The sequence below is a fragment of the Edwardsiella anguillarum ET080813 genome (assembly GCF_000264765.2).
Lineage (GTDB): Bacteria > Pseudomonadota > Gammaproteobacteria > Enterobacterales > Enterobacteriaceae > Edwardsiella > Edwardsiella anguillarum.
The window spans coordinates 3,555,159-3,668,499 of sequence record NZ_CP006664.1; the positions used below are offsets into that span (position 1 = coordinate 3,555,159).

At 55.9% G+C, this 113,341-nt stretch carries 109 protein-coding genes, 3 tRNA genes, 4 pseudogenes and 1 CRISPR repeat array (2 of these 117 only partly in view); of the genes and pseudogenes, 54 read left to right on the top strand and 62 right to left on the bottom strand.

Annotated elements, in window-relative coordinates; genetic code table 11:
• The 5 genes in view from trpB to ETEE_RS16040 are tightly spaced (at most 38 nt apart) and all read right to left on the bottom strand, a layout consistent with a single transcriptional unit that may run on beyond the window.
• Positions 1–286, bottom strand: the start of a protein-coding gene (trpB, locus tag ETEE_RS16020) for a tryptophan synthase subunit beta (RefSeq protein WP_034165136.1). The gene continues 908 nt to the left of window position 1, outside the view; 286 of the gene's 1,194 nt are visible here — the first part of the coding sequence; the start codon lies at positions 284–286; its stop codon lies off the left edge, out of view.
• Positions 287–324: 38 nt separating this feature from the next.
• Positions 325–1,701 carry a bifunctional indole-3-glycerol-phosphate synthase TrpC/phosphoribosylanthranilate isomerase TrpF gene (gene trpCF / locus ETEE_RS16025; protein WP_034165137.1) on the bottom strand — a complete coding sequence of 459 codons (1,377 nt, stop codon included), beginning with the start codon at positions 1,699–1,701 and terminating at the stop codon, positions 325–327.
• A 25-nt stretch (positions 1,702–1,726) separates the two neighbouring features.
• Positions 1,727–2,743, bottom strand: a complete 1,017-nt coding sequence (gene trpD, locus ETEE_RS16030; protein WP_034165138.1) for an anthranilate phosphoribosyltransferase — start codon at positions 2,741–2,743, stop codon at positions 1,727–1,729.
• A complete protein-coding gene (locus ETEE_RS16035; protein WP_034165139.1) occupies positions 2,734–3,369 on the bottom strand; it encodes a glutamine amidotransferase-related protein in 636 nt (211 codons plus the stop codon). Before ETEE_RS16035 ends, trpD begins: the two co-directional genes overlap by 10 nt.
• Positions 3,369–4,943, bottom strand: coding sequence for an anthranilate synthase component 1 (locus tag ETEE_RS16040; RefSeq protein WP_034165140.1), 1,575 nt, complete (start codon positions 4,941–4,943; stop codon positions 3,369–3,371). The genes ETEE_RS16035 and ETEE_RS16040 overlap by 1 nt, the downstream gene beginning before the upstream one ends.
• A gap of 347 nt (positions 4,944–5,290) precedes the next feature.
• Between ETEE_RS16040 and rnm the strand changes: the two genes are divergently transcribed.
• The 3 genes from rnm to ETEE_RS16055 are packed head-to-tail and all read left to right on the top strand — an operon-like array spanning position 5,291 to position 7,127.
• Entirely contained in the window at positions 5,291–6,202 is a 912-nt protein-coding gene (gene rnm, locus ETEE_RS16045; protein ID WP_081926437.1) for an RNase RNM, read from the top strand.
• The gene (locus tag ETEE_RS16050) at positions 6,199–6,819 is read left to right on the top strand and encodes an L-threonylcarbamoyladenylate synthase (RefSeq protein WP_034165141.1); all 621 of its coding nucleotides are present in this window, start codon (positions 6,199–6,201) and stop codon (positions 6,817–6,819) included. The genes rnm and ETEE_RS16050 overlap by 4 nt, the downstream gene beginning before the upstream one ends.
• Before the next feature lie 56 nt (positions 6,820–6,875).
• Positions 6,876–7,127 (top strand): DUF2766 family protein, encoded by a 252-nt coding sequence (locus tag ETEE_RS16055; protein WP_034165142.1) that lies wholly within the window; start codon positions 6,876–6,878, stop codon positions 7,125–7,127.
• 179 nt (positions 7,128–7,306) lie between these two features.
• Here the strand turns inward: ETEE_RS16055 and ETEE_RS16060 are convergent, their stop codons facing one another.
• The 6 genes from ETEE_RS16060 to ETEE_RS16085 all read right to left on the bottom strand — a co-directional run bounded on the left by ETEE_RS16060 (position 7,307) and on the right by ETEE_RS16085 (position 11,173).
• Entirely contained in the window at positions 7,307–8,005 is a 699-nt protein-coding gene (locus tag ETEE_RS16060; protein ID WP_049703768.1) for an amino acid ABC transporter permease, read from the bottom strand.
• 69 nt (positions 8,006–8,074) lie between these two features.
• On the bottom strand, positions 8,075–8,845 hold the full coding sequence (locus tag ETEE_RS16065; protein WP_034165163.1) for an amino acid ABC transporter substrate-binding protein: 771 nt from the start codon (positions 8,843–8,845) through the stop codon (positions 8,075–8,077).
• Between the two features lie 142 nt (positions 8,846–8,987).
• Complete coding sequence (locus ETEE_RS16070) at positions 8,988–10,106, bottom strand: SLC13 family permease (protein ID WP_034165143.1); 1,119 nt, start codon at positions 10,104–10,106, stop codon at positions 8,988–8,990.
• A 5-nt stretch (positions 10,107–10,111) separates the two neighbouring features.
• The gene (locus tag ETEE_RS16075; RefSeq protein ID WP_012848395.1) at positions 10,112–10,510 is read right to left on the bottom strand and encodes a helix-turn-helix domain-containing protein; all 399 of its coding nucleotides are present in this window, start codon (positions 10,508–10,510) and stop codon (positions 10,112–10,114) included.
• Between the two features lie 33 nt (positions 10,511–10,543).
• Positions 10,544–10,771 (bottom strand): DNA polymerase III subunit theta, encoded by a 228-nt coding sequence (locus ETEE_RS16080; RefSeq protein WP_034165144.1) that lies wholly within the window; start codon positions 10,769–10,771, stop codon positions 10,544–10,546.
• 105 nt (positions 10,772–10,876) lie between these two features.
• On the bottom strand, positions 10,877–11,173 hold the full coding sequence (locus tag ETEE_RS16085) for a hypothetical protein (RefSeq protein ID WP_034165145.1): 297 nt from the start codon (positions 11,171–11,173) through the stop codon (positions 10,877–10,879).
• 346 nt (positions 11,174–11,519) lie between these two features.
• On the opposite strand from ETEE_RS16085, the gene rluB reads away from it, so the two are divergent.
• The 3 genes from rluB (at position 11,520) to ETEE_RS16100 (ending at position 14,760) form a co-directional block, all read left to right on the top strand.
• A complete protein-coding gene (rluB, locus tag ETEE_RS16090) occupies positions 11,520–12,395 on the top strand; it encodes a 23S rRNA pseudouridine(2605) synthase RluB (RefSeq protein ID WP_034165146.1) in 876 nt (291 codons plus the stop codon).
• A 1,018-nt stretch (positions 12,396–13,413) separates the two neighbouring features.
• Entirely contained in the window at positions 13,414–14,151 is a 738-nt protein-coding gene (gene cobS / locus ETEE_RS16095; RefSeq protein WP_034165147.1) for an adenosylcobinamide-GDP ribazoletransferase, read from the top strand.
• Between the two features lie 9 nt (positions 14,152–14,160).
• Positions 14,161–14,760, top strand: a complete 600-nt coding sequence (locus ETEE_RS16100) for an adenosylcobalamin/alpha-ribazole phosphatase (protein ID WP_034165148.1) — start codon at positions 14,161–14,163, stop codon at positions 14,758–14,760.
• A 15-nt stretch (positions 14,761–14,775) separates the two neighbouring features.
• Here ETEE_RS16100 and cobO read toward each other — a convergent pair whose 3' ends face one another.
• Both cobO and ETEE_RS16110 read right to left on the bottom strand, forming a co-directional pair.
• Positions 14,776–15,366 carry a cob(I)yrinic acid a,c-diamide adenosyltransferase gene (gene cobO / locus ETEE_RS16105; RefSeq protein WP_034165149.1) on the bottom strand — a complete coding sequence of 197 codons (591 nt, stop codon included), beginning with the start codon at positions 15,364–15,366 and terminating at the stop codon, positions 14,776–14,778.
• A gap of 50 nt (positions 15,367–15,416) precedes the next feature.
• Positions 15,417–16,178, bottom strand: a complete 762-nt coding sequence (locus ETEE_RS16110; RefSeq protein WP_370634784.1) for a YciK family oxidoreductase — start codon at positions 16,176–16,178, stop codon at positions 15,417–15,419.
• Positions 16,179–16,426: 248 nt separating this feature from the next.
• Here ETEE_RS16110 and sohB point away from each other — a divergent pair, with 248 nt between their 5' ends.
• Positions 16,427–17,473, top strand: coding sequence for a protease SohB (gene sohB / locus ETEE_RS16115; RefSeq protein ID WP_034165164.1), 1,047 nt, complete (start codon positions 16,427–16,429; stop codon positions 17,471–17,473).
• Positions 17,474–17,539: 66 nt separating this feature from the next.
• On the opposite strand, the gene ETEE_RS16120 is transcribed toward sohB, so the two are convergent.
• Positions 17,540–17,791, bottom strand: coding sequence for a YciN family protein (locus tag ETEE_RS16120; protein ID WP_034165151.1), 252 nt, complete (start codon positions 17,789–17,791; stop codon positions 17,540–17,542).
• A gap of 399 nt (positions 17,792–18,190) precedes the next feature.
• Between ETEE_RS16120 and topA the strand changes: the two genes are divergently transcribed.
• From topA to rlmA, 5 genes are all read left to right on the top strand, one after another.
• A complete protein-coding gene (gene topA, locus ETEE_RS16125) occupies positions 18,191–20,791 on the top strand; it encodes a type I DNA topoisomerase (protein WP_034165152.1) in 2,601 nt (866 codons plus the stop codon).
• Positions 20,792–21,005: 214 nt separating this feature from the next.
• On the top strand, positions 21,006–21,980 hold the full coding sequence (gene cysB, locus ETEE_RS16130) for an HTH-type transcriptional regulator CysB (protein ID WP_034165153.1): 975 nt from the start codon (positions 21,006–21,008) through the stop codon (positions 21,978–21,980).
• Between the two features lie 777 nt (positions 21,981–22,757).
• Positions 22,758–22,874: a DUF2627 domain-containing protein gene (locus ETEE_RS20430; protein WP_071818514.1), complete on the top strand. Its 117-nt coding sequence runs from the start codon at positions 22,758–22,760 to the stop codon at positions 22,872–22,874.
• 41 nt (positions 22,875–22,915) lie between these two features.
• A complete protein-coding gene (cspE, locus tag ETEE_RS16135; protein ID WP_004094893.1) occupies positions 22,916–23,125 on the top strand; it encodes a transcription antiterminator/RNA stability regulator CspE in 210 nt (69 codons plus the stop codon).
• A 185-nt stretch (positions 23,126–23,310) separates the two neighbouring features.
• Positions 23,311–24,114 carry a 23S rRNA (guanine(745)-N(1))-methyltransferase gene (gene rlmA / locus ETEE_RS16140; RefSeq protein ID WP_034165154.1) on the top strand — a complete coding sequence of 268 codons (804 nt, stop codon included), beginning with the start codon at positions 23,311–23,313 and terminating at the stop codon, positions 24,112–24,114.
• Between the two features lie 28 nt (positions 24,115–24,142).
• Here rlmA and ETEE_RS16145 read toward each other — a convergent pair whose 3' ends face one another.
• Both ETEE_RS16145 and ETEE_RS16150 read right to left on the bottom strand, forming a co-directional pair.
• Positions 24,143–24,613, bottom strand: a complete 471-nt coding sequence (locus tag ETEE_RS16145) for a DUF986 family protein (protein WP_034165155.1) — start codon at positions 24,611–24,613, stop codon at positions 24,143–24,145.
• A 65-nt stretch (positions 24,614–24,678) separates the two neighbouring features.
• Positions 24,679–25,542 carry a PTS mannose transporter subunit IID gene (locus tag ETEE_RS16150; protein ID WP_034165156.1) on the bottom strand — a complete coding sequence of 288 codons (864 nt, stop codon included), beginning with the start codon at positions 25,540–25,542 and terminating at the stop codon, positions 24,679–24,681.
• 89 nt (positions 25,543–25,631) lie between these two features.
• On the opposite strand from ETEE_RS16150, the gene ETEE_RS16155 reads away from it, so the two are divergent.
• Positions 25,632–26,612 (top strand): IS5-like element ISKpn26 family transposase, encoded by a 981-nt coding sequence (locus tag ETEE_RS16155; RefSeq protein WP_038631564.1) that lies wholly within the window; start codon positions 25,632–25,634, stop codon positions 26,610–26,612.
• A gap of 146 nt (positions 26,613–26,758) precedes the next feature.
• Here ETEE_RS16155 and ETEE_RS16160 read toward each other — a convergent pair whose 3' ends face one another.
• Together ETEE_RS16160 and manX are read right to left on the bottom strand one after the other, a co-directional pair.
• Positions 26,759–27,559 carry a PTS mannose/fructose/sorbose transporter subunit IIC gene (locus ETEE_RS16160; protein ID WP_012848409.1) on the bottom strand — a complete coding sequence of 267 codons (801 nt, stop codon included), beginning with the start codon at positions 27,557–27,559 and terminating at the stop codon, positions 26,759–26,761.
• 56 nt (positions 27,560–27,615) lie between these two features.
• On the bottom strand, positions 27,616–28,581 hold the full coding sequence (gene manX, locus ETEE_RS16165) for a PTS mannose transporter subunit IIAB (RefSeq protein WP_034165040.1): 966 nt from the start codon (positions 28,579–28,581) through the stop codon (positions 27,616–27,618).
• A gap of 635 nt (positions 28,582–29,216) precedes the next feature.
• On the opposite strand from manX, the gene ETEE_RS16170 reads away from it, so the two are divergent.
• Positions 29,217–30,773 carry a TerC family protein gene (locus ETEE_RS16170; protein ID WP_034165093.1) on the top strand — a complete coding sequence of 519 codons (1,557 nt, stop codon included), beginning with the start codon at positions 29,217–29,219 and terminating at the stop codon, positions 30,771–30,773.
• Here ETEE_RS16170 and ETEE_RS16175 read toward each other — a convergent pair.
• Complete coding sequence (locus ETEE_RS16175) at positions 30,770–32,359, bottom strand: EAL domain-containing protein (protein WP_227625191.1); 1,590 nt, start codon at positions 32,357–32,359, stop codon at positions 30,770–30,772. The genes ETEE_RS16170 and ETEE_RS16175 overlap by 4 nt on opposite strands.
• Before the next feature lie 630 nt (positions 32,360–32,989).
• Here ETEE_RS16175 and ETEE_RS16180 point away from each other — a divergent pair.
• On the top strand, positions 32,990–33,367 hold the full coding sequence (locus tag ETEE_RS16180; protein WP_034165041.1) for a YgiW/YdeI family stress tolerance OB fold protein: 378 nt from the start codon (positions 32,990–32,992) through the stop codon (positions 33,365–33,367).
• Between the two features lie 124 nt (positions 33,368–33,491).
• Here the strand turns inward: ETEE_RS16180 and ETEE_RS16185 are convergent.
• The 4 genes from ETEE_RS16185 to ETEE_RS16200 form a co-directional block, all read right to left on the bottom strand.
• A tRNA-Val gene (locus ETEE_RS16185) sits at positions 33,492–33,568 on the bottom strand.
• A 20-nt stretch (positions 33,569–33,588) separates the two neighbouring features.
• A tRNA-Val gene (locus ETEE_RS16190) sits at positions 33,589–33,665 on the bottom strand.
• Positions 33,666–33,685: 20 nt separating this feature from the next.
• A tRNA-Val gene (locus tag ETEE_RS16195) sits at positions 33,686–33,762 on the bottom strand.
• A 170-nt stretch (positions 33,763–33,932) separates the two neighbouring features.
• Positions 33,933–35,306, bottom strand: coding sequence for an MATE family efflux transporter (locus ETEE_RS16200; RefSeq protein ID WP_034165042.1), 1,374 nt, complete (start codon positions 35,304–35,306; stop codon positions 33,933–33,935).
• Between the two features lie 259 nt (positions 35,307–35,565).
• Between ETEE_RS16200 and ETEE_RS16205 the strand changes: the two genes are divergently transcribed.
• The gene (locus ETEE_RS16205) at positions 35,566–36,201 is read left to right on the top strand and encodes a riboflavin synthase (RefSeq protein ID WP_034165043.1); all 636 of its coding nucleotides are present in this window, start codon (positions 35,566–35,568) and stop codon (positions 36,199–36,201) included.
• A gap of 10 nt (positions 36,202–36,211) precedes the next feature.
• Here ETEE_RS16205 and ETEE_RS16210 read toward each other — a convergent pair whose 3' ends face one another.
• Complete coding sequence (locus ETEE_RS16210) at positions 36,212–37,591, bottom strand: MFS transporter (protein WP_034165044.1); 1,380 nt, start codon at positions 37,589–37,591, stop codon at positions 36,212–36,214.
• Positions 37,592–37,782: 191 nt separating this feature from the next.
• Between ETEE_RS16210 and kdgR the strand changes: the two genes are divergently transcribed.
• Complete coding sequence (gene kdgR / locus ETEE_RS16215; RefSeq protein WP_034165045.1) at positions 37,783–38,571, top strand: DNA-binding transcriptional regulator KdgR; 789 nt, start codon at positions 37,783–37,785, stop codon at positions 38,569–38,571.
• Between the two features lie 95 nt (positions 38,572–38,666).
• Here the strand turns inward: kdgR and ETEE_RS16220 are convergent, their stop codons facing one another.
• The 3 genes from ETEE_RS16220 to hxpB all read right to left on the bottom strand — a co-directional run bounded on the left by ETEE_RS16220 (position 38,667) and on the right by hxpB (position 41,680).
• Positions 38,667–40,058 (bottom strand): L-cystine transporter, encoded by a 1,392-nt coding sequence (locus tag ETEE_RS16220; protein WP_034165046.1) that lies wholly within the window; start codon positions 40,056–40,058, stop codon positions 38,667–38,669.
• A 258-nt stretch (positions 40,059–40,316) separates the two neighbouring features.
• Positions 40,317–40,862, bottom strand: coding sequence for a metal-dependent hydrolase (locus ETEE_RS16225; protein ID WP_034165047.1), 546 nt, complete (start codon positions 40,860–40,862; stop codon positions 40,317–40,319).
• 158 nt (positions 40,863–41,020) lie between these two features.
• Positions 41,021–41,680 (bottom strand): hexitol phosphatase HxpB, encoded by a 660-nt coding sequence (gene hxpB, locus ETEE_RS16230; protein ID WP_034165048.1) that lies wholly within the window; start codon positions 41,678–41,680, stop codon positions 41,021–41,023.
• 189 nt (positions 41,681–41,869) lie between these two features.
• Between hxpB and ETEE_RS16235 the strand changes: the two genes are divergently transcribed.
• Positions 41,870–42,415 carry a YniB family protein gene (locus ETEE_RS16235; RefSeq protein WP_034165049.1) on the top strand — a complete coding sequence of 182 codons (546 nt, stop codon included), beginning with the start codon at positions 41,870–41,872 and terminating at the stop codon, positions 42,413–42,415.
• 34 nt (positions 42,416–42,449) lie between these two features.
• Here the strand turns inward: ETEE_RS16235 and ETEE_RS16240 are convergent, their stop codons facing one another.
• Positions 42,450–43,328, bottom strand: a complete 879-nt coding sequence (locus ETEE_RS16240; RefSeq protein ID WP_034165050.1) for a fructosamine kinase family protein — start codon at positions 43,326–43,328, stop codon at positions 42,450–42,452.
• A gap of 86 nt (positions 43,329–43,414) precedes the next feature.
• Complete coding sequence (gene ghoS, locus ETEE_RS16245) at positions 43,415–43,744, bottom strand: type V toxin-antitoxin system endoribonuclease antitoxin GhoS (RefSeq protein WP_034165051.1); 330 nt, start codon at positions 43,742–43,744, stop codon at positions 43,415–43,417.
• Between the two features lie 165 nt (positions 43,745–43,909).
• On the opposite strand from ghoS, the gene ETEE_RS16250 reads away from it, so the two are divergent.
• Together ETEE_RS16250 and ETEE_RS16255 are read left to right on the top strand one after the other, a co-directional pair.
• Complete coding sequence (locus ETEE_RS16250; protein WP_034165095.1) at positions 43,910–44,566, top strand: transglycosylase SLT domain-containing protein; 657 nt, start codon at positions 43,910–43,912, stop codon at positions 44,564–44,566.
• A gap of 349 nt (positions 44,567–44,915) precedes the next feature.
• On the top strand, positions 44,916–46,199 hold the full coding sequence (locus ETEE_RS16255; RefSeq protein WP_034165052.1) for an SLC5/6 family protein: 1,284 nt from the start codon (positions 44,916–44,918) through the stop codon (positions 46,197–46,199).
• Between the two features lie 82 nt (positions 46,200–46,281).
• Here the strand turns inward: ETEE_RS16255 and ETEE_RS16260 are convergent, their stop codons facing one another.
• Genes ETEE_RS16260 through ETEE_RS16280 form a run of 5 tightly spaced genes read right to left on the bottom strand, consistent with a single transcriptional unit; the run spans position 46,282 to position 51,043 of the window.
• A complete protein-coding gene (locus ETEE_RS16260) occupies positions 46,282–46,893 on the bottom strand; it encodes an ATP-binding cassette domain-containing protein (protein WP_034165053.1) in 612 nt (203 codons plus the stop codon).
• Positions 46,887–47,684 carry an ATP-binding cassette domain-containing protein gene (locus tag ETEE_RS16265; protein ID WP_034165054.1) on the bottom strand — a complete coding sequence of 266 codons (798 nt, stop codon included), beginning with the start codon at positions 47,682–47,684 and terminating at the stop codon, positions 46,887–46,889. The genes ETEE_RS16260 and ETEE_RS16265 overlap by 7 nt, the downstream gene beginning before the upstream one ends.
• Positions 47,678–48,490, bottom strand: a complete 813-nt coding sequence (locus tag ETEE_RS16270) for an ABC transporter permease (protein ID WP_034165055.1) — start codon at positions 48,488–48,490, stop codon at positions 47,678–47,680. Before ETEE_RS16270 ends, ETEE_RS16265 begins: the two co-directional genes overlap by 7 nt.
• Complete coding sequence (locus ETEE_RS16275) at positions 48,480–49,454, bottom strand: ABC transporter permease (RefSeq protein WP_034165056.1); 975 nt, start codon at positions 49,452–49,454, stop codon at positions 48,480–48,482. The genes ETEE_RS16270 and ETEE_RS16275 overlap by 11 nt, the downstream gene beginning before the upstream one ends.
• Complete coding sequence (locus tag ETEE_RS16280; RefSeq protein ID WP_071881928.1) at positions 49,454–51,043, bottom strand: ABC transporter substrate-binding protein; 1,590 nt, start codon at positions 51,041–51,043, stop codon at positions 49,454–49,456. Before ETEE_RS16280 ends, ETEE_RS16275 begins: the two co-directional genes overlap by 1 nt.
• 339 nt (positions 51,044–51,382) lie before the next feature.
• Here ETEE_RS16280 and ETEE_RS16285 point away from each other — a divergent pair, with 339 nt between their 5' ends.
• Both ETEE_RS16285 and mrdA read left to right on the top strand, forming a co-directional pair.
• A complete protein-coding gene (locus ETEE_RS16285; RefSeq protein ID WP_034165058.1) occupies positions 51,383–51,748 on the top strand; it encodes a DUF805 domain-containing protein in 366 nt (121 codons plus the stop codon).
• A 220-nt stretch (positions 51,749–51,968) separates the two neighbouring features.
• On the top strand, positions 51,969–53,882 hold the full coding sequence (mrdA, locus tag ETEE_RS16290; RefSeq protein ID WP_034165059.1) for a penicillin-binding protein 2: 1,914 nt from the start codon (positions 51,969–51,971) through the stop codon (positions 53,880–53,882).
• Positions 53,883–53,888: 6 nt separating this feature from the next.
• Here mrdA and ETEE_RS16295 read toward each other — a convergent pair whose 3' ends face one another.
• Together ETEE_RS16295 and ETEE_RS16300 are read right to left on the bottom strand one after the other, a co-directional pair.
• On the bottom strand, positions 53,889–54,074 hold the full coding sequence (locus ETEE_RS16295; RefSeq protein WP_034165060.1) for a GhoT/OrtT family toxin: 186 nt from the start codon (positions 54,072–54,074) through the stop codon (positions 53,889–53,891).
• A gap of 206 nt (positions 54,075–54,280) precedes the next feature.
• Positions 54,281–54,715: a universal stress protein gene (locus ETEE_RS16300; RefSeq protein WP_034165061.1), complete on the bottom strand. Its 435-nt coding sequence runs from the start codon at positions 54,713–54,715 to the stop codon at positions 54,281–54,283.
• Positions 54,716–55,008: 293 nt separating this feature from the next.
• Between ETEE_RS16300 and ETEE_RS16305 the strand changes: the two genes are divergently transcribed.
• Positions 55,009–55,203, top strand: a complete 195-nt coding sequence (locus ETEE_RS16305; protein WP_015461414.1) for a DUF2767 family protein — start codon at positions 55,009–55,011, stop codon at positions 55,201–55,203.
• Between the two features lie 986 nt (positions 55,204–56,189).
• Positions 56,190–56,501 carry a hypothetical protein gene (locus tag ETEE_RS16315; protein ID WP_034165062.1) on the top strand — a complete coding sequence of 104 codons (312 nt, stop codon included), beginning with the start codon at positions 56,190–56,192 and terminating at the stop codon, positions 56,499–56,501.
• Between the two features lie 617 nt (positions 56,502–57,118).
• Here the strand turns inward: ETEE_RS16315 and ETEE_RS16320 are convergent.
• The 4 genes from ETEE_RS16320 to ETEE_RS16330 all read right to left on the bottom strand — a co-directional run bounded on the left by ETEE_RS16320 (position 57,119) and on the right by ETEE_RS16330 (position 59,190).
• Complete coding sequence (locus ETEE_RS16320; RefSeq protein WP_034165063.1) at positions 57,119–57,415, bottom strand: putative quinol monooxygenase; 297 nt, start codon at positions 57,413–57,415, stop codon at positions 57,119–57,121.
• 41 nt (positions 57,416–57,456) lie between these two features.
• A complete protein-coding gene (locus ETEE_RS16325; protein WP_034165064.1) occupies positions 57,457–57,852 on the bottom strand; it encodes a VOC family protein in 396 nt (131 codons plus the stop codon).
• 563 nt (positions 57,853–58,415) lie between these two features.
• Positions 58,416–58,697 (bottom strand): ribbon-helix-helix domain-containing protein, encoded by a 282-nt coding sequence (locus tag ETEE_RS20440; protein WP_049703772.1) that lies wholly within the window; start codon positions 58,695–58,697, stop codon positions 58,416–58,418.
• Between the two features lie 310 nt (positions 58,698–59,007).
• Positions 59,008–59,190 carry a hypothetical protein gene (locus tag ETEE_RS16330; protein WP_049703773.1) on the bottom strand — a complete coding sequence of 61 codons (183 nt, stop codon included), beginning with the start codon at positions 59,188–59,190 and terminating at the stop codon, positions 59,008–59,010.
• A 302-nt stretch (positions 59,191–59,492) separates the two neighbouring features.
• On the opposite strand from ETEE_RS16330, the gene ETEE_RS16335 reads away from it, so the two are divergent.
• Positions 59,493–60,146 (top strand): helix-turn-helix transcriptional regulator, encoded by a 654-nt coding sequence (locus tag ETEE_RS16335; protein ID WP_034165065.1) that lies wholly within the window; start codon positions 59,493–59,495, stop codon positions 60,144–60,146.
• A 143-nt stretch (positions 60,147–60,289) separates the two neighbouring features.
• On the opposite strand, the pseudogene ETEE_RS22025 reads toward ETEE_RS16335, so the two are convergent.
• Positions 60,290–60,629, bottom strand: a pseudogene (locus ETEE_RS22025) (transposase family protein); the annotation flags it as partial.
• Between the two features lie 237 nt (positions 60,630–60,866).
• On the opposite strand from ETEE_RS22025, the gene ETEE_RS22375 reads away from it, so the two are divergent.
• Together ETEE_RS22375 and ETEE_RS19510 are read left to right on the top strand one after the other, a co-directional pair.
• Positions 60,867–61,163 carry an ESPR domain-containing protein gene (locus ETEE_RS22375; RefSeq protein WP_158407652.1) on the top strand — a complete coding sequence of 99 codons (297 nt, stop codon included), beginning with the start codon at positions 60,867–60,869 and terminating at the stop codon, positions 61,161–61,163.
• A gap of 1,118 nt (positions 61,164–62,281) precedes the next feature.
• Positions 62,282–65,167, top strand: a complete 2,886-nt coding sequence (locus ETEE_RS19510; protein ID WP_081926438.1) for an autotransporter outer membrane beta-barrel domain-containing protein — start codon at positions 62,282–62,284, stop codon at positions 65,165–65,167.
• Positions 65,168–65,298: 131 nt separating this feature from the next.
• On the opposite strand, the gene fumC is transcribed toward ETEE_RS19510, so the two are convergent.
• The 3 genes from fumC to metC all read right to left on the bottom strand — a co-directional run bounded on the left by fumC (position 65,299) and on the right by metC (position 69,718).
• On the bottom strand, positions 65,299–66,711 hold the full coding sequence (gene fumC, locus ETEE_RS16345) for a class II fumarate hydratase (protein ID WP_034165067.1): 1,413 nt from the start codon (positions 66,709–66,711) through the stop codon (positions 65,299–65,301).
• Positions 66,712–67,147: 436 nt separating this feature from the next.
• Positions 67,148–68,512 (bottom strand): C4-dicarboxylate transporter DcuC, encoded by a 1,365-nt coding sequence (dcuC, locus tag ETEE_RS16350; RefSeq protein WP_034165068.1) that lies wholly within the window; start codon positions 68,510–68,512, stop codon positions 67,148–67,150.
• A gap of 36 nt (positions 68,513–68,548) precedes the next feature.
• Positions 68,549–69,718: a cystathionine beta-lyase gene (gene metC / locus ETEE_RS16355; RefSeq protein WP_034165069.1), complete on the bottom strand. Its 1,170-nt coding sequence runs from the start codon at positions 69,716–69,718 to the stop codon at positions 68,549–68,551.
• Positions 69,719–70,222: 504 nt separating this feature from the next.
• On the opposite strand from metC, the gene purB reads away from it, so the two are divergent.
• Both purB and ETEE_RS16365 read left to right on the top strand, forming a co-directional pair.
• Positions 70,223–71,587: an adenylosuccinate lyase gene (purB, locus tag ETEE_RS16360; RefSeq protein WP_034165070.1), complete on the top strand. Its 1,365-nt coding sequence runs from the start codon at positions 70,223–70,225 to the stop codon at positions 71,585–71,587.
• Between the two features lie 109 nt (positions 71,588–71,696).
• Positions 71,697–73,100: an MmgE/PrpD family protein gene (locus ETEE_RS16365; RefSeq protein ID WP_225865170.1), complete on the top strand. Its 1,404-nt coding sequence runs from the start codon at positions 71,697–71,699 to the stop codon at positions 73,098–73,100.
• Between the two features lie 73 nt (positions 73,101–73,173).
• Here the strand turns inward: ETEE_RS16365 and ETEE_RS16370 are convergent, their stop codons facing one another.
• From ETEE_RS16370 to ETEE_RS16395, 8 genes are all read right to left on the bottom strand, one after another.
• The gene (locus tag ETEE_RS16370; RefSeq protein ID WP_167549816.1) at positions 73,174–74,055 is read right to left on the bottom strand and encodes a dihydrodipicolinate synthase family protein; all 882 of its coding nucleotides are present in this window, start codon (positions 74,053–74,055) and stop codon (positions 73,174–73,176) included.
• Positions 74,052–74,972, bottom strand: a complete 921-nt coding sequence (locus tag ETEE_RS16375; RefSeq protein ID WP_034165098.1) for a LysR family transcriptional regulator — start codon at positions 74,970–74,972, stop codon at positions 74,052–74,054. Before ETEE_RS16375 ends, ETEE_RS16370 begins: the two co-directional genes overlap by 4 nt.
• 345 nt (positions 74,973–75,317) lie before the next feature.
• Complete coding sequence (locus ETEE_RS22380) at positions 75,318–75,521, bottom strand: hypothetical protein (RefSeq protein ID WP_071844168.1); 204 nt, start codon at positions 75,519–75,521, stop codon at positions 75,318–75,320.
• A complete protein-coding gene (locus ETEE_RS22205; protein ID WP_081854128.1) occupies positions 75,500–75,718 on the bottom strand; it encodes a hypothetical protein in 219 nt (72 codons plus the stop codon). The genes ETEE_RS22380 and ETEE_RS22205 overlap by 22 nt, the downstream gene beginning before the upstream one ends.
• 354 nt (positions 75,719–76,072) lie before the next feature.
• Positions 76,073–76,591 (bottom strand): NUDIX hydrolase, encoded by a 519-nt coding sequence (locus ETEE_RS16380; RefSeq protein ID WP_045427618.1) that lies wholly within the window; start codon positions 76,589–76,591, stop codon positions 76,073–76,075.
• 579 nt (positions 76,592–77,170) lie between these two features.
• On the bottom strand, positions 77,171–78,265 hold the full coding sequence (locus tag ETEE_RS16385) for a tyrosine-type recombinase/integrase (protein ID WP_034165072.1): 1,095 nt from the start codon (positions 78,263–78,265) through the stop codon (positions 77,171–77,173).
• Positions 78,252–78,500, bottom strand: a complete 249-nt coding sequence (locus tag ETEE_RS16390; protein ID WP_034165073.1) for an excisionase — start codon at positions 78,498–78,500, stop codon at positions 78,252–78,254. The genes ETEE_RS16385 and ETEE_RS16390 overlap by 14 nt, the downstream gene beginning before the upstream one ends.
• A 75-nt stretch (positions 78,501–78,575) precedes the next feature.
• Entirely contained in the window at positions 78,576–78,968 is a 393-nt protein-coding gene (locus tag ETEE_RS16395; protein ID WP_225865171.1) for a RecE family exodeoxyribonuclease, read from the bottom strand.
• Between the two features lie 60 nt (positions 78,969–79,028).
• Here ETEE_RS16395 and ETEE_RS16400 point away from each other — a divergent pair.
• A pseudogene (locus ETEE_RS16400) lies at positions 79,029–79,220 on the top strand (IS256 family transposase); the annotation flags it as partial.
• A 238-nt stretch (positions 79,221–79,458) separates the two neighbouring features.
• Here ETEE_RS16400 and ETEE_RS20460 read toward each other — a convergent pair.
• The 7 genes from ETEE_RS20460 to ETEE_RS16430 all read right to left on the bottom strand — a co-directional run bounded on the left by ETEE_RS20460 (position 79,459) and on the right by ETEE_RS16430 (position 86,362).
• On the bottom strand, positions 79,459–80,673 hold the full coding sequence (locus ETEE_RS20460) for a DUF1028 domain-containing protein (RefSeq protein WP_071881954.1): 1,215 nt from the start codon (positions 80,671–80,673) through the stop codon (positions 79,459–79,461).
• Positions 80,674–81,320: 647 nt separating this feature from the next.
• Complete coding sequence (locus tag ETEE_RS16405; protein ID WP_034165075.1) at positions 81,321–81,788, bottom strand: hypothetical protein; 468 nt, start codon at positions 81,786–81,788, stop codon at positions 81,321–81,323.
• A gap of 29 nt (positions 81,789–81,817) precedes the next feature.
• Entirely contained in the window at positions 81,818–81,967 is a 150-nt protein-coding gene (locus ETEE_RS16410) for a hypothetical protein (RefSeq protein ID WP_034165076.1), read from the bottom strand.
• A gap of 63 nt (positions 81,968–82,030) precedes the next feature.
• Positions 82,031–82,333, bottom strand: a complete 303-nt coding sequence (locus tag ETEE_RS16415; RefSeq protein ID WP_034165077.1) for a hypothetical protein — start codon at positions 82,331–82,333, stop codon at positions 82,031–82,033.
• A gap of 18 nt (positions 82,334–82,351) precedes the next feature.
• Positions 82,352–83,422 (bottom strand): RecT family recombinase, encoded by a 1,071-nt coding sequence (locus ETEE_RS16420; RefSeq protein ID WP_034165078.1) that lies wholly within the window; start codon positions 83,420–83,422, stop codon positions 82,352–82,354.
• A 9-nt stretch (positions 83,423–83,431) separates the two neighbouring features.
• Positions 83,432–85,954, bottom strand: a complete 2,523-nt coding sequence (locus ETEE_RS16425; protein WP_034165079.1) for a RecE family exodeoxyribonuclease — start codon at positions 85,952–85,954, stop codon at positions 83,432–83,434.
• A 105-nt stretch (positions 85,955–86,059) separates the two neighbouring features.
• Positions 86,060–86,362 (bottom strand): hypothetical protein, encoded by a 303-nt coding sequence (locus ETEE_RS16430; protein WP_034165080.1) that lies wholly within the window; start codon positions 86,360–86,362, stop codon positions 86,060–86,062.
• 651 nt (positions 86,363–87,013) lie between these two features.
• Here ETEE_RS16430 and ETEE_RS16435 point away from each other — a divergent pair.
• The gene (locus ETEE_RS16435) at positions 87,014–89,800 is read left to right on the top strand and encodes a tetratricopeptide repeat protein (protein WP_034165081.1); all 2,787 of its coding nucleotides are present in this window, start codon (positions 87,014–87,016) and stop codon (positions 89,798–89,800) included.
• Positions 89,801–89,918: 118 nt separating this feature from the next.
• Here ETEE_RS16435 and ETEE_RS16440 read toward each other — a convergent pair whose 3' ends face one another.
• Positions 89,919–90,215 (bottom strand): transcriptional antitermination N peptide, encoded by a 297-nt coding sequence (locus tag ETEE_RS16440; RefSeq protein ID WP_034165082.1) that lies wholly within the window; start codon positions 90,213–90,215, stop codon positions 89,919–89,921.
• Between the two features lie 98 nt (positions 90,216–90,313).
• Here ETEE_RS16440 and ETEE_RS16445 point away from each other — a divergent pair.
• The 19 genes and pseudogenes from ETEE_RS16445 to ETEE_RS16520 all read left to right on the top strand — a co-directional run.
• Positions 90,314–91,561: pseudogene (locus tag ETEE_RS16445) on the top strand (replicative DNA helicase); the annotation flags it as partial.
• 27 nt (positions 91,562–91,588) lie between these two features.
• Complete coding sequence (locus ETEE_RS16450; protein WP_034165084.1) at positions 91,589–91,936, top strand: hypothetical protein; 348 nt, start codon at positions 91,589–91,591, stop codon at positions 91,934–91,936.
• A gap of 109 nt (positions 91,937–92,045) precedes the next feature.
• Positions 92,046–92,690: a DUF1367 family protein gene (locus ETEE_RS16455; RefSeq protein ID WP_034165085.1), complete on the top strand. Its 645-nt coding sequence runs from the start codon at positions 92,046–92,048 to the stop codon at positions 92,688–92,690.
• Between the two features lie 2 nt (positions 92,691–92,692).
• Positions 92,693–93,013: a nuclease domain-containing protein gene (locus ETEE_RS16460; RefSeq protein WP_034165086.1), complete on the top strand. Its 321-nt coding sequence runs from the start codon at positions 92,693–92,695 to the stop codon at positions 93,011–93,013.
• 257 nt (positions 93,014–93,270) lie between these two features.
• On the top strand, positions 93,271–94,236 hold the full coding sequence (locus ETEE_RS20465; protein ID WP_071881930.1) for an Abi family protein: 966 nt from the start codon (positions 93,271–93,273) through the stop codon (positions 94,234–94,236).
• Between the two features lie 265 nt (positions 94,237–94,501).
• A CRISPR array of direct repeats spans positions 94,502–95,386; the repeat unit is 28 nt; unit sequence GAAACACCCCCACAGGCGTGGGGAAAAC.
• A 393-nt stretch (positions 95,387–95,779) separates the two neighbouring features.
• Positions 95,780–96,556: a Rha family transcriptional regulator gene (locus tag ETEE_RS22260; protein ID WP_034165087.1), complete on the top strand. Its 777-nt coding sequence runs from the start codon at positions 95,780–95,782 to the stop codon at positions 96,554–96,556.
• Positions 96,557–96,677: 121 nt separating this feature from the next.
• Entirely contained in the window at positions 96,678–97,193 is a 516-nt protein-coding gene (locus ETEE_RS16470) for a hypothetical protein (protein WP_034165088.1), read from the top strand.
• A gap of 88 nt (positions 97,194–97,281) precedes the next feature.
• Positions 97,282–98,100, top strand: coding sequence for a TIGR02642 family protein (locus tag ETEE_RS16475; RefSeq protein WP_034165089.1), 819 nt, complete (start codon positions 97,282–97,284; stop codon positions 98,098–98,100).
• A gap of 233 nt (positions 98,101–98,333) precedes the next feature.
• Positions 98,334–98,732, top strand: a complete 399-nt coding sequence (locus tag ETEE_RS21375; RefSeq protein ID WP_144242831.1) for a DUF6979 family protein — start codon at positions 98,334–98,336, stop codon at positions 98,730–98,732.
• A gap of 116 nt (positions 98,733–98,848) precedes the next feature.
• Positions 98,849–99,079 (top strand): ParD-like family protein, encoded by a 231-nt coding sequence (locus ETEE_RS16480; RefSeq protein ID WP_034165090.1) that lies wholly within the window; start codon positions 98,849–98,851, stop codon positions 99,077–99,079.
• Positions 99,054–99,383 (top strand): type II toxin-antitoxin system RelE/ParE family toxin, encoded by a 330-nt coding sequence (locus tag ETEE_RS16485; RefSeq protein ID WP_034165091.1) that lies wholly within the window; start codon positions 99,054–99,056, stop codon positions 99,381–99,383. Before ETEE_RS16480 ends, ETEE_RS16485 begins: the two co-directional genes overlap by 26 nt.
• 85 nt (positions 99,384–99,468) lie before the next feature.
• Positions 99,469–99,807, top strand: a complete 339-nt coding sequence (locus tag ETEE_RS16490; protein WP_034165092.1) for a phage holin, lambda family — start codon at positions 99,469–99,471, stop codon at positions 99,805–99,807.
• Between the two features lie 2 nt (positions 99,808–99,809).
• Positions 99,810–100,361, top strand: coding sequence for a glycoside hydrolase family 108 protein (locus tag ETEE_RS16495; RefSeq protein ID WP_081926439.1), 552 nt, complete (start codon positions 99,810–99,812; stop codon positions 100,359–100,361).
• Between the two features lie 180 nt (positions 100,362–100,541).
• The gene (locus tag ETEE_RS16500; protein ID WP_034172547.1) at positions 100,542–101,324 is read left to right on the top strand and encodes an antA/AntB antirepressor family protein; all 783 of its coding nucleotides are present in this window, start codon (positions 100,542–100,544) and stop codon (positions 101,322–101,324) included.
• 204 nt (positions 101,325–101,528) lie between these two features.
• Positions 101,529–102,071: a DUF2514 family protein gene (locus ETEE_RS16505; RefSeq protein ID WP_034165824.1), complete on the top strand. Its 543-nt coding sequence runs from the start codon at positions 101,529–101,531 to the stop codon at positions 102,069–102,071.
• Between the two features lie 75 nt (positions 102,072–102,146).
• Positions 102,147–102,365: a hypothetical protein gene (locus ETEE_RS22045; protein WP_225865175.1), complete on the top strand. Its 219-nt coding sequence runs from the start codon at positions 102,147–102,149 to the stop codon at positions 102,363–102,365.
• A gap of 161 nt (positions 102,366–102,526) precedes the next feature.
• Positions 102,527–102,922 carry a hypothetical protein gene (locus ETEE_RS22050; protein ID WP_225865176.1) on the top strand — a complete coding sequence of 132 codons (396 nt, stop codon included), beginning with the start codon at positions 102,527–102,529 and terminating at the stop codon, positions 102,920–102,922.
• The gene (locus ETEE_RS16515; protein WP_049703944.1) at positions 102,915–104,576 is read left to right on the top strand and encodes a terminase large subunit; all 1,662 of its coding nucleotides are present in this window, start codon (positions 102,915–102,917) and stop codon (positions 104,574–104,576) included. The genes ETEE_RS22050 and ETEE_RS16515 overlap by 8 nt, the downstream gene beginning before the upstream one ends.
• Positions 104,573–106,674, top strand: a pseudogene (locus tag ETEE_RS16520) (portal protein). Before ETEE_RS16515 ends, ETEE_RS16520 begins: the two are co-directional and overlap by 4 nt.
• A 71-nt stretch (positions 106,675–106,745) precedes the next feature.
• Here ETEE_RS16520 and ETEE_RS16525 read toward each other — a convergent pair.
• Together ETEE_RS16525 and ETEE_RS16530 are read right to left on the bottom strand one after the other, a co-directional pair.
• On the bottom strand, positions 106,746–107,027 hold the full coding sequence (locus tag ETEE_RS16525; RefSeq protein ID WP_015871319.1) for a type II toxin-antitoxin system RelE family toxin: 282 nt from the start codon (positions 107,025–107,027) through the stop codon (positions 106,746–106,748).
• On the bottom strand, positions 107,017–107,268 hold the full coding sequence (locus ETEE_RS16530; RefSeq protein WP_015871318.1) for a type II toxin-antitoxin system Phd/YefM family antitoxin: 252 nt from the start codon (positions 107,266–107,268) through the stop codon (positions 107,017–107,019). The genes ETEE_RS16525 and ETEE_RS16530 overlap by 11 nt, the downstream gene beginning before the upstream one ends.
• Before the next feature lie 287 nt (positions 107,269–107,555).
• On the opposite strand from ETEE_RS16530, the gene ETEE_RS16535 reads away from it, so the two are divergent.
• The 4 genes from ETEE_RS16535 to ETEE_RS16550 form a co-directional block, all read left to right on the top strand.
• Positions 107,556–108,047 (top strand): hypothetical protein, encoded by a 492-nt coding sequence (locus tag ETEE_RS16535; RefSeq protein WP_225865179.1) that lies wholly within the window; start codon positions 107,556–107,558, stop codon positions 108,045–108,047.
• Positions 108,034–108,381, top strand: a complete 348-nt coding sequence (locus ETEE_RS16540; RefSeq protein WP_144242832.1) for a hypothetical protein — start codon at positions 108,034–108,036, stop codon at positions 108,379–108,381. Before ETEE_RS16535 ends, ETEE_RS16540 begins: the two co-directional genes overlap by 14 nt.
• 371 nt (positions 108,382–108,752) lie before the next feature.
• A complete protein-coding gene (locus ETEE_RS16545; protein ID WP_034165826.1) occupies positions 108,753–110,627 on the top strand; it encodes a PhoX family protein in 1,875 nt (624 codons plus the stop codon).
• A 1,436-nt stretch (positions 110,628–112,063) separates the two neighbouring features.
• Positions 112,064–113,341 carry the beginning of an autotransporter outer membrane beta-barrel domain-containing protein gene (locus tag ETEE_RS16550; RefSeq protein WP_158409708.1) on the top strand. Its footprint extends 1,887 nt past the window's final position, so the window shows 1,278 of its 3,165 coding nt (coding positions 1–1,278); the start codon lies at positions 112,064–112,066; its stop codon lies beyond the right edge, outside the window.

Genomic DNA, 113,341 nt, shown 5'->3' on the forward strand with positions numbered 1-113,341 from the left:
GCAGCGCCTGGCCAAGTACCTGATTGGTTTTGTGCGCGCCGCCGTGCAGCAGATCCTCACGCTTTAGGTACAGGCGGGTGCGGGTACCGGTGGTGAGGTTGCGGCAGAGGGTCAACGCCGTCGGTCGCCCGGCATAGTTGTGCAGCAGGTCATTGAACTGGGTCTGAAAGGTGGGATCGTCGCTGGCGTCGACGAAGGCGGCCTCCAGCTGGTTCAGGGCCGGGATCAGAATTTGCGGCACAAACCTGCCGCCAAATTCGCCGAAATAGGGATTCAGTAAGCTCATGTCATCTTCCTGTCAGTCATAAAAACGGTGGTAGCGTCTCAGGCGAGCAGCGCCTGGAAGGCCGCACGGAGTTTGCCGGGGTCTTTACGCCCGGGAGAGGACTCCACGGCGGAGTTAAAATCGAGACCCTGCGCGCCGAGGTCAGCCGCTGCGCGGCAGTTATCGGCGCTGATCCCGCCGGCCAGCATGATGTCGCCTAGGGGATGTCCGTCCAGCAGGCGCCAGTCAAAGGGGCGTCCACTGCCGGGGCGTGCGCCGTCAAGCAGGTAGCGATCGACGTGACGCAGGCGCTCTGTGGGCATCGCATCGCTGACCGGCAGCGCCTTCCAGATCCGACAGGCCGCCGGTAACAGCGGACGCAGGCTATCGATATAGGCCTGATCCTCGCCGCCGTGCAGCTGAACGGCGTGCAGAGCCAGGCGTTCCGCGGCCAGCGCAACGCTGGCGGGCTTGGCATTGCGAAAGACCCCGACGTACCGCAGCGGGGCGGCCGAGATAATGCCGCGGGCGGTGGCGATATCGACGTAGCGCGGCGAGTCGGCCACGAAGATCAGGCCGCCGTAGACGGCGCCGGCGCACAGCGCGCTGACCGCGTCTTCAGGGCGGGTCAGGCCACAGACCTTATTGTCGCCAAAGCGCAGACGACAGACGGCGCTGCGCAGATCGGGCTGGGACATCAGCGCGCTGCCGATCAGAAAGCCCTGCACCAGGCGGCCCAGATCGCGGATTTGGGCGTGGCTGCGGATACCGGACTCGGCGATAAGCGTCGCGCCCGGCGGTGCCAGCGCCGCGAGATGCCGAGTACGCTCGGGATCGACGCTGAGATCGTGCAGATTACGGTTATTGATGCCGATCGTCCTGGCGCCCAGCGTGACGGCGCGCGCCATTTCGGCGGGGGTGCTGACCTCGGTGAGGATCCCCATGTTCAGCGTCGTGGCCACGGCGGCCAGCTGGCGATACTGGGTATCGTCCAATACGGAGAGCATCAGCAGGATGGCATCGGCGCGGTAGTGGCGCGCCAGATAGATCTGGTAAGGCGAGAGGATAAAGTCTTTACACAGCACCGGTTGCGTGACAACGTCACTTACTGTGCGCAGAAAGCGGAAGTCACCCTGAAAATAGTCACTGTCGGTTAAGACCGAGATGGCGGCGGCATGATCGCGATATATCCGTGCGATAGCCTGTGGGTCAAAGTCCGCCCGGATCAGCCCGCGCGAGGGCGATGCTTTTTTACACTCTAGGATCAGCGCGCGCGGCGTCTCGCTGAGCGCCCGGTGAAAGTCGCGCTCGCTGCGTCGCAGGGTTGGTTGAAAGCCTGACAGCGGCTGCTGCTGCTCCCGGGCGGCGATCCAGCGCCGTTTATCGGCGATGATGCGGTTCAGCAGGCTGGCGGGCGATGGCGAGGGTTGTGTCATGATAGGTTCCTTGCGCTGTATAAGGTTAGCCGCGGGCGGCCAGGGCGGTGACATAGTGATAGGCACGTCCGCTGCGCAGGACATCCAGCGCCTGGCGGGCGTTAGCAACCAGATCGCGCTGGCCGAACAGGCGCAGCAACAGCGCCACGTTGGCGGCGACGGCGCCCTGATGCGCGGGCGCGCCCACCCCCTGGAGCAGGCGGGTCAACAGGGTACGGTTCTCCTCCGGCGCGCCGCCGCGCAGCGCGCTGAGGGGATAGTCCGGCAGGCCGAAGTCGCGCGCCGTCAGCTGATAGTGGCGGATCTCGCCCTGGTGCAGCTCTGCCACCTGTGTCGGGGCGTGCAAGGCGACCTCATCCAGCCCGCCGCCGTGCACGACGGCCGCATGCTGGTAGCCTAGGCCGCGCAGGCTTTGCGCCAGCGGCAGCACCCGATCGGGGCTGTAGACGCCGATCAGCGCGCGGGTTGGTCGGGCCGGGTTGATCAGCGGGCCAAGCAGATTAAAGATGGTGCGGGTCTTGAGCTGTTGGCGCACCGGCATGGCATGACGAAAGCCACTGTGGTACTGGGGGGCGAACAGGAAGCAGAGCCCCAGCTCATCCAGCGCCCGGCGCGACGCCTCGGCGCTCATGTCCAGACGGATCCCCAGCGCCTGCAGCAGATCCGACGATCCGGTACGGCTGGATACGCTGCGGTTGCCGTGCTTGGCGATGCGTACGCCGCAGGCCGCGGCAACAAAGGCGCTGGCGGTCGAGATATTAATGCTGTCGCTGCCGTCGCCGCCGGTGCCGACGATGTCGGCAAACTCATACGCCGGGCGAGGGAACGGCTGCGCCGCCTCCAGCAGCGCGCTGGCGGCGCCGGCGATCTCATCGGGATGTTCGCCGCGGATCTTCATGCTGATCAGCGCGGCTGCCAGCTGACTCGGCTCCAGATGACCGTGCACGATGGCGCTAAAGAGCCGCTGGCTTTCCGCGCGGCTGATCACCTGCGCCCGGTATAGCTTATCCAATATGGTCAGATGCTCAGAGGTCAGTGACATGATGGGGCCTCCGCTGCGCTGAGGGAGGGCAATCGGGGCTGGGGCGGCGCGGCGCGGGCCCAGTCGATGCTCTGCTCCAGCAGCCGGGCGCCCTGTGGCGTGAGGAGCGACTCCGGGTGAAACTGGAAGCCGCAGACGCGCTGGCGATCGTGGCGCACCGCCATGACCATGCCCTGGAAGTGGGCGTTGACGCAGAGATCGGCCGGAATGCGTCGGGCCGCCAGCGAGTGGTAGCGCGCTACCGGCAGCGGCGACGGCAGGCCGCGAAACATGGCCTCGCCATCGTGCTCGATGGCGCAGACCCGCCCGTGCAGAACTTCCTCCGCCCGATCGACCTGGCCGCCATAGTATTCGACGATGGCCTGGTGTCCCAGACAGATGCCGATGATGGGCAGGCGCCCGCACAGCGTTTGCAGCAGCGCGGGCATACAGCCTGCGTCAGCCGGTGCGCCGGGACCGGGGGAGAGCATCAGCAGCGGCTGGTGCAGCCTATCCAGATGCCGCAGCAGCGTATCCGGCGCGACGCTGTTACGGTAGATAACCACCCGATGACCGCCGCTGCGCAGCTGATCGACCAGGTTGTAGGTAAACGAGTCAATGTTGTCGAGCAGTAAGACGTCGGCCATCAGATCGCTCCTTGCGGCTGGGGGAAATTCGCGTGCGCCGCCGCGATGGCGTTCAGCACCGCCCGGGCCTTGCTGCGGGTTTCATCGGCCTCCGCCTGAGGCTGGGAGTCCAGCACCACGCCGGCGCCGGCCTGTACGCTGGCGACGCCGTCCTCTACGTAGGCGGCGCGGATAACGATGCAGGTATCCAGATCGCCGCGGGCCGTCAGATAGCCGACGGCGCCGCCGTAGCTGCCGCGCCGCCGCCGCTCGCTGGCGGCGATCAGCTGCATGGCGCGCACTTTGGGGGCACCGCTCAGGGTGCCCATGTTCATGCAGGCACGGTAGGCATGCAGCGCGTCGAGATCGGCGCGTAGGGTGCCGACGACTCGGGAGACCAGGTGCATCACCACGGAGTAGCGATCCACGTTGGTCAGCTCGGCGACGTAGCGTGAGCCCGGCTCACAGATCCGCGCCAGATCGTTGCGCGCCAGATCGACCAGCATCAGGTGTTCGGCCAGCTCTTTGGGATCGCTGCGCATGTCCAGCTCCAGTCGGCCATCGAGATCGCGATCGATGCTGCCGTCGGCGCGCCGTCCGCGCGGCCGGGTACCCGCGATGGGGTAGATCTCGACCCGCCGGCTGTCGGCATCGTATTTCAGGGCACTCTCCGGCGAGGCGCCGAACAGCGTGAAGGCCTGATCCTGCATGAAGAACATGTAAGGGCTGGGGTTGTTCTGTTTCAGCTGACGGTAGGCGGCCAGCGGCGCGGGACAGGGTAGCGTGAAGCGGCGTGAAGGCACCGCCTGAAAAATGTCACCGGCGAGAATGGCGCGCTGCATGTCGCGGACGATCGCAGCGAACGCCTCATCATCCCGATCGACCTCGACCGTTAACGGCGGACAGGGCGCAACGGGCGCCGCCGTGAAGGGGCGCTGCATCTCCGTCAGCAGGTCATCCAGGCGCTGCTGCAGGCGCTGATGCTCATCCGCCGCGGTGCTGAAGAGGCTGGCCTGTAGGCGGGCGCTGCCCTGACGGTGGTCGAGGATCAGCAGGGTTTCGGCCAGATAAAAGCAGAGATCGGGGCAGCGCGGCCCTGCGCTGAGCTGTGGCAAGGGTTCAAAGCCGGCGACCAGATCATAGGCGAACAGGCCGCCGAGCAACATGGCCTCCGGCTCGGCGTCAGGCGTTGGCTGGCAGGAGAGCAGGGTACGCAGCGCGTCGAATACCGACGGGGTGTGCAGCCGGCTGTCTTCATCCTGCTCATTGTCCGGCGCGGGAAAGGTGAGCGTACAGCCGTGGGCCTGGCTCGTACAGGCTACGTCTGGGGGCAGGGCATGACGCAGGGTGGTCAGCAGGGCCGCGCCGTTAGCGCTTAATGACTCCAGCGTGACCTCCCGCCCGCGCGCGGTAATACGCAGGGCGCTGTCGATGATCAGGAGACTTTTCAGGTGGTGCTTACTGGCGATATCGGCAGACTCCAGCAGTAGCGTCGCCGGGCGCTGGGCGCACAGTTGTTCAAAAAGCAGCGTCGGATCCGCGGAGTAAGCGGCGCTGCGGGTTAATACGGTCACGGCGGTTTTGGCCTGAGGCATAGAATAGCTCCCTGACGGTCATACACGGCGCGGACATAAAAAAGCCCGCATTATGCGGGCGGTAATAACGCAGGCGTACGGTTTCTGCGCGTTTATTCCGCCCGAGTGCGATGAGGACGCCATCCGTGGACGATGGTGGTGTCGAGAGAGAGGCTCGGTGTTTTCTGCATGACGCGCTCCAATTAGCTCCTGAGTGAACTTGCGTACTAGTAAACTAGTTTCATGGTGTCATGTCAATGCCGCGGCGCATTTTTTCATCATCTGTGGCGTTGGGGCGCTATCCGCATTAGTGCCACAGGGCGTAAAACGCTATGATGAGGGTCATAACCGATTTGCAGTGGAGATCCATGGTGTTAGCGTATTTCCCAGAGGAACGCCCGGCGCTGTTTGATTTACACAGCCATACCTGGGCGTCAGATGGGCTACTGAGCCCTGAGGCGCTGGTGGCGCGGGCCGTGGAGCGGGGCGTTACGGCCCTGGCGATCACCGATCACGATACGTTAGGCGGCATCGCCGCCGCCCGTCAGGCGATCGCCGATCAGTCGCTGCCCCTGGCGCTGATCGCCGGCGTAGAGATTTCTACGCTGTGGGAGCATCATGAAATTCACGTAGTGGGACTGAATGTGGATGTGGACAGCCCGGCGCTGGGCGCCTTTCTGACGCTGCAGGCGCAGCGGCGCGACGAGCGCGCCGCGGAGATCGGGCGCCGCCTGGCGCGGGCCCGGATTGAGGGCGCGCTGGAGGGGGCGCAGCGCCTGGCGCAGGGCGCACAGCTGACCCGGGGACATTTTGCCCGCTACCTGGTTGAACGCGGCTACGCGACCCGCAGCGCAGACGTGTTTAAACATTTTCTGGCGCGCGGTAAGACCGGCTATGTTCCCCCGCAGTGGGGCACGATAGCCGATGCCGTGGCGGCGATCCATCAGGCGGGCGGCGTGGCGGTGCTGGCGCACCCCGGGCGCTACCGTCTGAGCGGCAAATGGCTGAAACGCCTGCTGACGACGTTCTGCGCCGCCGGCGGCGACGCGCTGGAGGTTGCCCAATGCCAGCAGCCGCCCCATGAGCGTCACCAACTGGGGCTGCTGGCTCGCCAGTTTGCGCTATCGGCCTCGCAGGGGTCTGACTTTCATCAGCCTACGCCCTATCTGGATCTGGGACGGGGCCTTTCCTTACCCGATGGGGTGCTCCCCGTCTGGACGCATTGGGCTTCGGTGCCGCAGGCTTCCCAACCCGGCGCGAGTCTACTGGAGGCGTTATGAGTCAATTGTTTTATATTCACCCAGAAAATCCGCAGCCGCGCCTGATCAAGCAGGTGGTGGAGGTGCTGCATAAAGGTGGGGTGATCGTTTATCCCACGGACTCCGGCTATGCGCTGGGCTGTATGCTGGAAGAGAAAAATGCCATGGAGCGGATCTGTCGCATCCGGCGCATCGACAGCAATCACAACTTTACCCTGGTATGCCGGGATCTCTCCGAGCTCTCCAGCTATGCCTTTGTGGACAATGCGGCTTTCCGTCTGCTGAAAAACAATACGCCGGGCGGCTATACCTTTATTCTGAAGGCGAGCAAAGAGGTTCCCCGTCGGCTGATGAGCGAGAAGCGCAAGACTATCGGCCTGCGGGTGCCATCCAATCCAATTGCGCAGGATTTGCTGGCCGAGCTGGGCGAACCGCTGATGTCCACCACCCTGATGTTGCCGGACAGCGAGTTTGCCGAGTCCGATCCGGAGGAGATCCAGGAGCGTCTGGGGAAACAGGTGGAGTTGGTGATCCACGGTGGCTACCTGGGGCAGCAGCCGACGACGGTGATCGACTTGACCGACGATACGCCGCTGGTGGTACGCGTCGGCGCCGGCGATCCCAAGCCCTTTCAGTGAGGTCGGCGGCGTAGCCGCATGCCCTGTTTATTTGCCGTGTTAATTAAGGAAACTCCATGTCGCAGATGTTGAGTGAGCGCGATGAGCTGGCCTCCGATCTGGTGGCCTGTCAACTGGTGATCAAACAGATCCTGGATGTGATCGAGCTGATCGCCTCGGCCGAGGTGCGAGCCAAAATGGCGCAGCAGCTGAAAAGCATCGATTTTAACCAGCGGGACATCGATGAGGTGACCCGGCGCGGGGTGCAGAAAGCCATCGCGCTGATCGAGCTGAAGTTCTCTCGCGAGGCGGAAAGCGCTGCGCATTAAGGTGATGCTCTGCACAGTTTAACGAAAATAAATTGTTAAAAAAATGTAGTGTGATAGCCTATGGTTGTTGAATAATTTCGACATAGAGTTTCTCATTGCATTTGAGCCCGCAGGCGCTGCCTGCGGGTTTTTTTTTGTCTCTTCCCCCCGGCGATGGGGCGATTTCTGTTGCCGATGCTTTACTCGTAGCGACGGTAATAGCGCTCCAGGCGCAGCTGCAGCTTACCGAGCAGGGTGCTGAAGGCCAGATAGATCAGCGCCGTTTCGCTGTAGATGATCAGCGGCTCATAGTTGACCGCCACAATGCGCTGGGCGGCGAGAAACATCTCCGGCACGGTGATCACCGCGGCCAGAGAGGTGTCCTTTATCAGCGAGATAAAGGCGTTGGAGAGCGGCGGCAGGCTGACAAAGACCGACTGCGGCAGGATCACCCGGCGCATCGCCTGACCGCTGTTCATACCGATGGCGCTGGCCGCCTCCCACTGGCCCTGAGGAACCGACAGGATGGCGCCGCGTACGATCTCTGAGCTGTAGGCGCCGACGTTGAGGGTAAAACCGATCAGCGCGGCGGGAAAGGCATCCAGCGTGATCCCGGCGCTCGGCAGACCATAAAAGATCAGGAACAGCTGTACCAGCAGCGGGGTTCCGCGGAAAACCCAGACATAGAAGTCGGCACAGAGCTTCAGCGGCCGAATGGCGTACAGGCGGATTAACGCGGTGGCCAGCCCCACCAGTAGGCCGCCGCAGAAGGAGAGCAGCGCCAGCGGTAGGGAGAAGCGCAGCGCGGCGGAGAGTAGCGGCCAGAAGGCGTCAGCGACCGGCTGCAGCCAGTCGGGATGCGGCAGGATAGCGATCAGGGGGGACAGCCAGTGGGGCATGATGGAGACTCCGTATCTGGGCACCCGCCGCCAGGGCGGCGGGATAACGCCGGAAATGCGCGGCGGCGATTATTGTGAGACGTCGCTGCCGAAGTAGCGCTGAGATAGGGTCTGGTAAGTACCATCGGCGCGGATCTCGCTCAGTGCGCGGTTCAGCGCTGCGACCAGCTGGGGCTGGCCTTTACGCACCAGAATCGCAGAGTCGGCGCGTTGATCCGCTACGGCCACCACCTTGAGGGGGGCATTGGGCTTATGCTGCCGAAAGTCGAGGTAAGAGAGGTTATCGTTCAGCGTGGCCGCCGCCCGGCCGCTGATCACCAGCTCCAGCGACTGGTTGAAACCATCGGTCGGCACCAGATCTGCGCCATAGTGCTCCGCCAGCTTGGCATAGTTGCTGGTTAGACTCTGGGCCGCTTTCTGCCCGCGCAGATCGTCAAAGCTGTTTAGCCGGGTATTGTCGCTGCGGACGATCAGCACCGCCTTCGCACCAATATAGGGGTCGGAGAAGTCAAATTTAGCCTGGCGCTCTGGGGTGATCCCCACCTGATTGATCACCGCATCGTAGCGTTTGGCCGACAGCCCGGCGATCAGACCGTCCCAGCGCCCCTCGACAAAGACGGGCTTCAGTCCCATCTTGGCGGCCACGGCGCGGGCGATATCGACATCAAACCCGACCAGCTTGCCGCTGGCATCGTGGTAGGTATAGGGCGGATAGGTTCCCTCGGTGCCAAACTTGATGCTGCCTGCGGACTGTATCGCAGTGAAATCGTCGCTGCTCTGGGCCAGCGCACCGCCGCTAAGCAGGGTGAGGGCCAGCAGAGCTCGGGCTGTTTTTTTCATCATATTCCCGCCTCATTTATGGTTTGGTGTTGTTCGGACGCGGCCGCAGGTGGCCGATGAGAGCAGGCTAACCGATAGTGTGATCTTTACTAAATCACATTGTGGGATTATTAATAACCAGAAGGAATAAGCCGCCCGCAGGCTACAGTAGCCCTCCGCCGAGCAGCGCCGCCAGCAGCAGGGCGGGGAGGCTGTACAGATGAAATAGGCCCCAGATACGGCGCCCGCCAGCCATGCGCAGAGCGATCAGGTTGGCCATGGAGCCCAGCGCAAAACCAAAGCCGCCGATATTGACGCCATAGGCCAGGGGGAGACTGGGTGGCTGAATGCCCAGCAGCAGAATGGTGGCGGGAACATTGCTGATGAGCTGGCTCAGGGCTATCGCCGCCAGGTACAGCGCCCCCCCTTGCATCTGCGCCGCCCGCTGGCATAGGCCTTCCAGCGGCGGCAGACTTATCAGCAGACGGACATCGATAAACATGAGGATAAAGACGGCTAGCAGAGGCCAGTCGATGCGGCGAAGGGTCGTCGGTGCCAGGTAGAGCAACACCGCCGCCAGCAGCAGCAGCCCCGGCGCGGGGTAACCGGCGTCGATGGCGGCGATAAACAGGGGATACAGCGCGAGACAGCTCCACAGCTGGCGACGTCGCCGATCGGGCGGCGCGGCGGCGTTGGGCAGTCTGAGGCGGCGGCGCGGCGTCGACAGGTAGGTCAGTAGCAGCAGCAGGGCGCTCAGCGTCGCCGCCAGCGGCAGCATCTGTGCAATAAACGGCCAGAACCCCCACCCCGAGCGCCCCCAGAGCAGGATGTTCTGGGGGTTGCCGATGGGGGTGAGCAGCGAGCCCACGTTGACCGCCAGCGCTTCGAGCACGATCAGCCGGGTGACCGCCACGTTGGCCAGCTTTTTCAGGGCCAGGGTCAGCGGTATCACGATAAACAGCGCGACATCGTTGGTCAAAACGGCGGCAAGCAGCAGAGAGGCGATGACCAGCAGCAGCGCGGTGGCGCGCTCGCTGTGCAGCCGGGCGATGATACGCTGTCCCAGCCAGTCAAGGTAGCCGCTGTTCTCTACCCCTTTGCTCAACAGTAGCAGACCGGTCAGCGTGATAATCGTATGCCAGTCGATGGCGGCGGGCAGACTGCTGAGCGGCAGGGGCGTAAAGGGTAACAGGGCGATGGCGAGCAGCAGCGGCAGCAGCAGCAGTGGATCGCGCAGCAGGGATGCCAGATGGCGTGCGGTGGCACGGTAGCGGCGAGACATGGCCGTCAGGCGCTTTGCGCCGCGGCGGCGTACTGGTGATGTAGCGCCGGCGCCGGCGTGGTGGGCTGCTCGGCCTGCAGACGGTAGCGGGTTGGCGTCATGCCAAAGTGTTTACGAAACATATAGGTAAAGTGGGACTGAGAGGCAAAGCCGTAGCACAGCGCGATATCGATGATCCCCTCATCGCTGTGGCGCAGGCGCCGGGCGGCGCCGGTGAGCTTGCGCAGGCGAATATAGCGCCCCAGCGACATACCGGTGGTTTCCCGGAAGATCTTTTGCATATGCCATAGCGAATAGCCTGAATAACGGGCCAGCTCATCCAGGTAGATATCGCGCCCCAGATGTCGCTCGATCCATTCGCTCAGGGCGCAGACCAGTGCGGCATTGCGTTGTTGCTGGGTCATCGGCTCTCCGCGGTGGAAAATGGCCTGGACACCTTAGCGGTGACCGTCCATATCATAGGGAAGGGTCTGCAGCGTCAGGGTGCGGTAATACTGCAGGCGTTCCCGGAAATAGCCGCGTAGCGCCTCGGGCTGCTCGCGTTCGACCTGTTCAGCGATCACCGGCATACGGTAACGCTCTTTATAGGATACCCCGCTAGCCGCCAGATCGACATTGATGCGATCCATCTGTGCCTGGGGCAGCGTTGCCAGATTAAAACTCATAATAGCCTCCGTTGAATATCGGGCTATTATTTCAGAATTTGGCGGAGGGAAAAAGGGCAGGCCGCCGCGTTGATGGCTGAAGCGCACCGGGCGGCGGCTGGAAAATCAGAAGGGATTAGAGTGGCGGGGCCCCTGGGTTATCGGGCGGCGCGGGCGCAGCAGCGCCAGCAGGCCGCCTACGATGGCGACGCTTAAGACCACCAGATTAAACAGCAGGAAACCGGCCATCAGCAGGGTCATCATTACGACGGCGCTCACCAGCATCAGCGCCTGGCGCAGTTTGCCCTCCAGCCCCATCTTGCGCGACTGGCGCGACAGATACATCCGCCAGTATTGCATCTGCTGCTGCAGAAAACTACGCAGGCGGCCGGTGGTCGAAGTGGCAGAAGAAACGTCGGTCATAGAAACTCCTTTAAAACCCGGCGGGATCGCGCGGGATAGTGGCAGCCTACGGGATCCCAGGCCCCTGGCCCAGTGGATTTAGGCAATTTTACGCCCCTGACAAAAGCTGACACGGCTATCGGGACGCAGCGCATTACAGCAGAAAGATCTTAAGAATTGCTTACGGCATCGCCGTGGGCGCGGCCTGTAAATTATTCACGGCATATGCATTGATTTCGTGTAAAATAAGCGCCCGCGTTGAGTCGGGCCCATGCCCGGCGGATAGCGACGCCTGTTTTAGCACCGGTCGCCGCGGCGGCCGGTCAACAATAACGACGCCTGTGAAGGCGACAGCTGAGGTTGCTCAATGAGCGAAAAATTACAGAAAGTTCTTGCCCGCGCCGGTCATGGCTCACGCCGTGAAATCGAAGCGCTGATCAAAGAGGGGCGGGTCAGCGTGGACGGTAAGCTGGCTACGCTGGGAGATCGTGTTGAGGTGATGCCCAACATGAAAATCCGCGTTGATGGCCGGGTGGTCTCCATCCGTGAGTCCGAGCAGGAGATCTGCCGCGTACTAGCCTACTACAAGCCGGAAGGCGAGCTGTGCACCCGCCGCGATCCAGAAGGACGCCCGACGGTGTTCGATCGTCTTCCCCGTCTGCGCGGTTCGCGTTGGATCGCCGTGGGACGCCTGGATATTAACACCTCGGGTTTGCTGCTGTTTACTACGGACGGTGAGCTGGCCAACCGTCTCATGCACCCGAGCCGGGAAGTCGAGCGTGAGTACGCGGTGCGCGTTTTCGGCCAGGTTGACGAAGACAAGCTGCGCCAGCTGCGCCGCGGCGTACAGCTGGAGGATGGCCCCGCCAGCTTTAAGAGCATCAGTTTTCAGGGCGGCGAGGGTCTGAACCAGTGGTACAACGTCACTCTGACCGAGGGGCGTAACCGCGAAGTGCGTCGCCTGTGGGAAGCCGTCGGCGTACAGGTGAGCCGCCTGATCCGCGTACGCTACGGCGATCTTCCCCTGCCGAAGGGGCTGCCGCGCGGCGGTTGGCAGGAGCTGCCGCTGGAAAATATTAACTATCTGCGTGAGCTGGTGGAGCTGCAGGCGGAGACCGCCAGTAAGCTGCCGGTTGAGCGTGAGCGTCGCCGAATGAAGGCCAACCAAATCCGGCGTGCGGTTAAACGCCACGGCCAGCACAGCGGCGGCAGCCGTCGTGCGCCGGCCACGAAGCGCGGCTGAGTCTGTCGCGCTAGACCGTCTGACGGCGGTTAATGAGATGGTCCCCACCACCCTGTGAGCGCTACGCTGACAGGGTGTTTCTTTATGGAGAAGACCATTATGCGAAACGCTACGCTGAGTGGCAGCGATCGCGGCAAGCCTGAGCGCTAGGTTCAATGCCAGGATAAACCGGGCAGGGAGCGGCCGCGTAAAAAGGCCCCCGCTGCCAGACGGCTGGCGTTTTAGCGGCAGCGCTATCCGTCACGGGGGATGGTGGCCTGCGCCCAGGCTATGGCGCGGCGGAGCGTCGGCTGAGGTCATGGGGCCGCGCTGGTGCCTCCGCAGAGCGCCCGCCCCTTGGTGAACCGCGATCGGCACGGCGTTGTCGACGCAGCCGCGGTCTACGAAGCGGTATCCGCTCCCGTCATGCGGCTGGCGCAGCCACGAACCGAAGCTCAGCGAGCCATGCTCACCTCTGCGGGGCAGGGCGTCGCGGGTCCGAGATAACGTTAACAGGACCGATCAGAGGTAGGCTTTTTGCCGGCGTTTGGCATCCGTAGGCCGATCGTCGTCGCCGTGATAAAACGCCTAGAGAATGCGCTGTAAGCAGCGCCCAATCGGGTTTGGCGGAGGCTGACGATTGAGGGCATGAACGGCATATCGGCCTGATGAAACGCTAACATAAAAATGGTGCACTGCGGCCGTGCGGCTTTTAAGGCCCCATCGGGCGCGGAGCTCACCGAGGTGCGGGGCTCTATGTCCATCGTGATGCTGGATAGGTTTAGGCAAGCCAACATGCATCAACAAACCGCGTTGCAAAAGGGTGAGGCTGTAGATTTCGATGCCTCGCGTCCAGTTAGTGGGTTAGTCGAACGGACGGCCTGTCTCAGGTATTTTCCTCTGCCAAGGCTGGAATCCAGCACAGAAAGTGGTATTACTATAGGGGTATCAGTACCTTATTGGATCGTATCACGGCGCGTTGCCTGGATGGAGGCCGCGGGGACGGTGCGGCACTTTTTTATGGATGGCTTAACGGACAATGAAACTCTTTCTTGCGACCCTGCAGTTTATGACCCGGATCCCGGTATCGCCGCGCTGCAGCGATGATCTGACCCTGAATGATTATCCGCGCGGCATCATCTATTTTCCTTTTGTGGGCTTGGTTATCGGGGTAATCAGCGCGCTGGCCTATGGCGTACTGGCGACCACCTACGGCAGCTGGCTGGGGGCGGTCGCTGCGGTGCTGGCGACGACCCTGGTGACCGGCGCCTTTCACCTCGACGGCCTGGCGGACACCTGCGATGGGCTGTTCTCCGCCCGTCCGCGCGATCGCATGCTGGAGATCATGCGCGACAGCCGCATTGGTACCAACGGAACCCTGGCGCTGATCTTTGTGATCCTGCTGCAGGTGCTACTGATCCAGCACCTGGCAGGCGGTAGCCTGCATATCTACGCTGTGCTGGTGGCGATGCCGGTGCTCAGCCGCACGCTGCTGGCCGTCATGATGTTCCGTCAGCGCTATGCGCGCGAGAGCGGCATGGGCAATCTGTATATTGGTAAAATCAGCGGCAGCCACTACGCGCTGACCCTGGTTATCGGTCTGCTGCTGGTGTTTGGCCTGCTGCATTGGCACGCCGTGCTGGCCGCGTTTATTACCTACCTCTTTGCCTTGATGTACCGGGCTTTTATCAACATGCGGCTGGGGGGGCAGACCGGGGATACCCTGGGCGCGGCAAACGAGCTGTTTGCGCTGGTGTTTCTGCTGTCGCTGTACTGAGGATGCCCCATGGAGCTCTATCTGGTTCGTCACGGTGAGACGCAGGCCAATCGGGATGGCGTCTACTGCGGCAGCAGCGATGTGGCGCTGACGCCGCAGGGACACCAGCAGGCGCAGGCCGTGGCGCATCAACTGCAGGGGATCGCGTTCGACGCCGCCTACGCCAGCCGCCTGCGGCGTACCCAGCAGACCCTGCGCCCCATCATCGGCGCGCAGGGGCCGTTTCACGTCCATGCGGGGCTCGATGAGATCAACTTTGGTGAATGGGAACTGTGCCATCACCGCGATCTGGCACGCCAGCAGAGCGCAGCCTATCGCGCTTGGTGCGACGACTGGCGCAGTGCTGTGCCGCCGGGCGGCGAGGGGTTCGTCGGCTTTAGCGCCCGGGTGGAGGCGGTGCTGGCAGAGCTGCTGGCGCGTCACGAGGGGCAGCGGGTGCTGGTGGTCGCGCATCAGGGGGTGCTCTCTCTGCTGTGCGCCCGCCTGCTGGGCATGGCGGCGGAGAGTATGTGGCACTTCTCATTCAGCCAGGGCAGCCACAGTCTGATCGCGGTCCGACAGGGTTTTGCGGTGATCCGCAGCCTTAACGATCGCAGCGCGGTGAACTAGCGCCGCGGCGCGAGATTACCAGTCGATGCCTCTCTGCGCCTTGACGCCGGCGTTGAAGGCATGTTTTTCCGGGCGGATTTCGCTGACGGTATCGGCCAGGGCGATCAGATCGCGGTGACAAGCGCGCCCGGTGATGATCACCGACTGGTGCGGCGGTCGGTCGCGCAGGGCGGCGAGCAGAGTCTCCAGCGCCAGATAGCGGTAGCTGATCATGTAGGTCAACTCATCCAGCACCACCAGATCGTACTGCGGGTCGGCGAGCATTCGCTGCGCCTGTTGCCAGACGAGCCGCGCGGCCTGGATATCTGCCTCGCGATCCTGCGTTTCCCAGGTAAAACCGCTGGCCATGACGTGAAATTCGACGCCGTGGGGCTCCAGCAGGTTACGCTCGCCGTTTTCCCAGGTGCCCTTGATAAACTGCGCGACGCCGACCTGCTTGCCGTGGCCGACGGCCCGTGCCACGGTACCGAAGGCGGCGGTGCTTTTCCCCTTACCGTTGCCGGTAAAAATTATGATGATGCCGCGCTCCTCGCGGGCGGCGGCGATGCGTGCATCCACTTTGTCCTTCAGACGCTGCTGGCGCTGCTGATGGCGTTGCCGATCCATGATTTTCTCCTGCAGAGCGCGGCGCTTGCGCCGCGCGTCATGTCGATGGGTTAACCGGCTGTCCCGGGGCGCCGCCCCGGCTGGGCATCCAGGCTGCGCCCATTTTCCCCCAGGCTGTCGTCTCCCATCAGATAGAGATACAGCGGCATAATCTGCGCCGGAGTGCGCAGCGTCTGCGGATCTTCGCCGGGAAATGCGCTGGCTCGCATCGCGGTACGCGTGGCGCCCGGGTTAATCGCGTTGACCCGTATCGCGCTGCCCGCCAGCTCCTGGGCCCATACCTGCATCAGTCCTTCGGTTGCGAACTTGGAGACCGCATAGGCGCCCCAGCCGGCACGCCCTGCTCGTCCGACGCTGGAGCTGGTGAAGATTATCGAGGCTCGCTCGGCTCGCCGCAGCAGCGGCAGCAGATCGCGAGTCAACAGAAATGCGGCGTTAAGGTTGACCTGCATCACGCTCTGCCACTCGCTATAGGCCTGCTGCGCCAGCGGTGTGATGCTGCCGAGCAGACCGGCGCAGTGGAGCAGACCATCCAGATGACCGAATCGCCGGGCGAGATCGTCCGCCAGCGCCTGGCTCTGCGCCGGTGACAGCGTCATCAGATCACAGCAGAGGACGTGGGGGCTCGGGGCGCCATCGGTGATGATCTGGCGGCTGACGGCGCCCAATCGCCCGGCGTCGCGACCTAGCAGGATCAGCCGTGCGCCGTGGCGGGCGTAGCTCAGGGCCGCCTCGCGGCCAATGCCGGCGCTGGCGCCGGTGACCAGAATAGTGCGGCCCTGTAACAGGGCTGCGGGGGCTTGATATTGCACCATAACACTCCCAAAGCGTTCGCGTAGGGGGGAAATTCTCCGAGGGCAGATCTATAGCCCGTCGCCTGCGCCCCGGTCAACGGGAATATGACGAATGGCGTCATACTGGCGGTTTTACCGCCGGTTTACCTGACAACGCTTGAAATTTTGTGACATGGCCTTAGGCTGTCTGACGCAGGGCTATCGCCTCCGGAGATGAGGAGGCCTTGGCCGATGGCATTAACATAACGAGCAACAAGGCGGTGAGTGTGGAGTGGTTATCTTTATATAGCCTGTTTTTGGCCAAGGCGGCGACGCTGGTCGTGGTCGCTGCGGCGGTTGTATTACTGGTGGTTGGACTGCGCCAGCGTCAGGGTAACGGCGGCGGAGAGCTGCTGCTGACGGACTTGGGCGAACAGTACCGAACCATGCAGCGCAGCATGCGCAGCGCTCGCCTGCAGGGGGCTGCGCTGAAGCAGTGGCGCCGTCTACAGAAGAAGGTGGCCAAGGCAGAGGAGAAACAGCGTAAGTCAGAGGCGCGCGGCGGCCTGCTGGCGGCAGAGAAGCCCTGCGTCTATGTGCTCGACTTTGCCGGCAGCATGGATGCTCGCGAGGTGGGTTCGCTGCGCGAGGAGATCAGCGCGGTGCTGGCGGTGGCCGGTCCGCAGGATAGCGTACTGCTGCGTCTGGAAAGTCCGGGAGGCGTAGTGCACGGCTACGGCCTGGCTGCCTCGCAGTTAAAGCGTCTGCGTCAGGCCGGGGTGCGCCTGACGGTGGCGGTCGATAAGGTAGCGGCCAGCGGCGGCTATATGATGGCCTGCGTCGCCGATCGTATTGTGGCGGCGCCGTTCGCTATTATCGGCTCCATTGGGGTTGTGGCCCAAATCCCCAACTTTAATCGCTGGCTGAAGAAAAACGATGTCGACGTGGAGCTGCATACCGCCGGCGAGTTTAAGCGTACGCTGACGCTGTTTGGCGAGAATACCGATGCCGGTCGGGAAAAGTTCTGTCAGGAGCTGGATGAAACCCACCTGCTGTTCAAGCAGTTTGTGCAGCGTCAGCGCCCGTCGCTGGACGTGGATAGCGTGGCGACCGGCGAGCACTGGTACGGCGAGCAGGCGCTGGAGAAGGGGCTGGTGGATGCGCTGAGCACCAGTGACGATCTGCTGATCGCGGAGATGGAGCAGGCCGACGTGATCGGCGTGCGCTACGTGCGCCGTAAGGGGCTCATGGCCCGAATGGGCATGGCGGCGGCGCAGGGGGCCGATACGCTGCTGCTGCGCTGGTGGCAACGCAGCCAGCGCCCGCTGCCCTAAGGAAAACGCGAAGGACGCGTGTCGTCGCGTCCTTCGCAGTATCCGGCGCATGCAGGGTGGCCAGCGTCAGTCGACCAGGTGGTATTTCTCTGACAGCCTGTGGGCCAGATGCTTAAACATGTTGAAGGCCGCGGTGCTCTTCGGCGTCGGCAGGCCGTCTTCATCCAGAAAAAACTCGCCGCGGAAAACCAGCACGTTGCCTTTCTGTTCGACGTCGGTTGCGACCATACCTTTCATATAATCTTCATGATCGCGGATGATCTGGTTGGCTTCGGCCAGCAGCTGTTCACGTGTGATGGGGGTGGTTTCACTGAACATTTTCTCTCTCCAACTGTTACTTTTCCACTATTTTACCCTGTCTTCCCCCCAGGGCAAAGAGGGGGACACGCGAGGTGAAAATTGGTAAAAATGTGCGGCGCGTGCTAATTAAGTTGCGTGGCGCTGGCGATCGGGTAGAGTGAGGCACTTCTTGATCCGTACGGAATCTATTGTTTACACTCTGCGCGCGTCGGCTAATCTGCCGCGGAGCGTGTGGGCGAAATATTGCGATAGATCAGTAAATTGTGGAGCACTTGCGCAACGATAGCGCGTTTGGACACAATTGCCTTGACCTCTACGGCGCCTGTCGCAATATACAAAAGAGTTCTATACAGTGCCGGCTTAATGGCGAATTAAAGGCTTCTGGCAACAGAAGGATGCATTCAGGTAAAGAGAATTATGGGTAAAGCTCTCGTTATAGTTGAGTCCCCGGCAAAGGCCAAAACCATAAATAAGTATCTCGGCAATGACTACGTGGTGAAGTCCAGCGTCGGTCATATCCGCGATCTGCCGACCAGTGGCTCAGCCAGTAAGAAGGGCGCGGCCTCGACCGACGATAAAGCGAAGACGAAGGCCAAAAAGAATGAGCGCGATGCGTTGGTCAATCGTATGGGGGTCGACCCCTATCACGGCTGGCAGGCGCATTACGAAGTTCTGCCGGGCAAAGAGAAGGTGGTGTCTGAGCTAAAGTCCCTGGCCGAGAAAGCCGATCACATTTATCTGGCAACCGACCTTGACCGCGAAGGAGAGGCCATCGCATGGCATCTGCGCGAGGTGATCGGCGGTGATGACAGCCGCTACAGTCGCGTGGTGTTTAACGAAATTACCAAAAACGCCATTCAGCAGGCATTCAGTCAGCCCGGTGAACTGAATATCGATCGGGTCAACGCCCAGCAGGCGCGCCGTTTCATGGATCGCGTGGTGGGCTATATGGTGTCGCCGCTGCTGTGGAAAAAGGTCGCTCGCGGCCTCTCGGCCGGCCGAGTCCAGTCCGTCGCCGTACGGTTGATCGTTGAGCGGGAGCGTGAAATCAAGGCCTTCGTGCCGGAAGAGTATTGGGAGCTGCGGGCCGATCTCGCCGTTGGCGCAGAGGTCAGCTTCCAGGCTCAGGTGACCCACTGCAACGATAAACCGTTTAAGCCGGTCAACGCCGCCCAGAGTCAGGCGGCCGTTGCCGCGCTGGAGCACGCCCGCTTCGCGGTGCGCGAGCGCGAGGACAAGCCGACCAGCAGCAAGCCGTCGGCACCCTTTATCACCTCGACCCTGCAGCAGGCGGCCAGTACCCGCCTTGGCTTTGGGGTGAAGAAAACCATGATGATGGCCCAGCGTCTGTATGAGGCAGGGTACATTACCTATATGCGTACCGACTCGACCAACCTGAGCCAGGACGCCCTGAATATGGTGCGGGGCTATATCGGCGATAATTTTGGCGCGGAGTACCTGCCGGCGGAGGCCAACGTCTACGCCAGCAAGGATAATTCCCAAGAGGCTCACGAGGCGATTCGCCCATCGGACGTCAGCGTGCTGGCCGACGATCTCAAGGGGATGGAGGCCGATGCGCTGAAGCTGTATCAGCTGATCTGGCGCCAGTTCGTCGCCTGCCAGATGACGGCGGCCAAGTATGATGCCACGACCATTACTGTACAGGCCGCGGATTATACCCTGAAGGCGCGCGGGCGTACTCTGCGCTTTGATGGCTGGACCCGGGTGCTGCCACAGCTGCGTAAGGGCGATGAGGATCGCGCCCTGCCGGCGGTGGAGAGCGGGCGGGCGCTGGATTTGCTGCAGCTGCAGCCCAGCCAGCACTTTACCAAGCCTCCGGCCCGATTCAGCGAAGCCTCGCTGGTGCGAGAGCTGGAGAAGCGCGGCATCGGCCGCCCGTCGACCTATGCGGCGATTATCTCGACGATCCAGGATCGCGGCTATGTGCGCACCGATAACCGTCGCTTCTACGCGGAAAAGATGGGGGAGATCGTGACTGATCGCCTGGAAGAGAACTTCCGCGAGCTGATGAGCTATGACTTTACCGCGCACATGGAAGATGGCCTGGATCGCGTCGCCAGCGCTCAGGCAGACTGGAAAGTGATGCTTGACGGCTTTTTCAGCGACTTCAGCCAACAGCTGGAGGTGGCGGAGAAGCCGCCGGAAGAGGGGGGGATGCGTCCCAACCCGATGGTGCTGACCAGCATCGCCTGTCCGACCTGTGAGCGACAGATGGGGATCCGCACCGCCAGCACCGGGGTATTCCTGGGGTGCTCTGGTTATGCGCTACCGCCCAAAGAGCGCTGTAAAACCACCATCAATCTGGTGCCAGAAGCCGAGGTGCTTAACGTGTTGGAGGGCGATGATGCGGAAACCAACGCTCTGCGCGCGAAGCGACGCTGCCCGAAATGCGGTACGGCGATGGACAGCTACCTGATCGATAACCACCGTAAGCTGCATGTGTGCGGCAATAACCCCGCCTGCGATGGCTATGAGGTGGAAGAGGGCGAGTTTCGTATCAAGGGGTATGACGGCCCGATCGTGGAGTGCGATAAGTGCGGCGCCGAAATGCATCTGAAGATGGGGCGCTTTGGTAAGTATATGGGATGCACCAACGAAGCCTGTAAAAACACCCGTAAGATCCTGCGTAACGGTGAGGTCGCGCCGCCAAAGGAGGATCCTGTGCCGCTGCCGGAGCTGGCGTGTGAGAAGTCAGATGCCTATTTCGTGCTGCGTGACGGCGCCGCGGGGGTGTTTCTGGCCGCCAATACCTTCCCTAAATCACGAGAAACCCGTGCCCCGCTGGTGGAGGAGCTGTATCGCTTCCGCGATCGTCTGCCGGAAAAACTGCGCTATCTGGCGGAGGCTCCGCAGCAGGATGCCCAGGGCAATGCTACGCTGGTGCGCTTTAGCCGGAAAACCAAGCAGCAGTACGTTTCCAGCGAGAAGGACGGTAAGGCGACGGGCTGGACCGCGTTCTTTATCGATGGAAAGTGGGTCGTATCAGAGAAAAAGTAATCCCGTAGGGAGATGCTTCTATGCCGGCCTTTGGGCCGGCATTTTTATGGGGCTCATCGGGCCGAGCAATAACAAGTGCTATTGCTTTGTTATCTGTTTATACGTTCAGTAACATAATGATATAGTGGTTATATTAAATCCGTTTTCCGGTTTTTAATGTTATTTGCATGCCATGCGTCGCAATAACCAATAACAACTTAGGATGGCACAGGCTATGAAACTGCAGCAGCTTCGTTATATTGTTGAAGTTGTTAACCACAACCTTAACGTCTCCTCTACCGCCGAGGGGCTTTACACTTCACAGCCCGGTATCAGCAAGCAGGTGCGTATGCTGGAGGATGAGCTGGGGGTTCAGATCTTTTCGCGCAGCGGCAAGCACCTGACTCAGGTGACGCCGGCGGGACAGGAGATCATTCGGATTGCTCGCGAGGTGCTGTCCAAAGTCGATGCCATCAAGGCTGTAGCCGGCGAGCATACCTATCCCGATCAGGGATCGCTGTATGTCGCGACAACCCACACGCAGGCCCGCTATGCCCTTCCTGCGGTGATCCAGGATTTTATCAAGCGCTATCCGCGGGTATCGCTGCATATGCATCAGGGGTCGCCGAGTCAAATTGCCGAGGCCGTTTGTAAGGGGAACGCCGATTTCGCCATCGCGACGGAGGCGCTGCACCTGTATGCCGATCTGGTGATGTTGCCCTGCTATCACTGGAACCGGGCGCTGGTGGTTACGCCGGACCATCCGCTGGCCGGACGCGATCAGGTCAGCATTGAAGAGCTGGCGGAGTACCCCTTGGTGACCTACACCTTTGGCTTCACCGGGCGCTCCGCGTTGGACAGCGCCTTCAATCAGGCGGGGCTGACGCCGCGTATCGTCTTTACTGCAACGGATGCGGATGTGATTAAGACCTATGTGCGGCTGGGGCTGGGGGTAGGAGTGATCGCCGGAATGGCCCTGGACCCGCAGATTGATGGTGATCTGGTCGCGCTGGACGCCAGCCACCTGTTTGGCTACAGCACCACGAAGATAGGTTTTCGCCGCAGTACGTTTCTGCGCAGCTATATGTACGATTTTATTGCTCGCTTTGCTCCTCATCTTACGCGGGAGGTGGTCGATGCCGCGCTGGCGCTGCGCAGTAATGAGGAAATAGAGGCGATGTTTCAGGATATCGCGCTACCGGTAAAATAATCGGCGCATTCGACGTCCGTTGCCGTCTTTGCTGCGGACGTCGCGCAGTGCAACGACGTCGGGTATTTTTTTATCCGTTGCCTTTCCTCTGTGGCCCTGTCTGCTCACGCTGCAGGCTTATTGGTATGCGATAGGTGATATAAGCTGCACTGGTATCAGATAGGTCATATAAACAGCGGCGCGCAGAGACATTCTCCCCTTTGACGTTCGCTACATCGCCGGCGCAGGCTGGCGACAAATTACCCTTTTTTCAGAATAATTATATAAATAATTATCCTGTAAGAATATATCGATTTTAATCAACACCTTATCAATAAGTACTGTGAGTGATATCACGACATGGCATGGGGCTATGGGGCTGAGCGATCTATTTGGCACTTTTTTTGAAAAGCGCTAAAAAAACAATTTGTAGTATGAATAATATGGCGCGATTGGCCTAAAGTCAGGATGCTATCGGCTCAAAATGTATAATACATCGCATTTTAAACTTATTATTTCGCTTTTTTCGCGGATAAGAGGATGACGAATGCGTCAGAATAGCGTAAAAAGGAGGACATGAGAGTCAAGGAAAACCAAAGGGTGAGTGCTGGAAAAATGAACGCCGCTGCGGCAGCAGAAAACGCTACGCATGGCAACTTATTTCAGCATAAACATGACCAGTTTTCCGCCGACCGTTTTATTTCTGTGCGACATGTCGTTCACTGAATAAAAATGGCTTGCCATTGAATTGAGAGTATGTGATAACGCATTGGAGTAAAACGAGGTACAGTTCTGTCTATGTGTGGCATTTTCAGTAAAGAAGTTCCGAGTAAAAACGTTTGCGTTGCTTACTACTTCTCTGCCGAACCTTATCTTAGTGCCTCAAGCAGTAACGACTCTAGTTTGTCTGTGTAACGCCCTCGGGCGGTTTAATCAATAGTAAGGAAATACGTAAGATGGCTAAGATCAAAGGTCAAGTGAAGTGGTTCAACGAAGCGAAGGGTTTCGGTTTCATCACCCCGGCTGACGGCAGCAAGGACGTGTTCGTTCACTTCTCTGCAATCCAGGGCAACGGTTTCAAAACTCTGGCTGAAGGTCAGCACGTAGAGTTCGAAATCCAGGATGGCCAGAAAGGCCCGTCTGCTGTTAACGTAACTGCTATCTAAGTTAGCTGCGTTAGTGGTTAAAAACCCGCCGCCGGCGGGTTTTTTTATGCCCGTTGCCAGCCTGGGCACCGATGCTCCGCGCGCTTGCCTTGCGCCTGGCACCGTCGCCCCTGATAATACCCGTCCTGTGTTGCGTCCGTCCCCATCGCCGGCGGCGCGATTCCTCCACGATAAGAGTAAACGCCATGCCGTACCAATGTCCCCTGTGCCACTCACCGCTGTGCCACGATGCGCACCAGTGGTGCTGCGTTAACAACCATCGCTTTGACTGCGCTAAAGAGGGATATGTCAATCTGATGCCGGTGCAGTTTAAACACTCGCGTCAGCCAGGCGACAGCAGTGAGATGATGCAGGCCCGCAGGGCCTTTTTGCAGGCGGACCATTACCTGCCGCTGCGCGACGCCGTACAGGGCCTGCTAGCGCGTTATTTACCCGGTGACGGCTGTAACGTCCTGGACATCGGCTGTGGCGAGGGGTATTACACCGCCCACTGGGTCGGTGTGCGGGGGGCGCAGGTCTATGGACTGGATATCGCCAAGGTGGCCATTCGCTATGCGGCGCGGCGCTATCCGCAGGTTCACTTCTGCGTGGCGTCCAGTCTGCGCCTGCCGTTCGCCGATGCCAGCATCGGCGGTGTGGTACGCATCTACGCGCCGTGCAATGCTCAGGAGCTGGCGCGAGTGGTGGTGACGGGCGGCTGTCTGGTGACCGTGACGCCGGCGGAACGCCATCTGTATCAGATGAAAGCGTTGGTCTACCCCGAGGTGCATCTGCATGCGCAGAAGGCGGAGACGCTGCCGGGCTTTACCCTGGTCGATCGCCAGCGCCTGGGCTATGCCATGACACTGAACGGGAGCGAGGCGGCCGCGTTGCTGCAGATGACGCCCTTTGCCTGGCGGGCGCCGCAGGGGGTTGCAGAGGCGCTGCAGGCGCGCGCGGCGTTTGAGTGTGAGACTGACTTCCTGATCCGGGTTTACCGCCGCGACTGAGGCGGCGGCGGAGAGGGGGACGGCTTCCCTACGCGGGCTTCTGCTGGTGCTCCAGCATAAACTTAAAGATCTCGTCCAGCGAGTCTAGGTTGGCCACCTGGATCAGCAGACGCCGCTTTTCCAGGTCGATGACCAGAAAGCCATCTTCGGACAGGTTCATACCACGGATGCGGGCGTAGTCGATAAACACGTTGCCATAGTAGAACCCCTGCTGTTTAAACAGCAGCTTGGGCCAGCGCAGGTAAAAAGTGTAGATGGCGACCACCATGAGGGTCGCCAATAGCCAGGTGGTAAAGGGGGCGCCCTGATCGCTGATGTTGCGGTAGGCCAGGATCGCCAGCAGCCCGATAAAGATCAGGCTATCGGCCTTATTGCGCCGCTTCAGGTTCACCCGCAGCAGGGTCGCGCTGCGTTGGCGCGGCATAATGGCTTCGTCATAGATAGCGTACAGCAGAAACAGCACGATAAAGACCAACAGGGCGATATCGGTTAAAGACATGAACAACTCCGCAGGCTGGGGGTAAAACGGCACCGGACGGCTTGGGCCGTCCGGTGCTGGGGAGATTACTGACCGAGCAGGCCGATCCAGTAACCGAAGATACCGATAAAGAAGAAGCCCACGATGATCCACAGGGCGTTCACCTTGCGGCGCAGCAGCCACATACAGCCAAAGGTCAGCAGCAGCGGCACCAGGCCCGGCATCAGCTGGTCCAGAATATTCTGGACCGTGGTGACGGTGGTGTGACCCTCTTGGTTGGTCACCTTGGAGACCACCAGCGGAATGTTGACGTGGGTCCACTTGTTGACCAAGGCCCCCATGACAAACAGGCCGAGGATAGACGCCCCTTCCGTCAGTTTCTGCAGGAAGCCGCCGCCCATATCGGAAACGATATCGACCCCTTTCTTATAGCCGTAGGCGACGCCGTAGTAACGAACCAGCAGACGCACCAGGTTAAACAGCACGAAGAACAGGATCGGGCCCAGCAGGCTACCGGTCATTGCGATACCGGCGCCGAGGGCGGCGAAGACCGGACGGACGGTACCCCAGAAGATCGGGTCACCGACGCCGGCCAGCGGCCCCATCAGACCGACCTTGATACCGTTGATCGCGGCATCGTCGATCGGTGCGCCGTTGGCGCGCTCTTCTTCCATCGCCATGGTGACGCCGAGGACCGGCGCCGCGACGAACGGCTGGGTGTTAAAGAACTCCAGATGGCGACGGATCGCCTGGCGGCGCTCTTCGCTGTTCTCCGGGTACAGGCGACGGATCACTGGCACCATGGAGAAACAGAAACCCAGCGCCTGCATACGTTCGAAGTTCCATGAGCCCTGGAAAAGGTTAGAGCGCAGGAATACACCGCGAATATCGCCGGCGGTCAGCCTCTTCTCACCCTGAGTCGGGGTTACAGATGAAGTCGTATCAACCATTTTTCTCACCTTCTCTCTTAGGGAAGGTGCGAACAAGTTCCTGATATGAGATCATCATATTCATCCGGAGCGCATCCCAGAGGGACATCATGAGCCATCAACTCACCTTCGCCGATAGTGAATTCAGCACTAAGCGCCGTCAGACCCGAAAAGAGATTTTCCTCTCCCGCATGGAGCAGATTCTGCCATGGCAGAATATGACCGCTGTCATCGAGCCGTTTTATCCCAAGGCGGGCAATGGCCGACGGCCCTATCCGCTGGAGACCATGCTGCGTATTCACTGCATGCAGCATTGGTACAACCTGAGCGACGGTGCCATGGAAGATGCCCTGTACGAAATCGCCTCCATGCGCCTGTTTGCCCGATTATCCCTGGATAGCGCCCTGCCGGATCGCACCACCATCATGAATTTCCGCCACCTGCTCGAGCAGCATCAACTGGCCCGTCAATTGTTCAAGACCATCAATCGCTGGCTGGCCGAAGCAGGCGTCATGATGACCCAAGGCACTTTGGTGGATGCCACCATCATTGAGGCACCCAGCTCTACCAAGAACAAAGAGCAGCAACGCGATCCGGAGATGCATCAGACCAAGAAAGGCAATCAGTGGCACTTTGGCATGAAGGCCCACATTGGTGTCGATGCCAAGAGTGGCCTGACCCACAGCCTAGTCACCACCGCGGCCAACGAGCATGACCCTCATCAGCTGGGTAATCTGCTTCATGGAGAGGAGCAATTTGTCTCAGCCGATGCCGGCTACCAAGGAGCGCCACAGCGCGAGGAGCTGGCCGAGGTGGATGTGGACTGGCTGATCGCCGAGCGTCCCGGCAAGGTAAAAACCTTGAAGCAGCATCCGCGCAAGAACAAAACGGCCATCAACATCGAATACATGAAAGCCAGCATCCGTGCCAAGGTAGAGCACCCGTTTCGCATCATCAAGCGGCAGTTCGGCTTCGTGAAAGCCAGATACAAGGGGCTGCTGAAAAACGATAACCAACTGGCGATGTTATTCACCCTGGCCAACCTGTTTCGGGTGGACCAAATGATACGTCAGTGGGAGAGATCTCACTAAAAACTGGGGATAACGCCTTAAATGGCGAAGAAACGGTCTAAATAGGCTGATTCAAGGCATTTACGGGAGAAAAAATCGGCTCAAACATGAAGAAATGAAATGACTGAGTCAGCCGAGAAGAATTTCCCCGCTTATTCGCACCTTCCTTAGTCCAGTTCGTTGTCGAGATCGTTATTGCCGTTGGCAGCGGACTGTACCACCTGCGCCTTGTTGTATTTCGGGCTGAGCTGGATATACAGGATGGCCATGACCAGACCCAACACACCCAGTGCAACCAGGTTGAAGTTGGTGAACGCGGCGGTGACAAAGCCCAGGTAGAAGAACGGCATCAGGTAGCCGGCACGCATCATGTTGATGACCATGGCGTAACCGACGACGACGATCATACCGCCGGCGATACCCAAACCAGTGGTGACGACCTCAGGAATGGCGCTCAGCATGGAGTGAACGGCATCGGTACCGACGGAGACGGCAACGATAACGGCCGGGATGGCGATGCGCATTGCCTGCAGCAGCAGGGCGGAGCAGTGCAGGTAAGAGATGGCGCGCAGATCCCCACGCTCAGCGGCGCCGTCAGCCGCGTGCTGGAAGCCTACGGTGATGGTACGTACGATGATGGTCAACACCTGACCGGCGGCGGCCAGCGGGATCGCCAGCGCGATACCGGCGCCGATGCTCTGTCCACCGGCGATGACCAGGATGGTCGAGATGATGGAGGCCAGGGCGGCATCGGGTGCGACGGCAGCGCCGATGTTCATCCAGCCCAGGGCGATCATCTCCAGGGTACCCCCGATGATGATGCCGGTCTTCATATCGCCGAGTACGATACCGATCAGGGTACAGGCGACCAGCGGACGGTGGAACTGAAACTCATCGAGGATAGAACCCATCCCCGCAATACATGCCACGATAAATATCAGCACAATCTGAAGAGTGGTAATCTCCATTGTACTTCTCCTTTGACCAAAGAGCTGAGTTAGTTAAATCAATGCCTTACGGCATATCAGTTCATTTTACTGATAAGGTCCATCATCTTCAGACGCGGATCGTTGGATACCTTGCGAACCTCCAGCTCAATGCCGCGGGCATCCAGCTTTTTGAAGGCCTCGATATCCGTTTCATCGACGGAGACGGCATTATTGACCTGGGTTTTCCCCTGGCGGAATGCCATACCACCGATGTTCACCGTGGTGATCTTGACGCCGTTCTCCACCAGACGCTCGACATCGGCCGGGTTGGTAAACAGCAGCATCACGCGATCGTTGGCGTATTTCGGGTTATTGTAGACGCGGATCATCTTGGCTACATCGACGACGTGGGCGGTCACGCCCGGCGGCGCCACCTGCTTAAGCAGGGTAGAGCGAACGTGGTCGTTGGCGACCTCATCACTGACGACGATGATGCGGGAGACGCCGGTTTCCTTGGTCCAGCGGGTGGCAACCTGGCCGTGGATCAGACGATCGTCAATACGCGCCAGGCCGATCTTCATGTGATCCTCCGGGTTCAGCGGCGCCGCAGGTTTCGCCTGTACCGGCGCAGCTGCTTTCGGTGCGCTGGCAGCAGGGGCCTCCTCTTTGGCACGCAGCGCGCGCACGCCTTCACGCCCGGTTTCCAGGGCCAAGGCGACCAGATCATCAAACGTAGGGTTATCGTCGCGGGCCATGAAGGTTTCGACCAGCATCGGTACGTTGACGCCGGTGATCACGTCATAGTGCTCTTTGTCCAATACGATCCGGCTGGCCGCGTTGAACGGGCTGCCGCCCCAGGTGTCCACCAGGAAGAGTACCCCTTCGCCGGTATCCATTTGCGCCAGTTTCTGACTGTATTTTTCGATCAGGGTCTCGGCATTCTCACCGGGCACGAAGTCGATAAAGCCAACGTTACTTTGTTCGCCCAACAACATCTCGGCGGTTTTTAGCAACTGCTCCGCCGCGGCCCCGTGAGTACCGATCATAATAGCAATACTCACTCGCTACCTCCTCTGCTTTCCTTGATACTTTCACGCCGTAAAATAAACACGGCGTACCGTATGCAATTAAAGATACGAACTGTTTAACGAAACATCCATGTCGAGTCACTGCTCGCTGAAATTTCTTTGATCTTACGGACGTAAGATTCAGCCATTCCAAATCAATCACTTAGTTTTATGAATCGATTCAGGTATCGCCTGCAATCGGTTTCAGCAGGATTTATTTTAGTCAGTAAAAAAAATTTTTATGTGACGCCCATCGTTAATTGGTACATGACGTGAACAAATGTAGCCGTGATGGCGCTTTTTTGTACATTTGATTTTACGATTTTGCCGCGGGATGAAAGAGGAATGTTGCCGGGCTTCCCCTTGGTTATTCTGTGGATTTCTTGCTACAGTAGGCGGCCTGATTAATATGAGGAGTATTGGGTTCAACCCGACCTATGGATCGTCACCGACGCCGTTTTACCATCCCGCTTTCTTTCCATTCCTTTTTTCGCGCTGGGCGTCGCCCATGTTCTGCCACTCCTGCAGGGGGCGCGCGGCGCATGCCTTGGCCTGCTTTACGCCTGTGCTGCAGCCTGTTGTCATCCGGCCCGATCGCCGGTGCGCTGACGGGGGCAGGATAACCCATGATGGAACTGTTACTGGATCCCTCTATCTGGGCCGGCCTGCTGACGCTGGTGGTGCTGGAAATTGTCCTGGGCATCGATAACCTGGTGTTTGTCGCCATTCTGGCCGATAAGGTGCCACCGCAGCAGCGTGACCAGGCCCGGCTGATTGGGCTCGGCTTGGCGCTGATCATGCGCCTGGCGCTGCTATCGCTGATCTCATGGATGGTGACGCTGACCCGCCCGCTGTTCAGTATCGCCATGTTTACCTTCTCCGGGCGCGATATGATCCTGCTGCTGGGGGGCTTGTTCCTGCTGTTTAAGGCCACCATGGAGCTGCATGAACGCCTAGAAGGGCGGGTGCACGAGGTCAGCCATAAAGGCTATGCCAGCTTTTGGTCGGTGGTGGCGCAGATCGTCATTCTCGACGCCGTGTTTTCACTGGATGCGGTGATCACGGCGGTCGGGATGGTCGAGCACCTGGCGGTGATGATGCTGGCGGTGGTGATCGCGATGGCGATCATGCTGCTGGCCTCGAAGAGGCTGACGCGTTTCGTTAACGCTCATCCCACCGTGGTGGTGCTGTGCCTGAGCTTTCTGCTGATGATCGGGCTGGGGCTGATGGCCGAAGGCTTTGGTCTGCATATTCCCAAAGGATACCTGTATGCGGCGATTGGCTTCTCGATCCTGATCGAAATGTTCAACCAGATAGCCCGGCGGAATTATCTGCGCCATGAGCAGCGCAGGCCGATGCGCCAGCGCACCGCCGAGGCCATTATGCGCCTGATGGGCGACGGTCGCGGGGAAGGCGCGGCGGCGCAGGCGGATGTGGCGCTGGTGCCGGGCGCAGCGGGCGCCTTTGCCGCCGAGGAGCGCTATATGATTAGCGGGGTGCTCACCCTGGCCTCGCGCTCGCTGCGTACGATCATGACGCCGCGTAATGAAATCTCGTGGATCGACTGCCGCCAGCCGGCGGATGAGATCCGTCGCCAGCTGATGGAGACGCCGCACAGCCTGTTCCCGGTGTGCGAGGGATCGTTGGATCACCTGCTGGGCGTGGTGCGGGCGAAAGATCTGCTGATGGCGCTGAAGCAGAATACGCCGCTGGCCGAGTTTGCGGCCCAGCATACGCCGATCGTTGTACTCGAGAGCCTGGACGTGATCAACGTGCTGGATGTGCTGCGTCAGGCGAAGGGGCGGCTGGTGATGGTCAGCGATGAATTTGGCGTCGTTCAAGGGCTGGTGACGCCGCTGGATGTGCTGGAGGCCATCGCCGGTGAGTTCCCGGATGAGGACGAGACGCCGGATATCGTGAGCAATGAGCCGGGGTGGTTGGTCAAAGGCAGCACCGATCTGCACACCCTAGAGCAGACGCTGGACGTTCACGGGCTGGTGCTGGGCAGCGGTACGCAATATGCCTCGCTGGCCGGGCTGCTGCTGGCGCATTTTGACCGGATGCCGGCGGTGGGGGCGGCGCTGACGCTGAACGGCCTGCGCTTTACCGTCGTCGAGGTCGAAGAGTACCGCATCGAACGGGTTCAGGTAGAGCGCGTCGGCTGCGCGCCGGATCCGTCCGTCTAAGTTTGTGCCGGGGCGCGGGCGTACTCTCCCGCGCCGTGCGCCGCCTGCGTCGAATCGTCGCACCGCCGCTGGTAGTGGGCATGCCAGTCTGGGAAATCCCGCAGCGGCATCGGCCGGGCGAAGAGATATCCCTGCATGGCGTAAACCTGTCGCTGGTGCAGATAGTCGGCCTGCTGCGGCTGTTCGACGCCCTCCATGACCAGGCGTAGCCGTAGCTGGTGCGCCAGATCGATCATCAGATCTAAGACCCTGGCATTAATCGCGTCGCTGCCGATGGTCGCGCAAAAGGCGCGATCGATTTTCAGCATTTCAGGCTGCAGATCCTGCAGGTAGCTCAGCGAACTGTGACCGGTGCCAAAGTCATCCAGCGCCAGGGACAGCCCCATTTCACGCAGGATATGCAGCTGTGGGTAGTCCTGGCTGGACAGGCGGGTGCGCTCCGTCAGCTCTAGCATCAGGCGCTGTCGGGGCCGGTGGCGCAGCCACAGATTCTGGATATCCAGGGCCAGTTTGCCGTGGGCGAAATGCTCTGCCGCAACGTTAATACTGAAGTAAAAATCGCGATCGTTTGGAAAATGGTGGCGCTGCGCCGCCAGCATTTCCAGCAGGTAGCGAGTCAGCGGAACGATAAGCCCATTCTGCTCGGCCAGGGGAATGAAGATCTCCGGCGAGGTCCAGCCATGGCGCGGATTATACCAGCGCAGCAGGATCTCCACCCCCTCGCAGCGGCCGCTTTCCGTGTGGATGATGGGCTGACAGTACAGTTGAAACTGACGGCGTCGGATCGCCTGAGCGATCGGATAAGCCAGGCTCATACGATTGGCCGATGCCAGATAGGTGAGGATCGATGCCAGCAGGAACAGCAGCAGCGCCAATGGGATATGGCGCGGCAGGCGCTGCAGCGCCAGATCGCGCGCGGCGGGGGAGAACAGCGAGATCGAGAACGGGTAGCGACTAGAGTGCAGCTCCAGGCGCGGCGGCGTCTCGGCATCCGCGGCGTCGGTCGGCGTCCGTATCCGCGTATCGTTGAAGCGCAGCGTGTGGCCGGCCACATTCAGGGCCATATAGTCGACATAGGGCGGACGCGGCGCCAGGATAAAGGCGGAGAGGGTGGCAATATTAAAAATATACACCATGCCGCTGGTAGGACTGGCCTGATCCGGTCGCCAGAACAGCAGGATAGGGCTGCCGCGGTTAAGCAAGCGCGCCGCCCGCAGAACCAGCGTATCTTTGGCCGATAGCATCTCGGGGTAAATGGCCCGCAGCGACTTGATCGGCTGATTGATCAGATTGGAGCAGGTCACTATGCCATCCTTCACCAGCAACACGGCGCGGATCGTTTCCAGGTGTATCGCCATGCTGGTCAGGTGCGGACTGATTTCTTCGCAGCGCTGATTTACCCAGTCGATATTATTTTTACTGACGGCTTCGGCGCGGGATAGGATCCTTTCCAACTGCGTAATGGCAATCGCGGCGGCGTTGCGTTGCATCTGCTGCACCGTTGCCAGCTCCTGCTGATAGCGGCTGGCGAGGGAAACGATACAGACGAGTGCGCCGATGGTGATAGCCAGTAGGGCACGATACAAACGATAGCGTTTCATCGTGATAGGTGAAAAAAGCATCATGGCGCCCTTAAGCTGTGCAGTATCCGCGAGTGATCGACTATTGCTAACGGGCGGCGGCACGCTGCGGCTTGGCGTGGCACGGGCCAACGGCAGACGGGCGGCGCTCCGCACCAGCAGCGCGATAAGCTGGCCCGCCATAACGGCCCGATATTATCGCGTATCCAAATAATTCATAAGATAATAACTCAGTCGACTAAGCCATGTTGTCCGACCATCCTCATGGTATCTATATTTACCGTCAGCCAGCAATAATGGCGCTGTCCAACGGCGTATAATTAGGATAAAGCCCAATTTTTACATTTTGAGTGGACTGTAGATCGCGCCGTTGTCGGGAGGATGGGCGTTGTTTTTACGCACTTGCGCCGTTGCCCCGTACGCAAAGGCGTTATTTTGGCGTTTCAGAATAACCGGAATGTCTATCTGCGCTGGGATTTTTCTGCGCGCCGCCCGCGGGGCGGTTGCCTAAGGTGAAACGATAGGATACTTTGATATAATAATCTGGATAAACAAATAGATATAAATCAGGTCCACACAGGCGCAGCGCAGCATGGCTGCGGCGGACCGCATACCGAGTGGATAAGGAGTGGTGATATGAATAATGCAGTAAAGGCGGCGATCCTGGCGCTGTCGGTGGCGGGTTTGGCCGCCTGTAGTACGCCGCCGCAGACCTCGTTGGGCGGCGGTTTTGATGGCCCGCATCAGCAGAATGTCATGACGGTCAGTCAGGTGCAGAAGTCGACGGTGATCGATGAGGGGCAGATGGTGCAGCTGCGTGGGAACATTGTTCAGGCGCTGGGAGGCGAGGACTACCGCTTCCGCGATGACAGCGGCGCCATGACGCTGATCGTTCCCGCCAGCGCCTGGGCTGGCCGGGTGGTGACGCCGCAGCAGCGGGTCAGCGTGCAGGGGCGCATCGTCAAAGAGTTTAATGGGGTGAAGCTGTATACCGTCGCGATTCGTCTCGACTGAGGCGCAGTCCATGGCCGGGCGCGTCCCGGTCATGGGCTCTCTCTCGCGTGGGCGTGGCTGCGCGACGTCACGGACGTTGGCGATCGGGGCTGATGACGCTAGGGAAGATAAGGCGAAAGAGAAATGGTGCGTCCGAGTAGACTCGAACTACCGACCCCCACCATGTCAAGGTGGTGCTCTAACCAACTGAGCTACGGACGCACTGAGCGCATGCTGTGAAATGGTGCGTCCGAGTAGACTCGAACTACCGACCCCCACCATGTCAAGGTGGTGCTCTAACCAACTGAGCTACGGACGCACTGGGCGCATACTGTGAAATGGTGCGTCCGAGTAGACTCGAACTACCGACCCCCACCATGTCAAGGTGGTGCTCTAACCAACTGAGCTACGGACGCATCCGGTGTCGTCGTGGCTGACGACGGGGACGAATATTAGCGGCACATGGCCGGGCTGGCAAGGGGGGATTATCACTTTTTTCCCAGAAATTCACACGATTGCTGACAGAGTGCGCAGCGCGGTGAAAAAAGCGGCGCCGTCGCGCCGCTCCTGCGGGTATTTTTCGCGCTCAGCGTGCGGCGCGCTGTAGGATCCAGCTTTCCGGCTGGCGCTGTAGCCAGCGGATGCGCAGCGCCATCATGATGGCCGAGGAGGTCAGCCCGATGATAAACCCGATCCAAAAGCCGCTCGGCCCCATGGCCGGGGTAACCCGATTGGTCAGCGCCAGCAGATATCCGATCGGCAGCCCCAGCAGCCAGTAGGCGATAAAGGTAATGAAGAAGATGGAGCGGGTATCCTTGTAGCCGCGCAGCACGCCGCTGCCGATCACCTGTACGGAGTCGGAGATTTGATACAGCGCAGCCAACAGCATCAGGTGGGTCGCCATGGCGAGCACCTGGATATCGTCGTTATACAGCAGGGCGATGGGCTTGCGCAGGACGATAGTAAAAATGGCGGTGCAGGCGGCCATCGCCATTCCCACCGCGATCGCGGTGCGCGCCGAGACGCGGGCGTCCTCCGTCGAGCCTTGCCCCAGGCGATAGCCGACGCGGATGGTGGCCGCGACGCCCAGCGACATGGGCAGCACAAACATCAGCGAGCTGAAGTTCAGCGCGATCTGGTGCCCGGCGACCGCCACGATCCCCAGCGGAGAGACCAGCAGGGCGACCACGGCGAACAGGGTGACCTCGAAAAACAGCGCCAGGGCGATAGGCATCCCGATGGCGATCAGGCGGCGGAGCGTGGCCCAGTCGGCCGCCTCAAACGCGCGTGATCGACGGACATCCTTCAGCGACGGCGCACGGGCGACGTAGCTGCGCATCAGCAGGTACATGATCCAGTAGACGCTGGCGGTAGCGACGCCGCAGCCGACGCCGCCCAGCGCCGGAGCACCGAATTTACCGTAGATAAAAATGTAGTTGACCGGAATGTTGATCAGGAGACCGACGAAGCCGATGACCATCCCCGGCTTGGTCTTGCTCAGCCCTTCGCACAGCCCGCGCAGCACCTGAAAACAGAGATACCCTGGCGCCCCCCACATAATCGCGTGCAGATAGCCGATAGCCTTGTCGGCCAGCAGCGGATCGATATTGTCCATCATGTTGATGATGTGTCCGGCATTATACAGGACGGCGATGATCAGTACGGAAAGCCCGGCCACCAGCCAGAAGCCCTGGTTGACTTGGTGGGGGATGCTGGGCCGTTTGCCTGCGCCGTTGAGCTGGGCAATGACCGGCGTCAGGGCCAGCAGCAGGCCGTGGCCAAACAGGATGGTCGGCAGCCAGATAGAGGTGCCGACGGCCACCGCGGCCATATCGGTAGCGCTGACGCTCCCGGCCATGATGGTATCGACAAAGCCCATTGCCGTTTGGGCAATCTGGGCAATGATAACGGGAATAGCCAACGCCAATAAACTACGCGCTTCGCGCCAATACTTCTGCACGGATACACCTTTATGGTTTTTGTGACACAAAATAGGGATGCGCCTATCCCCACGGCACACCATGGTGGGTCGCTTGCAATAAGGGGGACGAACGGGTGATTCTACCGACTTGTTGGCGATATGGAAATATGCACAGGTAGAATGTTGAGTCGGGTGCGTATATAAGGGTGTTTTATAGCGTAATACTTTGGTTTGCGAGTGATTTAGGGCAAACTCACAGACAGTGATCCTAACGGAATATCTCATAGAGGAAGGCATTATGTTTACCGGTATTGTTCAGGGCACCGCGCCGGTGGTGGCGATCGATGAAAAACCCAATTTCCGTACCCACGTAGTACAGCTGCCGCCGGAGATGCTGCCGGGATTGGCGCTGGGCGCCTCGGTGGCCCATAACGGCGTGTGCCTGACCGTCACCGGGATTGAAGGCGATCGGGTTAGCTTCGATCTGATGAAAGAGACGCTGCGGGTGACGAATCTGGGAAGCCTGCGGGTGGGCGATCGGGTCAACCTGGAGCGGGCGGCTAAGTTTAATGATGAGATCGGCGGCCATTTGATGTCCGGTCATGTTATGGGCATGGCGGAGATCGTCAAAATCCTCAGCTCAGAGCACAACCGCCAGATTTGGTTTCGCATCAGCGATAGCGAGATGATGAAATATGTGCTGCATAAAGGGTTTATCGGCATCGACGGCATCAGTCTGACCCTCGGTGAGGTGAGCAAGAACCGTTTCTGTGTACATCTGATCCCGGAGACCCTGCTGCGTACCACGTTGGGTGATAAGCGCCTGGGCGATCGGGTGAACATTGAGATCGATCCGCAGACGCAGGCGGTCGTCGATACCGTTGAGCGGGTGCTGGCCAGCCGCGCCGCCGTTGACGGCGCCCAGCCGGCCTGAGCTTCGCGGGCTAGCGCTCTGCGTGGGTGAGTCCGCGGGTGCGCATCATGCTGACCGCCGCGGCCAGCGCAGCGCAGACGGCGCCCAGCAGCAGGGCGCCGTGGGTTCCCCCGTCATCCCCCAGCCAGTTAAACATCAGCGCGACCAGCGCGGCGCCCAGGGTCTGGCCAAACAGGCGGGCGGTGCCCAACATGCCGCTGGCGCCCCCGCTGCGCTGACGCGGCGCCGAGGCGATCATGGTGTGGTTGTTCGGCGATTGAAACAGGCCGAAGCCGGCGCCGCACAGCGCCATACGCCAGATAATGGCCGCGCTGTCTGGCTGGGCCGGCAGCAGCGCCAGCGCCAGCAGGCCCACGCCGGTGAGCGCCATTCCCACGCAGCCCAGCAGACCGGCATTGAACCGCTCAACCAGGCGCCCCGAGAGGGGGGCCATCACCATGGTGGCCAGCGGCCAGGGCGTCAGCAGCAGGCCGGTCATCACCTCGCCATAGCCCAGCGTACGCTGTAGAAAGAACGGCAGTGAGACCAGCGCCAGCATTTGCGCACAGAAGGAGCAGATGGAGGTGGTGATGGAGAGGGTAAAAATGGGAATGCGCATCAGATCGATCGGCAGTAGCGGCTGCGGCTGCCGACGTTCGCGCCGAATCAGCAGCGTCGCGCTGCATAGTAGGGCGACCAGCTCCAGCCACAGCAGCGCGGGCGACTGATGCTGCGCCAGTCCACTGATCAGGGAGAGCAGCAGACCGAAGGTCAGGGCGTTGAGCAGGGCACTCTGGCGATCGAAGGGAGGGCGAGCCGCGGCAGGCGGATTGCGTGGCAGCGTGCGCCGGCCAATCAGCCAGGCGGCCAGGCCGAAGGGGATATTGATGGCGAACAGCCACGGCCAGTCGCCCAGGGCCAGCACGGCGGCGGCGATCGTCGGGCCGGCGGCGGAGGAGACGGCAACCACCAGCGCGTTTAATCCCATACCGCGCCCCAGCTGATGCTGAGGGTAGATCAGGCGTATCAGCGCGCTATTGACGCTCATCAGCGCGGCGGCGGCAAACCCCTGCAGTACGCGAGAAAGGGTCAGGGTCAGCAGGGAGTCGGAGAGGGCGCAGGCCAGCGAGGTCAGGCTGAACAGCAGGCAGCCGCTGAGAAAGATGCGTCGATAGCCAATGCGTTCGCCCAGGGCCGCCAGCGAAAGGAGTGACACCGTCACCGCCAGTTGATAGGCGTTGACGATCCAGATGGCATCCGCCGCGCTGGCGTGCAAATCGCGGGCGATGCTCGGCAGCGCGACGTTAGCGATAGCGCCATCCAGCACGGCAATAGCGATACCCAGCGCGATGGCCAGCATGGCGCCATAGCGCTGGCGCGGCGGCAGCCCATCGCTGAGGCTTGGAGTCATAGCGGGCGTGTCCGTGGATATAGTTGGTTGTTATGATGGATCTCACTGTGCGCGTAAAAGCGCGCGCTGGCAATCTTTGCATCGCCTTGATTGTCACGCGGTTGCAGCAACGTATCCGGCTGTTATTCAGGGAGTGTTCCTACTATACTGAAACAGAGGTTCGTTTTTTTTGATAAGGGTAACCCGACTCCATGACAACAGAAATAGATAAACAGCCCGACGCCGTTTCCTCTGTCCTTAAAGTTTTTGGCATTCTGCAGGCGCTGAGCGAGGAGCGCGAAATCGGTATCACCGAGCTCTCCCAGCGCGTGCTGATGTCCAAGAGCACCGTCTACCGTTTTCTGCAGACCATGAAGTCGCTGGGCTATGTGGCGCAGGACAGCGGGACAGAAAAGTATACCCTGACGCTGAAGCTGTTCGAGCTGGGGGCCCACGCGCTGCAGAACGTGGATCTGATCCGCCTGGCGGACATTGAAATGCGTGAGCTGTCGCGTCTGACGAAAGAGACTATCCACCTGGGAGCGCTGGACGAAGACGGCATCGTGTATATCCACAAGATTGACTCGATGTACAACCTGCGCATGTATTCCCGCATCGGGCGCCGCAATCCGCTGCACAGCACCGCCATAGGTAAGGTACTGCTGGCCTGGCGCGATCGCGCCGAGGTCGGAGCGCTGGTCAGTCAGATTGAATTTACCCGCAGCACCCCGCGTACCATCGCCGACGCCGCGCAGCTGATGCAAGCGCTGGAGCAGGTGCGCGCCCAGGGCTATGGCGAAGACAACGAAGAGCAGGAGGAGGGGCTACGCTGCATCGCCGTGCCGGTATTCGATCGCTTTGGCGTGGTCGTGGCGGGGCTAAGCATTTCGTTCCCAACGCTGCGCTTTTCAGAGGCGGCGAAGCAGGAGTACGTGGCGATGCTGCACAGGGCGGCGCGGCGGATCTCTGAGCAGATGGGCTGTCACGACTATCCGTTCTGAGCGGGCCGCCATCCGGCGGCCCGCGCGTCAGCGGAGAGTGGAAAGCGCGGGGGCCTATGGCCCCCGCTGTCGTACGAGCGGTCGCAGGACGGGGATCAGTGGCGGGAGAGGTCGGCCTCTTCCGGTGCGTCAAAGATCTGGCGATCGGTCTGGCGCAACAGCTGGCTGGTAACGGCGCCGGCCGTCATGGCGCCGTTGACGTTGAGGGCGGTTCGGCCCATATCGATCAGCGGCTCAACGGAGATCAGCAGCGCAACCAGCGTGACCGGCAGCCCCATCGCCGGCAGGACGATCAGGGCGGCGAAGGTAGCACCACCGCCCACGCCGGCAACCCCGGCAGAGCTGATGGTGACTACCCCGACCAGCGTGGCTATCCAGAGCGGGTCAAACGGGTTGATCCCGACGGTGGGGGCGACCATCACCGCCAGCATGGCGGGGTAGAGCCCGGCGCAGCCGTTCTGGCCAATGGTGGCGCCAAACGAGGCGGAGAAGCTGGCGATGGCATCGGGAATGCCGATGCGGCGCGTCTGCGCCTCAACGTTGAGCGGAATGCTGGCGGCGCTGGATCGGCTGGTAAAGGCAAAGGTCAGTACCGGCCACACCTTGCGGAAAAAACGCAGCGGGTTGATGCCGACCAGCGAGAGGATCAGCGCGTGGACCATGAACATGATCGCCAGACCCAGGTAGGAGGCGACGACAAAGCCACCCAGCTTAATGATGTCCTGCAGGTTAGAACTGGCGACGACCTTGGTCATCAGCGCAAGTACCCCGTAAGGCGTCAGCTTCATCACCTGACGCACCAGCTTCATCACCAGCGCCTGCAGGGTATCGATGCCCTGTACGACCCGCGACCCCCGCTCGGCATCGTCTTTGAGCAGCTGCAGCGCGGCAGTACCGAGAATGGCGGCAAAGATCACCACGCTGATGATCGAGGTGGGGTTGGCGCCGGTCAGCTCCGCAAAAGGGTTTTTAGGTATGAAAGAGAGGACCAGCTGCGGCACCGTCAGATCGGCGACCTTACCGGCATAGCTGCCCTGCAGCAGCTGCAGCCGGGCACTCTCCTGGCCCCCCTGAATCAGTCCGTTGGCGGTCAGGCCGAACAGATCGGTTACGCCAACGCCAACCAGTGCGGCGATCAGGGTGGTCAACAGCAGGGTACCGATGGCCAGCAGGCTGATCTTGCCCAGCGAGGCGGCATTGTGCAGCTTTACCACGGCGCTGAGGATCGAGATGAACACCAGCGGCATCACGATCATTTGCAGCAGCTGAACATAGCCGTTACCGACGATGTTGAACCAGGCGATCGAGTGTTTCAGCACCGGGCTGTCGGCGCCATAGATCAGCTGTAGCGCCAGCCCGAACAGTACCCCGATTACCAACCCCACCAAGACCTTTTTCGACAGACTCCAGCGGGTGTGGCGTGAGCGGGCCAGCAGCAGCAGCAGGGCGACAAACGCGACGACGTTGCCGGTAAGCGATAGATTCATCCCAAAATCCTCTTCAGTCTCGGGCCATCTTCCCGGCTGCGCCATGGGGCGTCAGCAGTAAAGGCGTGACCCGTTATTGTCATTATTAAGGGCGACAACTTGTGATGCCGCCGTTATGCACGACAGAATATCAGTACTCTGACGTCCTGCTTTAGAATTGAATGGAATTAAATATAACAATATTTTCGGAATTTTCTGCAGCGTGCCGTGCGCAGTGTGACTGTCCGCATGCTGTGGCTGCGTCGGGAGAGGCCGACATTACCAGTAGGCGGAGTGATGGCGTAGCCATTCCATCAGCGGCATCAGGCTGCCCTGCCAGTAGAGAGAGAATCCCACCAGCGCCAGACACAGCACCCGCTCGAGCTGATTGCCCTGGCGGGTGACCAGCAGCGGCAGGCGAAAGCGCCAGCGGATCGGCCACAGCAGCGGCACGCCGGCCGGGGTGAGCATGTCGGCCAGCAGGTGGCTGAGATAGCCGATGATCATGGCCTGCAGGGCGTCGGCCGGGATCCCCCAGGCGTCGCTGGGCCACTCATTGTTGAGCAGGTAAAGCGCGCCGGCGACGGCCAGCAGGCTGTGGGTGAATCCCCGGTGTCCGAACGCCCGGGCTATCGGCGCGGAAATCCAGCGCAGACGTTGGCCGAGCAGTGAGCGGGGATGGTCGATGTCCGGCAGCAGGCTGGTCAGCAGGGCGCCTGGGATCATATGCCACCAGTCGCCGTGCGCCAGTACCGGCGTCAGCTCGGCCTTTTTCGCCATGATAATGCAGGCGACAGAAAAGAGAAGGTGGCCTTCCGCCGTCATGATAGTGCCTAATCTGAATACTGTGGATTTATCCAGATTATATCAGTCAGACAATTCTGCAATAGGTGACAGCGTCACCCTTGCGCGTTTGCTGTATAAACATACAGAAACGGGGCCTTTCTGTGCGGTTCGGTACGGCCCCCCTGCCGCGCCGGGGGTCAGGGCTGCAGATCGCGATCCTTCAGCTGGGTCAGCGAGGCTAGCTTCACGTCGGCGAGCGCCCAGCGCGGATCGTCAAAGCAGGCGGCGGCGGGGACGACGATGGAGCGCATACGCGCCGCCTTGGTGGCGATCATGCCATTAAAGGAGTCCTCCAGCGTCACACAGTCCAGCGGATCGCTACCCAGCGCCTGCGCCGCGCGCAGATAGACCTCGGGATGCGGCTTACTGTACGGCAGGTGTTCGGCAGAGGTCAGATGGTCGAAGTACGCCTCCAACTGAAACATGGAGAGCACCTCCCGCAGCATCGCGAGGGGGGAGGCCGAGGCTAACCCGATGCGCAGGTCGTGGGCGCGGCACAGCTGCAGCGCGCTGACGACGCCCGGCAGCAGCGGACGGGTCTCCCGCACCAGCTCCAGCACTCGATCGAGAATGCGCTGGCAGACCACCTGCTGGCTGGGTCCCTGCCAAGGCTGGCGCTGATACCATATCCGCACGACCTGGTCGATGCGCAGCCCCAGGGTTTCCGGCACATCGTCGTGTACGTTCAGCCCTAGCTGGCTGAACACCTCCAGCTCACCGCGCAGCCACAGCGGCTCTGAATCGATCAATAGTCCATCCATGTCGAAAATGGCGCTGGTAATACGTCCGGTACTCATGAGGGCTCCTTGCGGTGACAGACAGAAAGTCAGGACGGTTACTGTATCATTCACTATTCTTTTGTTTAAGCAGATGATGTGGCGGGAATGGTAATGTCCATATCGCGCAGGGGATGGATTGCGTCGCCGAACGCGGGCACGTAGACTGCGCACGGTTATTGAGAATTTGCAGAGCGTTAAGGGGAGTTTATGACCTATCAACAGGCCGGCTGGGTGGCGGTCGCCAAGCGTCTTTTGGGCTGGATAGTGTTCATTCCCGCGTTGCTGTCGACGCTGATTTCGCTGCTGGGCTTTCTGTACCAGCACAGTGAAAAGCAGCAGGGCATCAATGCGGTAATGTTGGATTTTATGCATGTCATGATCGACATGGTGCGTTTTAATACGACGTTTTTGGATTTTTTCTGGCAGCACTCGCCGTTGCCGCGCTGGGACGCGGGGCTGAGCGGCGCCAATCTGCTGTTTCTCGTGATTTACTGGATGATTTTTGTCGGCATGGCGCTGTGCACCTCCGGCGCACGCATGAGCCGCCAGGTTCGCCATATCCGCGAGGGGCTGGAGGATCACCTGATCCTCGAGCGGGCCAAAGGGGAGACCGGACAAACCCGCACCCAGTTGGAGCAGCGCATTGTGATCCCGCGCCATACCATTCTGCTGCAGATCTTCCCGCTCTATCTGCTACCGCTGATTATTCTGGCGTTAGGCTACCTGGCGCTGCATCTGCTGGGGATGGCGTAGCCCGATCGCGCTCGGCGTCGATCGGGCGCGCCGGTCAAGGCGATGCCGGTGCTTCTTGCACCAGAGCCTCGAGCGCTTTTTCGGCCTGGGCCAGGTGCGATCCGCCGTACAGATTGCACTGATTCAGCCGGTGGTAAAGCTGATAGACAGGCTGGCGGGCGATAAAGTCGGCGGGCAGCGGCCAGACGCTCTGATAGCCATCGTAAATCTGCGGCGGCAGCTGTGGAAAGTGCGGCAGCATCGCCAGATCGCATTCGCGGTCGCCCCAATAGCAGGCGGGGTCAAACAGCACGGGACCCTGCGCGCTGAGTCCCATGTTGTCCGGCCACAGATCGCCGTGCAGCAGCGACGGCTGCGGCTGATGATCCTGCAGACGACGGCGCACGCGTTCGACGATCTCATCGATATCGCCAAAGGTGATCCCTTTCTCGGCCGCCAGCTGCAGCTGCCAGCCGATGCGCTGTTCGGCAAAGAAAGTGGCCCAGCGCCGCTGCCAGGCGTTGGGCTGGGGCGATGTCGCCAGCAGGTTATCCGTATCCAGGCCAAACTGCGGCTGCTCGCTCCAGCGGTGCAGACGCGCTAGCTGTTGTCCCAGCAGGTAGGCATGGTGGGCATCGAGGGGGCGTACCGGCAGGTACTCCAGCAGCAAAAAGCTTGCGTCGCGCGTGCTGCCTACGCCGTAGACCTCCGGCGTTCGCACCGTGCCGCTGCGCGCCAGCAGCGCCAGTTGGTCGGCCTCGGCCTGAAAGCTGTGTAGGAGGTCGGGCGTATCGCATTTGACGAACACGTTGCGCTCTCCGTCGCCGATCCGCCAGGCCCGGTGCACGGCCCCGCCGGGGAGCTCCTGGCGCTCACGCAGTGTGAAGGTTTCGTTGAAATGGCTGGTTAACAGACGGCTTACGGCTTGCCACATGGTTTACCCCCTCGACGTGAGCGGAGAGACGATTGACCGCGCCAGCGAGCGACGCGGCGCCAGGATAACCGGACGGAGTAGTGCGTTCAGGCGTTATGGCCGTGACCGCGGGCCGTCGCCCGGGCCTGACGCAGCGCCGTAAAGTATTCGTCGCACAGCAGTGCCTCTGCCTGGGGCATCTGCCCCAGCGCCTGCTGCCCCAGCGCCTGCGCCAGACGTTCGACGTCTGACTTTTCCTGCACGCTGGTCAGGGCATAGCAGTCGGTCGCGAGACGGTGGGGAATGCCGTCGGCATCGGCCACCGTGGTGGCGAAGCCGGCATGCTGCAGCGCGTGACGCAGCTCGGTGCGCGCCGCGTCGTCGCTGGGCAGCGCCGTAAAGCGGACGATATAGCAGGCAACAGTGGATTGACTCATGGCATACCTCAGAGGATCTGCGAATCTCCTCAAGAATAGACTAAAAATGTGTGCAAAAAGGTGAAAGGAGCAACAAAGCGTAAAAATCAGCTAGCCACGCCCCTTTTTTTTCTGGCACCATTCCCCAATTCAATTTTTACGCACAAAAGTAGAGGTGTCGTGACGGTGAAGATTCGACTCGGTTGTATGTTGGCTGTGCTGCTGCTGGCCGGATGTGCCAAACAGCATACGCCGGCGCCAGCCAAAGTAACGCTTAATCAGCATAGCGGGGGGTTCTTACGCGATGCGGCCGATATGGATCTGGCGGATGACGGCGAGTTCTCGACCTATATCCGCAGCGCGGCCAACACCTACAATGTGGATGAGACCCTGATCAAGGCGATCATTCAGGTGGAGTCGGGCGGCGATCCCCGGGCGGTGAGCCGCTCCAACGCGATCGGCCTGATGCAGCTAAAGCCCTCGACCGCCGGGCGTGATGCCTATCGCAAGAAAGGGCGCTACGGTCAGCCGACCACCCGCGAGCTGAAGGATCCGGCGGTCAATATTGACCTGGGTACCGCCTATCTGAATATTTTGAAGAACCAGCAGCTGGCCGGGATCACCAATCCCGAGACCATGCGTTATGCGATGATTGTGGCCTATGCCAACGGAGCCGGTGCGATGCTGCGGACCTTCTCCCGCGATCGCGATACGGCAATTGCCAAAATTAACCGTATGACGCCAAAGCAGTTTTACCAATATATTCAGAAGCGTCACCCGGCCGCTCAGGCACCGCGCTATCTGTGGAAAGTCAATACCGCCTATCTGGCCATGGCGCGTTAATTCAGGCTCAGTCCTGACTGTGGTTAGCCCCGGTTCGGTAGTAGGTTAACCACAGTCATCCCCCCTGAACCTCCCGAGGAAACCGTTTGGGTTGCCTCGGGAGATGGTTTTTTATGCTATAAAACCTGCTTTTTGTGACTTCTCCCGCAAAATTTTATATCATTGCACCCGCACTTATTCTGCCACCCTTCGCTCGTTGCCGTATTACCTCCGCATTTGCTGTGTCAATGCCGCTGGGATAACACGCCTGCTACCAAGGTAATGCCGCGTCGGCAGGGGGGCAGTGTTCCGGGCAGAACAGGATGTCTGCATGAGCCTATCGTCCGTATAAACAAGGTATGACGAATTAATGACCGTACTTTCCACTGATGTCGGGCAAAACGCCGGTACGCGGCTGTCCCGCTGGAATAAAAATGATACTGTCTGGATGTTTGGACTGTATGCCACCGCCGTGGGGGCGGGGACGCTGTTTTTACCGATTAACGCTGGCCTAAACGGGCCGCTGGTGCTGATCCTGATGGCGCTGCTGGCTTACCCGCTGACCTATTTGCCCCATCGGGCGCTGTGCCGTCTAGTGTTGTCCGGCAGCCGCCGCGATGGCGATATTACCGATGTGGCAGAGGAGCACTTTGGCACGCTGGCAGGCAAGGGAATCATGGTGCTGTATTTGCTGGCATTCTTCCCCATCGTGCTGGTTTACAGCATCTCCATTGCCAATGCGCTGGAGAGCTTTTTAATCAATCAGTTTCATGTGACGCCGCCGCCGCGCCTGTGGCTGAGCTTTGGCGTGGTCGCCCTGCTGGCGCTGGTCCTGCGCACGGGGCGGGAGACCATCGTGGCCGCCATGGGGGTGCTGGTATTTCCGCTGATCCTGTTTTTAATGGGGATCTCGCTGTACCTGATCCCGTATTGGCAGCCCGCGCATTTCTTCTCCGGGCTGGGACAGACCTCGCTGCGCGATCCCGCGCTGTGGCGCTCGCTGTGGCTGGCGGTGCCGGTGATGGTATTCTCGTTTAGCCATGCGCCGATCATCTCCTCGTTTGCCTCCAGTCAGCGTCAGCTGTACGGCGAGCAGGCGGAGCGCCGCTGCGCGCGCATTATGCGCTACAGCTACATCATGATCTGCGTCAGCATTCTGTTCTTCGTCTTCAGCTGTGTGATGAGCCTATCCCACGCGGATATGCTGGCCGCGAGGGAGCAGAATATTACCGTGCTGTCGAGCCTGGCCAACCGTTTCTCCAACCCGCTGATTGCCTATCTGGGGCCGGTGATGGCGATCCTCGCGATGTCCAAGTCCTATCTGGGTACTTCGCTGGGGGTAACGGAGGGGGCCACCAGCCTGATCGACGGCGTATTTCGCAGCGTGGGACGCTCTGTCTCCTCTCAGGTGACCAACCGTATTGCGGCGATCGTGCTGTTTCTCGTGACCTGGCTGGTGACCTACCAGAACCCGAGCGCGCTGCACATTATTGAGACGGTCAGCGGGCCGCTGATTGCGGTGATCCTGTTTATTTTGCCCATGTACGCCATTCATCGTATTCCCGCGATGCGCAAGTACCGTTCGCCCAGCAACCCCTTTGTGCTGTTGATGGGGCTGATCGCGCTCTCCGCGCTGGTGTACAGCCTGCTGTAACGTCGGGTTAAGCGCGCGAATATCAGAAAGCACAACGCCCGCACTGCGCGGGCGTTGTGTCATCGGCAGGGCGCCGATGCGGCTAGGCCGTTGCCGTCGCTCGCTGCGGCAGCGTGATGATCCGGGTACAGACCTGATCCAGCAACGCCTGCTGATGGCTGAAGATGATCATGCCCAGCGGACGGCTCTGGCTCTCCTGTAGCAGATAGCGCCAGATATCGCGCTGGATCGCCGGATCCAGCTGCGCGGTGATCTCATCGGCTATTAGGTAGCGGGTGCGTGGGCCCAGCGCCCGCAGCAGGGCGATACGGGCCAGCTCGCCGCCGGACAACTGGCCCGGCTTTCGCTGTAGCCAGTGGGGCTGGATATGCAGGCGCTTTAGCGCCGTCGCATCGGGACGCCAGGCATCGTGCAGGGCGGCGCCGGTGCTGCGCCAGGGGTTAAAGGTCAGCTCCGGGTGCTGGGGAACCAGCTGTACCGGGCAGTAGCCGCGCCGCGGCAGCGGCTCCCCGTCCGCCTGCAGCGTCCCGCTGGTCGCTTTTTGCCATCCGGCCAATACCCGTCCCAGGGTGGTTTTGCCAAAGCCGCTCGGCGCGCTGATCCCCAGGCGCTCTCCCGGACGCAGGCTAAGCTCCAGCCCTTGCCACAGGCACTTTCCCCCCTGGTGGACGGTTAAATCCTGGCAGATCAGCATGGTGTACGCTCCAGATCAGAAAATAGGGTGCCGCGCTCCGGCAGCGCCTGCCACTGGCGCATTAATCGCTCACTGATTTCGCCGCGCTGCAGCTGCGCGCTGCTGACGCTGTCGCTAACCTGGCCCTGGTGCAGGGCGACGATGCGATCGGCGTGCTGCGCCGCCAGCATCAGATCGTGGGTGACCCACAGAATGCCGCAGCCTTGCTCACACAGGCGCCGTAGCTGGCGCAGCAGCTGGTGCGCCAGCGTCGCATCCAGCCAGGCGGTGATTTCGTCGGCCAGAATATAGCGGGCATGACTGAGGGAGGCGTGACAGGCCAGCACGCGCTTGGCCATACCGCCGGAGAGCTGGCGCGGGTAGCTGTGCATCACCGTCGCCGGATCGAGATGGCTTTGGCGGAGCACTGCGCTGGCCTGCTCGGCGTCCCAGTGCTGACCGGCCAGATGGCGGGTACGCTGCAGATGGCGCTCGATATTGAGCAACGGGTTGAGCGCGGAGACGCCCTGCGGGACATAGCACAGGGTATGGCCGCGCAGGCGGCGGCGCCCGTCGGCGGAGAGTGGCTTTCCGTCCAGGCTCAGCGTGCCGTGGCTGCGCAGATTGGCGGGCAGCAGATCGAGCGCACACTGCAGTAGCAGGCTCTTGCCTTCGCCGCTGCCGCCGACCAGCGCCACCAGTTCACCGGGCGCGACGTCGAGGGTTATTCCCTGTAGCAGGGGAGACCAGCGGCGGGTGCCATACCAGCGGTAGTGGGCCGCCTCCAGGGTGACGTTGTGAAAACTTAGCATGACTCACTCCTTAGCCACAGCCGCTGCAGGGCGCGGGCGAACTGATCGAACAGCAGCACCAGCAGCAGCAGCATCAGGCCGGGAAACAGTACCAGCCACCAGTTACCGTGGCTGATAAAGCGCAGCGCATCGGCCAGCAGTAGCCCCAGCGACGGTTCGTGCGGCGCCAGGCCAAAGCCCAGGAAGCTGAGCGCCGCGCTGTGCAGGACGGCGTGCGGGAACATCAGCAGGGTTCCGGTGAGCCACTGCGGCAGCAGGGCCGGCAGATAGTGGTGGCGCCAGCAGTAGACCGGGCCGTTGCCGATACGCCGGGCCAGCGTCAGGTAGTCGCTGTGCGCTATGCGCTGGGCTTCGGCGCGCAGGATCAGCGCCAGGCGCGGCCAGTGCGTCAGGGCGACGGCCATGATGACGCCGCTCTTGCCGCCGCCGAGGGTAAAGCAGATCAGGATCAGCAGCAGCAGGTGCGGCAGCGCGAGCATGGTATCGGTGAGCAGACGCATCAGGGTATCCAGGCGCGGGTGCAGCTGGGATAGGGCCGCCATCAGTAGCGCGATAATTCCGCTGCACAGCGCGGCGCCGGTCCCGATTTGCAGGCTGGTGAGGGCGCCCTGAAAGCTGCGCAGCCACAGATCGCGCCCCATATTGTCGGTTCCGAACCAGTGGAGGGCGCTGGGCGGCTGATGGCGTGCTAGCAGATCGATCGCCAGCGCCTGATCCAGGGAGGTATAGGCATACCAGGCGATCAGCAGCAGTAAAAATGAGGCGATAAACAGGCGCGCCAGCGTGGGGGCAGGGTTATACAGCATCGGGTCGCTCCAGAGCGCGGTTCATGCGGCGGATCAGCCAGGCCGCCAGGGTATTGCCGACAAAGACCAGCAGGGTACTGAACAGGACGATCCCCATCAGTAGGGGAACGTCGCCGCGCAGACCGGCGTCGATCGTCGCCTGCCCCAGTCCGGGATAGGCAAACACCTTCTCCGCCAGCAGGGCGCCGCCGAGCAGCTCACCCAGAGAGGCAAACTGTAGGCACAGTGCCGGGGTGATCGCGTGACGCAGCACCTGGCTACGCAGCAGTGACCAGCCGCGATCGCCCTGGGCGCGGGCAAAGCGGACAAAGTCACTGGCCATGACGCTGGCGATTTTCTCCCGGGTATGCAGGGCGATTTGCCCCATCCCCAGCAGGCTGAGGGCGCAGACCGGCAGCACCAGATGGCGCAGCCGCTCGGACCAGCCTGCGCTGGCGGCGTTGCCGCCGGGCTCCCAGGCACAGCATACCGGCAGCAGCGGCCAGTGCACGGCAAAGAGCGCCAGCAGCAGCAGGGCTATCCAGAAGGTCGGCAGGGAGGAGAGCAGGTAGCTTAGGCGGCAGATCAGTCGATCTGGCCAGCGATTCAGGTAGCGCCCGGCCAGGCAGCCCAGCCCGATGCCGGAGAGGCCGGAAAGCAGCCAGGCGCCGGCGAGCAGGGAGAACGAGGTGGCAAAGCGCTCGCCGATCACGCTGGCTACCGGGGCGTTAAACAGCATGGAGTAACCCAGATCGCCCTGCAGCAGACGCATAAACCAATGGCCAAAGCGTTGCCACAGGGGCTGATCCAGCCCCCAGCGGGCGGCGATCCTGGCGTACTGCTGCGGCGGAACGTGCAGCAGATCGTTACCGATATAGGCCCGGATGGGATCGACCGGTGAAAAGCTGAGCAGTACAAAGGTGCCGGCAGCCACCAGCACCAGAAGCAAAGCCAGCCGCAGCAGCGGGGCAAGCAGACGCATCATTAACGGCAGGTCCAGGTCCAGTCATCCAGATTGTTCAGCAGCGACCAGCTGCCGTGAATTTCCGGGGCGCCTTTACCCAGGTTGACGCAGGGATTGGCCAGATAGGTGTGCTGAATATTCAGCAGCCAGGCCCAGGCGGCATCGCCCTGGACGCCGGCGCCCTGCTGCCCATCCCACTCGACCTGCTGCCAGAACGGCAGCGCCTTGCGCCAGTCAGGGGCGTCCACCGCCTGCTGCAGATGGCGTTCGACCGCCGGATTGCTGTAATAGCCGGGGTTATAGTACTCCACGCCGGCGGCTTTGCCGCTGTAGTGGTGATACAGCTCCATGGGATCCAGGCTACCCCAGCCGAACAGGGTCGGGTTGGCGTGCATGTGGCGCTCAACGGTTTCCCAGCTGCCGGACTTCAGGGTGATGGAGATCCCCAGCGGCTGCAGCATGGCGCGCACGGCCTCGGCGATGTCGCGACGGGTGCTGTCGCCGCTGGCGTACCACAGGGTCAGACGGGCGGCCTGGCCACTCTTTTCACGTACGCCGTCTTTGCCCGGCACCCACCCTGCCTGATCCAGAATCGCCTTCGCTTTAGCGAGATCGCCATCCTTAAAGGCGATGTCTGGATTTTGCCACGGCAGTCCCTGTACGGCGCTGTAGGCCGGAATGGCGTGGCCCTCCATCAGCGTATCGGCCAGCTGCTGGCGGTTGATGGCGTAGTTGATGGCGCGACGGATCGCGACGTCGGCGGTGATATCGTTGCCGATCGGATTGCCTTCGGCGTCTTTTTTACCGGCGGGCACCGTGGGGAAGACGATGCCGCGGTTTTCTACGCTGTCGCGCACCCACAGCTTCAGGTTTTTCTGCTGGGGCGCCACGGCCATGGAGGGGGCGATGCGCACCAGATCGAGCTGTCCGCTCTGGGCGGCAGCGTAGGCGTTATCTTCATCCAGGAAGACGAAGACCAGGCGATTGAAGTCGTTTTTCTTCCCTGCATAGTAGGGGTTGGCCTCGACGATCAGCTGCTGACCGGGCTGAAAGCTGACCAAGCGATAGGGGCCGGCGCCGATGGGCTGCTTGGCGAAGGTTTTCGCGTTGTAGTTGTCGCTGGGAACGATGCCCAGCGAGCCCAGCACGTTGACAAAGGTGCTCTGCGGCGCGCTCAAGGTGATCTCAACGCGGCGATCGTCCAGCGCGCGCGCCTGGTTGAAGTTGCCCATATCGATCTTGCCGCCGCTCTGCGCCGCCTTATTGTAGGTAAAGACCACGTCTTCGGCAGTCAGGGCTGAGCCGTCGGAGAACTTCAGATCCGGCTTCAGGGTCAGTACCCATGTTTTGCCATCGTCGCTGGTGCTGATCTCCTCCGTCAGCAGGTTGCCCCAGCTCATATCGGCGTTCTGGCGTAGCAGGGGGGCGTGCAGCAGGAAATAGCTGCCGTGGCTCCAGCCTAGCATCGGGTCAAAACCTTCCGTCGGCTCGGCGCCGATGGCCATTTTCAGGGTGTGGGACGCCGTTGCCGGTTCGGCGGCCATCAACGGGGCTTGCATGGCGAGCGTGAGGGCGCAGGAGAGTAGTGTAATTCGGCCGATATTCATCATTATATTCCCAGACTTTTTGTCGTTTATTTCATCATCGCGACGTCACTGTCGCGACATGTGCGCACGGTGAATCGGGTATACCGCGCAGCGGGGAGAGTTATAGCAAACCCCCCGGCAGGTAAACATGATGTAGAACAGGAAATGTATGCACTTTACATAACTTCTGCATACGGCAGTGTAGAAAATGATCGCCGGGAAGAGAAGCGTTTATTTTGCATACAGCCGCCGGACCGTCGGGAAAAAACGCTGGGGATTCTGGATTAATGACCCTACCAATTCCATAATAGTGAAGGAGTATGGTAATTCATTGCAGTTGAGCTGGCGTAAAAGGAAATGATAATGGACTGGTATCTGAAGGTTCTCAAAAATTACTTTGTATTTTCCGGTCGGGCGCGCCGCAAAGAATATTGGTGGTTCGTCCTGATTAACTGCATTATCTCCATCGTGCTGGCTATGGTGCAAAAGGCGCTGGGCTGGACGTTTGAAAACGGGGAGGGGTTCCTGACCATCCTCTATAGTCTGGCGGTATTAATTCCATCCATCGCAGTTTTGGTGCGCCGTCTGCATGATATTGGCCGCACCGGCTGGTGGGCGCTGATTGGCCTGATCCCGCTTATCGGCTGGCTGGTGCTGCTGATCTTCACCCTGTCGGACAGCCAACGCGACAGCAATGCCTATGGCCCCAACCCGAAAGCGTTGTCCTGACGCTGTGCCAGAGATGGCCTGAGGGTCGGGCCATCTCTGGGTTATCTCCGCCCGTCACATTTTGCGTCATATTTTATATTCTGAAACAATGCAGCTAGAAGATTAGCAACCGGACGGTTGGCCGGGCTGCGTTTTGTGCGTAACCTAACGGTTTAGGTTACTTGCTATGCCGTATCGCAGCCGCCCGGCGTCTGCGCATGCCGCCCGTGCCCCCATTTGCATGAATTTGTTAAAAGACGCCATTCGCGATCATGGTGCCGAGTCGGCGCTGTTTCTGCGTCGCACGCTGATTGCGCTGGTACTGGTTATCCTGTGCTTCACCGTGCTGGTCGCTAACCTGTACCACCTTCAGGTGCAGGATCACGCCGAATATCAGACCCGTTCGGATGCGAACGACATCAAAACCCTGCCGGTGTCGCCGGTGCGCGGGCTGATTTACGATCGTCACGGTACGCCGCTGGTGGAAAACCAGACGCTATACCAGATTTCGCTGGTGCCGGGCAAGATCCCCCATCTTGACCAGACGCTAGCGGCGCTGACGCCGCTGCTGGATCTGACGCCTCAGGAGATTGCCGATTTCCACCAGGCGATGAAGCACGCCCGTCGTTTTGCCGAGGTTACCCTGAAGGAGGGGCTGAGTGAGCGCGAGGTCTCCCGGTTTGCGGTCAACGAGTTTGCCTTTCCCGGGGTGATGCTTTCGACCTATCAGCAGCGTTATTATCCCTACGGGGCACAGCTGGCGCACGTGGTCGGCTATGTGTCTAAAATCAACGATCGCGATCTGCAGCGCCTCGACGCCGAGGGGCAGCTGGAAAACTATGCCGCCGACCACGATATCGGTAAACAGGGGATCGAGCGTTATTACGAATCGCTGCTGCACGGCAAGACCGGTAGCCAAGAGGTCGAGGTTGACAGCCACGGGCGGATAGTGCGCTATTTGAAAGAGCAGCCGCCCCACGCCGGCGCCAGCCTGTATCTGACGCTGGATCTGCCGCTGCAGCAGTATATTGAAGGGGTGTTGAAAGGGCAGCGGGCAGCGGTGGTTGTGATGGATCCGCGCGACGGCGGCATTCTGGCCATGGTCTCCAGCCCCAGCTACGATCCCAACCCCTTCGTTAATGGGATCTCCTATAAGGCCTATAGCGCGCTGCTGCATGACACGGCGCTGCCGCTGATTAACCGTGTGACCCAGGGGATCTATCCCCCAGCCTCGACGGTGAAACCCTATATGGCCAGCGCGGCGCTGCTGGCGGGGGTGATCACCCCGCAGACGACCTTCTTCGGCGCCCCGACGTGGACGCTGCCTGGCACCCAGCGTCGTTACCGAGACTGGCTGAAGAGCGGGCACGGGATATTGAATGTGGTGAAGGCCATTGAGGAGTCGGCCGATACCTTCTTTTACCAGGTTGCTTATGAGATGGGGATCGATCGCATCCACCAGTGGATGAGCCAGTTTGGCTATGGTCAACTGTCCGGCATCGATCTGGATGAAGAGGCGCGTGGGGTCTTACCCGATCGCGACTGGAAGATGCGGGTGCATCATAAGCCTTGGTACCAGGGGGATACGGTATCCGTCGGCATTGGGCAGGGATATTGGACGGCGACGCCGATTCAGATGGTGAAAGCGCTGGGGATCCTGATTAACAACGGCAAAGTGGTGACGCCGCATCTGCTGTACGCTATCCGCCGCGGCCAGCAGGTCGTGCCCTATCGCCAGAGCCACTTCACGCAAATCGCCACCCAGACGTCGCCGGTCTGGGACATCGTCAAACGCGGGATGTACGGTATGGCCAACGATCCCAACGGCACCGGATATAAGTATTTTCATACGGCGCCCTATCAAATTGCCGGTAAGTCAGGGACCTCACAGGTCTTCGGTCTGAAGCAGAATCAGGTCTATAACGCCAAGATGATCCCGGTCAGGCTGCGCGACCATATTTTCTATACGGTATTCGCCCCGTATCCCCACCCGCGCATTGCGATGGCGGTAATCTTGGAGAACGGCGGCGGGGACGGCGTGACGGCGGCACCGGTCACCCGCGCGATACTGGACTATATCTTCCGCCCGGCGGCGGTATCGCCGCCAGCGGCGCCACGGGCAAGCGCCCCGCCGGATCTGCGCCGTGCGGTTTGATGAGGGCTACATAAAGAGCCAGAAGACCACGACCAGCGGAAAGCTCATTGGCCAGGTTAGTCCTACCATAACGGCTGACAGCAGGCGTATTTTCATGGAGGGATCTTTCGTGGCAAAAAACGTCACGAACGCACAAAAAAGTACGCCGACGCAGTAGGCCGTTTTAATAAACGACCAGATTTCGGGATGCATGTGTAACCTAATAAATAATCAAATAAGTGGCGCAGGGCTGAGCCCGACGCAATGCGACACCTGCGGTATCGCTAAAATGTAAACGCTGTGTGTGAGAGTTATGATGGCAAATTTTCGCCCCTGCGCCAAGGGGGAATCCTCTCCGGCGGCAGAGGATTGCCGGCCGCCTCAGCGGCAAGCCGGCATGACACCTGCGGCGAGGGGACTCAGCGTACGACCAGTACGGCGGTAGACGCGTGCCGCACGACCGAAGCGGCCGTCGAACCGAGCAGGTAGGTGGTAATATCCGGGCGATGTGAGGCGACGATGATCAGATCGGCGCCGATCTCCCCAGCTTGCAGCAGGATCCGGTCGCGCGGGGCGCCGATGGCGATCGTGCAGTGTACGCGATCCTCCGGCAGGTTAAACTGGGCGGCCACCTGCCGTAGTCCGGCCTCGGCATGCTGTAGACGATCCTTTTCTGACGGATAGTGGCCGACCGGCAGCGAGCCCATGCCGTAAAAACTGCTCAGCGGCGGTAGCACGGCCAGGAAATGGATATGCGCATCCTCCTGTCTGGCGAAGTTTTCTACGTGCGGGATCACCAGTCTGGACATGTTATCTTCGGTGAGGTCGATGGGAACCAGAATGGTCTTGTACATACAATCTCCTGTTTTTTAGGCAAAAGTAAAGTAATGGCCCTGCCTGTTAAGTGTAGCCCGTTTTCCCTTTCCGGGCGCCGAGTTCACCCCAAATAATCCTATGCAGCCGATCCGCCGCCGCACGGTCGAGCCAATGTCACCGATGACGGCGGCGGGGATGGCGCGGGTACTGTCGATGTGGGCCGGGGTGTGATAGGTTAGATTAGCGTCTCCCGATGGCGGCTGCGGACGTTTGCCAGGCCAGATCGAGGGGAGACACCCGGATTGACTCCTGTTTTTGGCGAGGTCGTGTAATGAAAGACGCGTTGCTGTTCAATGAAGCCTGTCAACTCATTGGGCTGGCGGTGATCCGTTTGCACCAGCATGGGCTGGAGGTAAACAGCGGGAATATTCTGGCGCACCTGCAGGCCCATGCGTCGATGGCGGAGCATGCGCCCCGGCAGAGGCAGATAGCGGAGACGGCGATCGATATACTGGGCGATCTCTAGGGCGCGCTCCACGCCCGATACCATCAGGATGACGGCGCTATCACTCGTATGCCTCTTGCCGCCACATCCCATCTCAGATGCCCGTTTTGCACCGGACGTTTTCATTAGCGACGGCGCGCCTCAATCACCTGCCGCGGGGTAACGTCGTGGGAAAAGGCATTGCCCCTGGCACCATGATGATGTTTCGGCTTGCTGGCTTCCTGCGCTGCCGCAGCTGACTGGACTGGCCGATCCATCTGTAGAGAAACGCTGACGTCGTGTTCCAGAACCATATGTTGTGGCGGTCCCGGGCGGTGCTTTCCGCGCGCGAAACGTCATCGATCAGGTCGCACTCCAGCGCGACAAGGTTTTTTTCTATGATCATGTCGTGCTGACTGAGCCCCCCGAGAATAGGCTGCGAGCATTGCTAAGCGCGATCCCGATCCGGCGCGGCTTGGTAGGATGAGCGAGATAGCCAAACGCCTGCCACATCCCCCGCCGGTGTGTGCGGCAGAGTTTACCGGTGCGATGGGGGTCAGCCGCCAGCCCGCCGAGAAAGGCGGGGCGTCGATGATCCGGCCGAAGAGAGCGTCGGTACGATGTGTTCAAGCACGCCCATATCGCTCCCCCACTGACGATGAGGGGACAAACGATGGGGATAAGATGAGTCATGACAGAGGATCCGGGGGCGCTTCGCTATGTGGCAGCCCGTTGCCTGCACCGTAATCCGTAACGGTGCTCAGCACGACGAGGGGCGAAGGGGGATGATACATTCAGGCGGCCTGGCATCCCCCCTGCCGGTGCCTCAAGGGGAGAGAGAGCTATTGGACGCCACCGGTGGCGTGAGCGCTTAATCTGAGGCGCTTGGCCCGTGGGCTGGCGCGGAAGGCGGAAAAGGGGGGAAGGCTCCGCCGCCTAACCCGGTATGGCTCTATTCTGGTTTTTTTATTTTTCCGCCAGCGGATATAATGAGGGTCACGCTTTGATTTAATGCCAGGTTACGTCCTATGCTTGCTGAAATAATAAAGCGATGCCTCAATAATGACGCCGGATGTCAATCCATTTATCATTCTGAAAAAATTGACCCGCTGGCTGAGGTGAGCATCGTCATTAATCTATGGGAGATTAATGGAGAGATAAAGTTATTATTGACGAGAGAGGATGACCTGATCCCCTCCAACGGGAGCGTTTGCCCGGAGTGTTGGATTAAATGGGAGGTGCTGAATGCTGAGGAGGTCGGTATTACGCCCAGATACAAATCTTTTATCAGTGAGTGTCAGCAGAACTACTGGCTGAAGCAGCAGCTGCTCCTGCCGTGATCAAGATAATAGCGGCTACGTCGTGCGGTGAAGCGTGGCGGCCAGGCGGCGAGGAGAGCGCCGGATAAGGCCCGCCAGATCGTTGGCGTATAGCGCTATGGCGCCGTTGGAATGTAGCTAACGTCCATGGCGTTAGCGCACTGGTCAGCCGGTCAGCCGGTCAGCCGGCCAGCCAGGCGGATCGCTGGGGAGATAGCTCCCCGAGATCCGACTACGTTGTCCCCCTGGGCACCACCGTACCAGACGCGCTGAATATCGTTTTGCACGGCCGGGGAGTGTATCGTGTATGCCCGGCGCTACGGCTGGAACAACCGCCGGTGATCGTGAGTAAGGCCCTAATCAGCGGCGATTCTTATAACTAAATCTTTATCGACCAGTCAAAAGTCCACGGAGGCGATACATAGCCGAATTCTGCCGGGAACTCCCGACGCTCGTCGTGGGAATCTGTACCGCTACCGATATAAACTCCATCTCCATGAACTACTACTGAAGATTTACGGTTTAAACGGCAACGGACTGAAGGGACGAATAGTGGTTTATTGGCTAAACGCTACCGTTGCTCCGATTGAACCACATGCTACTTGCTATCGCGACCGATTACGATTATTACACGACGATTAGGAGATTGGTTCAATCTGCTTTAAAAACTGAATTTCAGGGGCTTTCTCCACGATCCCTGTTATTTCGTTGAGCAATGAAATAAAGTAAGGCATCTTACAATGGTGGTCAAATGCAACCTGATCGATAAATTGTTCTTGGAATACTAAAACATGGGGATGGAGGCTGTCTTCATATAAGAAATAGCGCACGCAGCCAGGCTCCGCTCTGCTTACCTTGACCATCTTCAACAAAATATCACGAAGCATGATTTCTTTTCCTTTCTTCGCTGTAAAGGTGGCGGTTAAGTTTATCATCGTGATTCCTCTTTTAAATCGCAGTTGTTTATGGGCGCAGTTTATTGATATCTTCCGGCTCTTTCGATAAATTCAATTTGATAGCCATCAGGGTCACTGATAAAGAAAAACGTTGCCAGTACCTCTCCTTGATGATGAAATGTCTTAACTTCTCCCGGTGTTAATCCTGCTACAAGCAATGCGGCATGTGTGGTGTTGATATCACTAACGGTAACAGCAAGGTGCCCATAGCCGGAGCCATGCGAGTAAGGAGTATCTCTATTTGTGTTATAGGTTAACTCTAGCTCAAATGCGCTTTCTTGATTAGTAAGATAGACGAGGGAGAAATCGTCAAAGTCACATCGTTGCTTCACTTTGAGTTGTAATGCCTGAGCGTAGAATTTGATGGATCGATCCAAGTCAAAAACTCGAATCATTGAGTGTATCATTTTGGCCATGGTGCGCTTTCCCGCTGTTATCAATGAGGATAAAGATAGAGTTTTGTTGCTGACTGAGGGTAGTAGCTATTTACTACCGAAGTATTTTTCCTGGTGGGGGATGGTTACCTGGACGCGAGGGCCGCGGACACCGGCTTATCGGTACTGCCAGGCCTCTTTTACATTGCTTCCCAGAGAGTGCGCGGAATATGCCGAGGGTAGGCTCACATAGTCAGGCGAATCAGCCACCGGCATATGGATTGCTTTGATCTGATATGCGACAACCTGCGCCAGAGCGGTATGCGGTGGGTGAGTGTGTCAGCGCGACCATGGTGTATTGAATATGAATATAACGAAGAACATCCTGCGTACAGGATAGTCTGTCATCGCTCCTTTCTAAACGGCAGAAAGCGGCCAGAGACGCTGACTGGCAGACGGTATTAAAAAGCGAAGGGATGACTGGGGTGACCGGCGCGAGAGATAAACGGGGTTAGCCTCTCGCCGTAGATAAAAGGCGGCACGGTGCAGATGAATGTTGAGGCGGCTATATGTTTGAGTGATGACGGTGTCTTAGGTGTGCCATGTTACGCCTCACTAAATTGAGCAACCGTATTTTCGAGGTGTATCAAGCATGAGCATCTCAGCAATGATGAGAAGTTTTTCATATCGATCTTATTATCTAAGGCTTCCATGTAGAGCTTGGAGATAAACTGCCCTAACGTTTTTCCCTGAGATATGGCGAGATTTTCTAATATCTCCCAGAATTTGTTTTCTAGGCGTATGCTGGTGACGTGACCACAGATACGTACGGAGCGGGCACTACTGGTATAATTAAAAGGGCTTTGCCCAGAAAAAACTGTACACATAAACCATACCTGATTGCTAACAAGTGTTAACTATAACATGGATGGAGACCATCGCGTAGTACTCCAGTACTACGCGATAGCTCACGGGGTGGTGATAGCCTTACGCTTCTTTCTCTGTTGGTTTGCTGTGGATGACGGCTCTGAGTTCCCCACAATATTAGAACCTGGCCACATCAGAGCGCCGGGCATTTTGCCGACTTGGGATAAATTTCCCTGGGATCTAGCTAGTTAACGATGCATGGGGCTATTTCGGTTATATGCATGTTGCCACTGCTCGATATTTTCCTGCATATCGTCCAGTGACAGTAACCTATGAGCGCTCAGACGTCCATCCTAAAGGAATGTTGCTCGTATGTTGCTTTAACTTTTCATAGTTGTGAAAATTAATCTTGGAAACTCCCATATTTCTGCAGACTTCCTCTACTTGAGTGCCGGTTTCGGTTTGCTTCAGAGCAAAAGCAGCCTGTTTCTCGATATAATGTATCTTTTCCATGCCAGAAAACCTCTTTTTTCAGGAGAAGAAAGACCGAAAGCACTACTTTACGTTGGTACTTAACAAAGGGGGAGTGGTCAGCCAGTCAGATTACTGCTGTGTCAGTAAACGAGCCAGGTCGGTTCACGTCAGTTTTAATACTTATACCCGGGCGAAATTGCACATCCATTAACTAAGCATGCTGGCACGCTTATACTGTTGATTTGCTAATAATCACAATTAGAATTTTTAATTTTCAATTTCAATAAAAAAGCAGGATTATGTGAATAGTCATGTAATCTCATTATTCTGAGCATATTATCATGTATCGGTTCGTTAACAAAAATGAATCCTTTGCTGCATATGGTTTTGCTGATTTCTTTTTGTCTCACCACAGTCTTGCTCAGCCAGGTAAAGATGTCAGTATTAGAATACTTACCGCTGAATTGCCTTACAGTGCTAGTCAGCATTGCATACTTCAAGAATTAGCTGTTAATATTGATGATGATTTTTGTATTATACTTGATGGTGTAAAAACAAATCAGGAGGCCGATGGTATTTGTTTTTTAAATGAGAAGGTAATTGTTGCTAGTCTTGGGCTCTCCATTGAAAATATGAAAAAAATAGTCGCCGTTATTGATGATGTCATCAATGGCGTGCTTGAGTGTGATAGATATCAAAGAGAGCCTGATGCGCTTATCTGCGCTTTAAATAATTCAACCGGTTATAAGCTTTGTCTAGCTCCACTTAATCACTCAGAATTCCGGGTTCTCAGGGCTATCGTGGATGGCCAAGGAACCGCTATTTCTGCAGGGCAATTACATAGAAGCGTGAAGTCAATTTCTAGTTATAAACGTAGTGTTATGCGAAAGTTAAAGGTTAAAAGTATATCTGAGCTACATTTCAGGCTTTGCTTAGTCAATATATTCCCCCAGGAAGGTGTGTTTTTCCCCGTGAAAATAACGTATCAGACATGACAAATAGGTGGAGCTATCGATGTAGTACTGATATGCGGTTGAATGACTTTTCACCTATCCTCCTGAAAAACGTCCTCGAAGACGATTTTTAACAAGATTTGTCGAATAAATCCTCTTTGAGATAGGTTGCTTTGCAACAAACTACCTTTATCAGGAAAAAGAGATTGTACCAACTGACTTTCGTGGGCTTGTCCGGGCTCTGTACGATGCTTAACGGGAGACATCCTCCGTCTATAGCTAGATGGATTTTGGTGCAAAAACCACCGCGAGAGCAACCCAGGTTGCCATCTCAGGTGATATCGGGATGTTTTTTTGTGCTCAGGTGCACATTTGAGTGCACTGGTATTACGGCCATCGGTAAGACGGTGAAAGTTAAGAGATAAACGTAATTCATTGAAAATGATATTAATTACTTCTGATTTTTATTATCGATTAAATCGGTTGTAAACGGGTTTCCCATAGTCCGTATCGTTCAGGAAAATCGCACTATGGTGCACCGTAGTTTAATCTGCTGTGAAAACATGACATTACTATACTCAGGTGATGAAAAGATACTGCTTAATGCAGGGGGAAGGTTATCTTTCATGGATTCTCGCGCTTTATGGAATGGTTGATATAATCATTAGTGCCATTGGTAATGTTTTGCAACAGAAACCATCGATTGTTCCGCATGCTTAGAAGTCGAGGCTATTCTCTACTTAAATTCTTGGGATGAAACAAATGAATAAAATCTATAGTGTCATATGGAATCATGCAATTATGGAATGGACTGTTGCATCTGAGTTGGGGAGAGGGAGAAAAAAAGTTCATCCCCCAGATCGGGATCTAAAGTCAAAGGTAATGTTTATCTGGTTGCTCTGGCATTACCTCTTATGGCCGGGAATACGTATGCACTCGACGTTAATGGCTATACTGATTTCAATTCTTCAACAACAATTTCAGACGGCTTGCAGTGGAATACTACGGCAACGGTACAGGTTGATGCCGGAGCAGATGTCGTTGTTTCAAATCCGTTAGATAGCTTAACATTGAATATGGCCCCTGCCGGTGGTGGTAATACGTCTTTGTGGATAAATGGGGGAACATTAACTGCCAGCAACACCGGAACCTTGTTGATGGGAAACAATAGTATGCTGCAAATAGGCGGAGCCCATCTGGGCGGTCTTGATGCTACACAGCAAGGAGGCTCATCCGGAATTCTGTCAGTTGGCGACTTAAAAACTTCGTCTGGCGCAACGGATGCAACCATCTGGATGTTTGGCTCGTCAACTACGACCGCTAAATTATATGCGGACAGTATTGATCTTGAAGCTGATAGAAATAATTTCAATATTGCTTCGGCAGGTGCTTCGGAGTTGGCTGGTGATATTTATGTTAAAAACAACATGACTATAATTAATAAATCTGGGGGTTCGTTTCAGTTACTTGGTGGTTCAACTCTTGATGTTGGCGGCAATCTCTATCTCGATACAACCAATGGTCGTCTTCTTGTTACCACCAATGATAATAAAGGTTATGGGATTAATGTCGGTGGTGATTTTACATTGATAAATAATGTTAGATTATCATCTAATATAAACGATGTTTCTACTGATGCTGCTATTTACTCTACTGTTGTAAATGTCAATGGCAATATCAATTTAATAGGGCAAAACGTTGGACGAACGGGGCTGCAAATTATTAATGGCACTGGTTCTGGGATAACAACGCTTGGCAATTTTAATATATCATCCACAGTAAGTGGAAATACGACTGATGTTATTTTTGGCCATGCAGCCAAAGTCAAAAGCGCCAAGGATATTAATATCAGTAGTGTAGCTGGAGGGGGGGTGAATCTTTATATTGGGGACTCAAAATATGGCTCTCCAGCGGATATTTCTGCAAATAGCATCACCATGTCAGGGGACGGAAAAAATAAAATCATATTCAACAATAACAAACCACATGGAATCGGTGCGGATAGTTATGTATTTGATGTGTCAATAAATGGCATAGGCAATGTTGAGCAGCAGACAGGGCATACAACTTTAAGCTCTGCATCAAATTATAATGGTGGAACCGTAATAAACGGTGGTTTACTATCGATCACCAATAACAAAGCGTTAGGAGCTGGACGTGTTGCTATTAATACAGACATGACTGACCCTACTACGGGGCTAGATATAGCATATGCTGATGGCTCTGATTTTGCTAACACATTGAATGGAAATGGAAATACAACCATTTCTGGTGATGCAAAAATCGTCAGTGACAATAGCAGTTATATGGGGAACTGGAATGTGGTTGGTGTGGGGAGAACAGCAAAGGATGTGACGGATAGTCATATTGGCTTTGGTTCTGGAAATGTAAACATTTCCGCTTCCGGGTCTTTCATTGCTGATACCAGTGGTTCATTTAAATTTAATAATAAACTTACTGGTGATGGTCAGTTTATTGCAATGAATAATGGTGGTAACTTTGATTTTGCGTCATCAGTTGGTAATGAATTTACCGGTGATGTGCTTCTCGAAAATAATGAATTTCTTCTGGATGGAGATAACACTACCGCACTTGAAAACGCCACGCTACATATCGGGAATAATAATATAACAACTGTTGGTGATGGAATAAAAAATATTGGTAGTATTAGCTTCAATGGAGGAACGCTTGTATTTGGTCACGTTTCACCAGGAAGTATGATTAGTGACAAATTTATTGAAGCTAGCACAAATCTTGATCTTACAGGTACAGGAACTATCCAGGTCACCAATGGCGATAGCTTTATAAATACTCCCCACACGCCGGATGGTTCACGCCCGTTGCTTCAGCAGGATGATAACGGGGTTATGGTCAAACTAGCGGATAGCAAAGGGAGCGTAGCGGGTAGTGGTGGTAACCTTAATTTAATAGATGAAAATGGTAATGCTATTTCCGATGCCATCATAACTGATATCAGCCAGAACGGAGAAACGATTGCTAAAGGTACCTATGATTATCGACTGACCAGTAGCGATAACAACGACGGGCTGTATATCAATTATGGACTGACCAAAGTAGAGCTTCTAGCACAAGGTGATAATGCACTAACGCTGACAGCAGAGGGTAATATTGGAAATGAAGCTGACCTAAGTGCTCAAGTAGTCGGTAAGGGTGATCTACGCATCAATACAGATACTGATGTATCATTGTCAAATAGTGAAAACAGTTATACCGGTGTTACATGGGTGACAGCTGGCGGATTAAAAATGGGTAATAATAATGTATTGGGGAATACCCAATTGCTAAATTTGGCTGATGGAACCCATCTAGATATGAACGGCTATACCCAAACGCTACAGAATCTGAACACAGAAACCGGCAGCACCTTCGATTTTAACCAGGGCGGGTTGACGGTAAATAATGGCTCTGTAGCTGGCACACTGGTTGGAGCAGGAAGTCTTACCGTCACTGGAGGGGCGCTGACGGTAAGCAGTAATAATGAAAATATGTCTGCAGATACCACTATTACTTCTAATGGTATGATCCGAATGCTTGCTACCCAGGCGCTGGGTAGTGGAAAATTAAATAATCAAGGCGTTTTATATCTTGGTCAGAATGATGCTACATTCGCCCTGCCTGCGGCAACAACTCTTGCCCGACAATCACAGTACCAGGTCGGAGAATTAACCAATAGCGGTACGATAGTTATTGGTCATAATGATGCAAATAACAATCCTGTTGCAGGTACCACTCTGACAGTAAATGGAAATTATATCGGTGATGGTGGACATCTGCAGTTTAATACTGTGCTCGGAAATGATAGTTCGCTGACGGATAAACTTGTGGTAACCGGCGACACTTCAGGGAAAACTGGGGTAAGTATAACCAATGCAGGAGGGAAAGGTGATGAGGCCATAAATGGTATTGAGATTATTTCTATAGGTGGGAGTTCGGCAGGTGAGTTTACTCAAGATGGGCGAATTGTGGCTGGTGCATATGACTACTCGCTGGTGCGAGGGAAAGGCGATAGTAGTAACAATTGGTATCTAGTTAATAATGGAAATCCAGTTCCTCAGCCGGATGTTCGTCCGGAAGGGGGCAGCTATGTGGAAAACCTTGCTGCAGCCAACAAAATGTTTAATACAACCCTGCATGACCGTCTCGGTGAAACTCAGTATATTGATGCGATTACTGGTGAGAAAAAAGTTACTAGCCTTTGGCTACGCCAAATTGGCAGTCATAATGGCTGGCACGACAGTAGTGGTCAATTAAAAACACAGAGTAACAGTTATGTTTCTCAATTGGGCGGTGATATCGCTCAGTGGTCTTCAGACGGTCTTGATCGCGCTCATTTTGGTTTGATGGCCGGCTACGGTAATAACAAAAATAATACGCATTCTTCAGTAACCAGTTACAGTTCAAAGGGATCTGTCAGCGGTTATAGCGTTGGAGCTTACGGAACCTGGTTTGCAAATGATGTTGATAAAGCCGGTTTGTATGTGGACAGCTGGCTCCAGTACAGCTGGTTTAATAACCACGTAAATGGGCAGGAGCTTTCTGATGAATCCTACAGTTCAAAAGGTCTTACGGCTTCAGTTGAAACCGGCTATACGTTTAAAATGGGCGAATTTACTGGTAGTCATGGTATGCGCAATCAATGGTTTATCCAACCCCAGGCACAAGCAATCTGGATGGGGGTGAGGGCTGACGACCATCGTGAGAACAATGGTACCCGAGTTAATAATGATGGAGATGGTAACGTTCAAACTCGCTTGGGATTAAGGCTCTACTCGAAAGGCCACCATGCGATGGATGCAGGTAAAGAGCGTGAATTCGAACCTTTTATTGAAGCTAACTGGCTGCATAATACCCGTAGCTTCAGTACAACTATGGATGGCGTCCGCATCACTCAGGCTGGCGCCCGCAATCTCGGCGAAGTGAAAGTCGGTATTGAGGGGCAGATTAATCCACGAGTGAATCTGTGGGGGAATGTCGGCACTCAGATGGGGGATAAGGGGTACAATGATACTAGTGCAATGGTAGGTATTAAGTACAACTTTTGATATCAACTTGACCGGGGATTATTCCCCGGTTTTTCTGGACTGACCCCACCACGCTTGGCAATCCAGGGTCAGTCCATCCAATCCACTCTCGGAGGATATTTTCTGCCCCCGAATAAGGCACCGGTCATTCACTACGCATTGTCTAGCGTGGGTTTCAGGCTGCCAACCATGAGCTCTGGGCGCACCCAAGCATCAAACTCTGCCTCCGTCAGGTAGTGGAGTGCCAATGCCGCCGCTTTCAATGTGAGTCCCTCTTTGTGCGCCTTCTTGGCAATTTCCGCGGCCTTGTCATAACCGATATGGGGATTCAACGCCGTAACTAACATTAATGATTCATTGAGCAACTGATCGATCCGCTGATGGCTGGGTTCGATACCGACCGCGCAGTGTCGGTTAAAACTGTCCATGCCATCGGTCAGCAACCGTATTGACTGCAGGAAATTGTGGATCACCATCGGCCGATAGACATTGAGTTCAAAATTCCCCGATGCCCCGCCCATATTGATGGCCACGTCGTTCCCCATGACTTGGCAGCAGAGCATGGTCATCGCCTCGCACTGCGTCGGATTAACTTTGCCCGGCATAATCGAACTGCCAGGTTCGTTCTCCGGTATTGCGATCTCACCGATCCCGCAGCGAGGACCCGAAGCTAGCCAGCGGACATCGTTGGCAATTTTCATTAATGATGCCGCTAGGCCCTTTAACGCGCCATGTGCATGAACCAGCGCATCACAGGCTGCCAGGGCCTCGAATTTATTTGGGGCGGTGACAAAGGGTTCTGAGGTAAGCGCTGCCAGTTCGTCGGCGACTCGGCAGGCATATTCAGGATGGGTATTTAATCCGGTGCCGACGGCTGTCCCCCCCAGCGCCAATTCAGATAGATGTGGTAAGGTGGATTCAATATGTTTCAGGTTATGCTCTAGCGCTGCCACCCAGCCGGAGATCTCCTGTCCTAGCGTTAGTGGTGTGGCATCTTGCAAATGGGTCCGGCCTATCTTCACTATATTAGAAAATGCCTGCGATTTTTTTTCTAAGGTTGCTCTCAACTGGTTTAGCTGTGGCGTGAGATGACGATGTAACGCCAGTACGGCGGCGATGTGCATTGCGGTGGGGAAGACATCATTCGAACTTTGACTTTTATTGACATCGTCGTTGGGGTGAACTTTCCGCATCATACCGCGTTCCCCACCCAGCAGTTCGCTGGCTCTGTTTGCTAATACCTCATTCATATTCATATTGCTTTGGGTGCCGGAGCCCGTTTGCCAGATGGCCAGGGGAAACTCATCGGGATGGCGATCGGCGAGAACCTCATCCGCTGCCTGCATAATTGCCGCAGCTTTATCCGTATCCAACAGTCCCAAATCCTGATTAACCTTGGCCGCCGCTCTTTTTGTCAGTGCCAAGGCATGGATCAGCACCCGCGGCATTTTCTCGGTAGAAATCCGGAAATGCTCCAGAGAGCGTTGAGTTTGCGCCCCCCATAGTCTATCAGACGCTACATCTATAACCCCCATCGAGTCTTTTTCACTGCGGTGATCTACCATAATTAATTCCTTAGTTACATTGTGATAAATAACTGGGGCATCTTGGTAATCCAACATTTACTCAAAGTATATTGATAGCAGGGGAGAACGCTAACTTATACTGTATGTTAATCTATCGATGTCGAGATACCAGCATTGGTGATTCTCTCTGTGACTTGCGTTGGTTTTTAGATGCCTTTGGCATGATCTTCACGAGGGAATGAACATGTGTATTGCTATTGCTATTGCTATTGCTGGTGTGTTATTTATTTGGGGCTCAGGCCATGCTCCGTTTTGCTCTCAAACGTTATGTGAATAATGAAGGGTAGAATGATAACTTCACTCTGAAAATAGAGTTCCCGCCAGCCTGATGATACTGGTGGGAGCCGAGTAGGCCTATTTTACCAAGTGCTGCCATCGTTATTTTCCACGACGCGATAGATAAGAGATAATATTATCATAGGTAGACAAAGGTCAATCCCAGGTTGGTTATTGCCGCGGCAGCCATAGGGATCGCCGTGCGTTTCACTACCTGGAATGGCGATACGCCAGCGATGCCAGAGATTGCAACAATTGCTGCTGTAATGGGGGATACCGTTCGACCAAAACTGGTCATAATCTGCATCGGCAAAATGAGGGTCACCACATCGATCTTCAAGAAAGCCGCGATTCTTGGCGTGAGTGCCGCGAATGAGAAAAATGCCGCATTTCCTGACCCCATCAGGAAGGCTGCCAGCGCCAGGATAAAACTCATGACAACGATCATGGTTCCAATGCCTAGGCCAGCGCTTTGCGCTGTAGTAATCAGCTGATCTACGGCACCTATTTTGAGCAGACCGTTGGCAAATAACTCGCCGGAAACGATCAGCGATACCACTACCACAAATTGTTTACCCATCCCCTCAAAGAAGAGCATGAAACTATCAAGTACGGCCTTAGCACTACGTAAGCGGATATATTCAAAGAACAGTGCGATAGTAGTGCTGATAATCATTGCGGTAGTAACGTCTAATTTGATCACCTTCTGCATTAATGGGCTGAAGCCTATAATCAGGATCAATGGAATGATCGGCAATATGGCATAATAACGTGGTGGGCAGTCGTTATCCTGGTGATCGATCTTATCAATGTGTGCTGGGTTGAATACAAAACCCTCACGCTTATCCCACCATTTCTGGATAAAGAAGTGAGTAATTGCCACAACAAAGATGATAGGAAGGGTCACGGGTAATTGATATTTTATAAAGTATGTCGCTGGGTCCAGATTAGCCGTTTTAGCTGCCATGATGACGTTACCGGAGCCCGGGCCATGATCAATAAACTGGCAACAACCGATGACGGCCAGCGCGGAGAGTGGACTGACCCCTGCACGGATCAGGATTGGATACATTGTCACCATTAACAGCATACCCAATCCAGCATGACTTGGGATGAAGATCACCAGGATCTGGGTTACCAGGAATGAAATGACTAACAACATATAAGGTGAGCGTACCGATTTTAGCGGTTTTTCAAAAATTGAGAATAATGCTTTGCTCGCACCCACGTGCTCCATATAGCGGGCAAAACCCGCTATCGCCATCAATGTTAAACCAAGTCCTGCTAATCTTAGGCTAAGAATGTCAGAAAATATCTTAAAGATATCAAAATACTTTAAATGGGTGGTTTTCTCTGCGGGCAATATTGTGCCTAAGTCAAATACTGCCGTTAGAGTAAGTAATAGTATCCCTCCCAGTAAAAGTACTGGTTGGGGTTTGTATTCTTTAGCCAGTAGATACACCACCAGTGTAGTGACTAGTCCTGCCAAAATAAGTTCCAGCATAGTTTTCTCCCATCACCGTTGGCAACGGTTTAGTCTTTATTTAAATACCCGGAATGCTTGTGCTAGATCGTTAATAAGGTCATCGACATCTTCCAGCCCAATATGTAGACGAACGAATGGGCCGTGTGTACTCCAGTCGGAGGCGCTGCGGGCTCCGTGCACATTGGCCGGTAATACGAGACTCTCAAAGCCCCCCCAAGACGCGCCGATACCAAACAGCGTTAGGCTATTAATAAAATTATCACTGTCCGTCGTGTTGTATTGCGTTTTAAACTCAATGGTCAGTAATCCATTACTTCCCGTGCAGTCACGTTCCCACAACTCATGGCCCGGATGATCTTCCAGTGCGGGGAACCATACTTTTTTGACTTCGCGACGTTGTTGTAGCCATTTGGCAACGCACAGGGCCGACTGGCCATGAACTTCAAGGCGGGGGGCTAGAGTTCGCGCCCCACGTAAGACTAAAGCGGCATCATCAGGGCTACTGCACTGGCCCAATGCCTCCGGCAGAGCGCCAATCTTTTCCCATGCGTCTTGATTGGCAACAATAATTCCCATCATGACATCAGAATGGCCGCACAGGTATTTGGTCGCGGCAATGACGGATACATCGGCACCTAGCTTCAGCGGATTATAGAGATACCCAGATCCCCAGGTATTATCCACTGCAACAGGAATTCCCCGTTGATGGGCAATGTGACAGATAGCAGGCAGATCAAGCATTTCATACAGCAAGGAGCCCGGTGACTCTACGAATATTAGTTGGGTCTCCGGGCGTAGTAGTGATTCAAAATCACTCCCGTCGGTTTTAAAAAAATCATATTGGATATTATTGGGGCTCAAGAAGGCGTTGGCAATTTTCCGGACCGGTTCATAAATCGAATCTGCAAACAGAACGTGTCCTCCGGAACGGGCATAGCCCATGATGGTCATCGCAATTGCCGCTAGTCCCGTAGGGAACAGCCAAGCACGGTATCCGCCCTCCAATTCGGTGACTAATTGCTCCAGAGCAAACGCATTATCCGTACCTCGAGCACCATAGCTGAGTAACCGTTCGCTTTCTCTACGCTTGCGGACATCGCGCCAGATTTCTAATGAATCGAAAAGAATTGTACTCGCGCGCATTACCGGTGGGTTTACCGGCGTCATACCCTGATATGCCTTTCGACCACTATGAATTAGTTGTGTTTTACGGTTTTGCGTCATTTTGTCCATGCCTTATAATAAATATATTAACGGAATGATGCATATACACCTATAGAAAGGTGTATGCGCCAAATACTAAACTACTTTTAGTTGGAGAGGCGGCATTAGCCGGTTTTATTTTCCTTAATTACGCTAGCATAATCAGAATTAGCTTGAAAATCATTCATCACTAAAAATAGACCCAGTTCTCATCTTGAAATGTTAATTATTCTAAAGATAACCAAGGTTAGATTAATGAGTTTCAAATACCTTATAAAAAATAGAGAGTTGAAGAAAAGTTGGACAAGTCACAGGTAAGGTTGTGTGCATTTTCATGTGTTAGGTAAATAATGTTTAAGAGTCGTTAAGGATTATTAATCCTATATCCGTATCAACAGAGTGCGTTTTATTTTAGTATTGGTCGGCAGGTTGTTTGCTCTAGGAAGCATTTCCATTAGCGTAAGCCTGGCTAATGTAATTATATTCCTCTGGTTGGTGGATTCTACTATCAGGAGATTAAATACGATGTCTACCGGTGTTTTTGACTCAGCGTTGCTAAAAAACCTATGGTCTACTGAAGAAATGCGTGAAATCTTCTCTGACAATATTCGGATACAGATGTGGCTGGATTACGAGGCCGCGCTGGCTATTGAGCAGGCTGAGCTAGGCATTATTCCCAGCGAAGCCGCTGAGGAGATAGTGGCATGTGCCAACGTAGAATTTTTGGATATGGATTACATTCTGGAACAGGTCAGATTGACCAAACACCCGCTGGTTCCGACTATCCGCGGCCTAGAGCATGCCTGTACTAAGGGATTCGGTGAGTATGTGCATTTCGGTCCGACGACTCAAGATGTGATGGATACCGGGATGATGCTGCAATTTAAAATGGCCCATAACGTCTTTTTACGTGAGCTGAAATCCATTGGCCGTGCATTGCTAACCCTATCGGAAACTCACCGTAATACGCCGATGGCGGGTCGTACTCTGGCCCTGCAGGCCATTCCGATTACCTTTGGCCACAAGAGTGCTATCTGGCTCGCTGAGATTACCCGCCATTACGAGCGTCTGGTGCAGCTGGAGCCACGCTTCTTTGTTGGAAGTGTGGTTGGCGCGGTGGGAACTAAAGCCTCATTTGGAGAGCAGGCCGATGAGTTGGAGCGGCGCGTTCTGTCACGTTTGGGGCTGAATGTGCCGGAGATCTCTTGGCAGCCGGCCCGTGACCGCTTCTGTGAATATGGCATGGTTCTCGGGATGATCGGTGCGACGCTGGGGAAAATTGCTAATGAAATTCTCTTGCTGGCCCATAATGAGCTGGATGAAGTGGCCGAGCCGTTTGCTAAGGGGCAGGTCGGCTCCTCTACAATGCCCCATAAACGTAACCCCGCGACGACCGAGAATGCGGCCTGTGTTAGCAATACACTGAAAGGTAACGTTTCCCTACTTCTCGACCTAATGAAACACCAGCATGAGCGTGATGGCGCCATCTGGAAAATGGAGTGGAAAGTTCTGCCTGAGATTTGCCTGATGTTATCTATCATTTTGGATAACATGAAATTTACCTTGTCAGACCTGGTGGTAAATAAAAATAAGATGCGCAGTAATCTCGATCTCCTCGGTGGCTTTATGCTGGCAGAGAGAGTCATGTTTATTCTCTCCGAGAAGGCAGGCAAGCAGACAGCCCATGAGTTGATCTATGAGGCCGCAATGCAGGGGCTGGAAGAGGGGACTACCTTTGCCCACGCCCTGACCGAAAACCCACGAATCATGGCGATACTCAGTCAGTCTGAGCTGAATGCAGCCTTAGATCCCACCACCTATATTGGTAGCGCGCCAGAGCAGGTGGATCAGGTTATCGCGCAAGTCAACGCGAAGGGATGGCTGAATTAGTCATGGGGGATGGCGGGGGAGGCCACCCGCATTACTCCAGGGGCGTTATCCCTGCATTGAGAATTTCCAGATGACTATCCTGGAAAATATGTCCTGATTTGGAATGAATATGATGACCTTAAGCGAGCAGATCAGCGAATTTATTACTCGATTTGATCTAGATACTATTCCGGAAGCTGTGATTGTACGGGCGCATCTCCATTTGTTGGATACGCTGGGGGTTGCCATCGCCGGAACACGTCAGGCTGCCGCGGTTAACGCCCGCTGTGTACTAAGTACCCTGGCGAAGGCCCCAAGCCACTGCCATGTTTGGGCAAGCTCGATTACGCTCTCACCGGAGTATGCTGTACTGGCTAATGGCATCGCGGCTCATGCGCTGGATTTTGATGATACCCATACCGACTCGATCACCCATGGTAGCGCCATATTGGTCCCACTGGTGATGGCTCTGAGCGAAGATATGAATCTCAGTGGTAAAGAGATGCTGTCAGCCTATATTATCGGTTGGGAAGTGGCGGCTCGCGTTGGCTTGGCCTCACAGGGAAGTTTCCATAAGCGCGGCTTCCATACGACCCCCGTCGCCGGTATTTTCGGTGCCGCCAGCGCGGCCTCCCGCCTGTTAGGACTCTCGGCCCAAGAGTGTGCCCATGCTATCGGCCTGGCCGGTAGCCAAGCCTCCGGTGTGGCGGAATACCTGAGCAACAGCTCTTCCTCCAAGTGTTTTCACGCCGGCTGGGCAGCCCACTCCGCTATCTTGGCCGCGCGCCTTGCCCAGGCGGGCATGACGGGTCCGCTGACCATTTTCGAAGGGCGCTTTGGCCTCTTCATGACCCACGGTCTGCATCATAGCTCCGTGTCGGGCCAGATCGGCAGGGGGTTGGGGCAGCGGTGGGAGCTGTTGAATGTTTCAATTAAGCCTTACCCCTGCTGTCACTTCGCTCATGCCAGCGTCGATTGCGTCCGCATGTTACGCCACGATGGCATTGCTCCCGAAGACATCGTTGAGATCCAGTGTGTCGTGGATCCGGTGGCGGGGGCTCTGATTTGTGAGCCGGCAGAAACTAAAATTACTCCCGGGACCCCTTATGCCGCCAAGTTTAGCCTGCCTTGGTTAGCCGCAACAGGCATGCTCGATGACGGGCTCAGTCTCCGATCGTTCGATGCGACGGAGCTGGATCGCCCAGAGGTTCTCGCGCTGGCCGAAAAGATCTCGTTCCGTTATTGCGAAGAGGGAGAGATCCCATTCCCGGAATATTTCCCGGGGCGCATTATCGTCACGTTAACCGATGGCCGTGAAGTGACTAAGCGCCTCGATATTAACTATGGCCATCCGGAAAACCCTATGCTGCCTGGCGATGTTGAAAGAAAATTCCGTGATAATGTCAATGGAATTCTTAAGCCACGGGCAGCAGATCGGATTATTGATTTAGTTAATTCCCTCGATAATAACCCTATTATCGAGCTCTCCGAGCAGTTAAGCGATATTATTAATTTAAATGATGGGTCACGCTAAGAAGTAAGAAGTAAGAAGTAAGAAGTAAGAAGTAAGGGATTTGGCATCGAAACAACGATGCCAAATGTTATTTTCATTGTATTTCGGCGAGCACTTGATGTAATGCATTAACGGCATCTGCGCCAAGTGGTTGCTGCGGTGAAATAGGATCCCCGACGGCAAACCCCTGAATGTTTAATGCCGCTTTGATACAGGCGGCTAGCGCATACTGGGTAAATACCTCATTAATTCGCCATAGCTGTTTTTGCCGTGCCATTGCCTGTTCGAGCTGATTAGCCTGAAAAAGATTAAAGAGCTCGACACACTGTTTTGGAATCACACAGGCTGGCCCCGCCATCCAGCCCACGCCCCCTAACTGAAACACCACCAGTGGGATATGTGCCGAGGCGCTAAATATACGTAAGCGTGAACCGAAACGATTAATCATCGTTAGAATACGCCCGGTATTCCCTGAGGCATCCTTAATATATTCAATATTATTTACATAACTAAGCTCATCCAGAACCTCCAATGGGATGTCAGCACCGAGCAGACCGGGATTGGTATACAGCGTTATTGAGGTTTCACTAAATTTTTCCGCCACATCGGTAAAAAAGTGCATTTGTCCAGCAGGAGAAACTGGAAACATCCTCTGCATGATCAAGACAATGCCATCAACCCCCAGGCGGCTATAGCGCTCTGTCTGTCTCAGGGCCTCATGGGTGGAGAACCCGGCCACACCCGCAATCACAGGGACTCTTCCCGCCGCCTGATCAAGCACAATGCGCACGATATCCTCCCGCTGCTCAAGGGATAGATAGGCGAACTCACCCGTGCTACCGAGGGGACTGAGCTCCTGGACGCCACAGCGGATCAGATGCTCAACCAACTTGCGCAGGGGGTGCTCCAATACTCTACCTGTATGATTATCGACCGGTGAGACCAGATAGGGAAAAATACCAGAAAACTGAGTCAGCATAATGCCTCCTTGGAAATCACAGCATCGGCATAAGGTCGCTCAGGTGAAAAATTCTCCTGATACAGAGATTCGAATAAAACTTTAGCAGCCTTGGGCGGGTTATTTCTGCGGATATATAAGTTAAATTTAATATTCGGTAGTTTGGGGAGCCCTTCGCTCTCCCCTAAAATACATAAATCATCGCCAAATAACTCAATGGAGCGCGCCATTACCCCAAGTCCGGCCGCAACGGCGGCCCTGGCACCGGATAAGGTTGTCGCGGTATAAGCAATCCGCCAGGGAATACCAGCGCGCTCCAGGTGGTTGATAGCCATGTTACGGTAGGTGCTGGGTTCATCCAGCGAGACCAGCGGCAGTGGCGTGTCGGCGACAAACTTGTAATTGAGGCCACAGAACCATAGAGAAGGTGAAGAACGTAAAATAAACCCTGAGTAATCAGTGCATTCCGCCGTAGAGATTGCCATATCGATCTCATCGTTTTTGAGCATCTCCATCAGGAAAGGACTGCGTTTAACCACGATTTCGATGATCAGTCGCGGATAAGCTTTTGAAAAGCGAGCCAGTAATTCCGGCAGGATTGTGTTGGCCGTATCATCCGGTGAACCGATACGCAGCACGCCATCAACATCGTCGTACATTAATGAAAGGCATGCTTCGTCGTTTAGGTTTAAGATACGGCGGGCATAACCCAGCATTTTCACGCCATGCTCGGTCAATGATTTTCCTCGGCCGCTACGGGCAAAGAGTTCTTTACCGATGAGAGACTCCAGGCGCTGCATTTGTTGACTGATAGCAGACTGCGTACGATGTACTGATTCGGCAGCCGCGGCAAAGCTATTTCCCTCAACTACCGCAATGAAAGTGCGTAACAGATCTAATTCTAAATTGGGTATAGGACGTTGTATTTGTATCATAGTTTGACCTTTCATATCTTCACACTATCCGCGCTAAGCTAAATCAACAATCCGTTTCTTTGCAGGCGTTGAATAAATTTTTTCCGGAGTCAGTCAGTTAACGATGGATGGGGGTGGTGTTAGTTATATGCCGGACGGCATTGTTCAAACTTTTTCTGTGTATCATTTTTGTATCGGTTGCCGTTAATGCTTACAGACGACACCCGTTGAACAGATTATCAGCAATGCCGCTCCTGCTCCAGCATAGATATATTGCCAGCGCCTTGGCGCGTATGTTGTTGTAGCGTGCTGTTATAGACGTGTAGATAAGCATGAATGGGGTGAATACGGGCTGCGCTATTTCGCTTATTTGTCAGATAGGAGGGGACCCATGCTCATAGCGGAGGCCCTCCTCTGTCCGCCCCAGCGTCTGGTCTCCTGCGGGCCGTGCATAAACTCGTGTCCCCCAAACTCATGCTCCGCTGGCGCTAATGGGTGACCCAGCGCGATTGCGCCACCGTTAGCGTTTACCTGCTGCGGATCAACCCTCAGTGTTTTACCGACGGCCAAGAATCGTGCGGAGAAGAGAAGGCTTCATGGGTTTCATGGGCTTCAATCGGATCGATATCGGAAAACGGTGGCCTATTGCGCTGCAGCACCTTTTTCGTGATCGGCACGGGGCCCATTCCCATGAATGCTGGTGTGGTGTCGGCGTTGGCATAGCGTCTAATCCACGCCAGCGGTTTTAATCCTACCGCCAGCGACAGTCTCTTCCATCACCGCTGGCGCCGTCGCGCTATCGTAGATTCGCGGCATTCCCTGTGGTGATGGTGCCTGTTTTATCAAAAGCCGGCGCAGTGCGACGAGCCCTTCTGCGGAAGTGTCTGCCTTGGGGGATTCGTCACGCGCGACAATACTGGTTTTTTCGAGCGGTGACGCTGAGCGGTATAATCCCAGCCTGGAATACGCCGGAGTGGAGGTGACCCAATGGTGCCTGAGGGGCGACGGATCCAGCGCGCCTGCACCAGCGCATCCAAGATGAACGCTGTTTTCATCGACGATGACATCCTCCCGTCTACAGAGCCCTGACAACCTCTTTTAAAATATAACGCCAGAAATATCTAGTCCCATATCTCTATTGGCTCCTCCACCGTTTTTTGATTGATGAGCGCAGTAATGTGGGTACCAAGCGATTTTGGGTACAGGGTAGCGCGGGTATTTTGCAGCTCTTTAACGCTCCACCATTTATATCGCTGGTGGTCTTCTGTTTCAAAGGGTTCTCGTCCAGACAGGTTGAGCCGCGGCGAGCTCTTATTTATGTGTGCAATACAAATGGTCTCATGCTGTAGGCGGCGCTCCCCCCGGTAGGAGTAGAGAACATCACGTTTCCAGAGGGGATTGCTCAGATCATCAGAGGTGAGCTTGATTCCTGTTTCTTCGAGGATTTCTCTGATAGCGGTTTCATGGATGCTTTCATTGGGATTCGCGCCGCCACCGGGTACCTCCCATGATTCGATAAAGTCTGGGTTGCTGGCATCCTTGGTGCTGAGCAGCAACACGGATTGATTACTGTCGATAAGGATAACTCTGACGGCATGCCTGGTCACGAAGCGTTCGCCGCGTCGAACGGTGTCTGACATGTTTCCTCTGCTCCTGTATGAGTCCGAGAATTCATATTATCAATTAATCCCGATTCTGAGCACTAGATTGTCGTATTTAGGTGGCTTGTCCCTGGGGAATTTGGACGATTAGGCACCAAGAAAATTTTTACCGTGAGTAGAGATAGCTCTGTAACGCTGACCATGAACCTCATGGGGTAATGGCTAGCCATTTTCCTGAATAGTCGCTCCTGGAAAATGCCGGGTTTTTATATCTGAAGCACTACGTCCCGGGGATAACAAGAGGGCGAATAGCACCATTTTTGCGGGAAGATAGCCTGTTACCCTTTGCGCGCGGTGCCTTTCAGGCCGTCTGCAGGCTGGATATGTGCGGGCGGCACAGGCATATAAAGCGGAATAGTGACGCTGGTGGTTTGCTTTTCATTAGACTGCGTATAATTATGGGTTTGAACGGGATGTTTTGAAGCATAACGACACGGAAAATGTTATACATTCATGTGAAATATATTTGTAATAAATTGATTTTATTATAATAAAAAAAGACCTGGCACGATTCCTGTGTCAGTCATTAAAGCGTCTCCCGCCAATTCTGGCTCCCGATCACCGGTTTTTGGGGAGCTCTATCATCTGCCAGAGTGCCTCCCTCAGATCGAGGTATTTCTCGGTCATATGCCGGTTTTTATGCCCCAGCAGCCGCTGGCAGAATTCCGTTCCATACTGCGCCTGGTACATCCGTGAGGAAAGGCTACGGATCTCATGAAAAGAGGGTGGGGAGATCTCTTGAACCAGTCCGCACTTATCCATAAGCCGGGAGAAACCTTTAGTCAGGGTATCGGGCACCAGAGATCCCCCCGGCTTGCTATTGAGGCGCGGGCGCTGGGAGTTGAGCAGGTAGTCGCTCGGCCCCGGTATCCGGCAGCGCGCCAGTACCTCGCGCAGCCGCAGCGGGTAGTCACCGAGCTGCAGATGGAGATCGAGGGTCATCGCCAGCCTGGCGCCGGTCTTGCGCTGGATCACCCATAGCTTATCCTCCCGGACATCCTGCCAGCGGAGCGCGCAGAGATCTTCCCGCCGCTGCCCGGTGAGCAGCGCCAGTTCAATGCTGCGCGGTAACCATGGCTTATGCGGCTCCAGCTGGAGCGCCTGCGCGTAAACGGCCAGCAGCATCGTCTCCGTCAGACGGCGGCGCTTGACCCGGATCGGCGGCGTACGGGTCTGTGTCACCGGGTTGTAGTCGATGAGGCCCGCGGCGATGGCTTCGCGAAACAGGGCGTTGAGAAAGGAGCGCATCAGACCCGCGGCGGAAAGCTGGCCGATCAGCACATAGTGGTGTAGCAGCGAGGCGATGTCGCGGGTGGTGATCTGAGCGATACTCTTCTGTCCAATCACCGTTTGTACGGCCTTGATCTGTGAGCGCCTGGCGCGCAGGGTATTGGCGGCTACGCCACGGTAGCCGAGGATCCGCAGATACTCCTCCATCCATTGGCTGACGCTGGGGCACGCTTCCTCTATCGGTCGCTGGATGGCGATATACTGGTTGGCCTCTTGCGCCTGGCGAACGGCCTCGCTTTTTGGGATATGGCCCAGGGGCATCTCCTGCCCACTGAGGGGATTGCGCCAGATGAAAAACCCGCCCTTACAGTACAGGTTGTCCGGTAATTTTGGCGTAACGCTGTCATCGTTATTTTGGGCCATTTTTTAGCCTCTCCAGCAAGGTGGGGGTAGACGCCGCCGTGCCGTCGGGAACGGTGGGCTGCTGCCAGGGTGGCAGGTAGCGGGCATCGCTCTGGATACGGTAGGTGCCGCCGTAGCGGTAGGGTTGCGGATAAATATAGCCGCGCCGGATCCAGCGCCGGACGGTGTCCACACCGGGTGGCTTATCGAGATAGACCTGCCGGGCCCACGCCGGGATAGTGAGGTAGGTTGTCATGGCGGGCTCCGAGAGTCTGGGGGATGCGTTTTAATAAGAGAGAGTCAGCCGCGTGTCTAGGGCAGAGGAAGGGGCTTAGCAAACAGCGCGGGGACGCTTTAACCAACGGTCGCCGACCAGGTGATAGCGGCGGCAAAACGCCCGGTCGAGTTTCCCTTCGGCGGGCAGTTTGATACCGATCGGCAGCGGCGTTCGGCGTGGGGTGAAGTAATCATCCAGATGCAGAGCGCTGGCCGTTAGCGCGCGGTAGAGTTGAGAATAGGCGACGCGTACACTGTCGGCCTGGCAGCAAAATAGCATGTCCTGCTGACCGGACTGTTTTTTGGCTTTAATAAAGAAGACGAAGTATTCAGGCATGGCGAGGCTCTCCGAGTGGGGATAAAAGCGGCGCTTGATCACAAGGTGGCCGAGGGATGTGCGCCCGGTCGCGTTATTGCGCTGAATAGCGGTGCTATCGAGCCTGTACATAATTTTGTGTAATTACCTGATTTTGATATGTTCAATCCAACATCAAAAGCAGGTTAATTTATGGACGAAAAACAGTTGCAGGCCCTGGCTAACGAACTGGCCAAAAATCTCAAAACTCCTGACGATCTCAGCCAGTTCGATCGCCTGTTGAAAAAAATCGGCGTTGAGGCTGCTCTCAACGCTGAAATGTCCCACCATTTGGGCTACGATAAAAATCAGCCCAAATCGGGAGCTAACTCCCGTAACGGCTATATTATCGAGTTCGGTGACCGCCGGGACGGTCACTTCTGAGAAAGGGCATTTACACAGAATCGTGTACAGGGTCCATGTAAACCGTCAGCCCGCACCCCGTAGGGAGTCGGACTGACAAAAGCGTAATGATCTGAGGATAAGTGATTTAACATCAGAAATGAAACAATAAAAAATATACTTACATTGCGACACCAATCAAGTAACGATGACGTTAAGTGATTATTGCTATCCTAAAACATCATTCTCGACTGAGTATGCGAACTGAACTAGCCTTATTATCAAAGGCGCTCGCTTCTGTATCACCCTCAACGCGAGTATAGTAATTTCCGCTAAAATTCTTATCTTCGAAGAAACGTACCGTCCATCCATGAGGGATGGCGAAAGATGATATGCGTTTGGAGAAATTATATTGACTAAGATCAGAGATATCTTGAAGGATGTTCAAGGATTCACCTTTTTGATGTGGGTCAGCATACACCTCTAGATGATCGTTCTTAAGGATACAATGAGGCGAAAACGTGGTTCCCCAAGCATCATAATTTACGATTTCAGTATATTCTCCTATAGCTACACTTGGGCATGTCTTATGTGCCCCTGCCACAATATTAAGCTGGGGAGTAAATATATCCCTCGGTTTTGCATCATCGCAGACTTTACTACCAACGCCATATGGGCCAACATAATGACCGCTTCCTTTTATGTCAATATTAGCAAGAAAAGCCGTTCCTGAAACTAAGTTAAGGCATACCCGTGGTTTTTGTCTTCCATTAATTATTTTCTCCAATCCACTTACGGCATCCTCATCAATATCTCTCGAATTATAAAACCAACTTCTATCATTTATCTTTATAAATGCCGTATAAGATGATGTCCCATCACATCTCAAATCACCCAATCCACGATCGCGTACAGACGTAAGGCCGCTCAGTAATTTTTCAACAAAAAAATCGCGCTGTTCCATATATCCGTCTAGCATTGCATTCAGTGTATTAGAATGTAGAGTGTTTCCAGCAATAACAAGATTATCTCTAATGATACTCCCTTTGACGGAAGGAACCTCATCACCAGTAAACACATACCCCTCAACTGGACCTGATGATGGATTGCTTAATATTAAAAATTGTCTTGAATCTCTCCCTTCAGTTCCATCCTGGTCATGGTCATATAGCCATTCAAGAATCTGATTCCCTCTAACGTTTCTAAGAATCATATCTTTTCCATTGCTTAAATTTATATTATTAAAGTTCACCGTTGCTTGTGTTGTTATTGTTCCAATAGGTGTAAGGGCATTCACTTTATCTGTTATGTCTATGTTAGGTGGTAGGTAAACACAGCTGGCGAATGCTACACCATAAATTCCACTGCTTTCATCGTAGGCAACAAGAGAGAACGTTGCATTTGCGTTGAATGAGGTAATTAATACAGAAAATATAAATATATTTAATTCTTTCATATTCCACACCTCTCTCATCTGTATTGAAACATATAAGCGCGCCGCGAATCCAATATTTGTTATATTCATTGATTTAATGCAATTAAAACAACATTAGAAAATAAATAAATTGAAATGGCGTCATTGCGCTCTCTTGTTGCGTGTTGCAATAGTGAGGCTGCTGTGATACTAAGCGTATCGATACATCGCATCATTACACAAAAGTGTTACTCATTACAATTACAATTTATGGCAAAATAATATGATTGCTATGGCGTATAAAGAAAACCATTAATATAATCTCCATACATATTTATGTGGCTCGATTAAATAAATGAATATAACGACGGCGTTGTTGTTAAAAAATTTAAAGAAAAATTCACTCCGTTGGCCTTTTGCTATTCACACAGAGCAGGTATACCCCCTATAAGTGAGCCGCCGGGCATGGCTTTTGTCCTTTGTTTTATACAGTTTTTTACATGAGCTGTTCCAACATACAGTGATGTTTTTCTTCGGAGAATGTGGTCCGTCCCTCACTCTTAGCGACCATCTAAGCAGATGGTTACCGATGTCACCCGTGGTAAACGGCTTACCACGGGTAGACTCGGCGCTCACCTGCTATCCCCCCGATACGCGCCGATACTACCCACCCAATAGAACCCTAACCTTCACCCCGGTAACCCCCTGACCAGCTGCGCCAGGATCTCCCGTTTGCCCGGCAGGCGGTTGCTTTGGTGGACCTGTTGCCAGGCGCGGCGCTGGGTTTGGGTTTTATGCTGCAGCAGTAGCTCCACTTTTTTAGGCGGAATGCCGAGCAGGGCGGCGATTTCGTGGGCAGCGGTGTGGCGCAGGTGCAGCTGGTAAACCGCCGTGATGATGGTGCTGGAGTAGCTGCGGCGCAGGCCGATGTTGAGGCGCGTTGGCGCCCGGCGCCGCTGTGTGGGTTCGCTCGGCACGGGACGAGGGCAGGGTGTCCATGCTGCGCCGCTGCGGATGGTCGCGCGCTGGCGCATATGCCAGATAAGCTGGGCCGTGTGGTCGCAGCGATCGTCCGGGGTGTGCGACGTGGGGTAGATTAAGGGATCGTACAGATCGTCGTCGTACTCTTCTTCTGGCGTGATATCTCTGGGTTTCATCCTGGGCTCCTTGCCGGTGGAAGGGGGCGTTACAGCAGGTGGATCAGCAGCAGGGCCAGCCCGGCGACGATCAGGCAGACCAGAAATAGGGGCCAGCCGTGGGGATCGCCCGGTGGGTGGCGCAGCGCTTTGCCGCTGAGCTTGTAGCCATACAGGCCATTGATGGGGGGCGTTTTCATTATCGACTCCGGTTAATGTGAAAGGGGGAGCCCCGGTGGTGGCCGGGGCGGGCACGGTCGCGTTCAGTCGCCGCGGTAAATTGCGCCGCCGGGGCCGCGTCGGTAGACGGGCGCGGTGTCCTGGGGGGATAACGGCGCAGGCTGGGGCGCGGCCGTGGAATGTGGGGATCGCGGCCTGGGCGGGCAGAACGCCGCCGCCCGGTCGCGCAGGCGGTCGGCTGACCATTGGCGCCATGACTTACCATCAAACTGCGGGTTGGGCTGTCCGGCTCGCAGCAGAGGGAGCAGGGTGATGACGTCGGCGACGATGCGCTGGATCTGCCGTTGGCGCGCGCTGTCCGCGGGGGATTTTCGGTGATTTTCCATAGTGCATTTGCTCCTGAATCAGGCGTATTCGGCGCGCAGATCGTCGAGTGCCAGGGTGAAGCGCTGCTGTTCGCCGGGCGGCAGGATCGCCAGACGGTTGTTGACCAGATTTTCCAGCTGCTGAAAGGCGGCGCGATCGGCGGGAGACAGCGCATCGAACGCGGCTTCGATCTCCTGCACCGCCTTATAGCCGCTGCGCTTTTTCTGGCTTTTCCCGCGCAGTTCGAACAGCAGCTGGCTGCCCAGCGTGGATTTATGTTGGGCGATGCGCTGTTCAACCTGACGGATTGCCTCCAGTGTCGAGGCCTCTTCCAAGGCTTGACGCAAGCTTTCGCCCAGCGTGGCGTCGTGGCTGTCCGCTGGCACCTCCGGTTGCGCGTCGTTTGCTGAGCTGGCGCTGTCTACCAGATCGCTGATGGAGACGCTGGGGGTGATGTCTTTTTCTTCCCGCGCGATGGGATTTTCCAGTTCGTCGGTGGAGTAGACGCCCAGCAATACGTCCGGGGTGTAGAGACGCGCCCAGCGTTTGGCGGCCAGGTAGGCCAGCTGCTGCTTGGGATCGCTGGCCCACAGGGTGGAGTTGCGTACCTGGGCCTGGGAGAGCATCAGCACCAGTTCGCGCGGCGCGGTTTCGCCGCGCAGGGTGGCCCAGACCTTAATCCCACAGCCTTTTTCATCGGCCAGCGTCCAGCCCGGCGCGATGTAGCTGTGCCCCTTGGCGGAGGTTTTCTCGGTAAATTTTCCGATCACGTTTTCCCAGGGGCCGAACCAGTCGTAGTGCAGGCGATCTTTGGTGGGCGACATGGTGGTGATGATGGCGTTGACCAGCTGCGCCTCATACCCCAGGGTGCCGCTGACGATGTGGGTTTTCTGCGCGACGGCGAAGGGGTCCATACCCCAGCGGGCGGCCTGCATGGTGACGGCCATGCAGGCGTCGGGACTCTTCTGGAAGTGGGCGGGCACCATGGCGCCGCTGCCGGCCATAACGCGGGAGAGGGTCATCAGGCGGTCAAACAGTTCGCCATTGGTCAGGATGGTGACGTTATCGATCAGCGCGTTGTGGCTGTTGTCGGTGGTTTCCGTTTTCATATGGGCTCCTTAGGCGGCCAGGTTTTCCAGGCGGCGCTGTTCGTAGTCGGTCAGTTCGTCGGTGATGACATCGACGATCGGGCCGGGCCAGTAGTTGCTGTCCATCGCCTGGCGGATGGCGGCCAGTTGGCGTTGGTATTCCAGCCGTCCCAGTGCCAGTTCATCTGGGGAGGCCTCGACCAAGGCCACCCAGTGGTAGCCCGGATCCTTGTTGACGAAAATCCAGAAAAACTGGTCGAGCATGGCGAGGTCGCAGTACATGCCGGCGCTGAGGTGGTAGTCCCGCTCGATGATTTCGCGGTGCAGGCGGGCGCGCAGGTTGTCCTGCTTGACGTAGCCGAGGCTGACGGACTTGAGATCCAGGCCGATGCGGGCATGGCCGGTGTCGATTTCCACATCGGGACGCACGCGGATCTCCAGCCCGGTGTTGTCATCCAGCCCGAAGTAGCTGACCTCTGTTTCGCGCTGCGGGTGGCGCAGCAGGGGGCCGGCCAACGTATCGGCAAAGAGGGCATCGCAGATGGCGCGGCACAGGGTGTACTGCGCCTGACTGACCGGGATTTTCCCTGCGGCCTGGCGCTGCCAGTCGGCCAGGATCTCGTCGGCAAAACGAGCGCCCGGCTGGATCTGGCGCAGGCTGGCCATTAGCTCCTCTTTTTTTCCGCTGGTGTTCAGCGGCTGGGGGTTCTGGCGCTCTGCCTCGACCGCGGCGGGGTCGATTTGCGCCAGCTGCTCCAGCAGCGCGTCGCGGCTGCCGCCGGTTTTTAGCGGGGCGGGCAGGCTGGCGTTGTAGGCCTTGAGGCACTTCTTGATGGCGGCGGCGCTGGCGCCCTCCGGTTGATCCAAGGCCTGAAACGCGGCGGGCAGCGCCGCATACAGCTGGGCGAGTTCGTCGGCACTGCCGCTGAGGGGCAGCGGCGCGGGCAGCCTGGCATTGTGCACCAGCAGACGCGCCTTGAGCTGCTCGGTAGAGAGCGGGGCGGGCAAGGTGGCGTTATGGGCCTCGATGGCTTTTTTCATCGACTCGCTGCTGGTGAATACGTTGGGCGGGAGCTGCGGCTCCAGGGCGTATTCGGTGGCAAACTTTTCCGGCTCCAGTGCCAGGGTGTGGATCAGCGAGCCGAGCAGCAGCGCCGGTGATTCCTGGCGCGGGATGGTTTTGGCGATGTGGCGGCCATGAAAATACATCAGGCTGATGCGGGCATCTTTGAGCATGGTACTGCTGATGCCGTTGGCGGCGTGGTAGTCCGCCGAGGAGAGTCCCGGATAGCGCCCCGGCTCAACGCGGGGTGGCGGCGCCGGCGGCGTTACCCCAGACTCGTCCTGCTCCTGCTCCTGCTCCTGCTCCTGCTCCTGCTCCTGCTCCTGCTCCTGCTCCTGCGCGGTCGTGGGCGCCGCATCGTTTGGGGCGGGCTCTGCGAGCAGCGTCGCCAGCGGTGAGGCGGCGAACAGGGCCGTCATGTCGCCGGGGGCCGGATTAAGGGGCGCGGCGGCGCCAGGCCGATCTTCTTGCGGGGGCGGCGCCCGGCGGGGCACCGGCTGAATGACGCCCAGATTTTCGCAGATAAAGCGCCGGGTGGCGCCCTCGTCCCAGGCGATGGACTCCGGTGCCGCCTGGATCAGCGCAAAGATTTGGTCGGGGTGGATTTCCAAGATCCCCGGGGTGTTGGCGAGTAGCTTGTACCAGATGGTCAGCGCCTTATCTCTATGCGCCATCAGCTCCTGGGCGCGGGCGACGATCGCCGGATCGGGGGTCAGCAGGTCGTAACCGTTGGCCGGCTGCAGGGCGCAGGAGATGGTGTGGCGCAGGAACTCCGTATCAAAGGGGCGCCCCGGCGCCAGCATGACGGGGGTTCCCCGCGTTGCGCCGCTGGCGGTGGTGAGCGCCCCGGCCGTCATATGCTGGCGAATAAAGGTCACCAGCTCTGGCCACTTGGGGATATTGTGGTTGTAGCGTTGCTGGATTTGCATGATCAGCGCATCCAGCCCGGCGGCATCCTGCTGCGCCAGTTCGCGGCATTTTCCGATGGCGACCGCCAGGTGGTAGTTGCCGGCGTAGATCTCGCCTTCGGCATTGAGAATTTCGAGGGCGGTGGGCAGATCGTCAAGGTAATAGTCGCGTGGGCCGTAGAGCTGTACCAGCGCCGCGCGCTGTTCGAGCGGCAGCTGCTGGAAGCTGAGCGGGGTATCGTCGGGCTCTGCAGGTGTCGATGGCGGCTGCGGTTCGCCTGACGGCGGCGCTGCCTTTGCGGGGGGCAGCGGCTCCTGACGGCGTACCCAGTCGTTGTCCACCATCTGATAATGGCGGCAGAAGTCGCTGCTGAGTACGTCTTCCGGTGGTAAATCATCGACCACCGGTAGATGGGTGCGCTGGGGGTTAAAGTAGTCGGCCTCATCCAGCCCGGCGGCGTCCAGCGCGATACTGAGTTTTGAGCGGGCGATGCGTTCATTGTTGGCCGAGCACCAAAACATCATGTCCGGTTTGCCGGATTTTTTCTTGGCCTTGGTGAGAAATGCGAAGGTTTCAGGCATGGCGATGTTCTCCTGGCGAAAAGCAAAGAGGAAAGGGTGAAGCAAAGGGAAAAACAGCGTGCGGGTGGCCGGACAGCGCTGGGGCTGCCCGGCCTGGGGTAGGGGTTAGTCGTCTGCGTGGCGGAAACGGCGTGCGTCTTCGGCCAGCTCGACCAAATCCCCGTCGCGGTCAAAGAAGGCGACGCGGATATCGTAGAGCTGTGAATAGTAAGGGGTGCCGCACTTTTCCTGCAGGTTGATCACCGGGGTTGCAAACACATGGCTGACGATAGCCTTTTCGCCAATGTGTGGGCGCGTGGTGATATTGCCGATGCCCTCTTTTTTGATCACCACATCGCCGACGGCGAAGGGGCGCTCTGGTTTTTGCAGCAGGATGGCGACGGCGTTTTGCAGTGCTTCAATAGACATGATGGTTCTCCATGGTGTGGTAGAAATAGCCCGATAAGGCGGGGAGGGGGCTGAATGGATAGGCCGGTACGGCGGGGAACATCGGCGCGGTGGTGTAATAACATATCCAGCTGCGGTCTGTGGCTCACCGCCATGACGCCCGTTATGACAGTGCAGACCGCAGGTGGGCATGGTGATTTTTATTTAAAATAATATTATTGCTTATCGTGTGTTAGTTAATAATTGATTGCGTGTCGTAATTATGCTGAAAGTCGGCTTTATGCCAGGAGCGGACATTGGCCGTACATTTTGCTGAATACACAATATTATTTTCTTTTACCAAAAGACAGGCTCACTTTGCGTAAATCTGCTGAAAAATGTATTTGTTGCTGAAAATTGAAAATTACTCCAGTTTAGACACTTAGGGCGGATTATCTTAAATAATAACAGGTCCGCAAAAACTTACAATGCACTTGTATGCTTTTAATCACGGCTTGCAAAGGTTGGCTTTAACCTATTGGTTTATATTGGTAATTTTATTTTCGTTTGTTATCTAGAATAACAGGGGAATCTATGGCAATATAATATACAAATTTTAGCACCCAGAGTTACCTAGGAACTGTAGTCACACTATAGTTAAATTCAATTAATTGGATAAGACGACTAGATATTATGGATTTTCTAAAAAGAGCACTTATCAAGAAAGTAGTTGATGACCTCATTTGTCTGAATGGAACTGAGTTCGAATATTTTTGCAAGCCAATATTTGAAATTATTGTCGGTGAGGAATCCATTCATAAAGGTAGTAATTTATTTGCAAAACCTATTAGTCGAACAGTTGATTTCTCTACGAATAATTTTGAAATTGTTGGTCAGTGTGGGACGGATAATGATTACTTTGATGTTTTTGGGAAAAAATTCAAAGAACTGATAAATTTGAAGTTAGAAAATACAAAGCCGATAAAGGATATTAAGTCAGCTCTGAAAAATAGTAGTCAATGTTCAAAGATTATTTTATTTGCAAATCAGGAAGCCAAAGGCGGAAGGCTTGATAGCGTAAACAAAGTTATTCGTCATATTGGGATTAAACAAGAGGTTGTCATTCTTGATTCAGAATCTATTGCAACAATTGTTGCGGAAAACATTGGCAACCAACGATTTATTTTTTCAATAATTGATTATCTCCCGACGGCAAGTCAAATCTACTCGGCAATTTCTATGCAAAATGATCTTCCTCCTTTACCCCATGACTTTGTCGTCCGGGAAGATGAAAAATCTATTATTGAAGCGATAAATCAGAGTTATGTTTCAGTTGTTCATGGCGTAAGTGGAATTGGTAAAAGCAAGATTGTTCTTGGAATTGCTCACAAATTAAAAGCTGAATTTGACTCAATAATATGGGTAAACTTGGGTGAGCATAAAAACTTTAACTTTAAGTCAGTTAAAGTTGGTGATTTTGACAACAACCTAAATTTAGCTAATCTTTGTTCTACATATAAAACCCTAGTTATTCTAGATAATTTTTTTGGTGACGTTTCTGATATTAAATCTGAGTTTGAATCGTTTGCTAGGGATGAAAGTAGAGTAATAATAACCTCGTTAGAAAAAATAGCCGATAAGGAAATCTGTTTTCATCTATCTGAAATGACTAATAGTGAAGCAAAGGAGGTTATAGAAAAAAGAATAGATATTGATAGTAAATATATTGATGAAATAGTTGAGCATATAGGCGGTCACCCTCTCTGTTTGGAACTTGTATGCCAGATTATAAGAGAAGAAAATTACAATAACCACGAAATACATGATTTCCTCGAAGAAATCGGTCAAATTACAGAAGAAATTGTACAAGGAAAGTCGCAAACCATATCAGACTTGGTTATAGGAAAGTATGCAGGGAAATTTCGAAGAGAGTTTTCTCTCATCTCACTTTTAGGTGCTGAGCAAGTCAGTAACTATATCTTTAATAAAATCCTTGGAGCAAGGGCAATTAGGAATCTTGAAAAGGTTTCTCTGATAGTTCGTTCAGGAGTGAATTATTCAAGTATTCACTCAATCGTTCTCCTTTCCATAAAGAATTTATTCGATAGCGCTACAGAAATCCATGACATTAAAAATGAATTATGCGAAGTCCTCTGGGTGGAAAATGAGTACAAAAAATCCGGGTACTATAGTTTTTGTGTGATGCATAACGACCTTTTGAATAAACTTTATCGTGATAATTTATGTGACAAACATCGAAAATCTTTGTTGTATGCAATAATCCAAACCACAGATAACTTAGTTTTTAAATCTAAATTAATTGCTGAGATTGAAGGGTTTGACTTAAGTAATAATAATTTTGAAGATATTCTTTTACTAATCGAAAATATTGAGTTAAAGCTAATATCAATTGATAGAAAACTTCATGAAGAAAAGTATCAGCTTGAATCAGATGAGATGATTCAAAAGCTTAATAAGATTAACTCAGCACTTGCCGATGGTTCGAATATAAAATTACTTGTTGAGCACCATATCGCAAAGATTTACTTATGGAAAGGGGATGTTGTAACGTCGAGAAATTTGTTCATTGAACTGCTCAACAAGTTTCCAGATAGTGAGCAATGCATGCTGCAACTAGCAAGGATTTATGATAACGAAAAGTCGTATGATGAGGTTGAAAAATACGTAGACAAAGTTTTAGGTAATGTCAGCCCTGAACAATCGTATTCTGTAATACTTTCTTTTTACGATTTAATATCTAACTCGAAATACAAATCATGTCGAGAAAAATACATCCAGAATAGAGTTGAAGACTTTGTTGCAGATATATCTTTCACTTTGCGTTCCTCATTTGACCATCCCTATAGGGTGTTAAGTTCTCTATCTGGCTATCTTGGGTATAATTTACCTGAAGCATTCAAGTCATTGAGTTATAATTTGCCTGCTCCGGATAATGCAAATAAAAACACCAAACTTATGATGGCTTATGCTGATATACAGATGGCGTTGTATCGTTTATATAAATATAGCAATGACGAGAATAAAGAGCAGAAACTGGTAGAAATTTCTAAGCTTGCGGAACAGTATTATATAGACTCTCAGCCTAGTAACGATTACGAAAACCTAAAAGTTGCGAAGTTCTTTATCGAGATAGGTCGATATGGGCAAGCGGGTATTTACCTAGATAAAATTGAAAAAAAGGATCCGTTTTTTTATCAAAATACTGCCAAGCGACTTAGAGGAATGGGGGATGATGAAGGAGCAATTATAGCTATTGATAAATCAATCGAAGGGGCTAAACGTGGTGATTGTGGAGCTTGGTTCTTGCCGAGTTTTTTGAATGACAAAGCAGAAATACTGATAAAAAGCGACATAAATGAGGCTATTAAAGTAATTTTCGAAGCTATAGATAAACAAAATGACCTAAAAACAAAGAAAGCTTGGCAGGCTAAAGCTGATCGATGGGCGGCCAACTGCTAAAAAAACGTTGCATACGGAAAAAATTACTCGCTGCGCTCAAATTTTTCAGATGAGTGCAGCGTTACGTCCGCTCCTCGCTCTTCGCGGACGTTTAGTTAGTAAATTGCACTCGCCATTGTCACGATACCCTATACAGCGCCACCTGTGCCAAACAGCAGTTGTCCCAACTGGGCTGCGGCTGTTGGCGCCCACCGGCGCACAACACGACCACTTCTACCCGATGCGACTCGCGCCTGCTGGCGATTTCTGCCCGGTTTAGGGCAGGGCGGTGCGCTAATTTTAAACCTAGCGCATGATCGATACGCGACTCGATCAGCTCGCGTTGGATGGCCTGAGCTTTGCGGCGTTCGTGGCGGCGCTGGCGTGCATTTTTCTGTGCTGGCCTGACGGAGTTTCCCTTGGTGATCGCGGCCATAATCCCTCCTGGATAGATGACGCTAACAACAGTGGACGACGGTGACTTAGGCGGTGTGGAGGAGACGGCATGATCCACACACCCCGAAGTGGACGGTGTACCGGGTTATTCAGCGTCAGGCCAGAGCCCGTAACCTGATCGATCCGCTGATGGTGGCCGAGGAGTGTGGGGATGAACACTTTGCCGATGTGATGAGCACGGCCAAACACTGCCCCAGCGCCGACAATCTGGCGGGCTATGCGGAAATGGTCAGCCAGGAGTACCAGCGCAGGCAGTTCGCCGTCACCCTGGATGAAATGCGTCGCGAAATTGGTGCCGCCAACATAGAGCAGGCGGGGCGCGCCATGGACAGCCTGATGAATCGTCTGGCGCTGATCCGCCGTCCCAAGCTGGAGCCGATCCCGGTGGTGCTGGGCGATGTGATGGGGGATTACACCGATACGCTGGAAAAACGCCTGAATAACGGCCTGGAGTCCGACACCGTCAAGTTGGGGATTGCGCCGCTGGATGCGGTGACCGGCGGGGTGAATCCGCAGGATTTGATCATCATCGCTGGTCGGCCGGGGATGGGGAAAACATCGCTGGCCATGCGTATTGCCACGTCGGTGGCCGCCCGCACGTTACCCGGCACCTCACAGCGGCGCGGGGTGCTGATCTTCAGCCTGGAGATGGGCGCGCAGCAGCTGGCCGAGCGAGGCATTGCTGCGGCCGGTGGGCTGGCGGTGTCGGTGCTGCGTAATCCGACCCTGCTGGATGACGAGGGCTGGGGGCGGGTATCGCAGGGTGTCGCGGCGCTGGATGGGCTGGATCTCTGGATCGTCGATACCGCCCGTTTGAGCGTGGAGAAAATCCGCGCCATGGCCGAACGGCAAAAGCAGGCACACCCGACGCTGTCGCTGATCCTGGTGGACTATTTGGGGCTGATCGATAAACCGCGCGCCGAGCGCCACGATCTGGCCATCGCGCATATTTCCGGCAGCCTGAAGAGCATGGCGAAAGCGCTGGGGACGCCGGTGATTGCGCTGAGCCAGCTGTCCCGCGAGGTGGAAAAACGCCCCAACAAGCGGCCGGTCAGCGCCGATCTGCGTGACTCCGGCAGCATTGAGCAGGATGCCGACCTGATCGTCATGCTGTACCGCGACGTGATTTATCACCCCGATACGCCGGCCCGGCACCATGCGGAGCTGATCGTCACCAAAAGCCGCTTTGGTCAGGCCGGGGCGGTGATTTACCAGCGTTTTATCAACGGCCATTTTGTGGAGTGCGACCAGGACGAGGCGCGGCGGCTGTGTACCCCGATGGATCAACCGCCGCTGGCATCGCGTTACCGCGGCGCCAGGGTGTGAGCGCTGATGAGACAGGGAGGAGAGACGATGGACGTGAAACCGGATGTCAGTTTTCAAGAGCGCGCCAGCATCAACAACGGGCTGCGGGCGCTGAGCCGTGAGCGGGGCTGCGTTGGCGGCAGTACCCAGATGAGCCGCGTGATCATCGTCGCCGCCGGCGCCGATTGGCACACGCTGCGCGGCCTGGAGCGTCGCCTGCTGCAGCTGTTCCCGCGGGAGGGGGATACTCAGGCGGCCATCAGCGCCCGGCTGCGGCAGGTCAGCGTGCTGCGCCACGGGCTGGTCAAGCAGGTGTGCAAGGTGCGCAATCCCGACAGCGGGAAAACGGTCTGGTTTTACCGCCTGGTGCCCGCCCGCCGCGACGGGGGTGTGTGATGGTGAAATTTTCGCCTGCGCGCCACGCTGCGGCGTTTTTAGGATATCAGCCATACTGACCCACGGCGTTGCTGTTCAATCGGCTTCTGAGCTGTGCTGAGGCGATTTTATGAGCAGCGTGCAGGGCAAGTCGCCGCGCCGCCATAAAGCCGAGGCGCTGGGCGTGCTGCTGCCGGGCGGCGGGATCCGCTATGCCACCGATCACGATCGTGACGTGATGCGGGCGGTGCCGGTCGGTACGCCGATTGCGCTGCAGCCGGTGGGCGATCGGCGCAACCTGAAGCACCACCGCAAATTTTTTAAGCTGCTGGCGCTGGGGATGCAGTACTGGGTTCCGGCGTGGGAGTTTGTCAGCCGTTCGGAAAGCTGGGTCGCCCATGCGGTGGCGCGGCGCATTGCCGAGGCGGCCGCCGATCCGGCGCTGTATGACAGCGTGACGCGGGAGATAGCCCAGGGGGTGCTGGCCCGGCTGGCGGAGAAGCGGCGCGGGCTGTTCGATGCCGAGGTGCTCAAAACCGAGGAGGCCTACCTGAACCATGTGATGACCCAGGCCGGCTTCTGTGATGTGAAGCCGGCGCCGGATGGTGGCGCCTTTCGCCAGCGCTGGAGCATTGCCTTTGCCAATATGGATCAGGCGACCTTTGACAGTATCTATCGCGGGGTGGCTGGGGTGATTTGGAATGAGACCCTGAGCCAGCATTTTGCCAGCGAGGCGGAGATGGCGCTGGCGGTGGATCAGCTGATGGCGTTTTAGTGATGAAAAAATCAGGCGCGTTTCGCAGCCGGGCGTGGCGGGAGTCGGCCCGGGGGCAGGGGTGTACCCTGCAAATTCCTGGGATTTGCAACGGTGATCCGCAGACGGTGGTGCTGTGCCATCTGCCTAGCCCGATGCATGGCATGGGGTACAAGTCGGATGATTTCTGGGCGGTGTATGGCTGTTCGGCCTGCCACGATGTGTTGGATGGCCGGGCACCCTATGACTGGCGACCCGGCGAGCGAGAGGAGGTGATGCTGGCGGCGCTGTATTGGACGCTGAGGGGGAGGCTGGGTATAGAGCTGTTTCAAATTAGCTGTTAAATCAACTTAACATTGATAGGTAAAAACATTCATTACATTCTATAGTAGCCGTATGTTAGCACTAACACCTACATCTAGTATCTTATGAAGGTATGGGAGGGATCATCTTGGGATGTGTACTTCTAGCTCTGTTGACATCAGGTAACCATCGTGTACATTTACCAGCAACTGAGCCCGGCCCCCTGGCTTGACCCCGTCTTAGATGGGAGATAGTTATGGTCGGGCCTTCTTATATTCAAAAGTAGGGAAACTTTTGCATGGCTGAGCCGGTGAAGGTTCATAAAGAGTATGATGAACTTATCGATTTGCTACTCTCGCGTGGGATGTCAGTGCCTGATCGAGATCATGCTATTAAAAAAATTTCTCAGGTAGGTTACTACCGTCTTTCAGGTTTCTGGTACCTATGTAGGATTCCGCATATAACACCTGATAATATCAGAACTAGAATAGATAATGTCCGCCCTGGTACTGATTTTCGGGCAGTATACGATCTTTATTTGTTCGATAAGAGAATGCGCTTATTGATGATGAATGCTTTGGAGCGAATTGAAGTTTATGTTCGCTCTGTGATTGCACATGAGCTTGGTAAGATTTCACCTCTTGCATATCTTGATGATTCTTTGATAAACCCTAAACATCTTAGAACTCGTTCCAATGGGCGCTGTAGTGCTAGGGATGAGTGGCTTAATAAGCATAGAAATGAAATAGCTAAAAGTCGTGAAGACTTTATTAAGTGGCATGAAAATAAGTATGATGGTGTTCCATTCTGGGTTGCTATCGAGGTATGGGACTTTGGGTTGATGTCAAAATATTATGCGATGTTAAAGGATGGTTATCGTAATCGAATACTGTCTAGGCTAGGTATCGCTGCTGGTAATGGTGCTATCTTCCAAAATTGGCTAAGTGCTATGAATGTGCTTAGAAATCGTTGTGCTCATCATTCACGCATATGGAATAAAGTTAATGAGCCAAAATTGATGCCATTACCAAATTACCCATACTTTGAGCGATTGAGTATGAATGATGATGCCTACGAAAGAATGTATGGGATGATAGCTGTGCTATGGTTTTTGGTGAAAAAAATCGGCCCTGGCTCAAAATGGATTAGAAATATTGCCGATCTTATTGATAATGATAAACCTCGTTTGCCTGGGTGTAATTTAACCGCTATGGGGCTCCCTAATAATAATGGATTCCCTCGATCTTTATTTGATATCGATTAGTTGTATTTCAGTAAGTTAGATGGATATCACTAAATGACCTGTGTTCCGGTCGTTTCAGGAGGCCAGTACCTTCATCAGTGGTGATCCTAGTGATGAGAGTGAGTATCCCCCCGCTCTGAAGGGCGGCGCTTGACGGCGCACAGTAAGCCCTTAACCGAGCTGTGCGTTATTTTCCCGCACGATAGCCAAAATCGCGCCGCTGATTGCCACATAGCCAGCAGCCTGGTTTTATTGGCCTTGATATGTGACTCGGTCAGTTTCCTATTAAACACCCCCACAGGCGTGGGGAAGACTTTCATAGCGTACTCTCCCAACCTTCCGGGCTAGAAACACCCCCACAGGCGTGGGGAAAACAGCGTTCCAGCAGCGCTACGGCCCAGAATAAAGGAAACACCCCCACAGGCGTGGGGAAAACTCCTCAAGCTGGACCTGTCCGGGCTGGCTGGTAGGAAACACCCCCACAGGCGTGGGGAAAACTCGATGCTGCACAGTGCTCTATCTACGCAGTCAGAAACACCCCCACAGGCGTGGGGAAAACTTACCGAAAAATACAACGTCGAATACATCGGCAGAAACACCCCCACAGGCGTGGGGAAAACGAGCCATACACCGGGAACACGTTTTCATAGCCAGAAACACCCCCACAGGCGTGGGGAAAACATGGGAAAGAGTTGGCGGCATCAGGGACAATCGGAAACACCCCCACAGGCGTGGGGAAAACCGGGAAGCATCTGGCGGTGCCACCGATAAGACAGAAACACCCCCACAGGCGTGGGGAAAACTCTACGTTGCCCGCTGCCAGGGCTAAGGCCGAAGAAACACCCCCACAGGCGTGGGGAAAACCTGGTCAAGAGAATGCGGCGGCCATTGAAGGCAGAAACACCCCCACAGGCGTGGGGAAAACCCGCTTCAGTCTTTGTCATGTACCGATGCAGGGGAAACACCCCCACAGGCGTGGGGAAAACCCCGATACGGTGGAAACCCTCGACTTTGAAACGGAAACACCCCCACAGGCGTGGGGAAAACTAGGTGCTCTGTGATCATTAATGGACTTACGGGGGAAACACCCCCACAGGCGTGGGGAAAACTCACAGACCCAGCGTTCTACCGCTTCATAGTCCAGAAACACCCCCACAGGCGTGGGGAAAACCCCATTATATTGTTAAAGAACATACTAAACCAGCTACAGATTGTGGTTGGTTTACTGGTCGAATAGCCAGATGGGGCTCTGTATGGTCAGGCTAGAATGATTCATTGAATTCCTATGATTTGTAAGTAAAGTATCATAAATCGAAATTAGTTTTACCCGCGATGCCGGGAGTATAGTCCGCTCAGGTGCTGAACACACCTTACGTAGCGGCCTCCGCACCCGACAGCAATGCGGTTTTTTTTGTGTCCATACTTTCAGATATGGCCGGGTAGCGAGCAGACCATACAACACCCGTAAGGGAAAAACTGCTGGCCGACTACGTACGGTGTTCAAGTACCCGACCGCCCTGCTGAACACAGGGTAAATTTGAACATATACGTAGGACACAGAAAAATGACTCATCGGCTTTCTGTACACACCCCCAGTGTAACCATTCACGATGGCAAAGCTGTTACCACCTCTCAGGCTGTAGCCGAGTACTTCATCAAGCGCCACGACAACGTGCTTCGGTCAATTGACTCTCTGGAATGTTCGCCTGAATTTCGTCTCCTCAATTTTAAGGAGACGTCCTACCAACGCGAAAATCCTAATGGCGGTACAGGTATCGGCACTAAATACTACCAAATGACCAAAGACGGCTTTGTCTTTCTGGTCATGGGTTTCACCGGCAAGAAGGCTGCCGCGTTCAAAGAGGCCTACATCGCCGAGTTCAACCGCATGGAGAGGCAACTGCTCACCCGCCAGCAGGGCGCGTACTCAACCCCGAAGCCACTGCCGCTCTCCGACGGGGAGATAAAAACCCTGAAATGGCTGATCGACTCCATCGTTAACCCGTTCCGGTTCCGCGCCGCCTGGAATCAGGGCGTCTGGTACGCGCTGCGTCAGGCCACCGGCGTGCCATCCCCATATCCCTTTACCGTCGCCGATTTGCCCGCACTGGTAAGAGAGCTGCAACGCATCATGGAAATCGGCCATGAAACTCGCAGCCTGCTCCAACAGCTGGAAAAGCAGGTACTACAGCAGGTGGTGCGTAATCGTGGTGAACTCCGCCCGGTATTGAACCATATTCAGCATGAGTTCCGTCAGCTGAGTCTGTTAGAGGAGACTCGCTCCCGATTGAACAACGTCGAGCGGCAAAGCCTGGCCCGGCTAGAGCGGCGGGCAGGGTAGCCTGGGGCGCCCGGTGGGGAGGACTGCCGGGCGTGATAGTAAATGAATAGGGTGATAATCATTTGAGTTTGGCTGTTTCATGCTTTAGTTTTAGATCTAGCCTCTAAAACTGGAGTATTACATGAAAGAGCAATTTATTTTCTTGCGTGGTTTTTTTTCTGCGATTGCTGGCTTTTTAGCCATAGTTTCTTTAACAATAGCAGTGTTGCCTAATAGCGACTATGCATTAAAAATGGCATTTGTAACTTCAGTAGCAGGATTAGGTCTTTTTGGTTCTTCCGCAGCGATTCTGTCATACAATATCAGCATTGTTAGCTCGCCTAACGCCACTAAAATACATTGGTTCTTAGCCAAGCAGCTTTATAGACGGTGCTTTAAAGATCAAGGTATGATTCGTATGTTTTGTATGGCATATTTCTACCTTGCTCTTCTGTTTTTCTTTTTTTTGGATCATGTTTTTGGTTGGTCTATTTTTGATGATGGCTATATTTCAAAAAACATTTTCTCTCTGGTTTTTTCATGTTTCTTGATTATAGCGTTTGTGGTTGTGTCTATAGTGGCGGTTATTAGTCCAACAATGTGTATTTACAAGGTGAATAAAAAAGTGAAAAATCGATATGGATTTACAGGGCTCTGAAAATATCGGGCGTTTTTAATGTTATTTAATTGATATTCCCATGCTTTTAAATAGGATAAACCAGACTCTCCCATGGAGGATCGGGTTTATGCCTATCGCCATCGAACAACTGATCAAGATGTTTGACCCGCGCAGCGTCAGCGCAGAATGCTTGCACCTGATCCGGGCGGTGCCAGGGATCACCCGGGAGCAAATCCTGGGCGCGTTTGCAGCGGTGGCGCAGCGCCATCCGCTCGGCTTCGATTTGCTGCTGGCCCGCTACCGGGAAGATCGTCAGGCCGAGCAGCGCGCGCGGCGGGCGGCGGCTGATAGGGTGTGCCGGAGCCCACATCCCCCTTATGGTACCGCCGTCTGCCAGCTGACCGTCACCGTGGCACTGGGGCGGACGCTGCCCGCCCAGCGGGTGGTATTGGCGGCGCTGCTGCGCAAACACGGCCCCCGGGCAACGCTGGCAGCCAAGCAGCTGGCCGATATTCAGCGCCAGCAAAAGGGGCTGGAGAAAGCCCGGGTAATGCTGAGTGAGGGTGACTGGCGCTACCAGCGTAATCTGGCGCAGCACGATGCGTTGGCGGGCCGTTCCGTGGCTCTCCGCCGGGCGCTGGCCGACTGGGCCGATGCAGAAGCGGCTCGCTCACCTCATTGCCCACGCTGCCGGGGCAGCGGCCAGCTGTTGCGGCCACAGCCCCATTGCTGTGATACCTGTGGTGGTCGAGGAAAAATCAGCGTGACCGCTGACCATTTCCTGCGTTCGCTAGCGGATGAGGGCATAGTGATAACGCCTGATGTGTGGCGGGCAGAGTACCCGCCATGGGTGAATGATACGCTCAATGGGTTGTATCAGGAGATGCAGCGGGCCGGCGATGCCTTGTCGATACGATTAACGTTAGAGAGGCAGGCGGTGGCATGAAGAGATTGCCAATGGCTAATAAGTGAGCTATCTTCGGAAAGATGACCAAGCTATGTTTATCGCCGATTAATCGCGGCATGCTTCGATAAATATCATCTCTATCCGGTATCGCTTTATCTTTCACTTTACTGTGAATTGATAAATCTGTGTGATGGCTCCTGTTTTATATATTGACGCCACTTAAATTTATTGTTTAGTTAACTCCACGCGTCTTTTTAACGTCATGGGGTTATATGAAAGCACCGTCAGAATGCGTTTATGGAAAAATCGCTGGAGAGGCCTATCGCCTCGCGCGTGATGGCATGCCACCGACTCAAGCCTGGGATAAGGCGGTGGTCGGGAAAGATAAACCGTGTCCTCAGGCGGCATTTCTGGGGCTGTGTGAGGCGGGGTATTTGAAGAATATTCCTGCGGGCTCTTATCAGAAGAGCGACTCAAAAAATGCACGCTATGCGACTGTCGCGGCCAATTATTTATTGGCTCATAGAATTATCGCTAATGATGTTACCCCTAGTGCATTATGGAAAGTGGCATTGGCGAATGAGGTTAACCCGCCGAGGACGTATAACAGCCAAATGCATATCGTGCTGACACTATGGGAAGCCGGAGTAATTCAATCTCCGCCGCGGTGAGTATGAGGCGTGCTTAACCTCGGCTTGCCTGGTGGCTAAAAGTTGCACAGTGCGACAAAATGTCGCATGCTATGTATGCGCTGTGATAGCGTGTAACCACCGAGAGGCACCGCAAAATGGCAACGAGTGTTCGTTTGGATGATGAGTTTGTCAACGACGCTAAGATCCATGCCGATGCTGAGAGCCGTAGCGTCCCTAAGCAGATTGAGCATTGGGCCAGGATTGGCCGGATAGCCGAGGAGAATCCGGACTTACCTTACAGTTTTATCCGTGAGGTGTTGCTGGCACAGGGTGAGGTCAACAATCAGAAGGTGACGCGCTATGTCCGCAGGACCAAACGCCAGTGAGATAGCGGTTTCTCAAAGCCGGCGCTTTGAGAAAGCACTGGATAAGCTCCCTGAATCACAATTAGCGCGGGTCGAAGACGAGATCGATAAGATTATCGCCGACCCCGAGATTGGCGAGCTGAAAAAGGGCGACTTACGGTTTTTGCGCGTGCATAAATTTACGCTGAACAGTCAACTTGTGCTGCTGGGATACAGCTGGCAGTCAATGCGGGTAGCGCTGTATCTATTGACGATCGGGCCCCACGAAAACTTTTACCGCGAACAGAAGCAGCATCGTAAAGCGGATTTGAAACTCATTGGCTAACGTCGATACATTTTTCCAAATAACAGACCCTGGCATATGCCGGGGTTTTTTTATATCTGAATCACCCCAGCGCGAGGATAACGAGATGGCGAATATGCACCATAACCCGGAAACACTCAGTGAACTGCTGCTGTCCTGGTGGCAGGGCGATACCCCGGTAGGCGGCGTGCTGCTGGCGATTGTGACCGCCGCTGTTCGGGTGACCTATCTGGGTGGGGGATGGAAAAGAACCGCCCTAGAGGGGGCGCTGTGCGGCGCGCTGACGCTGACCGTGGTGGCGACGCTGGACTATTTCAGCCTGCCGAAGTCGCTGACCCCGGCCATCGGCGGTGCGATAGGTTTTATCGGCGTGCAGCAGATCCAGCGTTTTGCGCTGTATATTCTGCAGCGCAAGCTGAGGATGCCGACAGACAAGGAGCGGTAATTATGGCACTGACTAAGGATCAAATTTTCGATGCTCTGCTGGGGCGTGAGGGCGGGTATGTTGATCACCCCCACGACAAGGGCGGGACAACCAACTGGGGGATCACCGAGAAAGTGGCCCGAGCCCACGGCTACACCGGCGATATGCGTAATCTGACGCGGGCGCAGGCGCTGGAAATCTATGAAAGCGACTACTGGTCAGGGCCTCGTTTTGACCTGGTGGCAGACTATTCCGCGCCGGTGGCCGCCGAGCTGCTGGATACTGGGGTGAATATGGGGCCGTCGGTGCCCGGCAAGTGGCTGCAGCGCTGGCTGACCGCCTTTAACGATGGCGGACGCCTGTACCCGGATATCAGCGCCGATGGGATGATTGGGCCACGGACATTGTCGGCGCTGCGTGCCTATCTGGATGCCCGAGGCGCGGAGGGGGAGCTGGTGCTGCTGCGGGCACTGAACTGCAGTCAGGGCGATCGTTATCTGGCGCTGGCCGAGCAGCGGGTGCAGAACGAGTCATTTCTGTATGGCTGGGTACGCGAGCGGGTGACGCTGTCTTAACCATCTCTGAAATATATCCAAGAGCCTCGGCTATGCCGGGGCTGTTTTATATCTGCGTATCGCAACGCATATCACCAAGAGCCTTTCAGGATGAGCCTTGAGGAGCCGGCTGGCTGTCGGAGCCTTCTTGGGGCCGTCTTCCTGTGCGAACAAGGTTCATCACTAAAAGGTAAAGCCGATATGAACATATCTGTAGCGTCTTTTTATACCGATGCATCAAGTAATCATCATGTCGTTAATGAGTTCGCTGACATTGTTCCTGTTATCAGCGGCCGGATCGGTGAGCGTGAAACCAATATTGTTAGTGCCAGAGCACTGCATGGTGCTTTGGGGGTTGGCCGAGACTTCACCAACAGGATTAAAGGGCGGGTTAGCCAGTATGGCTTCGTGGTCGGAGTTGACTACATCGCTGTTGAAAATTTGAGCTCGCCAAAACGGGCGAGCGCAAAATCTCGTCAGCAGATAGAGCATGATTACTTTTTGACGTTGAATACAGCCAAAGAGCTGGCAATGGTCGAGCGTAGCGAACAAGGTCGCGCTATTCGTCGTTACTTTATCCAGTGTGAAGAGGCGTTACAGCTTACCGTTCCAGAAGTCGCCGCGCGTTATCGTCGCAAGTTAAAGGCTCGTATCGGAGTGGCAAACCTGTTTAAGCCGATGTGCTCTGCGTTGGAATCGGTAAGGGCGGAACAGGGCAAGATGACACAGTCTCACCACTACAGCAATGAAAGTAACATGATCTCCCGCATCGTCCTGGGAGGTCTTACTGCGAAGCAATGGGCAGGCATGAATGGAGTAGTGGGGGATCCTCGCGATTCGATGAATGCCGAGCAGTTAGAGCATCTGTCTTATCTGGAAAGTACTAATATCACTCTGCTGGATATGGGGATGGATTACCCGCAGCGGAAGGCTGAGTTGATCCGGCTGTCTCAGCGCTGGATGGCGCGGCGCCTGGGTTCGTGACGGCTTTTGTTTAATACCACTCCAAAGTGACGGTTAGCAATAAAAACAACGAATCGGAGCATGTCAGGTTACGGCTTTTTTCACCAAGAGGTGCTCATCTCATTGGTATGATGTCTCTTACATTAATGCGGATAGAAATTTAAAAGCTGAAGCGCATTCAGCCAAATTTTTGGCTGAGTATAAAGACAGGACCGGGCGTGACCTATGTTAAGCAATATCTGGAAGCCACTGGCGATCATCTCGCTGGTGGCTTTGTCTTTATGGGGCCTCTCGACCTGGCGCTATGCGGCCGGTTATGCCGCCGGTAAGCGCCTGGCTGAGCAGGCGTGGCAGCTTAAGTGGGAGACGCGCAACCGGGATGAGGAGACCGCCAGGGCAAACCGGGAGCGGGGCGAGCGGGTTGAAGAGCAACGTCGCTGGCAGGCCATGATTAAGGTGAAACAGAATGCGGATCAACAACTGGAACAGATTAAAGCCGATGCTGCTCGCTCTACCGCTGATGTTGAGCGCCTGCGGCGTACGCTTTCTCAATTGCGGCAGCAGTTGGCAGACCGTTCCCCCTGCCGAGTTTCCACCGTTGGTGGAGCCAGCTCGGCAAGCGCCGCTACCGGATTTCTGTTTGCCGACGTGCTCGGCGAATCTCTCCAACGCAATGCAGCGTTGGCAGCCTATGCTGACCGGGCCCGAGCCGCCGGCCTGGCCTGTGAGCGGCTCTATGATGCCGTGACGCAGTCGCGGGCGCAGTGAGGGCTGTGTTTTACGCGTATTTTGTGGCTGTGCTAAAAAAATGCTGACCGTGCGGTCATCGCTAGGATAACCATCATGACAAAACCGGACTGGGCGGCGATTGCAGTGGCGTTCCAGGACGGTGAGCTCTCCCTGCGGGCTATCGGGGCTCAGTACTTCGTATCCGAAGGCGCCATTCGAAAAATGGCCAAAAAACATGGTTGGGTACGCGGTAAAAAAACAGTACGCAAAAAGGTACGCAGGGAGGCAAAAAAGGTACGCAGAAAAAACAGAGAAAAAAATGCGTACCGATAAAAAGTGAGCCTAGACAGGGTGCTGTGACGCGGTACGCAGGTGTGCATCCTGCGATTTCTTCCGGAGAAAAACCAATTCGCGGCTCACGTCACGCGCCGCCCATCCGTCCTTTTCTGCCGCACAATACGGCGGCGGTGACTCATGGAGCCTATGCTCGCCGCATGCTGTGGCCTGATGACATTATGCAGGATGCGCAGTTGCTGCAACTGAACGACGAATTATTGCTGTTGCGGGCGGCCAATTTGACGGCGGCGACGAATATCGGACGCTGGATGACGCAGTTAGAGCAGGCTGAGCCGGAGCTGAGCCAGAACTTGCGCGACAATATCGGGGCGGCAGAGCGCGGTATTTTACGTAATACGGCGCGCATCGAATCGTTGGAGCGAACCTTACGGGTAAATGCCTTGAACGAGGCGACGACCGCTAAGCGTTGGGCGGAGACGCAACGACTGACGGCGGAGAGCAGCGATGCCGATACGCCACTGCGGGAGGTGATTGAGCGGATCCAGGTGAGCCAGCGGGGAGGGCGACTGAATGCCGAGTCCGGCGATGAGTGAACGGGAGCAGCAGGCGTTGGTCCACGGCTATCTGAGCGATCCTTGGTGGCGGTTGGATAACCTGTATCACGTCGTCAATGAGCAAGGGGTACTGGTGCCGTTTCGCATGCGGCCGGCTCAACGCCAGTTATTCCGGGAAATGCACGAAAAAAACCTGATCCTGAAAGCCCATCAGCTGGGATTTTCCACCGCCATCGATCTGTACCTGCTGGATCAGGCGCTGTTCAGCAAAAATGTAAAGTGCGGCATCGTCGCGCAGGATAAGCAGGCGGCGGCAGAGATTTTCCGTACCAAAATCGAGGTACCTTTCGATCATCTGCCTGGGTGGCTGGCGGGCTGTTTTCATGCGGTAAAGCGTCACGGCGGGGCCTCTGGGGGCTACATCGAATTCGCGCACGGCTCCAATATCATGGTGGCCACCTCTTTCCGTTCGGGCACGGTACAGCGGTTGCATATTTCTGAGCATGGAAAAATTTGCGCCAAATATCCGGCGAAGGCGAAAGAGGTGCGTACTGGGTCGCTGAACGCGGTGGCCGAGGGCAGCATTGTGTTTATCGAGTCCACGGCGGAGGGGGTAGGCGGCGATTTTTATGATATGAGCCTGCGGGCGCAGGAGATGGCGCAAAGCCGTTTGCCGCTCTCGTCGCAGGACTATAAGTTTCATTTCTATGCCTGGTGGCAGGATCCCAAGTATGCGGTGGCGGTGCCGCCGGGCGGGCTGCGGCTGAGCCGTCATCACCAGGACTATTTTGCCGACGTTGAGCAGGCGATGCGGATCAGCTTAAGCGATCGGCAAAAATGGTGGTACGTGCGCAAAGAGGCTGAGCAGCAGCAGGAGATGAAGCAGGAGTTTCCCTCTACGCCGCGCGAGGCGTTCCTGACCTCCGGGCGCCGGGTCTTTTCCTCGGCATCCATGCTGCAGGCAGAGGGGCGCTGTGCGCCGCCCGCGTTGGTTTACGACATCGATCCGGTGACCGGGCGTAAAAATAAGATGCAGGCGTTGCGACAGGGCGCCAGCGATGTGCTGCAGCGTCAGCTGCTCAATTATCTGCTGATCTGGGAGCTGCCCGATCCCGATGAGGTGTATGCCATTGGCGCCGATGTGGCGGAGGGGCTGGAGCGGCGCGATCGCAGCAGTCTGGATGTGGTGAAACAGAGCAGCGGAGAGCAGGTGGCGCACTGGGTGGGGTATTTGGATGCCGAGCTGTTTGCCATGCTGTTGGATAACGTCGGCCGCCTGTACGGCATGGCCTATATCGGCGTAGAGCGTAATAACCATGGCCATGCGGTATTACAGAAGCTGCGGGCGCTGTATCCGCCGCGCTATCTGTATAACGAGCAATTCCTCAACCAGGATACCGATGATGAAACCCGCCGGCTGGGGTGGCTGACCACGCGCCAGAGCAAGCCTATCCTGATCGAGGGGCTGAAAACCCTGCTGCGGGAGGCGGCGGACGGACTACGCTGGATTGGCAGCGTGAGCGAGATGAATACCTACGTTTATGACAAAAATGGTGCGATGGGCGCCCAGGCGGGCTGTTATGACGATCAGGTCATGAGCTATGCCTTGGCCCAGGAGATGCGCGTCCGGATGCCGGCGCGCAGACAGCCGGAGCCCATTAAACATCAGCCAGCCCACTGGATGACCCGATGACCGATCCCTTTTCTTCCCCGGATATTTCGACGGCACCCGATCGTCAGGGCCAGTTCACCTTGGCTCAGCTGCTGTCTATCACGGCCGATATTCATCATCAGCCGGATTGGCGTTCGGCGGCCAATAAGGCCTGTGCCTACTATGACGGCGAGCAGCTGCCGCCGGAGCTGATTGCCACGCTGCTGGAGCGCAGTCAGCCGTTGACCATGCATAACCTGATCGCGCCGACGGTAGACGGCGTGCTGGGCATGGAGGCCAAAACCCGCACCGAGCTGATGGTGGTAGCCGATGATCCGCAGCCGGAGTTTGAGGCATTGGCCGAGGCGGTGAATGCCGAGTTCGCCGATGCCTGTCGCCTGGCCAATCTGGGCAAGGCGCGCAGCGATGCCTATGCCGGTATGTTAAAAGCCGGGCTGGAATGGGTGGAGGTGCGGCGCAGCGACAATATCTTTGGGCCGCGCTATAGGGCGGGTACGGTACACTGCAACGAGGTGTATTGGGACTGGCACAGCCGGGAGCCGGATCTGAGCGACTGCCGCTGGCTGCTGCGTCGCCGCTGGATGGATTTGGACGAGGCGCTGGCCACGTTCCCCGCCAAGGCAGCGCCCGTATGGATTGGCGCGGTTTTATCGATACCGGGCTGGCCGAGGGGCTGGATGTCGATCTGGTCGCGGCCTATGAGGAGTATCAGCAGTACAGCCGCAGGGAGCTGGAGTGGTTGAGCAGCGATCGGCAGCGGGTGCTGCTGCAGGTGGTTTACTATCGTAGCTGGGTGACGTTGCCGGTGATGACGTTGGCCAACGGACGCGCCCTTGAGTATCAGGCTGAAAACCCGCTGCACGCCGCGGCACTGGCGATGGGGAGAGTGCAGGTACAGATGGCGCGCAGCAGCCGTATCCGCGAGGCCTGGTTTGTGGGGCCGCACCAGTTGGTGGATAGGCCCTGCACGGCGCCGCAGGGGATGTTTCCGCTGATCCCGTTCTGGGGCTATCGCAAAGATCGCAACGGGGCGCCCTATGGTCTGGTCAGCCGGGCGATACCGGCGCAGGACGAGGTGAATTTCCGGCGGATTAAGCTGACGTTTTTACTGACCGCCAAGCGGGTCATCATGGATGATGATGCGGTGAATATGAGTCGGCAGCAGGTGCAGGAGGAGGTGGCGCGGCCGGATGGACTGATTATTCTGAACCCCGATCGCCGCAATAAGACCACCATCGCCCAGTCGCTGGAGGTGCAGCAGGACTTTCAGGTGGCGCAGCAGCAGTTTCAGGTCATGCAGGACTCCATGAAGCTGATCCAGGATGGCATGGGGGTCTATTCCGCCTTTCTGGGGCAGAACTCTAACGCCACCTCCGGCGTGGCCATCAGTAATCTGGTCGAGCAGGGGGCGACCACCCTGGCCGAGCTGAATGACAACTATCAGTTCGCCTGCCAGCAGGTCGGGCAGCTGCTGTTGGGCTATCTGTTGGAGGATTTGGCACAGGTGCGTAACCACACCATTGTCGTGAACCGTGACGATGCGCGCCGGCGGAAAAGCGTGGCGATCAATGTTGAGGGGCGCGACGGTATGGGTAATGATATTGCCCGTCTGCGCGCCCATATTGCGCTGGCGCCGATCCAGCAGACGCCAGCCTACCGTTCTCAGCTGGCGGAGCGGCTGGGGCAGGTGGTGGCTGGTCTGCCGCCGCAGGTGCAGGCGGCGGTGCTGGATCTGTGGATTTCGCTGCTGGATATTCCCAATAAGAGCGAGTTTGTCGAGCGGATCCGTCAGGCGGTGGGCATGGCCAAGTCAGCCGATGAGATGACGCCGGAGGAGCAGGTGGCGGCCGCCCAGCAGCAGCAGGTGGAGCAGCAACAGCTGGCGCTGGCGATGCGCGAACTGGAGGCCAAGGTGGGTAAACTGGAGGCCGAAGCCCAGCGTGCGGCGGCGTCGGCGCAGCGTGAGCAGGCACAGGCCGAGGGGCAGCGCTTCCATGATATGAAAACACAGGCGGAAACAGGGCAGATTTTGCAGGGAATGCAGCAGGATGCTCAGGTGGCCCGTCAGCAGTTGTTAACCCTTATTGAGCAGCAGATTGCCGCGCTGCCATTGCATTAGGGTAAAAAGTGAGCTAATTTGCGAACGATGACCCGCCTCGCACTTTTTGCGTTTTTTTTGTTTTTGGGTGGCTAACGACTGTCTGCCGCTTGGTACACCTCGTTATCGGCCCGTTTACCGATCGCGATCACCAGCAGGATAATTTCGCTATCGTTGACTTCATAAACTAACCGGTAACCGGAAGAGCGTAATTTTATTTTATAACGGTTAGCGCGCCCACTTAAGCGTGCTGCTGGAACATGTGGGTTTTCCAGGCGTTCGATCAGTTTCTTTTTCAACTGGCTTTGAATCGGCGGCGCCAGTTTTTTCCACTCTTTCAGGGCTCGCTTTTCAAAGCTCAGTTTATAGGTCATCGATATTTACGCTGACAAACTCAGCGTCCTCCAGACGCTCATCGGCGATACGATTAAGTGCCGCATCTTCAGCCAGCTCCAGATAGTAAGCGTAGAGTTCCGGTGGAACGCAGTAAAAGGCCGGCTCATTGCGGTTTAAGATTGCTACGGCATTGCCGTCACCTTCAGCAATGGTACCCATTGGATTGCGTTTCAGGTCGGTAATGCTGGCGGCGGTGGTCGTGAGAATTTGGTATGCCATATGTCTTCTCCTTGTCAGATAGATACACTATAGCGTTTTTATAGACACCTTTAAAGGTGCCTTTAAGCATGCTTTTTATTCAGTGCGCCGTAAAACCCCGTCCTTTAGGGCGGGGAGGATGTCAAGTGCCCTGCTGATAAACCATCATTTTAAGCATCACCTTTCAAAATAATGAGTTGCACACGTCGCAAAGGGCTCTGTTATCGCAGAGCCCTTTTTCGCATGGGCAGCGACACGCCTTTTTCTGTTTCGGATCTATCCGACAAATAGACAGGCAGGAGAGCAATATGGACATCGATGATGCAGATATCGCCGGGAAGACACCGGACGAGCTGGAGGCACTGCTGGCGCAGGCCGGTAGCAATGAGGAGGACGTGTCCGCGGGCGAGGGCGATCCGGAACCGGCGATCGCACCGGACACGCCAGCGTCCGCAGGGGATGTGCCGCCTGAGGCTGCATTGGCATCGCCAGCTGGAGAAGAGCCGCAGGACGCTGCGGTCACCGATCCCGCCGCTAAAGTGGTACTGGGTAAGGATGGCGTACACCATATTCCCTACGATGTACTGCAGGCTGCCAGGGAGCAGGCGCGCCGCAGCGCACAGTCGGCGCAGTCCGCTGCCGAGGAGAACGCGGCGCTGAGGCGTACTCTGGCCTTGTTGCAGCAGCAGGTGAGCCGGGCAGGGATGCAGCCGGTCACCCTCCCGGAAGAGACGCAGATCAGCACCGAGCAGTTGGATAAGGTCCGTGCGGATTTCCGAGAGTGCGGTGACGTTGGATAATCTGGTGAAAGACGACCAGATCCGACTGTTTGAGCTCCCGCCGGGTATGCGTATTAATGCGCTGCAGATCTGCGGCAGCGAACTCAGCGCAGAGAAAACGCTGACGTTCGCTATCCAGTCTCCCTCCTTACTCGATATTGAGCTATTGAGTCTGCCCCTAACGGAGAGGGTATCGGGCGTTTATCCCGTGGCGCCATTGACCATACGTGAGCAGGGTGGGTCGCTGGTGTTGAATGTCGCGAGCGGGGCGGTGAGCGGAAGGCTGAGTGTGCTGGTGCGCTATAGCGTGATCGGCTATTACGTCAACGGGCCCTGCGGGGCCTTTCTCTTTTAGGCGTGAACATGTCTGAGCAAGTTGCAGTGGTCTATATCGGCGCCAAAGCTGAGAAGTGCGATACGGTTAGCGGAAGTCGGCTGGTCTTTCCACGTCATATTCAGTAAAAGTTCGATTTATTCAACAACGCTGTATATCTATTAAATTAATAAAAACCGCTGTGGAAAAGAGCAAATATACAGATTAGCTTAGCATAATTAGTTGGGTTTATTCTTCTGATCTTATTAGTTATTAGTGAATCAATAGATAGGATGAATGTATAGCAATATAAAATTCATTTTACTGTCATCTGAACAGGCTATCCTTGCGTAACATTTATATTCCCTGGCAGTTGCGCAGGAAGGCGATGAAAACAGTAAAGGAGCATGTCAATGTGTAAAGATGACCAGCAAGACTCTCAATTTAGTGAAATGATTACCGCCCGGCTTTCACGCCGCCATTTTTTGGCGAGCAGCGCCGCCGCCAGCGCCGGTGCTTTTTTAGCCCTAAACCCTGTCGCTAACGCCGTTGCGGCGCTTACGCAATCCTCTCTCTTGAACTTTACTTCCATTACCGCCTCTGTCGCAGACAGCATCATTGTCCCGCCCGGCTACCGCGCCACGCCGCTGATCTCATGGGGCGATCCTATTTTTGCGGATGCACCGGAGTTCTCTCAGCCGGGAGCTCAGGATGCCACAGCACAAGAGCGCCAGTTTGGTGACAATACCGATGGGATGAGTTTCTTCCCCATCGGCGATGATCGCGCCGTTCTGGCCATTAATAATGAATACACCAACTACGAATATCTCTTCGAACATCAGGGTAAAGCGATGAGCGCAGAAGATGTGCGCAAGGCCCAGGCGGCGGTTGGGGTAACCACGGTTGAAATCGTACGCAAAAACGGCCAGTGGGCCATAGATCGTGAGGGTTTGCGTAATCGCCGTATCACGGCATATACCAAAATTATCATGACCGGCCCGGCGGCGGGGCACGATTTACTTAAAACTCAGGATGACCCCACCGGGCTTTATGTGCTAGGAACATGTAATAACTGCGCCAACGGTCAAACCCCGTGGGGGACCTACCTGACGTGCGAAGAAAACTTCAATGACTTCTTCGGTTCCGATAGGCAGGGTAATGTTACCGCCGACCATACCCGCTACGGAATCGCCGCCGTCCCCAGCATTTATCTGTGGCATCAACATGATGCTCGCTTTGATGTTACCCAAAACCCGCAGGAGCCCAATCGCTTTGGCTGGGTTGTGGAAATCGATCCTCACAATCCGCAATCAGTGCCGCAAAAGCGCACCGCTCTGGGCCGCTTTAAACATGAAAACGCTGCGCTAACCCTCAATAAAGACGGCCGTGTCGTGATATACCTTGGCGATGACGAACGCGGCGAGCACCTATACAGATTTGTATCACACGAGCGCTACCAACCGGGCAACGACGCCGCCAACCGCAGCCTGCTGGACAATGGCACGTTATATGTCGCCCAATTCGACATGGATGAAAACGAACTCAAAGGCACCGGCCGCTGGATTGCACTCACCTTCGGCCAGAATGGCCTGACCCCGGAAAACGGTTTTCACGACCAAGGTGAAGTCCTGATCTTTGCCCGCCGCGCTGCCACACAGGTCGGTGCGACAACCATGGATCGCCCAGAGTGGGTCGCCATACACCCCAACAACCAACACGTATTCTGCACCCTGACAAACAACAAAAACCGCGGTAAAGCAGGGCAACCCGTCGGCGGCCCCAACCCACGTGCCACCAACCATTATGGGCAGATAGTCCGCTGGATGCCTGCCGACGGCGATCACACCAGTGAACTGTTCGCCTGGGATCTCTATCTGCTCGCCGGAAACCCAACGGTGCATCCGGGCACTCCCTATGCCGGCAGCCACAATATCTCTGCCGAAAATATGTTTAACAGCCCTGACGGCATTGGGTTCGATAAAGCGGGTCGCCTGTGGATCCAAACTGATGGCAACTACTCCAACCAAGGGGACTTTGCCGGACAGGGCAATAACCAAATGCTGTGCGGCGATCCGATGAGCGGGGAGGTCAAACGCTTCCTGACCGGCCCCGTCGCCTGCGAGATGACCGGGTTAACCTTTTCTCCCGATTATAAAACCATGTTTGTTGGGGTACAGCATCCCGGCGAAGACGGCGCTCCATCCCACTTCCCCAATGGTGGCAACAGCATACCTCGCTCCACCGTCATGATGATCACCCGTGACGATGGCGGCGTGATCGGGGCTTGATATTCGTTGTATCTCCCGTAGACCCTGTTATCCCAGGCACCCGCAGGGTTCCTGGGATTTTTGGTTGGCGAAGGGGCGTTTGAGATTCTAAATAGCTGCGTCTAATATTCTACGCTTTAACCCATTTTCTGCGGGAAGATAGCCTGTTACCCTTTGCGCACGGTGCCTTTCAGGCCGTCTGCAGGTTGGATATGTGCGGGCGGCACAGGCATATAAAGCGGAATAGTGACGCTGGCAGTTTATTTTCCATTAGACTGTGTATAATTATGGGTTTGAACGGGATGTTTTGAAGCATAACGACACGGAAAACGTTATGCATTCATGGGAAATATATTTGTAATAACTTGATTTTTTTATCATAAAAAAAGACCTGGCACGATTCCTGTGTCAGGTCTAGGGGAATGGCTCTTATGGAGAGCCGTGCGCTAAAAGTTGGCATTATGCAGGCATTGAATGCCTTGCTCTTTAATCGTAGCCTATCTGCGCCGTTTTGCCAGTTTCAGCGTGAACGACAGAGTCCGCTACGGGACTAGGCGAGAGGTCGATGCTTGCGCCTACCGCGTTTTGCTGAGGCTGACGCTTGATATGTGGGCGGCGTGTTGGGTCGATGCTGGGGAGGGGGTAGATCATTTTCCGCTGACGGTGGGTCTGCCATCCGTTATTTAGTATAATGCTCGCACTTTATTATATTTACTCATTCCAAATTAACTCTGTGTATCATCACTCCAATAAGTAATTCAATGGTCGCGATAGGCTCAGATCTCCTGGCGTCATCGAGTCGGTCTAGTTTAACGTGGTAAAATAATGAGCCTGCCGAATTATACTTTATTTTATTTTTCTGACTGTGCATATTGTGCAAAAAAAAGCAAAAGATGCATGATGTTTTTATCTGGTGTTATTCGTATTTAACAACATGGATTTAATGGTTTTCTTTGCTGGAAGTGTGAAAATAATTTGATTTTTGGGTTGAAGGTTTTAATAATGTATAGCGTGAGCCATTGTATTATGTCGCGATGCTCCTATCGTATCAGGGCTGTAGAGCAGCCTCTTGATAAATATTATTAATCATCTCCAAGATGATCTGCCGTGACGGGAGGCGCCTCGCCTTTCTGTGTTAATTCTGTTTAGTCATTTTAGGTTATCGCCAATATCACTCGTCACATAAATACCATCGCACGATGAGGTTTATCGCCTGCTTTAATTTGTGAGATAAGTGATTTTGTTCGTAATGAGGGAAAATCATGGCATTACGTCACCGGAAAAAAACAACCCAAGACATTCCATCAGCGGCAACGCGACCGGTACGTGCTACGCGCAGCGTGTTAACCTGCGCAATCCTGAGCGCTTTGGGGATATTGCCGCCGGCAACCGGTTTTACCGCTGTACCCTATCCGCTTCCCCCGGCGCCGGCCTCCTGTGTGCAGGCGGTGGCGTGTGTGATTAATGAGCGGCAGGTCGCCTATGACCAGAGCGATATCGACCAGATTATGGGGCTGGGCCAGGATACTGCGACGGGCGTGTTCCGCCCCATTTACACCACGCTGGTGGGGTTGGGGTTAGAGAATGCGCCGTCGGGGCAGAGTTTCTATCTAGGGAATGCGGCAGGCGGGGAGCTGCATGTCACTACCGGCGGCGCCGGGGCGAATACACGGGTACGCGCGTATGGGATGTATGTCGATACAGGGAGTGGTGCTAATAATAACATCGCCATGCAAAACGATGGAAAAATCATCGTGTATGACACCGCGCAGATCGCATCGCAAGGGGATCATTCGGCAGGCATGTCCGTATTCACTAACGATGGCGGTGGGCACAGCATTTGGATGAATAATGCTGGAAGTATTGAAGCCAGCATAGATAGTCGCCGCGGTAATGCGATCGCCGTGATCGGGCTGCAGGTACAGGCTCAAAGCAGTGGCCGTGCCACGGGAGTCGATACCAGCATGCTGTATAACGGCGGTACGATCGACGTCAGCCATACGGGCGGCGGACAGGCTTGGGGGATACGCCAGTTCAGCCGTCGCGAACCGTTGGAGGGTACGGTGATCAACGCGGGGATAATTCGGGTCAGCTCATCGGGGCAAGCGCTGGTTCCCTTCTACTTCCCGGGTGGCGTCAACGCCGCTATGGGAATACGCAGCGATACGGCAGGCTCCGAGCAGAGCACGCTGCGTAGCTATAACTATGGCAGTATTTTCGTCGAGGCGACGGCGAACAGCGGCGCCGCGCACGGTATGTATAGCGCGGTGGACTCTGCCGAAGGGCGAGGTGTCAGCTTTGATCTGCAAAATCACGGTCTTTTAGATGTGCGTAGCCGCGGTAGCGACGGCTATGCTTCGGGCCTCACCGTAGGAACGGGATGGGGAGGCGATCAGCCCATTATGGGGCAGGCGCTGAATGGTGAAGCGGGGCGGATGATCGTCGATGCGGGCGAGAGTGGTATCGCCTATGGGATCTATGCGCTGCTGGATACCCCGAAGAAGGGGGCCGCCGTTGGCATTGCCAGCGTGCTGAACGTAAGCAATAAGGGGATTATTGATACGCGGGGACAGACGGCGCACCAGCTATTTGTGACGCGGATGGAGGCAGGCGATGTCAGCGGTACGGCGTATGTCTCCGAGTGGAACCTGGCGCTTAACCGTGCGGCCAGCGCGGATCAGCGGGTATTTGCCGTGGCGAATGGCGCAACCCTGAATTTGGGGGACGCGCAGGGC

Excerpts from the sequence above, each read along its gene's own strand:
- ETEE_RS16410 (WP_034165076.1), bottom strand. The coding sequence starts at position 81,967 with ATGAAAACGCCCCCCATCAATGGCCTGTATGGCTACAAGCTCAGCGGC.
- ETEE_RS16035 (WP_034165139.1), bottom strand. The coding sequence starts at position 3,369 with ATGGCCGACGTCTTACTGCTCGACAACATTGACTCGTTTACCTACAAC.
- ETEE_RS20440 (WP_049703772.1), bottom strand. The coding sequence starts at position 58,697 with ATGTGTACAGTTTTTTCTGGGCAAAGCCCTTTTAATTATACCAGTAGT.
- ETEE_RS16280 (WP_071881928.1), bottom strand. The coding sequence starts at position 51,043 with ATGATGAATATCGGCCGAATTACACTACTCTCCTGCGCCCTCACGCTC.
- ETEE_RS16255 (WP_034165052.1), top strand. The coding sequence starts at position 44,916 with ATGACCGTACTTTCCACTGATGTCGGGCAAAACGCCGGTACGCGGCTG.
- dcuC (WP_034165068.1), bottom strand. The coding sequence starts at position 68,512 with ATGCTGGAACTTATTTTGGCAGGACTAGTCACTACACTGGTGGTGTAT.
- ETEE_RS16490 (WP_034165092.1), top strand. The coding sequence starts at position 99,469 with ATGGCGAATATGCACCATAACCCGGAAACACTCAGTGAACTGCTGCTG.
- hxpB (WP_034165048.1), bottom strand. The coding sequence starts at position 41,680 with ATGAGTACCGGACGTATTACCAGCGCCATTTTCGACATGGATGGACTA.
- ETEE_RS16235 (WP_034165049.1), top strand. The coding sequence starts at position 41,870 with ATGACCTATCAACAGGCCGGCTGGGTGGCGGTCGCCAAGCGTCTTTTG.
- ETEE_RS22375 (WP_158407652.1), top strand. The coding sequence starts at position 60,867 with ATGAATAAAATCTATAGTGTCATATGGAATCATGCAATTATGGAATGG.
- ETEE_RS16485 (WP_034165091.1), top strand. The coding sequence starts at position 99,054 with ATGTCCGCAGGACCAAACGCCAGTGAGATAGCGGTTTCTCAAAGCCGG.
- ETEE_RS16335 (WP_034165065.1), top strand. The coding sequence starts at position 59,493 with ATGTATCGGTTCGTTAACAAAAATGAATCCTTTGCTGCATATGGTTTT.
- ETEE_RS16505 (WP_034165824.1), top strand. The coding sequence starts at position 101,529 with ATGTTAAGCAATATCTGGAAGCCACTGGCGATCATCTCGCTGGTGGCT.
- ETEE_RS19510 (WP_081926438.1), top strand. The coding sequence starts at position 62,282 with ATGACTGACCCTACTACGGGGCTAGATATAGCATATGCTGATGGCTCT.
- ETEE_RS16525 (WP_015871319.1), bottom strand. The coding sequence starts at position 107,027 with ATGACCTATAAACTGAGCTTTGAAAAGCGAGCCCTGAAAGAGTGGAAA.
- ETEE_RS16515 (WP_049703944.1), top strand. The coding sequence starts at position 102,915 with ATGAGTGAACGGGAGCAGCAGGCGTTGGTCCACGGCTATCTGAGCGAT.
- ETEE_RS16460 (WP_034165086.1), top strand. The coding sequence starts at position 92,693 with ATGAAAAAATCAGGCGCGTTTCGCAGCCGGGCGTGGCGGGAGTCGGCC.
- ETEE_RS16150 (WP_034165156.1), bottom strand. The coding sequence starts at position 25,542 with ATGGTTGATACGACTTCATCTGTAACCCCGACTCAGGGTGAGAAGAGG.
- ETEE_RS16180 (WP_034165041.1), top strand. The coding sequence starts at position 32,990 with ATGAATAATGCAGTAAAGGCGGCGATCCTGGCGCTGTCGGTGGCGGGT.
- ETEE_RS20460 (WP_071881954.1), bottom strand. The coding sequence starts at position 80,673 with ATGAAAGAATTAAATATATTTATATTTTCTGTATTAATTACCTCATTC.
- ETEE_RS16225 (WP_034165047.1), bottom strand. The coding sequence starts at position 40,862 with ATGACGGCGGAAGGCCACCTTCTCTTTTCTGTCGCCTGCATTATCATG.
- ETEE_RS16065 (WP_034165163.1), bottom strand. The coding sequence starts at position 8,845 with ATGAAAAAAACAGCCCGAGCTCTGCTGGCCCTCACCCTGCTTAGCGGC.
- ETEE_RS16270 (WP_034165055.1), bottom strand. The coding sequence starts at position 48,490 with ATGCTGTATAACCCTGCCCCCACGCTGGCGCGCCTGTTTATCGCCTCA.
- ETEE_RS16470 (WP_034165088.1), top strand. The coding sequence starts at position 96,678 with ATGAAAGAGCAATTTATTTTCTTGCGTGGTTTTTTTTCTGCGATTGCT.
- ETEE_RS16205 (WP_034165043.1), top strand. The coding sequence starts at position 35,566 with ATGTTTACCGGTATTGTTCAGGGCACCGCGCCGGTGGTGGCGATCGAT.
- ETEE_RS16385 (WP_034165072.1), bottom strand. The coding sequence starts at position 78,265 with ATGGCCCAAAATAACGATGACAGCGTTACGCCAAAATTACCGGACAAC.
- ETEE_RS16435 (WP_034165081.1), top strand. The coding sequence starts at position 87,014 with ATGGATTTTCTAAAAAGAGCACTTATCAAGAAAGTAGTTGATGACCTC.
- ETEE_RS16475 (WP_034165089.1), top strand. The coding sequence starts at position 97,282 with ATGCCTATCGCCATCGAACAACTGATCAAGATGTTTGACCCGCGCAGC.
- cobO (WP_034165149.1), bottom strand. The coding sequence starts at position 15,366 with ATGGATCGGCAACGCCATCAGCAGCGCCAGCAGCGTCTGAAGGACAAA.
- ETEE_RS16480 (WP_034165090.1), top strand. The coding sequence starts at position 98,849 with ATGGCAACGAGTGTTCGTTTGGATGATGAGTTTGTCAACGACGCTAAG.
- fumC (WP_034165067.1), bottom strand. The coding sequence starts at position 66,711 with ATGGTAGATCACCGCAGTGAAAAAGACTCGATGGGGGTTATAGATGTA.
- ETEE_RS20465 (WP_071881930.1), top strand. The coding sequence starts at position 93,271 with ATGGCTGAGCCGGTGAAGGTTCATAAAGAGTATGATGAACTTATCGAT.
- cysB (WP_034165153.1), top strand. The coding sequence starts at position 21,006 with ATGAAACTGCAGCAGCTTCGTTATATTGTTGAAGTTGTTAACCACAAC.
- ETEE_RS16040 (WP_034165140.1), bottom strand. The coding sequence starts at position 4,943 with ATGCCTCAGGCCAAAACCGCCGTGACCGTATTAACCCGCAGCGCCGCT.
- kdgR (WP_034165045.1), top strand. The coding sequence starts at position 37,783 with ATGACAACAGAAATAGATAAACAGCCCGACGCCGTTTCCTCTGTCCTT.
- ETEE_RS16070 (WP_034165143.1), bottom strand. The coding sequence starts at position 10,106 with ATGTCTCGCCGCTACCGTGCCACCGCACGCCATCTGGCATCCCTGCTG.
- ETEE_RS16285 (WP_034165058.1), top strand. The coding sequence starts at position 51,383 with ATGGACTGGTATCTGAAGGTTCTCAAAAATTACTTTGTATTTTCCGGT.
- ETEE_RS16100 (WP_034165148.1), top strand. The coding sequence starts at position 14,161 with ATGGAGCTCTATCTGGTTCGTCACGGTGAGACGCAGGCCAATCGGGAT.
- ETEE_RS16450 (WP_034165084.1), top strand. The coding sequence starts at position 91,589 with ATGGACGTGAAACCGGATGTCAGTTTTCAAGAGCGCGCCAGCATCAAC.
- ETEE_RS16535 (WP_225865179.1), top strand. The coding sequence starts at position 107,556 with ATGGACATCGATGATGCAGATATCGCCGGGAAGACACCGGACGAGCTG.
- ETEE_RS16220 (WP_034165046.1), bottom strand. The coding sequence starts at position 40,058 with ATGAATCTATCGCTTACCGGCAACGTCGTCGCGTTTGTCGCCCTGCTG.
- ETEE_RS16320 (WP_034165063.1), bottom strand. The coding sequence starts at position 57,415 with ATGATAAACTTAACCGCCACCTTTACAGCGAAGAAAGGAAAAGAAATC.
- ETEE_RS16210 (WP_034165044.1), bottom strand. The coding sequence starts at position 37,591 with ATGACTCCAAGCCTCAGCGATGGGCTGCCGCCGCGCCAGCGCTATGGC.
- ETEE_RS16500 (WP_034172547.1), top strand. The coding sequence starts at position 100,542 with ATGAACATATCTGTAGCGTCTTTTTATACCGATGCATCAAGTAATCAT.
- ETEE_RS16080 (WP_034165144.1), bottom strand. The coding sequence starts at position 10,771 with ATGAGTTTTAATCTGGCAACGCTGCCCCAGGCACAGATGGATCGCATC.
- ETEE_RS16240 (WP_034165050.1), bottom strand. The coding sequence starts at position 43,328 with ATGTGGCAAGCCGTAAGCCGTCTGTTAACCAGCCATTTCAACGAAACC.
- topA (WP_034165152.1), top strand. The coding sequence starts at position 18,191 with ATGGGTAAAGCTCTCGTTATAGTTGAGTCCCCGGCAAAGGCCAAAACC.
- rnm (WP_081926437.1), top strand. The coding sequence starts at position 5,291 with ATGGTGTTAGCGTATTTCCCAGAGGAACGCCCGGCGCTGTTTGATTTA.
- ETEE_RS16055 (WP_034165142.1), top strand. The coding sequence starts at position 6,876 with ATGTCGCAGATGTTGAGTGAGCGCGATGAGCTGGCCTCCGATCTGGTG.
- ETEE_RS20430 (WP_071818514.1), top strand. The coding sequence starts at position 22,758 with ATGTGTGGCATTTTCAGTAAAGAAGTTCCGAGTAAAAACGTTTGCGTT.
- ETEE_RS21375 (WP_144242831.1), top strand. The coding sequence starts at position 98,334 with ATGAAAGCACCGTCAGAATGCGTTTATGGAAAAATCGCTGGAGAGGCC.
- ETEE_RS16300 (WP_034165061.1), bottom strand. The coding sequence starts at position 54,715 with ATGTACAAGACCATTCTGGTTCCCATCGACCTCACCGAAGATAACATG.
- mrdA (WP_034165059.1), top strand. The coding sequence starts at position 51,969 with ATGAATTTGTTAAAAGACGCCATTCGCGATCATGGTGCCGAGTCGGCG.
- rlmA (WP_034165154.1), top strand. The coding sequence starts at position 23,311 with ATGCCGTACCAATGTCCCCTGTGCCACTCACCGCTGTGCCACGATGCG.
- ETEE_RS16085 (WP_034165145.1), bottom strand. The coding sequence starts at position 11,173 with ATGACCGACGTTTCTTCTGCCACTTCGACCACCGGCCGCCTGCGTAGT.
- cobS (WP_034165147.1), top strand. The coding sequence starts at position 13,414 with ATGAAACTCTTTCTTGCGACCCTGCAGTTTATGACCCGGATCCCGGTA.
- ETEE_RS16415 (WP_034165077.1), bottom strand. The coding sequence starts at position 82,333 with ATGGAAAATCACCGAAAATCCCCCGCGGACAGCGCGCGCCAACGGCAG.
- metC (WP_034165069.1), bottom strand. The coding sequence starts at position 69,718 with ATGACGCAAAACCGTAAAACACAACTAATTCATAGTGGTCGAAAGGCA.
- ETEE_RS22260 (WP_034165087.1), top strand. The coding sequence starts at position 95,780 with ATGACTCATCGGCTTTCTGTACACACCCCCAGTGTAACCATTCACGAT.
- ETEE_RS16155 (WP_038631564.1), top strand. The coding sequence starts at position 25,632 with ATGAGCCATCAACTCACCTTCGCCGATAGTGAATTCAGCACTAAGCGC.
- rluB (WP_034165146.1), top strand. The coding sequence starts at position 11,520 with ATGAGCGAAAAATTACAGAAAGTTCTTGCCCGCGCCGGTCATGGCTCA.
- ETEE_RS16380 (WP_045427618.1), bottom strand. The coding sequence starts at position 76,591 with ATGTCAGACACCGTTCGACGCGGCGAACGCTTCGTGACCAGGCATGCC.
- ETEE_RS16455 (WP_034165085.1), top strand. The coding sequence starts at position 92,046 with ATGAGCAGCGTGCAGGGCAAGTCGCCGCGCCGCCATAAAGCCGAGGCG.
- ETEE_RS16170 (WP_034165093.1), top strand. The coding sequence starts at position 29,217 with ATGGAACTGTTACTGGATCCCTCTATCTGGGCCGGCCTGCTGACGCTG.
- ETEE_RS16365 (WP_225865170.1), top strand. The coding sequence starts at position 71,697 with ATGATGACCTTAAGCGAGCAGATCAGCGAATTTATTACTCGATTTGAT.
- ETEE_RS16325 (WP_034165064.1), bottom strand. The coding sequence starts at position 57,852 with ATGGCCAAAATGATACACTCAATGATTCGAGTTTTTGACTTGGATCGA.
- ETEE_RS16390 (WP_034165073.1), bottom strand. The coding sequence starts at position 78,500 with ATGACAACCTACCTCACTATCCCGGCGTGGGCCCGGCAGGTCTATCTC.
- ETEE_RS16145 (WP_034165155.1), bottom strand. The coding sequence starts at position 24,613 with ATGTCTTTAACCGATATCGCCCTGTTGGTCTTTATCGTGCTGTTTCTG.
- ETEE_RS16440 (WP_034165082.1), bottom strand. The coding sequence starts at position 90,215 with ATGGCCGCGATCACCAAGGGAAACTCCGTCAGGCCAGCACAGAAAAAT.
- ETEE_RS16060 (WP_049703768.1), bottom strand. The coding sequence starts at position 8,005 with ATGCCCCACTGGCTGTCCCCCCTGATCGCTATCCTGCCGCATCCCGAC.
- purB (WP_034165070.1), top strand. The coding sequence starts at position 70,223 with ATGTCTACCGGTGTTTTTGACTCAGCGTTGCTAAAAAACCTATGGTCT.
- ETEE_RS16315 (WP_034165062.1), top strand. The coding sequence starts at position 56,190 with ATGCTTGCTGAAATAATAAAGCGATGCCTCAATAATGACGCCGGATGT.
- ETEE_RS16495 (WP_081926439.1), top strand. The coding sequence starts at position 99,810 with ATGGCACTGACTAAGGATCAAATTTTCGATGCTCTGCTGGGGCGTGAG.
- ETEE_RS16260 (WP_034165053.1), bottom strand. The coding sequence starts at position 46,893 with ATGCTGATCTGCCAGGATTTAACCGTCCACCAGGGGGGAAAGTGCCTG.
- ETEE_RS16160 (WP_012848409.1), bottom strand. The coding sequence starts at position 27,559 with ATGGAGATTACCACTCTTCAGATTGTGCTGATATTTATCGTGGCATGT.
- ETEE_RS16420 (WP_034165078.1), bottom strand. The coding sequence starts at position 83,422 with ATGAAAACGGAAACCACCGACAACAGCCACAACGCGCTGATCGATAAC.
- ETEE_RS16545 (WP_034165826.1), top strand. The coding sequence starts at position 108,753 with ATGTGTAAAGATGACCAGCAAGACTCTCAATTTAGTGAAATGATTACC.
- ETEE_RS16050 (WP_034165141.1), top strand. The coding sequence starts at position 6,199 with ATGAGTCAATTGTTTTATATTCACCCAGAAAATCCGCAGCCGCGCCTG.
- ETEE_RS16305 (WP_015461414.1), top strand. The coding sequence starts at position 55,009 with ATGAAAGACGCGTTGCTGTTCAATGAAGCCTGTCAACTCATTGGGCTG.
- ETEE_RS16530 (WP_015871318.1), bottom strand. The coding sequence starts at position 107,268 with ATGGCATACCAAATTCTCACGACCACCGCCGCCAGCATTACCGACCTG.
- ETEE_RS16120 (WP_034165151.1), bottom strand. The coding sequence starts at position 17,791 with ATGTTCAGTGAAACCACCCCCATCACACGTGAACAGCTGCTGGCCGAA.
- ETEE_RS16265 (WP_034165054.1), bottom strand. The coding sequence starts at position 47,684 with ATGCTAAGTTTTCACAACGTCACCCTGGAGGCGGCCCACTACCGCTGG.
- ETEE_RS22050 (WP_225865176.1), top strand. The coding sequence starts at position 102,527 with ATGCTGTGGCCTGATGACATTATGCAGGATGCGCAGTTGCTGCAACTG.
- cspE (WP_004094893.1), top strand. The coding sequence starts at position 22,916 with ATGGCTAAGATCAAAGGTCAAGTGAAGTGGTTCAACGAAGCGAAGGGT.
- ETEE_RS16275 (WP_034165056.1), bottom strand. The coding sequence starts at position 49,454 with ATGATGCGTCTGCTTGCCCCGCTGCTGCGGCTGGCTTTGCTTCTGGTG.
- ETEE_RS16330 (WP_049703773.1), bottom strand. The coding sequence starts at position 59,190 with ATGGAAAAGATACATTATATCGAGAAACAGGCTGCTTTTGCTCTGAAG.
- trpCF (WP_034165137.1), bottom strand. The coding sequence starts at position 1,701 with ATGACACAACCCTCGCCATCGCCCGCCAGCCTGCTGAACCGCATCATC.
- ETEE_RS16425 (WP_034165079.1), bottom strand. The coding sequence starts at position 85,954 with ATGCCTGAAACCTTCGCATTTCTCACCAAGGCCAAGAAAAAATCCGGC.
- ETEE_RS16405 (WP_034165075.1), bottom strand. The coding sequence starts at position 81,788 with ATGAAACCCAGAGATATCACGCCAGAAGAAGAGTACGACGACGATCTG.
- trpD (WP_034165138.1), bottom strand. The coding sequence starts at position 2,743 with ATGTCACTGACCTCTGAGCATCTGACCATATTGGATAAGCTATACCGG.
- ETEE_RS16395 (WP_225865171.1), bottom strand. The coding sequence starts at position 78,968 with ATGTACAGGCTCGATAGCACCGCTATTCAGCGCAATAACGCGACCGGG.
- ETEE_RS16375 (WP_034165098.1), bottom strand. The coding sequence starts at position 74,972 with ATGATACAAATACAACGTCCTATACCCAATTTAGAATTAGATCTGTTA.
- ETEE_RS22045 (WP_225865175.1), top strand. The coding sequence starts at position 102,147 with ATGACAAAACCGGACTGGGCGGCGATTGCAGTGGCGTTCCAGGACGGT.
- ETEE_RS16430 (WP_034165080.1), bottom strand. The coding sequence starts at position 86,362 with ATGTCTATTGAAGCACTGCAAAACGCCGTCGCCATCCTGCTGCAAAAA.
- ETEE_RS16075 (WP_012848395.1), bottom strand. The coding sequence starts at position 10,510 with ATGACCCAGCAACAACGCAATGCCGCACTGGTCTGCGCCCTGAGCGAA.
- ETEE_RS16295 (WP_034165060.1), bottom strand. The coding sequence starts at position 54,074 with ATGCATCCCGAAATCTGGTCGTTTATTAAAACGGCCTACTGCGTCGGC.
- ghoS (WP_034165051.1), bottom strand. The coding sequence starts at position 43,744 with ATGAGTCAATCCACTGTTGCCTGCTATATCGTCCGCTTTACGGCGCTG.